Origin of the sequence: Kitasatospora viridis, assembly GCF_007829815.1 — a bacterium.
GTDB lineage: Bacteria > Actinomycetota > Actinomycetes > Streptomycetales > Streptomycetaceae > Kitasatospora > Kitasatospora viridis.
Genome location: NZ_VIWT01000006.1, coordinates 284,705 through 396,212, shown reverse-complemented (window position 1 = coordinate 396,212; position 111,508 = coordinate 284,705). Strand labels below are relative to the sequence as shown.

Annotated in this window: 101 protein-coding genes and 2 pseudogenes (2 of these 103 cut by a window edge); 50 read left to right on the top strand and 53 right to left on the bottom strand. The window is 74.0% G+C overall.

The window, feature by feature from the left end; translation table 11 throughout:
- Positions 1-959: the 3' portion of a YhgE/Pip domain-containing protein gene (locus tag FHX73_RS40860; RefSeq protein ID WP_246214192.1), read on the top strand. Its footprint begins 337 nt before the window's first position; the window shows 959 of its 1,296 coding nt (coding positions 338-1,296); the start codon falls outside the window, past its left edge; the stop codon is at positions 957-959.
- A 13-nt stretch (positions 960-972) separates the two neighbouring features.
- On the opposite strand, the gene FHX73_RS40855 is transcribed toward FHX73_RS40860, so the two are convergent.
- Positions 973-1,716, bottom strand: a complete 744-nt coding sequence (locus tag FHX73_RS40855) for a response regulator (RefSeq protein WP_145911138.1) — start codon at positions 1,714-1,716, stop codon at positions 973-975.
- Entirely contained in the window at positions 1,713-2,951 is a 1,239-nt protein-coding gene (locus FHX73_RS40850) for a sensor histidine kinase (RefSeq protein ID WP_170305307.1), read from the bottom strand. Before FHX73_RS40850 ends, FHX73_RS40855 begins: the two co-directional genes overlap by 4 nt.
- A gap of 178 nt (positions 2,952-3,129) precedes the next feature.
- On the opposite strand from FHX73_RS40850, the gene FHX73_RS40845 reads away from it, so the two are divergent.
- Both FHX73_RS40845 and FHX73_RS40840 read left to right on the top strand, forming a co-directional pair.
- A complete protein-coding gene (locus tag FHX73_RS40845) occupies positions 3,130-4,452 on the top strand; it encodes a lytic transglycosylase domain-containing protein (protein ID WP_145911136.1) in 1,323 nt (440 codons plus the stop codon).
- Between the two features lie 150 nt (positions 4,453-4,602).
- The gene (locus tag FHX73_RS40840; RefSeq protein WP_145911135.1) at positions 4,603-6,738 is read left to right on the top strand and encodes a glycosyltransferase family 39 protein; all 2,136 of its coding nucleotides are present in this window, start codon (positions 4,603-4,605) and stop codon (positions 6,736-6,738) included.
- A 7-nt stretch (positions 6,739-6,745) separates the two neighbouring features.
- Here the strand turns inward: FHX73_RS40840 and FHX73_RS40835 are convergent, their stop codons facing one another.
- Together FHX73_RS40835 and FHX73_RS40830 are read right to left on the bottom strand one after the other, a co-directional pair.
- Positions 6,746-8,122 carry a DHA2 family efflux MFS transporter permease subunit gene (locus tag FHX73_RS40835; protein WP_145911351.1) on the bottom strand — a complete coding sequence of 459 codons (1,377 nt, stop codon included), beginning with the start codon at positions 8,120-8,122 and terminating at the stop codon, positions 6,746-6,748.
- Positions 8,123-8,292: 170 nt separating this feature from the next.
- Positions 8,293-8,895, bottom strand: coding sequence for a TetR/AcrR family transcriptional regulator (locus FHX73_RS40830; RefSeq protein ID WP_246214191.1), 603 nt, complete (start codon positions 8,893-8,895; stop codon positions 8,293-8,295).
- A gap of 103 nt (positions 8,896-8,998) precedes the next feature.
- Here FHX73_RS40830 and FHX73_RS40825 point away from each other — a divergent pair, with 103 nt between their 5' ends.
- Positions 8,999-9,496 carry a MarR family winged helix-turn-helix transcriptional regulator gene (locus tag FHX73_RS40825; protein ID WP_145911134.1) on the top strand — a complete coding sequence of 166 codons (498 nt, stop codon included), beginning with the start codon at positions 8,999-9,001 and terminating at the stop codon, positions 9,494-9,496.
- Positions 9,487-10,734 carry an MFS transporter gene (locus FHX73_RS40820; RefSeq protein ID WP_145911133.1) on the top strand — a complete coding sequence of 416 codons (1,248 nt, stop codon included), beginning with the start codon at positions 9,487-9,489 and terminating at the stop codon, positions 10,732-10,734. The genes FHX73_RS40825 and FHX73_RS40820 overlap by 10 nt, the downstream gene beginning before the upstream one ends.
- A gap of 58 nt (positions 10,735-10,792) precedes the next feature.
- Here FHX73_RS40820 and dacB read toward each other — a convergent pair whose 3' ends face one another.
- From dacB to FHX73_RS40785, 7 genes are all read right to left on the bottom strand, one after another.
- Complete coding sequence (gene dacB / locus FHX73_RS40815) at positions 10,793-12,412, bottom strand: D-alanyl-D-alanine carboxypeptidase/D-alanyl-D-alanine endopeptidase (RefSeq protein WP_145911132.1); 1,620 nt, start codon at positions 12,410-12,412, stop codon at positions 10,793-10,795.
- A gap of 123 nt (positions 12,413-12,535) precedes the next feature.
- Complete coding sequence (locus tag FHX73_RS40810; RefSeq protein ID WP_145911131.1) at positions 12,536-13,420, bottom strand: Gfo/Idh/MocA family protein; 885 nt, start codon at positions 13,418-13,420, stop codon at positions 12,536-12,538.
- Positions 13,417-13,908, bottom strand: a complete 492-nt coding sequence (locus FHX73_RS40805) for a flavin reductase family protein (protein ID WP_145911130.1) — start codon at positions 13,906-13,908, stop codon at positions 13,417-13,419. Before FHX73_RS40805 ends, FHX73_RS40810 begins: the two co-directional genes overlap by 4 nt.
- 22 nt (positions 13,909-13,930) lie before the next feature.
- A complete protein-coding gene (locus FHX73_RS40800) occupies positions 13,931-14,665 on the bottom strand; it encodes a nucleotidyltransferase family protein (RefSeq protein WP_145911129.1) in 735 nt (244 codons plus the stop codon).
- 64 nt (positions 14,666-14,729) lie between these two features.
- Positions 14,730-15,833, bottom strand: a complete 1,104-nt coding sequence (locus tag FHX73_RS40795; protein ID WP_211786496.1) for a zinc-dependent alcohol dehydrogenase — start codon at positions 15,831-15,833, stop codon at positions 14,730-14,732.
- 413 nt (positions 15,834-16,246) lie between these two features.
- Positions 16,247-17,434, bottom strand: a complete 1,188-nt coding sequence (locus FHX73_RS40790) for an acyl-CoA dehydrogenase family protein (RefSeq protein WP_145911128.1) — start codon at positions 17,432-17,434, stop codon at positions 16,247-16,249.
- Between the two features lie 512 nt (positions 17,435-17,946).
- Entirely contained in the window at positions 17,947-19,398 is a 1,452-nt protein-coding gene (locus FHX73_RS40785; RefSeq protein ID WP_211786495.1) for an MFS transporter, read from the bottom strand.
- 135 nt (positions 19,399-19,533) lie between these two features.
- Here FHX73_RS40785 and FHX73_RS40780 point away from each other — a divergent pair, with 135 nt between their 5' ends.
- Positions 19,534-19,839, top strand: a complete 306-nt coding sequence (locus tag FHX73_RS40780; protein WP_342795370.1) for an ArsR/SmtB family transcription factor — start codon at positions 19,534-19,536, stop codon at positions 19,837-19,839.
- Between the two features lie 66 nt (positions 19,840-19,905).
- On the opposite strand, the gene FHX73_RS40775 is transcribed toward FHX73_RS40780, so the two are convergent.
- Complete coding sequence (locus FHX73_RS40775) at positions 19,906-21,168, bottom strand: MFS transporter (RefSeq protein WP_145911127.1); 1,263 nt, start codon at positions 21,166-21,168, stop codon at positions 19,906-19,908.
- A 343-nt stretch (positions 21,169-21,511) separates the two neighbouring features.
- Between FHX73_RS40775 and FHX73_RS40770 the strand changes: the two genes are divergently transcribed.
- Positions 21,512-23,002, top strand: a complete 1,491-nt coding sequence (locus FHX73_RS40770) for a right-handed parallel beta-helix repeat-containing protein (protein WP_145911126.1) — start codon at positions 21,512-21,514, stop codon at positions 23,000-23,002.
- A gap of 75 nt (positions 23,003-23,077) precedes the next feature.
- Here the strand turns inward: FHX73_RS40770 and FHX73_RS40765 are convergent, their stop codons facing one another.
- Positions 23,078-24,289 carry a GNAT family N-acetyltransferase gene (locus tag FHX73_RS40765; RefSeq protein ID WP_145911125.1) on the bottom strand — a complete coding sequence of 404 codons (1,212 nt, stop codon included), beginning with the start codon at positions 24,287-24,289 and terminating at the stop codon, positions 23,078-23,080.
- 158 nt (positions 24,290-24,447) lie between these two features.
- On the opposite strand from FHX73_RS40765, the gene FHX73_RS40760 reads away from it, so the two are divergent.
- Complete coding sequence (locus tag FHX73_RS40760; RefSeq protein WP_145911124.1) at positions 24,448-25,014, top strand: PH domain-containing protein; 567 nt, start codon at positions 24,448-24,450, stop codon at positions 25,012-25,014.
- Between the two features lie 4 nt (positions 25,015-25,018).
- On the opposite strand, the gene FHX73_RS40755 is transcribed toward FHX73_RS40760, so the two are convergent.
- Positions 25,019-25,453, bottom strand: coding sequence for a hypothetical protein (locus tag FHX73_RS40755; protein ID WP_145911123.1), 435 nt, complete (start codon positions 25,451-25,453; stop codon positions 25,019-25,021).
- A gap of 180 nt (positions 25,454-25,633) precedes the next feature.
- Between FHX73_RS40755 and FHX73_RS40750 the strand changes: the two genes are divergently transcribed.
- A complete protein-coding gene (locus FHX73_RS40750) occupies positions 25,634-26,368 on the top strand; it encodes a Type 1 glutamine amidotransferase-like domain-containing protein (RefSeq protein ID WP_145911122.1) in 735 nt (244 codons plus the stop codon).
- An 18-nt stretch (positions 26,369-26,386) separates the two neighbouring features.
- Here the strand turns inward: FHX73_RS40750 and FHX73_RS40745 are convergent, their stop codons facing one another.
- Complete coding sequence (locus tag FHX73_RS40745) at positions 26,387-27,907, bottom strand: MFS transporter (protein WP_145911121.1); 1,521 nt, start codon at positions 27,905-27,907, stop codon at positions 26,387-26,389.
- A gap of 209 nt (positions 27,908-28,116) precedes the next feature.
- Between FHX73_RS40745 and FHX73_RS40740 the strand changes: the two genes are divergently transcribed.
- Entirely contained in the window at positions 28,117-28,581 is a 465-nt protein-coding gene (locus FHX73_RS40740; protein ID WP_145911120.1) for a phage tail protein, read from the top strand.
- Here the strand turns inward: FHX73_RS40740 and FHX73_RS40735 are convergent.
- The 5 genes from FHX73_RS40735 to FHX73_RS40715 all read right to left on the bottom strand — a co-directional run bounded on the left by FHX73_RS40735 (position 28,565) and on the right by FHX73_RS40715 (position 38,665).
- Entirely contained in the window at positions 28,565-31,543 is a 2,979-nt protein-coding gene (locus FHX73_RS40735) for an ATP-binding protein (protein ID WP_145911119.1), read from the bottom strand. The genes FHX73_RS40740 and FHX73_RS40735 overlap by 17 nt on opposite strands.
- 86 nt (positions 31,544-31,629) lie before the next feature.
- Positions 31,630-31,842, bottom strand: a complete 213-nt coding sequence (locus tag FHX73_RS40730) for a hypothetical protein (protein ID WP_145911118.1) — start codon at positions 31,840-31,842, stop codon at positions 31,630-31,632.
- A 55-nt stretch (positions 31,843-31,897) separates the two neighbouring features.
- A complete protein-coding gene (locus tag FHX73_RS40725) occupies positions 31,898-34,993 on the bottom strand; it encodes a type 2 lanthipeptide synthetase LanM family protein (RefSeq protein ID WP_170305306.1) in 3,096 nt (1,031 codons plus the stop codon).
- Between the two features lie 238 nt (positions 34,994-35,231).
- Positions 35,232-37,571 (bottom strand): ATP-binding protein, encoded by a 2,340-nt coding sequence (locus tag FHX73_RS40720; protein ID WP_145911116.1) that lies wholly within the window; start codon positions 37,569-37,571, stop codon positions 35,232-35,234.
- Between the two features lie 104 nt (positions 37,572-37,675).
- The gene (locus FHX73_RS40715; RefSeq protein ID WP_145911115.1) at positions 37,676-38,665 is read right to left on the bottom strand and encodes an aldo/keto reductase; all 990 of its coding nucleotides are present in this window, start codon (positions 38,663-38,665) and stop codon (positions 37,676-37,678) included.
- 132 nt (positions 38,666-38,797) lie between these two features.
- On the opposite strand from FHX73_RS40715, the gene FHX73_RS40710 reads away from it, so the two are divergent.
- Positions 38,798-39,526 carry a DUF4232 domain-containing protein gene (locus tag FHX73_RS40710; protein WP_145911114.1) on the top strand — a complete coding sequence of 243 codons (729 nt, stop codon included), beginning with the start codon at positions 38,798-38,800 and terminating at the stop codon, positions 39,524-39,526.
- Positions 39,527-39,545: 19 nt separating this feature from the next.
- Here FHX73_RS40710 and FHX73_RS40705 read toward each other — a convergent pair whose 3' ends face one another.
- Complete coding sequence (locus FHX73_RS40705) at positions 39,546-39,980, bottom strand: DUF5959 family protein (protein ID WP_145911113.1); 435 nt, start codon at positions 39,978-39,980, stop codon at positions 39,546-39,548.
- A 184-nt stretch (positions 39,981-40,164) separates the two neighbouring features.
- Here FHX73_RS40705 and FHX73_RS40700 point away from each other — a divergent pair, with 184 nt between their 5' ends.
- Positions 40,165-40,911: a class I SAM-dependent methyltransferase gene (locus FHX73_RS40700; RefSeq protein WP_145911112.1), complete on the top strand. Its 747-nt coding sequence runs from the start codon at positions 40,165-40,167 to the stop codon at positions 40,909-40,911.
- A 48-nt stretch (positions 40,912-40,959) separates the two neighbouring features.
- Positions 40,960-42,915, top strand: coding sequence for a SpoIIE family protein phosphatase (locus FHX73_RS47755; RefSeq protein ID WP_425461481.1), 1,956 nt, complete (start codon positions 40,960-40,962; stop codon positions 42,913-42,915).
- 25 nt (positions 42,916-42,940) lie between these two features.
- Here FHX73_RS47755 and FHX73_RS40690 read toward each other — a convergent pair whose 3' ends face one another.
- Positions 42,941-43,636 carry a formylglycine-generating enzyme family protein gene (locus FHX73_RS40690; RefSeq protein WP_145911111.1) on the bottom strand — a complete coding sequence of 232 codons (696 nt, stop codon included), beginning with the start codon at positions 43,634-43,636 and terminating at the stop codon, positions 42,941-42,943.
- A 169-nt stretch (positions 43,637-43,805) separates the two neighbouring features.
- On the opposite strand from FHX73_RS40690, the gene FHX73_RS40685 reads away from it, so the two are divergent.
- Both FHX73_RS40685 and FHX73_RS40680 read left to right on the top strand, forming a co-directional pair.
- The gene (locus FHX73_RS40685; protein ID WP_145911110.1) at positions 43,806-44,345 is read left to right on the top strand and encodes a hypothetical protein; all 540 of its coding nucleotides are present in this window, start codon (positions 43,806-43,808) and stop codon (positions 44,343-44,345) included.
- Between the two features lie 21 nt (positions 44,346-44,366).
- Positions 44,367-44,831 (top strand): nuclear transport factor 2 family protein, encoded by a 465-nt coding sequence (locus FHX73_RS40680; RefSeq protein WP_145911109.1) that lies wholly within the window; start codon positions 44,367-44,369, stop codon positions 44,829-44,831.
- Between the two features lie 12 nt (positions 44,832-44,843).
- On the opposite strand, the gene FHX73_RS45885 is transcribed toward FHX73_RS40680, so the two are convergent.
- Positions 44,844-45,851, bottom strand: a complete 1,008-nt coding sequence (locus FHX73_RS45885; protein WP_211786494.1) for an SCO2583/SCO2584 N-terminal domain-containing protein — start codon at positions 45,849-45,851, stop codon at positions 44,844-44,846.
- A 135-nt stretch (positions 45,852-45,986) separates the two neighbouring features.
- On the opposite strand from FHX73_RS45885, the gene FHX73_RS40670 reads away from it, so the two are divergent.
- Positions 45,987-46,571 (top strand): FHA domain-containing protein, encoded by a 585-nt coding sequence (locus FHX73_RS40670; protein WP_145911108.1) that lies wholly within the window; start codon positions 45,987-45,989, stop codon positions 46,569-46,571.
- A gap of 7 nt (positions 46,572-46,578) precedes the next feature.
- On the opposite strand, the gene FHX73_RS40665 is transcribed toward FHX73_RS40670, so the two are convergent.
- Positions 46,579-47,940: a C1 family peptidase gene (locus FHX73_RS40665; protein WP_211786493.1), complete on the bottom strand. Its 1,362-nt coding sequence runs from the start codon at positions 47,938-47,940 to the stop codon at positions 46,579-46,581.
- A 163-nt stretch (positions 47,941-48,103) separates the two neighbouring features.
- Here FHX73_RS40665 and FHX73_RS40660 point away from each other — a divergent pair, with 163 nt between their 5' ends.
- The 4 genes from FHX73_RS40660 (at position 48,104) to FHX73_RS40645 (ending at position 51,071) form a co-directional block, all read left to right on the top strand.
- Entirely contained in the window at positions 48,104-48,598 is a 495-nt protein-coding gene (locus tag FHX73_RS40660) for a hypothetical protein (protein WP_145911107.1), read from the top strand.
- Positions 48,599-48,671: 73 nt separating this feature from the next.
- The gene (locus FHX73_RS40655; RefSeq protein WP_145911106.1) at positions 48,672-49,028 is read left to right on the top strand and encodes a PadR family transcriptional regulator; all 357 of its coding nucleotides are present in this window, start codon (positions 48,672-48,674) and stop codon (positions 49,026-49,028) included.
- The gene (locus tag FHX73_RS40650; RefSeq protein WP_145911105.1) at positions 49,025-50,014 is read left to right on the top strand and encodes a hypothetical protein; all 990 of its coding nucleotides are present in this window, start codon (positions 49,025-49,027) and stop codon (positions 50,012-50,014) included. Before FHX73_RS40655 ends, FHX73_RS40650 begins: the two co-directional genes overlap by 4 nt.
- Before the next feature lie 130 nt (positions 50,015-50,144).
- Positions 50,145-51,071, top strand: a complete 927-nt coding sequence (locus FHX73_RS40645) for an ADP-ribosylglycohydrolase family protein (RefSeq protein WP_145911104.1) — start codon at positions 50,145-50,147, stop codon at positions 51,069-51,071.
- 22 nt (positions 51,072-51,093) lie between these two features.
- Here the strand turns inward: FHX73_RS40645 and FHX73_RS40640 are convergent, their stop codons facing one another.
- Positions 51,094-51,456, bottom strand: a complete 363-nt coding sequence (locus FHX73_RS40640) for a DoxX family protein (protein WP_145911103.1) — start codon at positions 51,454-51,456, stop codon at positions 51,094-51,096.
- 171 nt (positions 51,457-51,627) lie between these two features.
- Here FHX73_RS40640 and FHX73_RS40635 point away from each other — a divergent pair, with 171 nt between their 5' ends.
- From FHX73_RS40635 to FHX73_RS40615, 5 genes are all read left to right on the top strand, one after another.
- Positions 51,628-52,851, top strand: a complete 1,224-nt coding sequence (locus FHX73_RS40635) for a L,D-transpeptidase (protein WP_145911102.1) — start codon at positions 51,628-51,630, stop codon at positions 52,849-52,851.
- Between the two features lie 99 nt (positions 52,852-52,950).
- Entirely contained in the window at positions 52,951-54,210 is a 1,260-nt protein-coding gene (locus FHX73_RS40630; protein ID WP_145911101.1) for a threonine/serine exporter family protein, read from the top strand.
- Between the two features lie 50 nt (positions 54,211-54,260).
- Complete coding sequence (locus FHX73_RS40625; protein WP_145911100.1) at positions 54,261-54,950, top strand: winged helix-turn-helix transcriptional regulator; 690 nt, start codon at positions 54,261-54,263, stop codon at positions 54,948-54,950.
- 108 nt (positions 54,951-55,058) lie between these two features.
- A complete protein-coding gene (locus tag FHX73_RS40620; RefSeq protein ID WP_145911099.1) occupies positions 55,059-55,517 on the top strand; it encodes a pyridoxamine 5'-phosphate oxidase family protein in 459 nt (152 codons plus the stop codon).
- Between the two features lie 142 nt (positions 55,518-55,659).
- Entirely contained in the window at positions 55,660-55,905 is a 246-nt protein-coding gene (locus FHX73_RS40615) for a hypothetical protein (RefSeq protein ID WP_145911098.1), read from the top strand.
- A 13-nt stretch (positions 55,906-55,918) separates the two neighbouring features.
- Here FHX73_RS40615 and FHX73_RS47450 read toward each other — a convergent pair whose 3' ends face one another.
- The 3 genes from FHX73_RS47450 to FHX73_RS40600 form a co-directional block, all read right to left on the bottom strand.
- Positions 55,919-58,909 (bottom strand): AfsR/SARP family transcriptional regulator, encoded by a 2,991-nt coding sequence (locus FHX73_RS47450; RefSeq protein WP_145911097.1) that lies wholly within the window; start codon positions 58,907-58,909, stop codon positions 55,919-55,921.
- A gap of 28 nt (positions 58,910-58,937) precedes the next feature.
- The gene (locus tag FHX73_RS40605; RefSeq protein ID WP_145911096.1) at positions 58,938-59,507 is read right to left on the bottom strand and encodes a hypothetical protein; all 570 of its coding nucleotides are present in this window, start codon (positions 59,505-59,507) and stop codon (positions 58,938-58,940) included.
- Between the two features lie 147 nt (positions 59,508-59,654).
- The gene (locus FHX73_RS40600) at positions 59,655-61,046 is read right to left on the bottom strand and encodes an AfsR/SARP family transcriptional regulator (RefSeq protein WP_145911095.1); all 1,392 of its coding nucleotides are present in this window, start codon (positions 61,044-61,046) and stop codon (positions 59,655-59,657) included.
- A 351-nt stretch (positions 61,047-61,397) separates the two neighbouring features.
- Between FHX73_RS40600 and FHX73_RS40595 the strand changes: the two genes are divergently transcribed.
- Positions 61,398-63,038 (top strand): RICIN domain-containing protein, encoded by a 1,641-nt coding sequence (locus tag FHX73_RS40595; protein ID WP_145911094.1) that lies wholly within the window; start codon positions 61,398-61,400, stop codon positions 63,036-63,038.
- 73 nt (positions 63,039-63,111) lie between these two features.
- On the opposite strand, the gene FHX73_RS40590 is transcribed toward FHX73_RS40595, so the two are convergent.
- A complete protein-coding gene (locus FHX73_RS40590; RefSeq protein ID WP_145911093.1) occupies positions 63,112-66,099 on the bottom strand; it encodes an AfsR/SARP family transcriptional regulator in 2,988 nt (995 codons plus the stop codon).
- Positions 66,100-66,293: 194 nt separating this feature from the next.
- Between FHX73_RS40590 and FHX73_RS45330 the strand changes: the two genes are divergently transcribed.
- Both FHX73_RS45330 and FHX73_RS40585 read left to right on the top strand, forming a co-directional pair.
- The gene (locus FHX73_RS45330; protein ID WP_170305305.1) at positions 66,294-66,434 is read left to right on the top strand and encodes a hypothetical protein; all 141 of its coding nucleotides are present in this window, start codon (positions 66,294-66,296) and stop codon (positions 66,432-66,434) included.
- 81 nt (positions 66,435-66,515) lie between these two features.
- A complete protein-coding gene (locus FHX73_RS40585) occupies positions 66,516-66,773 on the top strand; it encodes a peptidoglycan-binding domain-containing protein (protein ID WP_145911092.1) in 258 nt (85 codons plus the stop codon).
- 17 nt (positions 66,774-66,790) lie between these two features.
- On the opposite strand, the gene FHX73_RS40580 is transcribed toward FHX73_RS40585, so the two are convergent.
- Both FHX73_RS40580 and FHX73_RS40575 read right to left on the bottom strand, forming a co-directional pair.
- Positions 66,791-67,213, bottom strand: coding sequence for a carboxymuconolactone decarboxylase family protein (locus FHX73_RS40580; protein ID WP_145911091.1), 423 nt, complete (start codon positions 67,211-67,213; stop codon positions 66,791-66,793).
- Between the two features lie 147 nt (positions 67,214-67,360).
- The gene (locus FHX73_RS40575; protein ID WP_145911090.1) at positions 67,361-68,290 is read right to left on the bottom strand and encodes a LysR family transcriptional regulator; all 930 of its coding nucleotides are present in this window, start codon (positions 68,288-68,290) and stop codon (positions 67,361-67,363) included.
- Positions 68,291-68,461: 171 nt separating this feature from the next.
- On the opposite strand from FHX73_RS40575, the gene FHX73_RS40570 reads away from it, so the two are divergent.
- From FHX73_RS40570 to FHX73_RS40555, 4 genes are all read left to right on the top strand, one after another.
- Positions 68,462-68,776 (top strand): YciI family protein, encoded by a 315-nt coding sequence (locus FHX73_RS40570; protein ID WP_170305304.1) that lies wholly within the window; start codon positions 68,462-68,464, stop codon positions 68,774-68,776.
- A gap of 70 nt (positions 68,777-68,846) precedes the next feature.
- A complete protein-coding gene (locus FHX73_RS40565) occupies positions 68,847-69,830 on the top strand; it encodes an alpha/beta hydrolase (protein WP_145911088.1) in 984 nt (327 codons plus the stop codon).
- Entirely contained in the window at positions 69,827-70,630 is an 804-nt protein-coding gene (locus tag FHX73_RS40560) for a glycine betaine ABC transporter substrate-binding protein (protein ID WP_145911087.1), read from the top strand. Before FHX73_RS40565 ends, FHX73_RS40560 begins: the two co-directional genes overlap by 4 nt.
- Positions 70,631-70,692: 62 nt before the next feature.
- Positions 70,693-71,721 (top strand): zinc-binding alcohol dehydrogenase family protein, encoded by a 1,029-nt coding sequence (locus FHX73_RS40555; protein ID WP_145911344.1) that lies wholly within the window; start codon positions 70,693-70,695, stop codon positions 71,719-71,721.
- Positions 71,722-71,725: 4 nt separating this feature from the next.
- On the opposite strand, the gene FHX73_RS40550 is transcribed toward FHX73_RS40555, so the two are convergent.
- Positions 71,726-72,577, bottom strand: a complete 852-nt coding sequence (locus FHX73_RS40550; protein WP_145911086.1) for an alpha/beta fold hydrolase — start codon at positions 72,575-72,577, stop codon at positions 71,726-71,728.
- Positions 72,578-72,625: 48 nt separating this feature from the next.
- Positions 72,626-73,312, bottom strand: a complete 687-nt coding sequence (locus FHX73_RS40545; protein WP_145911085.1) for an alpha/beta hydrolase — start codon at positions 73,310-73,312, stop codon at positions 72,626-72,628.
- A 149-nt stretch (positions 73,313-73,461) separates the two neighbouring features.
- Between FHX73_RS40545 and FHX73_RS40540 the strand changes: the two genes are divergently transcribed.
- The gene (locus FHX73_RS40540; protein WP_145911084.1) at positions 73,462-74,088 is read left to right on the top strand and encodes a CGNR zinc finger domain-containing protein; all 627 of its coding nucleotides are present in this window, start codon (positions 73,462-73,464) and stop codon (positions 74,086-74,088) included.
- A 99-nt stretch (positions 74,089-74,187) separates the two neighbouring features.
- On the opposite strand, the gene FHX73_RS40535 is transcribed toward FHX73_RS40540, so the two are convergent.
- Both FHX73_RS40535 and FHX73_RS40530 read right to left on the bottom strand, forming a co-directional pair.
- A complete protein-coding gene (locus FHX73_RS40535; protein ID WP_145911083.1) occupies positions 74,188-75,612 on the bottom strand; it encodes an NAD(P)/FAD-dependent oxidoreductase in 1,425 nt (474 codons plus the stop codon).
- Positions 75,613-75,748: 136 nt separating this feature from the next.
- On the bottom strand, positions 75,749-76,210 hold the full coding sequence (locus FHX73_RS40530) for a MarR family winged helix-turn-helix transcriptional regulator (RefSeq protein WP_145911082.1): 462 nt from the start codon (positions 76,208-76,210) through the stop codon (positions 75,749-75,751).
- A gap of 143 nt (positions 76,211-76,353) precedes the next feature.
- On the opposite strand from FHX73_RS40530, the gene FHX73_RS40525 reads away from it, so the two are divergent.
- Positions 76,354-77,562, top strand: a complete 1,209-nt coding sequence (locus FHX73_RS40525) for an MFS transporter (protein ID WP_145911081.1) — start codon at positions 76,354-76,356, stop codon at positions 77,560-77,562.
- Between the two features lie 39 nt (positions 77,563-77,601).
- Entirely contained in the window at positions 77,602-78,030 is a 429-nt protein-coding gene (locus FHX73_RS40520; RefSeq protein WP_145911080.1) for a GlcG/HbpS family heme-binding protein, read from the top strand.
- Positions 78,031-78,203: 173 nt separating this feature from the next.
- Here FHX73_RS40520 and FHX73_RS40515 read toward each other — a convergent pair whose 3' ends face one another.
- Positions 78,204-79,625 (bottom strand): aminotransferase-like domain-containing protein, encoded by a 1,422-nt coding sequence (locus FHX73_RS40515; RefSeq protein ID WP_145911079.1) that lies wholly within the window; start codon positions 79,623-79,625, stop codon positions 78,204-78,206.
- Here FHX73_RS40515 and FHX73_RS40510 point away from each other — a divergent pair.
- From FHX73_RS40510 to FHX73_RS40480, 7 genes are all read left to right on the top strand, one after another.
- Positions 79,624-80,952, top strand: a complete 1,329-nt coding sequence (locus FHX73_RS40510; RefSeq protein WP_145911078.1) for an aminotransferase class V-fold PLP-dependent enzyme — start codon at positions 79,624-79,626, stop codon at positions 80,950-80,952. The genes FHX73_RS40515 and FHX73_RS40510 overlap by 2 nt on opposite strands.
- Positions 80,949-82,247 carry an MFS transporter gene (locus FHX73_RS40505; RefSeq protein WP_145911077.1) on the top strand — a complete coding sequence of 433 codons (1,299 nt, stop codon included), beginning with the start codon at positions 80,949-80,951 and terminating at the stop codon, positions 82,245-82,247. The genes FHX73_RS40510 and FHX73_RS40505 overlap by 4 nt, the downstream gene beginning before the upstream one ends.
- A gap of 213 nt (positions 82,248-82,460) precedes the next feature.
- Positions 82,461-83,375, top strand: coding sequence for a carbohydrate ABC transporter permease (locus FHX73_RS40500; RefSeq protein ID WP_145911076.1), 915 nt, complete (start codon positions 82,461-82,463; stop codon positions 83,373-83,375).
- A 74-nt stretch (positions 83,376-83,449) separates the two neighbouring features.
- On the top strand, positions 83,450-84,763 hold the full coding sequence (locus tag FHX73_RS40495) for an extracellular solute-binding protein (RefSeq protein ID WP_145911075.1): 1,314 nt from the start codon (positions 83,450-83,452) through the stop codon (positions 84,761-84,763).
- Positions 84,763-85,620: a carbohydrate ABC transporter permease gene (locus FHX73_RS40490; RefSeq protein WP_145911074.1), complete on the top strand. Its 858-nt coding sequence runs from the start codon at positions 84,763-84,765 to the stop codon at positions 85,618-85,620. The genes FHX73_RS40495 and FHX73_RS40490 overlap by 1 nt, the downstream gene beginning before the upstream one ends.
- Positions 85,613-86,329 carry an HAD family hydrolase gene (locus FHX73_RS40485; protein WP_145911073.1) on the top strand — a complete coding sequence of 239 codons (717 nt, stop codon included), beginning with the start codon at positions 85,613-85,615 and terminating at the stop codon, positions 86,327-86,329. Before FHX73_RS40490 ends, FHX73_RS40485 begins: the two co-directional genes overlap by 8 nt.
- Positions 86,330-86,338: 9 nt before the next feature.
- Entirely contained in the window at positions 86,339-87,607 is a 1,269-nt protein-coding gene (locus tag FHX73_RS40480) for an MBL fold metallo-hydrolase (protein WP_145911072.1), read from the top strand.
- Positions 87,608-87,653: 46 nt separating this feature from the next.
- Here the strand turns inward: FHX73_RS40480 and FHX73_RS40475 are convergent, their stop codons facing one another.
- The 4 genes from FHX73_RS40475 to FHX73_RS40460 form a co-directional block, all read right to left on the bottom strand.
- Positions 87,654-89,159 (bottom strand): carboxylesterase/lipase family protein, encoded by a 1,506-nt coding sequence (locus tag FHX73_RS40475; RefSeq protein WP_211786492.1) that lies wholly within the window; start codon positions 89,157-89,159, stop codon positions 87,654-87,656.
- 180 nt (positions 89,160-89,339) lie between these two features.
- Positions 89,340-89,963 (bottom strand): TetR/AcrR family transcriptional regulator, encoded by a 624-nt coding sequence (locus tag FHX73_RS40470; protein ID WP_246214190.1) that lies wholly within the window; start codon positions 89,961-89,963, stop codon positions 89,340-89,342.
- Between the two features lie 48 nt (positions 89,964-90,011).
- On the bottom strand, positions 90,012-90,623 hold the full coding sequence (locus FHX73_RS40465) for a TetR/AcrR family transcriptional regulator (protein WP_145911070.1): 612 nt from the start codon (positions 90,621-90,623) through the stop codon (positions 90,012-90,014).
- Positions 90,624-90,809: 186 nt separating this feature from the next.
- A complete protein-coding gene (locus tag FHX73_RS40460) occupies positions 90,810-91,448 on the bottom strand; it encodes a CBS domain-containing protein (protein WP_170305303.1) in 639 nt (212 codons plus the stop codon).
- 199 nt (positions 91,449-91,647) lie between these two features.
- Here FHX73_RS40460 and FHX73_RS40455 point away from each other — a divergent pair, with 199 nt between their 5' ends.
- Positions 91,648-92,418 carry a 3-hydroxybutyrate dehydrogenase gene (locus FHX73_RS40455; RefSeq protein WP_145911068.1) on the top strand — a complete coding sequence of 257 codons (771 nt, stop codon included), beginning with the start codon at positions 91,648-91,650 and terminating at the stop codon, positions 92,416-92,418.
- 10 nt (positions 92,419-92,428) lie between these two features.
- On the opposite strand, the gene FHX73_RS40450 is transcribed toward FHX73_RS40455, so the two are convergent.
- A complete protein-coding gene (locus FHX73_RS40450; protein WP_145911067.1) occupies positions 92,429-93,277 on the bottom strand; it encodes an LLM class F420-dependent oxidoreductase in 849 nt (282 codons plus the stop codon).
- A 208-nt stretch (positions 93,278-93,485) separates the two neighbouring features.
- Here FHX73_RS40450 and FHX73_RS40445 point away from each other — a divergent pair, with 208 nt between their 5' ends.
- The 3 genes from FHX73_RS40445 (at position 93,486) to FHX73_RS40435 (ending at position 98,391) form a co-directional block, all read left to right on the top strand.
- Positions 93,486-94,844 (top strand): MFS transporter, encoded by a 1,359-nt coding sequence (locus FHX73_RS40445; protein WP_145911066.1) that lies wholly within the window; start codon positions 93,486-93,488, stop codon positions 94,842-94,844.
- Between the two features lie 53 nt (positions 94,845-94,897).
- Positions 94,898-96,823 carry a helix-turn-helix domain-containing protein gene (locus tag FHX73_RS40440; protein ID WP_145911065.1) on the top strand — a complete coding sequence of 642 codons (1,926 nt, stop codon included), beginning with the start codon at positions 94,898-94,900 and terminating at the stop codon, positions 96,821-96,823.
- A gap of 125 nt (positions 96,824-96,948) precedes the next feature.
- Entirely contained in the window at positions 96,949-98,391 is a 1,443-nt protein-coding gene (locus tag FHX73_RS40435) for an extracellular catalytic domain type 1 short-chain-length polyhydroxyalkanoate depolymerase (RefSeq protein ID WP_145911064.1), read from the top strand.
- A gap of 39 nt (positions 98,392-98,430) precedes the next feature.
- On the opposite strand, the gene FHX73_RS40430 is transcribed toward FHX73_RS40435, so the two are convergent.
- Both FHX73_RS40430 and FHX73_RS40425 read right to left on the bottom strand, forming a co-directional pair.
- Positions 98,431-99,009 carry an NUDIX domain-containing protein gene (locus FHX73_RS40430; RefSeq protein WP_145911063.1) on the bottom strand — a complete coding sequence of 193 codons (579 nt, stop codon included), beginning with the start codon at positions 99,007-99,009 and terminating at the stop codon, positions 98,431-98,433.
- Between the two features lie 319 nt (positions 99,010-99,328).
- Positions 99,329-99,757, bottom strand: a complete 429-nt coding sequence (locus tag FHX73_RS40425; protein WP_281292787.1) for an ATP-binding protein — start codon at positions 99,755-99,757, stop codon at positions 99,329-99,331.
- Positions 99,758-100,114: 357 nt separating this feature from the next.
- On the opposite strand from FHX73_RS40425, the gene FHX73_RS40420 reads away from it, so the two are divergent.
- Both FHX73_RS40420 and FHX73_RS40415 read left to right on the top strand, forming a co-directional pair.
- The gene (locus FHX73_RS40420) at positions 100,115-100,993 is read left to right on the top strand and encodes a helix-turn-helix domain-containing protein (RefSeq protein ID WP_145911061.1); all 879 of its coding nucleotides are present in this window, start codon (positions 100,115-100,117) and stop codon (positions 100,991-100,993) included.
- A 10-nt stretch (positions 100,994-101,003) separates the two neighbouring features.
- The gene (locus FHX73_RS40415) at positions 101,004-101,201 is read left to right on the top strand and encodes a DUF397 domain-containing protein (RefSeq protein ID WP_145911060.1); all 198 of its coding nucleotides are present in this window, start codon (positions 101,004-101,006) and stop codon (positions 101,199-101,201) included.
- A 391-nt stretch (positions 101,202-101,592) separates the two neighbouring features.
- Here the strand turns inward: FHX73_RS40415 and FHX73_RS40410 are convergent, their stop codons facing one another.
- The 10 genes and pseudogenes from FHX73_RS40410 to FHX73_RS40365 form a co-directional block, all read right to left on the bottom strand.
- A complete protein-coding gene (locus FHX73_RS40410) occupies positions 101,593-102,813 on the bottom strand; it encodes a helix-turn-helix domain-containing protein (RefSeq protein ID WP_145911059.1) in 1,221 nt (406 codons plus the stop codon).
- 107 nt (positions 102,814-102,920) lie between these two features.
- A pseudogene (locus FHX73_RS40405) lies at positions 102,921-103,144 on the bottom strand (IS701 family transposase); the annotation flags it as partial.
- A gap of 31 nt (positions 103,145-103,175) precedes the next feature.
- Positions 103,176-103,365: pseudogene (locus FHX73_RS47750) on the bottom strand (IS630 family transposase); the annotation flags it as partial.
- A 40-nt stretch (positions 103,366-103,405) separates the two neighbouring features.
- Positions 103,406-103,726 carry a hypothetical protein gene (locus tag FHX73_RS40395; protein WP_145911058.1) on the bottom strand — a complete coding sequence of 107 codons (321 nt, stop codon included), beginning with the start codon at positions 103,724-103,726 and terminating at the stop codon, positions 103,406-103,408.
- 184 nt (positions 103,727-103,910) lie between these two features.
- Positions 103,911-105,182, bottom strand: a complete 1,272-nt coding sequence (locus FHX73_RS40390) for a tannase/feruloyl esterase family alpha/beta hydrolase (RefSeq protein WP_246214189.1) — start codon at positions 105,180-105,182, stop codon at positions 103,911-103,913.
- Positions 105,182-106,282: a branched-chain amino acid ABC transporter permease gene (locus tag FHX73_RS40385; protein ID WP_145911056.1), complete on the bottom strand. Its 1,101-nt coding sequence runs from the start codon at positions 106,280-106,282 to the stop codon at positions 105,182-105,184. The genes FHX73_RS40390 and FHX73_RS40385 overlap by 1 nt, the downstream gene beginning before the upstream one ends.
- Positions 106,279-107,145 (bottom strand): branched-chain amino acid ABC transporter permease, encoded by an 867-nt coding sequence (locus FHX73_RS40380; RefSeq protein WP_145911055.1) that lies wholly within the window; start codon positions 107,143-107,145, stop codon positions 106,279-106,281. The genes FHX73_RS40385 and FHX73_RS40380 overlap by 4 nt, the downstream gene beginning before the upstream one ends.
- Positions 107,145-107,861, bottom strand: coding sequence for an ABC transporter ATP-binding protein (locus FHX73_RS40375; protein WP_145911054.1), 717 nt, complete (start codon positions 107,859-107,861; stop codon positions 107,145-107,147). The genes FHX73_RS40380 and FHX73_RS40375 overlap by 1 nt, the downstream gene beginning before the upstream one ends.
- Positions 107,858-108,613, bottom strand: coding sequence for an ABC transporter ATP-binding protein (locus tag FHX73_RS40370; protein ID WP_145911053.1), 756 nt, complete (start codon positions 108,611-108,613; stop codon positions 107,858-107,860). Before FHX73_RS40370 ends, FHX73_RS40375 begins: the two co-directional genes overlap by 4 nt.
- 5 nt (positions 108,614-108,618) lie before the next feature.
- Positions 108,619-109,869, bottom strand: coding sequence for a substrate-binding domain-containing protein (locus FHX73_RS40365; protein ID WP_145911052.1), 1,251 nt, complete (start codon positions 109,867-109,869; stop codon positions 108,619-108,621).
- 355 nt (positions 109,870-110,224) lie between these two features.
- Between FHX73_RS40365 and FHX73_RS40360 the strand changes: the two genes are divergently transcribed.
- Both FHX73_RS40360 and FHX73_RS40355 read left to right on the top strand, forming a co-directional pair.
- Positions 110,225-111,004, top strand: coding sequence for a trypsin-like peptidase domain-containing protein (locus FHX73_RS40360; protein ID WP_145911051.1), 780 nt, complete (start codon positions 110,225-110,227; stop codon positions 111,002-111,004).
- 87 nt (positions 111,005-111,091) lie between these two features.
- Positions 111,092-111,508: the 5' portion of an SAM-dependent methyltransferase gene (locus tag FHX73_RS40355; RefSeq protein WP_145911050.1), read on the top strand. 408 nt of this gene lie beyond the right edge of the window; the window shows 417 of its 825 coding nt (coding positions 1-417); the start codon lies at positions 111,092-111,094; its stop codon lies off the right edge, out of view.

Here is a 111,508-nt window from a genome sequence, read left to right as displayed (position 1 = left end):
GCAAGGTGTACGGGGCGCTGCTGATCCCGGCCGACTTCACGGCCTCGATCGCGGCGCTGACGACCGGTCACGCCACGGTGCGGCCGACCATCACCGTGCTGACCAACCCGGGCGTGGGCAGCCTCGGCTCCTCGATCGCGGCGCAGATCGACCAGGGCGCCGCGCACCAGGCCTCGCTGAGCATCGGTCGGGAGCTGGACTCCGCACCGGCGACCGCCGCGGCGGACCCGACCGCCCGGCTGCTGCTGGCCGACCCGGTCGCGGTCGTCACCCAGGTCGGCCACCCGATCGGGCAGCACAGCGGCCTGGGTCTGAGCGCCTTCTACTACGCGCTGCTGCTGGTGCTGAGCGCCTTCATCACCGGCAACCTGGTGCACAACGGGGTCGACTCGGCGCTCGGCTACGCGGACACCGAGATCGGCCCGTGGCACCAGCGCAAGCCGACCGTGCCGATCGGCCGGACCCAGACGCTGGTGCTGAAGATGGCGATGACCGCCGGGATCCTGGTGCTCACCACGACGATGGTCATGGTGGCCTGCGTCGCGGCGCTCGGCATGGACGCCCCGCACATCCCGCTGCTCTGGATCTTCTCCTACTGCGCGTGCCTCGCGGTGGGCCTGGGGGTGCAGGCGATCAACGCGGCCTTCGGCACCATCGGGCAGCTGGTGTCGATGTTCGTCTTCATCGCGCTGGCCCTGCCCTCCTCCGGCGCGACCGTGCCGCTGGAGGCCACGCCCGCCTTCTACCGCTTCCTCGGCGCGTTCGAGCCGATGCGCCAGCTCAGCGCCGGGGTGCGGTCGATCCTCTACTTCGACGCCCGCGCCGACGCGGGTCTGGCCCGCGCCTGGCTGATGATCGCGGTCGGCTTCGTGGTGGCGCTGGCCTTCGGCTTCCTGATGACCCGTTACTACGACCGCAAGGGCCTCAAGCGCCTGGTGCCGCAGCCCCCGCCCAGCTGAGGGTCCGGGAGGGTCAGCCGCCCTCGCCGGCCGCGGTGCCCGGCACGATCAGGCCGCTCTCGTAGGCGAGCACCACGGCCTGTGCGCGGCTGGCCAGGTGGAGCTTGGCCATCAGCCGGTTCAGGTGGGTCTTCACCGTGGCGACGCTGACCACCAGGCGCTGGGCGATGTCCTGGTTGGGCAGGCCCTGGCCCACCAGGCGCAGCACGTCCACCTCACGCACCGTCAGCCGGTCCAGCGTGCCGAGCGGCTCGCCCGCCCCGGGCGCGCCCGGCTCGCCGGCTGTACCGGCCGGACCGGCGGTGGCGGCCGTGGCGGCCGTGGCCGGCTGTCGGCTGGCGAAGTTCTCGACCAGGCGCCGCAGCACGCTCGGCGCGAAGATCATCTCGCCCTCGGCGATCAGCGCGATGGCCGACAGCAGCCGCTCGGGCTCGGTGTCCTTGAGCAGGAAGCCGCTGGCGCCGCCCCGCAGCGCCTGGTAGACGTACTGGTCGAGGTCGAAGACGGTCAGCATGATCACCTTCGGCGGCGCACCCTGAGCCTGCGTCAGGATCCGCTCCAGTGCGGTGATGCCGCTGATCCCGGGCAGCCGGATGTCCATCAGCACCACGTCCGGCCGGGTGCGCAGCGCGAGCTCGACGGCCTCCTCGCCGGTGGCCGCCTCGCCGGCCACCTCCAGGCCGGGCGCCGCACGGATCAGTGCCGCGAGGCCCGCCCTGATCAGCAGCTGATCGTCGACGATCAGAATGGCCGTCATATCTTCCACGTCCCCCGTTCCGACAGTTCGGCGTCCCCCTCGGCCCGCAGGCCCGGCCCGGTGAGCGGCAGGGTGAACGCCACCTCGAACCCGCCCTCCGCCCGGGGACCGGCCTGCACCTGGCCGCCGTAGAGTCTGACCCGTTCACCGACGCCTATCAAGCCGAAGCCCGTGCCCGGGATGCCCGGCCCGCCCGCCGCGGCGTCCGCGCCGCCCGGCCGGCCCGGTCCGTCGTCGACGATCCGGCCGGCGAGCGCGTGCGGCCGGTGGTCGAGCTCGACCGTGACGGCGGCCGGACGCCCCGCGTGCTTGAGGGTGTTGGTGAGCGCCTCCTGGACGATCCGGAAGGCGCACAGCTCGATGCCCGGCGGCAGCGGCACTCGCTCCCCGGCGACCCGGACCTCCACCTCGACCCCGGCGGCGCGCACCCGCCGGGCCAGGCCCTCCAGTTGGTCCAGGCCGGGCGCCGGGTGCATCGGCTCCCCCTCCGCCTCCTCCTCGGGCTGGGTCGCGGAGGGCACCCGCAGCACCCGCAGCAGGCCGCGCATCTCGTCCAGCGCCTCCCGGCTGGTCGTGCCGACCTGGCCCACCGCCGCCAGGGCCGCCTGCGGATCGGAGGCGAACAGGTACTGCGCCACACCGGCCTGCATGGCCAGCGCCGACAGGTGATGGGCCACCACGTCGTGCAGCTCGCGGGCGATCCGCACCCGCTCGGCCATCGCCGCGTGCTCGGCCCGCAGCTCCTGCTCCAGCCGCAGCCGCTCGGCCATCAGCCGCAGTTGGGCGTTGCGCAGGGCGAGCTGGCGCTGGCCGGCGGCGAACACCCAGACCAGGCCCACCGCGATCACGGTCTGCGCCACGGCCAGCAGGCCGGACAGCCCGGCGGCCAGACCGCAGACCACCCAGGTGCCGCTGGTCGCCGCCGCCACCAGCCCGGCCCGCCGACCGCCGACCCGCAGCACCACGGTGTAGCAGGCCAGCAGGGTGGCCCACAGGTTCACCGAGGGCTCGAAGCCGGCCAGCGTGTAGGCGAGCAGGCCGGCGCAGCTCAGCGCGAACGCGGTCAGCGGGGCCCGGGTGCGCACGGCGAGCGGCAGGTTCACCAGCATCGACAGCGCGATCGCCGCCGCGCCGAAGGACGGCCAGCCGGCCGCCCGGTAGTCGTCCGCGTAGGTCTGCCGGCCGTACACGACCGTCACCGCCGCGAGGACCATCGCGAACAACGCATCGGTCACCGCACTACGTCTCAGGAATCGCCAGGTGCCCGTCCACATCCCGGCAGCCTAGGAGCACTGGGCTCACCGGTCGTCATACGGGCGCGGTATCCCCGACCCCGAACGGACCGGTGGAACCTGATGGGCCCTCGGTTCGTCCATGAACTGACCGTATGAACGACGAGAGGAGACCCACCGCATGGCTGGGCTCATACACAACCGGGTGCTACGGGCGAGCGGGGTGATCGTCGCCCTGGCCGCCGTGACGGCATCGACCGCGCCGTCGAGCGGGGCGGCGCAGCCCGCACCCGGCGCCGCCGCGCCGGCGGCGGGCGCCACGGCGAGCACGCCGCCCGCACCCGGCGGGCAGCCGGCGCTGGACGGCGGCGGCACCCGCGCCCTCCCGCAGCCGCCCGCCCCGGCCCCGGGAACGGCCACCCCGGGCCCGGTCACGCCGGTGCTCACGCCCGTCGGCGGGGCCCGGTTGCCGGCCACCGTCTTCGCCGCCTACCGCAAGGCCGAGGCCTCGCTGGCCGGCACCGACCCCGGCTGCCACCTGCCGTGGCAACTGCTGGCCGGCATCGGCGAGGTGGAGTCCGGGCAGGCCGACGGCGGCATGGTCGACGCCGCCGGCACCACCTACACGCCGATCCTCGGCCCGGTGCTCGACGGCACCGGCGGCAACGCCGCCCTGCCGGCCACCGACGGCGGCAAGTACGACGGCAGCACGGTGTGGGCCCGGGCCGTCGGCCCGATGCAGTTCCTCCCCTCCACCTGGGCCGAGTGGGGTGCGGACGGCAACGGCGACGGCGTCGCCGACCCCGACAACGTCTGGGACGCGGCGCTGGCGGCCGGCCGGTACCTGTGCGCGGGCGGCCGGGACCTGGCCGTGCCCGGCCAGTTGGACCAGGCGATCCTGGGCTACAACCACTCGGACGACTACCTGCGCACTGTCAAGGCGTGGATGACGTACTACCAGGGCGGTGTGACGACCAGTCCGGACGCGCCCGCCGGAGCCGTCGCGAAGCCGACGCCCGGCGCACCGTCGGCCTCGGCCTCGCCGTCTCCCTCGTCCTCGCCGAGCGCGAGCGCGAGCGCCAGCGCCAGTGCCGGCCCCGCCGCCTCGCCGAGTGCGAGTGCGAGCGCGAGCGCCAGCGCAAGTGCCAGCGCGAGTGCCAGCGCCACGCCGTCGCCCAGCGCGAGCCCGACGCACAGCCCCGCGCCGTCGCCCTCGGCCAGCGCCTCCGCCAGCGCGTCCGCGTCCCCGTCGGGCTCCGCCACGCCGACCCCGTGCCCGTCGCCGAGCGCCACTGGCACCCCGTCAGCCGCCCCGAGCACGACGCCTTCCCCGACGGCGACGGCCACCCCGTCGGCCGACCCGAGCAGCGGGCCGTCCGCATCGCCCTCGGGCTCGCCCGCCCCGGGCTGCGCCGCGCCCTCGCCCAGCGCCGCGGCGAGCTCGGCCTCGCCGTCGCCGTCGGCCTCCGCCTCGCAGGCCTCGAAGGCTCCGAAGGCCGGCTGAGCACGCCCTCGTCGTCCTCCTGCCACCGGTGGCGGGAGGACGGCGGGGCTCCCACACATGCTCAGCATTGGCACATTTGCTCGATCACTCCCCCTCCCGGCATGATGCGCGTCTCAGGAAAGGGGGGAACGGCGCACGGCCAGTGGAGCCATGACGCCGTGTCGACACATCATCAACACCATCGAGACACCAGACGCGCCCCACGAGGACACCGCCGCAGCGGCCGCCACGCCCGCCACCGGCCTCCTCGTCGCCGACGTCCCCGCCACCGACGTCCCCACTGCCGACGTCCTCGTCGCCGAGCGGCCCGCCGCGCCGGCGCTCACCACCCGGCTGCTCCTGCTGCTGCGCCGGGCCCTCCCGCTCCCCCGCGTGCTGCTCCTGCTGATCGCCGCGCTCGCCGCGGTCGGCTACGCCTGGTCGCTCGACCAGGAGGGCCTGGAGACGTACTACGCGGCCGGGGTGCGCAGCATGGCCGGCAGCTGGCACGCCTTCTTCTACGACGCCTTCGACCCGCAGGCCACCGTGACGCTGGACAAGCTGCCCGGCGCGTTCTGGGTGCAGGCCCTGTCGGTGCGGATCTTCGGCTACTCGGTGCGGGCGATGGTGCTGCCGCAGGTGGTCGAGGCGACGCTGTCGGTGCTGGTGCTGTACCGGGCGGTGCGCCGGGTCGGCGGGGCCGGCCCCGCGCTGATCGCGGCGGCGGTCCTGGCCGCCAGCCCGGTGACGCTGGCCTCCACCCGCGGCAACCTCTCCGAGCCGCTCTACCTGCTGCTCCTGCTGCTCGCCGCGGACGCGGTGCTGCGCGCGGTGCTGCTCGGGAGGCGGCGCTCGGGCTGGGCGGCGGCCGGCTGGGTCGCGCTGGCCTTCCAGGCGAAGATGGCGGAGGCCTGGTTCCTGCTGCCCGCCCTGGTGTTGGCCCTGGTCACGGCCGCCCCCGCGGGCGCCCGGCTGCGGGCGCTGCTGCGCGGGCTGCTGCTCAGTGCGACGGCCGCGGCGCTCTCGCTCGGCTGGATGGCCTTCTTCGCGCTCACCCCGGCCGCCGACCGGCCGCTGGCCGACGGAAGCACCCACGACTCCGTCTTCGAACAGGTCTTCCTTTACAACGGCGGTCAGCGGCTGAACCAGGGCCTGGACTACGGACTGCCGCCGCTGGCGCCACGGGACCCGGCGGCGGTCCGGCACGCCGCGCTCTACCTGACCCCGGAGCACGGCGCCGGTCTGGTGCCGCCGAGCACCTTCTCGGCCGCGGCCTGGGACCGGCTGCTGACCGCGCCGCTGGGCCCGGACGCGGGCTGGCTGCTGCCGCTGGCGCTGGCCGGCGCGGTGCTCCTGCTGGTGGTGCTGCCGCGCCGGCTGCCGGGCTCGCCCGGCCGGCGCGCGGCCGGGCCGCTGCCCGCGCCGCTGGCCGAACTGCGGCGGATCCGGGCGGCGGTGGTGCTGTGGACCGGCTGGCTGCTGGTCGGCGTGGTGGCCTTCAGCCAGGCCGGCGCCCTGCACGACTACTACCTGGCCACCCTGGTCCCGGCGATCGGCGCGTTGACCGGGCTCACGGTGACCACGCTCTGGCGCCGGGCCCGCGGGCTGCTGGCGGCCCTGCTGGTGGTGCAGGGCGTCTGGAGCGCCGGCCTGCTGTACGCCCAACCCCCGGTGCTGCAGTGGCTCCTGGTGCTCGCCGGGTGCGCGGCCGGGGCGGCGCTGCTGCTGCGGGGCCGGGCGCGCGGGCGCCTGCGGGTGCCGAGCACCGCGCTGGCGCTGGCGCTCACCCTCATCGTGCTGCTGACCGGCCTGGTGACGGCCGGGGTCTGGCTGCTGGCCCGCTCCGGCGGCCCGTTCGACGCCCCGTTCGCGGCCTCCGGCACCTTCGCCGACCCGAGCCGGGCGGCCAGGACCGCCGCGCTCTCGGCCACCGGGCTGTACGGCGGCTCGATCATGCCGAAGGGCAACGGCTACGCCTGGACCTTGGCGATGCGGGGCGACGCGCAGCTGAACACCGCCCTGGCCAGGCAGGGCGACATGCTGGTCTACCAGTCCACCGCCGCCAGCGGCTACATCATGGGCGGGGTCACCCACCTGCGCCCGATCGGCGGTTTCAGCGGGAACCTTCCCTCCCCGAGCGTCGACGAGGTGATCGCGATGATCGAGTCCCGGCAGATCGGCTCGGCGCTGGTGCCCGGCCCGGGGGTGCTGACCGGCACCGACCCCCGGGTCCAGGCGGTCAAGGACCACTGCACCCTGATGTCCAGCAACCCGCGGGCCGACTACCTGCTCTACAAGTGCCCCTGAGGCCCCGTCAGCCCCGCACCGCGAGCGGGGGCGCGGCCTGCGCACCGGGCGACTCGGCCGCGCGGCCCTGGTCCGCGCCGCTTCGCCGCGGCACGGCCAGGGCCGCGGCGGCGCCGAGCGCGAGCGCGGCGGCGCCCACCCAGAGGGCCGGCACCAGGCCGTCGACGTAGCGCTGCGGGCTGCCGTAGTCGCCGTGCGCGGTGAAGACCGCCGTCAGCACGGCGACGCCGAGCGCGCCGCCGACCTCCCGCAGGGCGTTGTTCACGCCCGAGGCCACGCCCTGTTCCTGCGGCCGGACCGCGCCCATCAGCACGGTGGCGACCGGGGCGAAGAACAGCGCCATGCCGACGCCGGAGAGCACCAGGCCGGGCACCTGCGCCGCGTACCCGACGTGCGCGGAGACCACCGAGGCGAACCAGCCCAGGCCCGCCGCCTGGAGGGTGAGCCCGGCGGCGATCACGGTGCGCCCGCCGATCCGGTCCGCCAGCAGGCCCGCGACCGGGGCGACCAGCATCGGCATGCCGGTCCACGGGAGCATCCGCACGCCCGCCTCCATCGGGCTGTAGCCCTGGGCGGCCTGGAGGAACTGGCTGAGCAGGAAGACCGCCCCGAACATGCCCACGGACATCAGCGCCGTGGCGAGGTTGACGGCCGAGAACGCCCGGCTGCGGAACAGCCGCAGCGGCACGGCGGGGGCCGCCGAGCGCCGCTCCCAGGCGAGGAAGCCGAGCAGCAGGGCGCCGCCGCCGATCAGGCCGGTGAGCACCGGGGTGCTGGTCCAGCCGTCGTCGTTGCCCCGGATCACCGCGTAGACCAGGCCGAACAGGCCCGCGCTGACCAGCACGGTGCCCGGCACGTCGAGCCGGCGGTCGGGTCCGGTGCTCTCGTTCAGCCGCAGCCGGGCCAGCGGCAGCAGGGCGAGGCCGATGGGCACGTTGAGCGCGAATATCCACTGCCAGGACAGGTGCTCGACGACGGTGCCGCCGATCAGCGGGCCCATCGCGACGGCCATGCCGTTGACCGCGCCCCACACGCCGAAGGCCAGTCCGCGCCGGGCGGCGGGGACGGCCGCCGTGAGCAGGGTCAGGCTGACCGGGGTGAGCATGGCGGCGCCGACGCCCTGCACGGCGCGGGCCGCGATCAGCGCGTCGATGTTCGGTGCCAGGGCGGCCGCGAGCGAGGCGAAGGTGAAGGTGCCCAGACCCACCAGGAACATCCGGCGCCGGCCGAAGCGGTCGCCGAGCGCGGCGCCGAGCAGCAGCAGGACGGCGAAGGTGAGGGTGTAGGCGTTGACGGTCCATTCGAGGTCGCTGATGCCGCCGCCGAGGTGCTTGCGGATGGCGGTGAGCGCGGTGGTGACGACCAGGTTGTCCAGCGCGGCCATGAATCCGGCGGTGCTGGTGATCACGAAGGCCCAGACGGCTGGGCTGGTTCTACGCACGGGAGGCTCCTCGGAGAGCTGAGGGGGAAGGGCGGGGTGGACGGGAGAGTAGGTAGTAATTGCTCAATAACTTTCGTGGCCATGAGGCAGCCGCCCGGGCGCGACCCGGACCGCTACGACACCTCCGGCGACTCGGCGGCGTCGTCTGCGCCGCACTTCCCGGCACCCCAGAGGCCCTCCCAGACCCGGTGCCCGGTCGGGAAGCCCATGGCGAGCAGGGTGTTGATCAGCATGCCGTAGGCGAAGAACCCGGTGACCTCCTCGGTGGTCATGCCGGCCGCCACCCGCACCGAGTCCCACAGGTCGAGCCAGAGCGCGCGCACCGCCTCGCCGACCTCCTCGTCGCCCTCGGCCCGGGCCGCGGCGGTGGAGACGTACATCTGGAGCTGGAGCAGCAGCAGGCGGCTGTGGTCCGCGACGAGTGAGACGTAGGCGTCGCCCATCGCCTTCGCCCGGGCCTCCGGGTCCGCCAGCCCCTCCACCGCGCCGAGCAGGGCGTCCTTGACGTCCTGCGTGCAGCGCCGCACGGCCGCCTCGAACAGGGCACGCTTGTTCGGGAAGAGCCGGAACAGGTAGGGCTGGGAGACGCCGACCCGGTTCGCGATCGCCTGGGTGGAGGTGCCGTCGTAGCCGCGCTGGGCGAACTCGATCATCGCGGCCCGGACGACGCTCTCGCGCCGCTCCTCCGCCGACATCCGCATGCTGGTCCTGGCCATGCTTCGAGGTTATTGAGTAATCACTTACTACGTCAAGACCCCTCCGCCGAATCCTGCCGAAAAATTGCAACAGCACTTATATAAGTGCTGTTACGATCCGGGCATGGCTGACCCTTCATCAGATCCCACCCAGCAGAGCCTCTGGCGGCCGCTGCGACTCCTCCAGGCGTCGCTGGACGCCGAGATCGGCCGGATCTACGCCGAAGCCCGGATCGAGGGCCTCAAACCGACCTGGGTGCTGGAGCTGCTGCGCCTGCACGCCCTGGGCCCGATGACCATCACCGAGCTGGCCGACTCGGTCGGCCGCACCCACTCGGCGCTCAGCCAGAAGGTGGCCGCGATGCGGGAGGCCGGCTGGGTGCGGACGGTGAGCGGCGACGACGCGCGCACCAAGAAGGTCGCGCTCACCGAGCAGGCCCGGGCCGTCACCGGGCGGCTGGCGGCGGAGTGGCGGGCCACCGAGGCCGCGCTGGCCGGGCTCGAAGCCGAACTCCCCTACCCGCTCAGCCGGGTGGTCACCGACATCGAACGGGCCCTGGAGCGCCGCAGCTTCCACGACCGGATCGCCGAGCTGCTCGCCGAGGACCCGGAATGGCACTGAGGCACACCCTGCTGGACATAGGCCCGCTGCGCTCCTCCCCGGTCTTCCGCCGGCTCTGGTCCGGCATGGCGCTGTCCGCCTCCGGCAGCCAGATGACCCTGGTCGGCGTGATGTTCCAGGTCTGGCAGGCGACCAGGAGCACCGCGTGGACCGGCGCCGTCGGCCTGGCCCAGGCGGTGCCGCTGGTCGTGCTCGGGCTGTTCGCCGGCTCGCTGGTCGACCGGGTGGACCGGCGGATGTGCTACCTCGTCAGCACCGCCGGCCAGGCCCTCTGTTCGGTGCTGCTGGCCGCGCAGGGCGGGTTCGGCCGGCTGCCGGCCGGCGGGGTGCTGGCGCTGGTCGCGGCGCAGGCCTGCTTCGGTGCGGGCAGCGGCCCGGCCGCCCGCACCTTCCTGCCGCAGCTGCTGCCCAAGGAGCAGCTGGCGGCCGGTCTGGCACTGCAGCGGATCGGCTTCCAGGGCGCGATGCTGGCGGGCCCGGCGCTGGGCGGGGTGCTGGTGGGCTGGCTGGGCGTCGGCGGGTGCTACCTGATCGACGCGTTCACCTTCTGCGCCGCACTGTACGGCGCGTTCGGCCTGCCCCGGCTGAGCCCGGGTGCGGCCGCCGCCCGGCCCGGGCTGCGCGGGGTGGCGGACGGCCTGGCGTTCCTGGCCCGCACGCCCGCCGTGCGCGGCGCGCTGCTCACCGACCTGGCGGCCACCGTGCTGTCGATGCCGATCAGCCTCTTCCCGCTGGTCAACGCCGAGCGGTTCGGCGACGATCCGCGCACCCTCGGGCTCTTCCTCACCGCGCTGGCGGTCGGCGGCATCCTCGCCTCGGTGTTCTCCGGGAGCTTCACCCGGCTCCCCCGGCCCGGGCTGGTGATGCTCTGCGGCTCCGCCACCTGGGGTGCGGCGCTCGCCCTGTTCGGCCTGGCGCCGAACCCGTGGGTGGGGCTGGCGTTCCTGACGCTGGCCGGGGCCGCGGACACGGTGGCCGTGGTGTCCCGCAGCACCATCGTCCAGACGCACACGCCGACCGAGCTGCTCGGGCGGGTCGGCGCCGCCGAGCAGATCGTCGGTCAGGCCGGGCCCGACCTGGGCAACATGCGCGGCGGCCTGGTGGCCGAGGCCTCGTCAGGTGCGGCCGCGCTGGTCAGCGGCGGGCTGTTGTGCGTCGGCGCGGTGCTGCTGGTGGGGGCCGCCACGCCGGGGCTGCGCTGGTCCACGAAGGTGGCGGCGGCCGCGGAGCAGGGGTAGACGGGCTGAGCGGCCCGGTGCCCGGTGCGGGGGCGCCGGGCCGCTACAACGTCCTGCGCTACTTCGCGGCCTGGTGGCGGGGGTGCTTGGCGGCGCGTTCCGCGCAGGCCTCCTGCTGGAGGATCACGGCGATCTGGTCGACGTCGTCGTTCACGTCGAAGAAGCCCTGGATGTCGGGCACCGCCGCGCCGTTGACGCCGACGAAGAAGGTGTAGAGGTGGCCGTCGTCCGCCTGCAGGTAGCCCGCGTAGGTCTGCGCGTTGATGGCGATCTGCTGGTTGAGCAGGTCGCCGCCGATGATGGTGCCGGGCTTGGCGAAGACCTTGCCCTTGGCCGGGCAGTCGGTGGTGCAGTAGAGCGCGCCGGTGCCGGAGACGCCGAGGATCGGCAGCGAGGTGCGGAAGGCGTCGGCGTCGGGGGTACGCAGCCAGTAGGCGAGCAGCTGGTTGAGCCCGGTGGGCGTGACCCGGTCGACGGGCACGTCGCCGCGGCCGTCGGCCATCTGGAACTGGGTCGGGTCGACGTTCGCCGTCTGGGCGAGGAAGTCGTGGATCACCGGGAAGCCGTCGAAGCAGTCGCCGCTGCCGCGGTTGGCGGCGATGTTGCACAGCGCCAGGTTGGCGCCCAGGTTGTGACTGACGTTCAGGATCAGCTTGGCGTAGTCGCGGTAGGGCGCCGAGACGAGGGCCGCGACCTGCGGGTCGCCGCTGTAGGAGGCGGGCAGCGCGCCGGCCGGGTTGGCGCCGGTCGGCGGGGCGGTGACGGTGACCCCGGCGCGGCCCAGGGCCTCGATCAGGGCGGTGCGCCCGAACGCGTCGGGGTCCTGGATCTGCGAGGTCTTCAGGGCGGGCTGGGAGTCGGCGGCGATCGTGCCGGAGAGCGTGATGCCCGTGCCGTCGGGCGAGGTGGCGACCTGGATGTCGGTGGTGCCGCCGGCCGCCACCGTCTGGACGGTGGAGGTGACCCGGTAGGGCGCGACCTGCGGGCGCCAGCTCAGCTGGGCGGGCTGCCCGGCGGCGGTCGGGGTGGTCAGCAGGTCGATGACGTTGTCGTTGATGATGAGCGGGGTCGGCTGCGGGGTGATCGGCGGGGGCGCGAAGAGCCGGGAGTCGATGACGACGTCGCCGTCGACCTGGGTGATGCCCGAGTCGCGGACCTGGTGGGCGATCTGGTCCAGGCCGGCCAGCGGGTCCTCCGGGGTGAGGGTGGCGCCCGGGAGGTCGTCGGCGTAGGTGTGGTCGATGGGGGTGAAGTCGATCGAGCCGTCGGGCTTGGTCCGGCCGCCCATGGTGAGGTCGCCCTGGGCGACCAGGGCCAGGTTCCCGGTGAGCGTCGAGCCGTCGAGCCGGCCGATCGCGTTCACCGGCGTGGTGAAGCGGTGGTCCGGGCCGAGGGCGTGCCAGGAGCCCGAGAGGGTGATCAGCTTGGTGGTCGAGCCCGGCATGAAGAACTGGTCGGGGTTCATCGAGTGGATGACCCGCCCGTCCGACGGGTCGACCTCCAGCAGGCCCCACTGCGCGTGCTGGTAGGCGGGCTTGTGCATGATCGCGGTGATGTCGGGCGAGAGGTCGCGGTGGGGGTCGTTGCCCGGTGCGGCGGCGGCCGTGCCGGTCACCACCGCCAGGGTGACGCCGACGGTGGCCCAGGCCCGGAGCCGACCACGGATCTCTGATCTCATACGCCCAGCCGTTCTGGAGTCGGGAGCGCCGCCGCGCGGAGTGCTGACGGCGCATCATGGTAAGTACACGGACTCCGACGGGTGGGCCGCCGTGCGGCGTGTTGACGGTTCGTGGGGTGATGATCAGCCGGTCGGTCGAGCGGTCACCCCCGCTGCATCAAGCAGTTGGTCCATGAGTTCGGCGACGGCCTGGATCTCGCCGGGCTCCGGCAGCACCCGGGGGCCGCCGCGCAGCTGCCGCAGGAAGGCCACCACCGCGTCGGCGGCGGCGGGCCCGGGGCCGTGCAGCAGCGGCTCGGGGCCGCGGCCCTGATCGAGGGTCAGCGATCCGTCGCGGACCTCGGCCACGCCGCGCGCTGCGGTGATCCGCACCGTCAGCCCGCCGGACCGGCAGGCCCAGTCGGTCCGCAGCGTCGCCGTGGCCGCGCCCCAGCCGAGCTCGGCCCGGCCGGCCAGCACCGCGCCGCCCGGCCGGTCCCGGCGGACCCGGACCGCACGTGGCCCGCGCGGCGCCGGGCCCAGCCAGGCCAGCAGGTCGACCAGGTGGATGCCGAGGTCGGCCAGGGCGCCGCCGGGCAGCCGGGCCGGGTCGGCCATCCAGGCCGCGCCGCCGGTGAAGGCGCCGCGCAGCCAGCCGTCGTGCCGGTAGGCCAGTTCGGCGGAGCGGGGCTCGCCGAGGCGTCCGGTCGCGAGCAGGCCGCGCAGGGCCGCGAGGGCCGGGCAGCAGCGCAGGAACATCGCGGTGGTGACCGGCGCGGCCGCCGAGCGCAGCAGGGCGGCCGTCGCGGGTGCCGTCGCGGCCAGTGGTTTCTCGGCCAGCACCGGGACCCCGAACCGGGTCAGGCCCGGCAGCATCCGTTCGCGTTCGGCGGTGCTGGCGCCGCAGATGATCGCGTCGGCCCGGGCGGGGTCGGCGCAGCGGGTGGCGCCGGCGCGTTCGAGGCCGGCGAGGTGGTCGGGCAGGTGGATGTGGTCCTGCCCGACCACGGCCGTCCGCAGCGGGATCACACGGCCGCCGGCACGGGGTCGAGCCGGGTGAAGCCGCGCCGGCAGTAGACCAGCGGCGGCTCCTGCGAGACGGCCGTCCGCACCACCCGGCCGACCAGGATCGAGTGGTCCCCGCCGTCGAGCACGCTGTGCAGGGTGCAGGCGATCCGCGCCGTCGCGTCCGGCAGGCCGGGCAGGCCCAGTTCGAGCGGACGGGTGTCGGCGGCGGCGAACCGGTCGGTGCCGGAGGTGGCGAACCGCTGGGCGACCTCGGCGTGCTCCGCGGAGAGCACGTTGACCAGGAACCGGTCGCAGGTGCTGAAGGCCCGGTGGGTCGAGGCCTTCTTGTCCAGGCAGACCAGGACCAGCGGCGGGTCGGCGGACAGGGAGGTGAACGAGCTGGCCGTGAAGCCCCAGGGCCGGCCCAGCGGGTCGACGGTGGTGGCGATCACGACCGGGCCGGGCACGGTGGCCATGGCCTGGCGGAAGTCGGGCTGCGGGGCGGTCATCTCAGACGGGCTCCTTGGGCTGTTAGCGCACGGGCGGCCGCCAGGTGCCGCGCACCGCGTCCCCGCGTGCCATGGCGAGCTGCTGGTGGGTGCCGATGTCGCGCCAGTAGCCGCCGGGCGTGCAGCCGTAGAGCGGCTGACGGGCCGTCATCAGCCTGGGGAAGACGTCGGTCGCCCAGTCGCAGGCCCCGTGCGGGGTGATCCAGCGCAGGATCCGCGGGTCCATCAGGTAGATGCCGGTGTTGGCGGTGTTGCTGGGGGCGGTGCCGGGGGCGGGTTTCTCGACGAAGCGGCGGATCTCGCCGTCGGGCGCGAGCTCGACCACGCCGAGGCCGGTGGGGTCCTCGACCTCGGTGAGGCAGAGGGTGGCGATCCCCGGGTGGGTGGCGTGGAAGCGGGCCAGCCGGGTCAGGTCGATGTCGGTCAGCGCGTCCGAGGAGATGACCAGGAACGGTTCGTCGGTGTCGAGCAGGTGCCGGGCCGCGTACACCGCGCCGGCCGTGCCCAGCGGCTGCTCCCGCTCGCGCAGGTAGGTCAGCTTGACGCCGACCCCGTCCCCGTCGCCGAAGTGGTCGATGATCTGGTCGGCGCGGTACCGGACCGTCACCACCGCGTCGGTGACGCCGTGGTGGCGCATCAGTTCCAGCACGTGGCCCATGACCGGGGTCCCGTCGATCGGGACCAGCGGTTTGGGAATGTCGTCGGTGATCGGGCGCAGGCGGGATCCGACTCCGCCGGCCATCACGACGGCCTTCATCCGGGATCCTCTCCGAGAAGGGGCCCACCGCCCGCCGGGGGCGGTGGGCCCGGCGGCGTGGTACTCAGCGGAAGTCGACGACGGTCTTGAGGTGCGGGGTCGTGCGGTAGTTGTCGAGGATGTCGGTGAGGCCCCGGTAGTCGTCGAAGTGGCACACCTGGGTCTGCAGGGCGGCCGCGTCCACGATCCCGGCGCGCAGCACGTGCATCGCCGAGGCGATCACGTTGGCGCTGCGGTGCATCGGGAAGAAGCGCACGTCGAAGGGGGCCGCCGTGATGTTGATGCCCTTGGCGAGCATCAGCCAGGTGTCGAACTTCTGCATCTCCTGCGAGGCGCCGTAGAGCACGTAGGTGCCCTGCGGGCGGATCTTGCGCATGGCGATCCGGCGCGGGTCCTTGTCCTCGTCGGCGACGTGCACGGTCGGCAGGGTGTCGAAGACGTAGTCGTAGCTGCCCTCGGGCACCGTCTCGGCCAACTCGTCCGGCACGTAGGCGTGGTCGGAGAACTGTTGCTCGGCGAAGGCGCCGCGGTGCTTGTTGAGGTCCACCGAGACGATGGAGCGCGGGGCGAAGATCCGCTTGATCAGGGAGCCGGCGATGATGCCGATCGGGCCGCTGCCGAGCACCAGGACCCGGTCGCCCGGGGCCGGCGGGTTGGTCAGCACCGAGCGCATGGCGCCGGTGGTGGGCTCGATCAGCGAGGCGTGCAGGTCGTCGAGGTCGTCCGGGACCTTGACGGCGGAGGCCATCCGGTCGTCGTAGAAGTTGCGGTCGGCCCAGAAGGTGTCGGCGGTGACCTGGCCGGAGAAGATCGGGCGCACCGAGCGGTACTCGGCGAAGCCGCCGAAGTCGGTCTGGCCCCAGTAGACGATGCGGTCGCCGATTCTCACGTCCGCCGAGTTGTCGAAGCCGGCGCCGATGGCGACGACCTCGCCCAGGTATTCGTGCCCGAGGATGACCGGGTATTCCTCCGGGAACAGGTGTCCTTCGTAGTACGAGATGTCGGTCGAGCAGATGGAGACGCAACGGGTCTTCAGCAGCAGCCCGTCGTGGGGCAGCTCGGGGACCGTCACGGTCGACAGCGCGGTCTTGCGCGGGGCGATCAGCTCGACCGCTTTCATGGTCTGCGGAATCGTGGGCAGGGCGAGGGTGGTGGCTTCAGAGAGCATGCGGAGATGACCCTTCGTTTGCCGAGTGGAATGACCGGGAATTGACCGCGCATCAGGCCGTCGGGCGCGCCTGGGAATGCCGCCGCAGCCCATTCGGCGGGCGGATGTCGGCGGGCGGATGTCGGCGGTGCGCAGGGGAACGGCTGCCGGCGCCGCGACGGTGCGGCGGGCGGGCGCGGGAGGAACGCGCGCGGCAGAGGGGGCCGCGCGGGAGAGGGGCGGCACCACGGTGTGCCGGCCCGGGCGCGCCGCGGCTTCCGCTGACGGCGCGTCGGCCGTCGCGCGGTGCGGGCGCGGGGAGGATCGCCGACGGCTTCCGGTGGTTTTCGACCGGGCGGCCGGGAACGGCGTGCGGGGAATTGTCGTCAGGTAGTACTGCGGTGCGGGCGCAAATGCGCCGGGCGGGCCGCGGTTCAGCGACGGGCGTGCAGGCCGCCGCCGAGCCGGTACTGCCCGACCATCTCGAAGTTGGCCGGGGCCAGCGTGATGTGCTTCACCGCCGTGTGGATGTCGCGGAAGCTGCGCTCCAGCGGGTGCGAGCGGTAGGTCGAGGTCGCCCCGGCCAGCTCGTAGGCGGTGTGGACGGCGGCCACCGTGTGCTCCGCGGTGGTCGCGCAGACCAGGCGCACCAGGGCGGAGAGCGGCTCTCCCCCGGTCTCCCCGTGGGTCTGCGCCTGCTCGGCCGCGTCGTCCACCACGCAGTGCGCGGCGTGCAGGGCGGCGCGCGCCCGGGCGAGGCGGTCATGGACGGTGTGGCTGTTCTTCAGCGTGACCTTGCCCTCGGAGGGGACCTTGGCGGCCGCCAGCTCGGTGAGCAGGTCGAGCGCGCCGTCGGCGATGCCGAGGGCGGTGGCGGCCGCGGTGAACGGGCCGAAGTCGTAGTATCCGATCCCGTAGCCGCGCCAGGGCGTGACGGCCGGCGGGGCCCAGAGGTCGGCCCCGTCGACGGTGAGCTCCTCGGGCACGAAGACGTCGCTGACCTGGTAGTCGTGGGAGCCGGTGGCGGCCAGGCCGGTGGTGTGCCAGGTGTCCAGCAGGGTCACCTGCTCGACCGGCACGAAGAGCATCCGCACCGCGCCGGTGGGCTCGCCGCCGGTGGTGACGCGCGCGGCGGAGACGATCCAGGCCGCGCCGGCGGACCCGGAGGCGAAGCCCCAGCGCCCGTCGAGCCGGTAGCCGCCGGCCACCCGCTCCGCCGTCCCGGTCGGGTGGACCGAGCCCACCACCAGCCGGTCGTGCGAGGAGAAGACGGTCTTCGCGGCCTCCTCGGTGAGGTAGTCGGCGATCCGGCCGATCGCGCCCTGGACGCCGATCTGCCAGGAGACCGAGGCGTCGTGGCGGCTTATCAGGGAAATGGCCTTGATTCCGGCGGTCAGTGGGGCCTGCTCGCCGCCGAGGCGGCGGGAGACCCACATCCGGTGGAAGCCGAGTTCGGCGATCTTCTCGAAGACGGCGGGGCCGGAGGCCCGCCTTTCCTCGGCCGGATCACGGTCGGAATCGATGACGGGAAGCAGCTTTTCGGCCCGGGCGAGCCAATCCGCCGTTGCGTCCGGGGTGTCCGGGCGCGAGAACAGGGCGGGCCCGGAAGTACTGTGCGGCATGCTGGTTGATCCCCCCATAGACGTCGAAAGGTTGGAGCGTCAGTGGTTCGACTGTACTGCGACACTAGTACTACTGGAATGAATATAGGCCCACGCCACGGCAATACACAAGTCCTTCACGTAGAGTGACTATTCGTCAGTCCTTCTCAGGAGCTTCACAACAGAAATGACGCTCCGTCACGAGCTAGCGCGGGCCTTGCGGCAAACCGCACCCGCCCGGTTCCGAGTCGGCGCCCGTCCACCGTAAACGCACACCGGCACCGTCAAAAAGATTTAACATTCCTTCAGTGCACGGGTTCTGCCAGGTCAGCTCGGGTTTTCCCGCGGCGGGCGGGCGGGATTGCGATCCACGAGTTCACGAAGTCGCAACGCGGACCTCATTCCACCGGAATCCGCACGACGGTCCGGGCCGCGCGACGGAATCCACGGGATGCGGACGGGCGCCCCCCGTGCGGAGAACCGCGCGGGGGGCGCCCGTCGGGGCCGGCGGCCGACCGGTCGGGTCGGACCGCTCAGTGGCCCACGTGCTCCACGGCCGCCGCCGGTTCGGTGCTCGGGCCGGCCGGCTGCCGCTCGGCCCGCCTGGTCAGCGGGAGCGCCAGCAGCGCGCCGACCAGCATCAGCACCGCCGTGATCCACACGGCCGTCCCGTAGCCGGAGGCCTGGGCGGCGGCCAGCGGCGACCCGCTCAGGTGCGCCGTCCCGCTGTTGGCGACGGCGATCAGCGCGGCCAGCCCGATCGCGTTGCCCAGCGAGAGCGTGGTGGTGGCCATGCCGTTGGCCACCCCGGCCTGCTCGGGGGCCACACCGGTGGCCGCGGCGATCCACATGGCGGTCCAGGTGACGCCCTGTCCGACGCCGGAGACCACCAGGCCCGGCACCAGCGCGAGGTAGGAGGAGTGCTGGTGGAAGCCCACCGTCATGACCGCGGTGCCGACGGCGCCGACCAGGAACCCGCCGAGCAGCGTGGCCCGGGTGCCGAAGCGGGTGGTGAGGCGCTCGCCGACCTGGGTGCCGCTGGCGATGGCGACCGAGGGCACCAGGAAGCCGAGCCCGGACTGCAGCGCGCTCAGGCCGTGCACGCCCTGCATCAGGGTGGTCTCGAAGTAGGGCAGCGCCCCGAACGAGCCCATGTAGAGGAAGGTGACCGCGGCGGCGATGATCAGCGAGCGGTTGCGCAGCAGCGCGGGGGGCATCAACGGATCGGCCGAGCGCGACTCGATGACGGCGAACAGCCCGAGCAGCAGCACCGCGAGCACGAACGCCGAGATCCCGGTGGCGGATCCCCACCCGGAGACGGGGCCCTGGACCAGACCGAAGACCAGCAGGGTGGCGCCGGCCGTGACGGTGAGCGCGCCGGGCAGGTCGAACCTGCGCCGCTCGGTGACGGCCGGGTCGCGCGGGACGAAGAGCAGCGCGCCGACCAGCACGACGGCCGCCAGCGGCACGTTGACGAAGAAGACGGCGCGCCAGCCGAAGCTCTGGGTGAGGATGCCGCCGAGCAGCGCACCGATCGTCAGACCGGAGGCCCCGGCGCCGCCCCAGACCGCGAGCGCCCGGTTGCGCCGCGGCCCCTCCTCGTAGAGGGCGTTGATCAGCGACAGGGTCGCGGGCAGCAGCAGCGCGCCGCCGATGCCCTGGATCGCGCGGGCGACCACGATGATCGCGGGGCTGGTGGCCAGCCCGCCGGCCAGCGAGGCGAGGGCGTAGAGCGCCAGCGCGGTGACGAAGGTGCGGCGGCGGCCGAGCAGGTCGGCCAACCGGCCGCCGAGCAGCAGGAATCCGCCGCAGAAGACGGTGTAGGCGCCGACCACCCACTGCTGCGTCTGGGCGGTGAAGCCGAGGTCCTTGCCGATGTCGGGCAGGGCGACGAAGACGATGTTCAGGTCGAGCGAGTAGATGAGCTGGGCCAGGGCCAGGAAGGCCAGGACCACTCCTGGGCGCAGGGGGCGGTTGACGGGCATGGGGTGCCTTCCGATCGTCAACGAAGGTACGTAGATACCGGTACTGTCGTACCGTAGTCGTAGCGATACACCCCGCGCTACCCTGAACACAGTTCGGTTGTCCTGCCGTCCGCAAAGCCTCGTACGATCGGAGGCGTGGTGCTACCCCACCATCCCCACCGCGACCAGATCATGTTGGAGAACGTGCTCTCGGCGCTGTCCAACCCGACCCGCCTGGCGGTCGTGAAGGAGCTCGCCCGCACCGGGCCGCGGTCCTGCGGTTCGCTCCTGCCGGACATCTCCAAGTCGACGCTGACGCACCACTGGCGCGCCCTGCGCGACGCCGGGGTGGTCTGGCAGCAGCCCTCCGGGCGCGAGAACATCCTCACCCTGCGCCACGAGGACCTCGACGCGCGCTTCCCCGGGCTGCTGGACAAGATCATCGAGGTGGCCGGGAGCTGACGCCCCGACAGCCCAACGCCCCCGGAGCCCCGTCCAGGGCTCCGGGGGCGTCCGGGTGCCGGTCCGTCAGGCCCGCTCGGCCCAGCGCACCACCCGGGGGACGGCCAGGCCGACGGCCGCGAGGACCGCGCCCAGCAGGATCCAGCCCGGCGCGCGCCAGCCGATGCAGAGCAGGCCGAGCAGGGACGGCGAGGCCACCCCCACCAGGCCGCTGCCCCACTTCGCGACCGCCGCGTACTGCCCCTGCGCGTGCGCCGGCGCCAGGTTGAACCGCAGCTCGAACGAGCCCGCCGCCTGCAGCACCTCCCCGACGGTGAACACCGTCACCCCGAGCAGCACCAGCCCAGCCGCGAACCACCCGGGCCGCCCCGCCGCCGCACCGATCAGCGCCGCCCCCGCCAGGAACGCCCAGCCCGCACGCCACCAGGCCCGGGCCGCCCCCGCGTTGGTCTCCACCCCGCGCCCGGCCCGCACCTGGAGGAGCACCACCAGCACGGTGTTCAGCAGCACCGTGGCGCCGACGAACCAGCGCGGCACCTGGGTCTGCCCGACGATCCACAGCGGCAGCGCGAAGACCAGCACGTCACCCTGGATCGAGGCGATGCCGTTCAGCGCCACGAACGCCAGGTACGGACGGTCCGTCAGCGCGCGGCGCCGGGGCGCACCGGCCGGCGCCGCCACCGGCGGGACCGACGGCAGCCGCCGCACCACCGCCGCGCTCGCCAGGAAGCTCAGCGCGTTGCCCAGCACCAGGCACAGGTAGGCGCCGCGCGAGTCGAGCTGGATGGCGAGCCCGGCCAGCAGCGCGCCCGCGCTGCCCGCCAGGTTGACCGCGGACCGCAGGTAGGCCCGGTAGCGCGTCGGCCGCGGCCCGGCCACCGCGCGCAGCAGCGGCGCGCGGGCCGCCGAACTCGCCGAGCCGGCCAGCTCGGTGACGCAGACCACGAGGACGAACAGCCAGAACGAGCGGACCAGCACCAGCGCCGCCATGGCGACCGCCTGGCAGAGCAGGGTCAGCAGGTAGACCTCGCGCGGTCCGCGGCGGTCGGCGAGCCGGCCGACCGGGATCCCGGAGAGCAGCCCGACCAGGCCGCCGATGCCCATGCCGAGCCCGACCCGCTCCACGGACAGCCCGATCGACCGGGTGAAGAACAGCGCGGCGCTCACCATGAAGACCCCGCTGCCCAGTTGGTTGACGAAGGTCGCCACCGCCAGCGTCCGCCGCGGGCCCGCCTCCGGCAGCAGGCCGCGCGCCACCGCCCAGGACTGCCGATCCGTCCGCTCACCCTGCTCCGGCTGCTCCGCGTCCACCAGTTCCCGCACCGTCACCGGTCACCATCCCCCCAGCTCAGCGGCGAGGCCCGTGCCTGCGCCGAGCTCGGAGTATGGGGGCTGGAGGAGTGCCGCGAGAAGGCCTCGCCGAGGAGGCGAAACTCACCGCGCGAGCGGGAATCCGGGGGCTCCGGCCGCCGTTGGAACTGGTGTCGAGCGGTCAGGCGGCGGGCTCTTCGCCGGGGCTGACAATCCCTCACTTTCCGGACATCCGGCCGTTATCGACGGATCATCTGATCTGATGCTGAGCGATTCCTGATCAGATCGCGCACATGTGTTGACTCGATCGAAATGCTCACCCTACTTTCGGGGGCCTCCCCACCCGGAAGGACGCCCCCACATGTGGCTCCGCACCAGAACCGCGACCGCGGCGGGCACGGCACTGCTGTGCGCCGCGGTCTGCGCCGCCCCGGCGCTCTCCGCCGCCCCGGCGGCCGCCGCCACCGGCACCGTCTACCTGGACTGCTCGCGGTCCACCGACGGTGACGGCAGCCAGGCCGCCCCGTACGACAGCCTGGCGAGCGTCAACGCGCTCACCTTCTCCCCCGGCCAGACGCTGGCCATCGCGGCCGGCACCAGCTGCACCGGCACCCTGGCCCCGCAGGGCAGCGGCACGGCCGCCGCGCCGATCACCATCGCGCCCTACGGCAGCGGGCCCGCGCCGGCGATCGACGGCAACGGCGCCGAGAACGCGCTCAGCCTGACCAACCAGGACGACTGGACCATCGGCGCCATCGAACTGACCGACCCGGCCGCGACCGAGACCCAGCGCGAGGGCCTGCTGATCCAGTCCACCGACGGCACCGCGCACGGCGGCTTCGACATCGACGGCCTGATCGTGAACGACGTCGCAGGGCAGACCGACAAGGCCACCCAGGCCACCGCGTTCGCCAACTCCGCCTGCATCCGCACCGGCACGCTGAACACCGGCTCCACGCTGAACGACGTGCACGTGCACGACACCCGGGTCGGCAACTGCGGTGGCGGCGGCATCAAGGTCCGGGTCGGCGCGCTGACCGCGCAGGGCACCGGCATCCACGTGGACCACAACACGGTCACGGCGGTCGGCGGCGACGGCATCATCGCCTCCTTCGCCGAATCCCCGCTGCTGGAGTACAACACCGCGGCCAACCTGGGCACCGGCGACTACCCGTGGACCGGCGGCAACTTCGCCGGCATCTGGGTGCTCGGCGACCACGACCCGACCATCCAGCACAACGTGGTGTACGGCAGCGTCATGTCGGTCTACGACAGCGAGGCCTTCGACTGCGACTGGGGCAACACCGGCACCTGCCTGGTGCAGGACAACTACAGCCACGACAACGCCGGCGGGCTCTTCCTAAACTGCGACGGCTGCGGCACCTCGGGCGCCCCCACCGAGGTGGTGCGCGACAACATCGCGCAGAACGACTGCCGCATGATCAGCACCGGCGACAAGGCGACACTGCTCTTCTACAACAACGACGTCTACTGCCCGGGCACCGCGTTCAACATCCACGTGCCGGCCAACAGCACCCTGGAGAACAACATCTGGGTCGGTCCCACCACCTCCAGCCTGCCCACCGGCAGCGGGATCCAGTGGCTGTGGAACGTGTTCCAGGGCGTGCCCCGCCCGACCGCCAACGGCATCGTCGGCGACCCGGGCTTCAGCGCCCCCGGCAGCGGCGGCGACACCCTGGACTCGGTGACCGGCTACCAGCTGACCGCGGCCGCCCCCGGTCTGCTCAACGGCGGTGTCCTGGCCGACAACGGCGGCCAGGACTTCTGGGGCAACCCGGTCTCGGCCACGGCCAAGCCGAACCGGGGCGCTTACGACGGACCTGGGCGGTAGCGTTTGGTAAGCGCTTACCACCTGTGATGCAGCAGGCGGCCCACCCCGGAGCCGGGGTGGGCCGCCCAGCCGCCGTCAGAACCAGTGCAGGCAGTGCGGCGGGCGCGAGGTGCGGAAGAGGCGGTCGGCCAGCTCCACCGCCTCCGGGCGGTGCGCGCGGATGTGGCCGGCCCGCACCAGCGTGGTCGGGGCGGTGCCGCCGAGGTAGAGCGAGCCCAAGTCCCGGATGTCCAGCCAGAGATCGGGCTCGCGGTCGGTCGGCACGCACTCGGCCTTGCCGTCCCGGACGGTCAGCAGGTGGCGGCCGTGCTCGCCGAGGAACGGATCGCTGACGTCCAGCACCAGCTCCCCGTCGCCCGACCAGCCGCGCGCCGTCAGCGCCCGCGGCACGTCCAGCAGCCGCACCGAGAGCCAGTCCGTGTGGTTGACCAACTGCCCGGCGTTGAAGTCCGCGAGCTGCCAGCGCAGCGGGTGCTCGGGCGGGAAGTGCCGGAACACCACCTCGCGCACCAGGTCGTGGCCGAGCAGGTAGCGGGCCAGCGCGGTGAACACGGCGTCGTCGGCGGCGACGGTCTCATCGACCATCAGCACCTCGTCGTCGCCCAGCGAGTAGCACGCGTACCCGTCCGGGACACCGTCGGCGTCCCGGTGCAGGGCGATGTAGCGCGGCGCCGGGGCGATCGGCGGCTGGCCGGCGCGCAGCGCCCACCAGCGGTGCGGGCGGGAGAGCGCGCCGGGCTGGGCGCGGCGGTACCGGTCGTAGACCTGCTCCAGCAGGTCCACGCAGTCGGCCCGGCGCAGCAGCTCGACCGAGCCGCCGGCCGCCGCCCCCGCCCGGGGCTCGACCAGGGCGCCCCGGTGGCGCGGCACCGTGAGCCGCTGGGTGTAGGTGGCCGGCCCGTAGCCGAACCGGCCGTAGATCGTGGCCTCGGAGGCGAGCAGCACCGAGACGAACTCGCCCCGGGCCCGCAGGTCGGCGAGTTGACGGCGCATCATCGCGGTGAGGATGCCCTGGCGCCGATGCGAGGGCAGCACGCCGACGGCCGTCACGCCGGAGACCGGGGTGACGGCCTCGCCGGGCAGGGTGAGCTCGAAGGAGTACGCACCGGCGGTGCCGACCGGGCGGCCGTCCGGTGCGATCGCGAGCAGGCCGCGGTCCAGTTCGAACGCGGCCCAGAAGACGCCGCCGCCGTCCTCGTCCCGGTCCTCCCGGATGCGGGCGAAGGCGGCGTGGACCGTGTCGACGTAACGGTCGAAGTCCTGGTCTGTCGTGGCACGGATCTGCATCGCTGCGGCTGTCTCCCCTGGTCACCGGCACCACGAGCCGGGGTGCCGGGCCCAAGTCCAGCGGTGCCGGGTGCCCCGGGTCAACCGGATTTCCCGGGCCGGACGGATCGTCACCCGGGGCTTCTGCACAGGAGGTACCAGGGCATAGTGTGCGGCCCGTGGAGGAACTGGAGTTCAGCGCGGCCTACCGGTACCGCCCGTACTGGCCGGACGCCCGGCAGTTGCTGGCCCTGCTGGCCTTCCCGGCGGCCTGCGGGTACACGACTGCGGGGGTGCTGGGCGGCTGCATGGTGCTCGCCGGGACGGGGGTGGTGCTCGGGCTCTGGCACCTCGCCACGAGCAGGGCCCGGACGACCGTCGGAGCGGCCGGGATCACCGTGAGCCACGGGATCGGGCGCGGCCGAACGTACGGCTGGCAGGAGGTCCGGTGGGTCGACGCCGCCGCCTTCGTCGAGCTGAAGGAGCCGGCCGAGGTCGCCCGGATCACCCTCGCGAACGGACGCCGCCGCACCCTGCCCGGGCTCTCCCGCAGCCGCCGCTACCCCGACAGCGGGTTCGCGGCGGACCTGCGACGGGTCGTCGGCTGGTGGGAGCTGCGCACCCTGCCGGCCTCGCGGATCCAGCCGTCCGAGGGACGCTCGCTCACCCCGCTGATGTCCCGTCACCTCCCGGACGTCCTCGCGCTGGCCCTCGGCTGCGCGGTGGTCCTGCTCACCGTGAACTGACGGTTCAGCAGGGCCGCACGTGGTAGGCCGGGGCCCAGTCGTAGTTGCCTTGCAGGATCTGGTTGTTCGGGCCGGTGGTGGGCTGGACGGCGGTGATGACGTTGTAGTCGGCGTCCAGGATCCGGGGCTGCGTGCCGGCGCTCTCGTGGTTCGCCCAGGAGCCGGCGCCGTTCCAGCCGTAGAGGTTGAAGGTGGTGCAGCTGTACAGGTCGAAGCGGGTGCCCGACCAGGCGGTGCCGGTGTAGACGCAGAAGGCGGTGTAGGGGCAGTCCTCGCCGGTCCCGGCCGCGGGGACGCCGCGCACGCCGCCGACCGAGGCGCCGTCGTTGCCGCTCGCGGGTGCGCGGGTGGCCGCCGCGGCCGGGCCGCTCGGGCCGAGGACCACCGTGCCCAGTGCGGCGGTGACCGCCAGGGCCGCCGCGAAAACCGGCTTCAGCATCATCCGAAGCCTCCCGTCTCTGCTCGTGTGCGTCCGGTGCCCCCGCCGGTACTCCTTCCCTTCGGGTGGCCCGGGCCAAGCTCGCCCGATCGGATGAACGGGCCTCCCGCGCACCGGACCTGACGTGATGTCCGGCCCCGGCGCCGGGCCGGTTCCGGGGCGGCCGTATGATCACGCACCATGGCCGCCAGTGAACCCACCATCCTCGCCACCTCCGGCGGGCACCGCCCGGGTGCCCACACCATGATCGAGTTCGACGCGCTGGTGCACCACGCGGTCGAGCTCTCCGGGGTGCACGGCCGACGGCCCCGGGTGATGTACGTCGGCACCGCGATCGGCGACGCCGAGCACTTCACCGCCCGGGTGACGGAGGCCGCCAGGGTGGCCGGATTCGACCTGACGCCGCTTCAGCTGTTCCCGATGCCCAACCTGGCGGACATCGAGGGCGCGGTGCTGGAGCAGGACGTGGTCTGGGTGATGGGCGGCTCGGTGGCCAACCTGCTGGCCGTCTGGCGGGTGCACGGCCTGGACGCGGTGTTCCGGCGCGCCTGGGAGACGGGCGTGGTGCTCAGCGGCGTCAGCGCCGGGTCGATCTGCTGGTTCCAGGGCGGCACCACCGACTCCTACGGCCGCGAGCTGCGACCGGTCACCGACGCGCTGGGCCTGCTGCCCTACGGCAACGGCGTGCACTACGACGTGGACGCCGGCCGGCGGCCGCTGGTCCACCGCCTGGTGGCCGACGGCACGCTGCCCACCACGCACTGCACCGACGACGGCGTGGGGCTGGTCTACCGCGGCACCACCCTGGTGGAGGCGGTCGCCGAGACCGCGGGCAAGGCCGCCTACCTGGTCGAGCGCGAGGGCGACGGCGCCGTCGAGCACCGCCTGGAGCCGCGCCTGCTCCCCCGGCCCTGAGCCACTCCTGAGCCGGCCTCACCCCGGGTTCTGCGGCCGGGCGGTGAAGTCCTTGCGGCGGATCAGCAGGGTGGCGAGCACCGCCCCGGTCAGCGCGACCACGCCGGTGACCACCAGTAGGTCGTCGAGCCCGCCGGTGAAGCTCGACCGGATCGCCGTGCGCAGCACCTGCTGCTGGTCCGGCGGCAGGCCGGCGCCGGTGGCCGCGCCGCCCTGGCCCTGGCGCACGGCGGCGGCGAGCTGCCCGGCGCGGTCGGCCAGCGGGGTCCGGGCGAGCGCGTCGGTCAGCCGGTGCTGCAGCGAGTTGGTGAAGATCGAGCCGAGTGCGGCGATGCTGGTGGCGAGGCCGACCTGACGGAAGGTCGAGTTGATGCCGGAGGCCATGCCGGCCCGCGCGGGCTCGACCACGCCGATGGCGGTGGAGGCCAGCGGCGGGTTGACGAAGCCGGCGCCGAGGCCGGAGACGATCAGGCCGGGGACCAGGTGGGTCCAGGTGCTGTCCGCGTCCAGGCCGGTCATCATCAGCAGTCCGACGCCCACCGCGAGCAGCCCCGGCCCGATCAGCCAGCGGGCCGGCACCCGCTCGGTCAGCCGGCCGGCGACGGTGGCGGCGACCAGCATCGCCCCGCTGGAGACCAGCAGCCGCGCCCCGGTGGCCAGCGCCGAGTAGCCCAGCAGGTTCTGCAGGTAGAGCACCAGGTAGAGGTACATCGCGAAGAGCGAGCCGTTCATCGTGAAGGCCGCGCACAGGCCGCCGACGAAGGCCGGCTTGCGGAACAGCCGCAGGTCGAACATCGGCTCGGCGACGGTCAGTTCGGCGATCAGGAAGCCGAGCAGCAGGGCGCCGCCGGCGGCCAGGGCGGTGAGCGCCCCGGAGTCGCTCCAGGTGGTCTCCCCCGCCCGGATCAGGCCGTAGACCAGGCCGACCAGGCCGGCGGTCAGCAGGGCGAAGCCCGGCACATCGGGCCGCCCGGGGTGGGGCGCCCGCGACTCGTCGACCCGCCGGCGGGTGATGGCCAGCGCGGCGACGCCGATCGGGATGTTGACCAGGAAGATGCCGCGCCAGCTGATGCCCGTGGTGATCACGCCGCCGAGGATCGGGCCGAGCGAGACGGCCACCCCGGTGATCGCGCCCCAGACGCCGAACGCAACGCCGCGGTCGCGGCCCTGGAAGCTCTGGCCGAGCAGTGCCAGCGAGGTGGCGAACATGATCGCCCCGCCGATGCCCTGTCCGGCGCGGGAGACGATCAGCATCAGCGGCGACTGGGCCAGGCCGCAGAGCAGCGAGCCGAGGGTGAACACCACCAGCCCGACCGAGAACAGCCGTCGGCGCCCGTACCGGTCGGCCAGCACGCCGGCGGTCAGCAGGCAGGAGGCGAGCGCGAGCGCGTAGGCGTCGACCACCCACTGGACGTCGCCGAAGCCCGCGTGCAGGGCGCGCTGGATGTCGGGCAGCGCGACGATCACGATGGTGACGTCGAGCAGCAGCATGAAGGTGCCGACGCACACCGCGAGCAGGGTCCACCACTTCTTGGCCATCCGCGATGGGTATCCCGGCGGGCGGGCGGCTCAAACCGGCGGGCACCCGATCGTGGCGGCGCCCGATCGTAGCGGCACCCGGGGGCGCCGGCCCGGAGGCGCCGGCCCGGATCGGTCAGGAATCGAGAAGCCGGGCGCCGGGCGGGAACGTAGCGTGAAGTCACCGCCGGGGAACCCGGTGCGCAGCGCGATCGTCCCCAGGAGAGCCCATGTCGTACGCCGTCGACTTCGTGAACGTGTCCACCACCGGCCTGGAGTCCTCCCCGGTCGTCGAGGCCCTGGCCGGGCTGCGGGCCAACGAGGCCCGCTACTACAAGAACAAGTACGACCACGTCTTCACCGTCACCCCGGCCGAGCAGGCGCCGCAGGTGCTCGACTGGGTGACCGGCATCCTCGCCCAGGAGCGCGAGATCGTGATCGCCTCCCGTCCGCTGGAGGTGTCCGCCTTCGAGGTGGACGGGCTGCGGATGGCCTACGTGTTCTACGAGTCCGGCCTCGCGGTCAACGTGATGTACGGGCTCGCGGAGGGGGCCAAGCGGGCCGTGGGGTTCAAGCTCTCGGACGGCATGGAGGTGCCCGAGGAGCTCGCCGACCGGTTCAAGTTCGCCCGTCAGAAGTCCAAGCTGGCCGGGACGATCCGCGGCTCCTACTTCGTGATCAAGGGCGAGCACTGACCCCCGGGGCCGGGTCCGGCCGCCGCAGCACCTCGGCCGCGTGGTCGCAGAGCGCGGCGCGGTGCGGGCAGCCGGTCTTGGCGAGCAGGCTGGCCACGTGCTTCTCGACGGTGCGCGGCGAGATGAACAGCCGCTGGGCGATCTCCTGGTTGCCCAGGCGGTGCAGCAGCAGCAGGAAGACGTCATACTCACGGGCCGTCAGGCCCCGGCGGCGCAGCTCGGCCGGCACCGCCTCGGTGCCGGTGCGGCGCTGCGGGACGCCGGCGCCGGCCCGGCGCAGCAGTTCGCGGCAGGCGACGGCGACGGCGGGGACGGCGCCGGCGTGGAAGTACTCCTCAGCGCCGCGCAGCCACTCCACCGGTTCGCCCCAGCCGTCCGCCAGGGCCGCCTCCGCCACCAGCCGCAGGCCGAGCCGACGGGCCATCAGGAACGGGGCGCCGACCCGGCCGGCCTCGGCGACGGCCGCCCGGGCGGCCGCGGTCCGGCCGGCCCGGCCCTCGTGCACCGCGTGGGCGAGCCGCTCGAACTGGCGGTTCCACGGCAGCATGGCGGCCGGGTGGGCGGCCGCCTGCTCGTGCTCCGCCGCGTCGGCCTGCCCGGTCAGGGCGCGCAGCAGCGGGCGCAGGCCGTAGCGGCCGCTGAGGTAGAAGACCGAGGGGTTGCGGTCCTCCCAGGCCAGCGCCCGGTCGAGTTCGTCCAGCGCCTGGGCGCGGTCCTCCTCCAGCAGCGCGCAGACGGCCCGGCTGCCGAAGACCAGCGGCAGTTGCAGCGAGCGCTCGCCGTCCCAGCGGCGGAACTCGGCGAGCTCCCGGTCCATCTCGCGCCGCCGGCCCTGGTGGGCGGCGAGCGCGGCCCGGGTGAGCAGCACGAGCTGGTGGTTGTCGGCGTTGCGCAGGCGGGCGGTGGCCTCGACGCAGCCGTCGGTCAGCTCGCGGGCGGTGGCGTACTCGCCGCGCAGCACCGCCTGGATGGCCAGGGTGGCCTCGGCGCTGTGCATCAGCACCAGGGCGCCGTGGCTCAGCGCGGCGCGGTGGGCGCGCTGCAGCCGGTCGCAGGAGCCGCTGCGCAGGAACTCGTTGGCGCCCAGGCGGATCAGCAAGGTGACCTGCCAGCCGGTCAGCCCGTGCTCGGTGGCCAGCGCGAGGCCGCGCTCCAGGCAGGCGTCGGCCCGGTCGAAGCCGTACCGGCGTTCGAACAGGGCCAGCAGGTCCCAGGCCTGGCAGGCGACTTCGGCGAGCCCGACGCGCTCGGCGCCGGCCGCGGCCCGGCGGGCCAGCCGTTCGGCCTCCGCCGCGCGGTCGGTGTCGGGCCCTTCGACGCCGGCGAAGACCAGGTAGGCCTCGACCACGTCGACGGCGGGGGTGTGAGTGGCGCTGATGAAGCCGCCGAGCCGGCTGCGGACGTACTGCACCCGGGCGGCCGCCTCCTCGTAGCGCCCGGCGGTGACGGCGGCCCAGGCGAGCCGGGTGTGCAGCGCGAGGTCGCGGCCGGTGCCGAGCACGCCCGCGCCGGCGGCCGGCAGCGTCTCGACCAGGCCGGTCGCCCGGTCCAGTTGGCCGGTTTCGATCAGGGTGTAGGCGAGCTGTTCGGCCACCCGGGAGCGGTCGGCGGCCTCGGCGGGTCCGGTGAGCAGCCCGTGGGCCTGTTCCAGCAGCGAGACGGCGGAGTTGACGGCGCCGCCGGCCAGTGCCGCCCGCCCGGCCTCGGCGAAGTGCAGGGCGGCCGCCCGGGTGTCCCCGGCGGTCAGCCGCAGGGCGGCGACCTGTGGGCACCACTCGCCGGGCAGGCCCGGGTGGGCGCGCTCGACCGCGTCGGCGGCCTGCGAGGCGATGGCGGCCCGTTCGGCGGGCAGCAGTTGGGCGAGCAGGGCCTCGGCGGTCAGCGCGTGGCGGAACTCGTACCAGTCGCCGACCGGCCCGCTGGGCGAGATCAGCTGGGCGTCGATGCCGGCCCGCAGGTGGACCAGCAGGTCGCGGTCCTCCAGCCCGGTGACGAGTTTGAGCACCGGCAGCGAGAACCGGCGGCCGAGCACGGCGGCGGTGTCCAGCATGGCCCGCCCGGCGGGGCTGAGCCCGGCGGCGCGCTGGGCCACGCTGTGCACCACGGTGGTGGGCACGTCGATCCCGAGGTCGCCGTCGACCTGCCAGTCGCCGACCGGGCCGCGGCGCAGCACGCCCGCGCTGACCATGCCGCCGAGCAGTTCCTCGACCACGAAGGGGTTGCCCTCGCCGTCCCGGACCAGCCGGTCGGCCACGGCGGCGGGCAGCTGCCCGTCGTCGACGGCGAGCGCGGCGGCGGCCATGGTGCGGACCTCGTCGCCGGTCAGCGGCCGCAGTTCGGTGAGCACGGCGGTGCGGCGCAGGGCCGCCGTGCGGGCCAGTTCGCCGGCCTGGTGGGCGTGCGGGCGCAGGGTGACCAGCAGGCAGACCGGCAGGCCGCGCAGGTTGTCGCAGAGGTACTCGACCACGGCCAGGGTCTCGGCCTCGGCGTCGTGCAGGTCCTCGATGACCAGCAGGCAGCCGGGGCCGCGGTGCTGGGTGAGGTCGCGGGAGATCGCGAGCAGCAGGCGCAGCACCGCCTCGGCGGTCTCGAAGAGCGAGGGGGCCTCGCCGGCCGGTTCGGCGGCCCGCCACTCGGGCAGCAGGCTGCCCAGCGCCGAGCGGTACGGGGCCAGTTCGGGCAGCTGCGGCGGTCCGCCGAGCCGGAAGTGGGAGAGCAGCGCCTCGGCGATCGGCCGGAACGGCATGGTCACCCCGCTGGTCGCGGCCCGGCCGCGCAGCACGGCCTGGCCGCCGGAGAACGCGCGGTACGCGCACTCGGCGGCCAGTCGTGACTTGCCGATCCCGGCCTCGCCGAGCAGGAAGACCGCCCGTCCCTCGCCCTGGCGTGCGGCGGCGAGGGAGTCGTCCAGCAGCGCGAGTTCGTCGCCCCGACCCACCACCACGGGTGATGAGATGAGCATGCTGAGAGGCTATGTCAGGAGCTGACGATCCGCCAGAAAACCTGGTGGCCGGTTTGTCCGGCGGATCATCGGCCTGGTCGGCGGGATCAGCCCGGCCCGGTGACGCTGCTGGTGGGGAACGGGGAGATGATCGTGTAGCAGCCGGCGACGGAGGAATCGGCGAGGGCCGCCAGCAGCCGGGCCCGGCGGCCGACCGCCGCGCTCCCGGTGAGCCGGATCTCGCCGGCCGGGTGGGCCGCTCCGGCCCAGTCCCCGGCGCCGGGTCCCTGGCGGCCGGTGGCCGCCGTCTCGTTCGTCATCGCGAAACTCCTTCGTGGGTGGAGGGGTTGTCAGCGGTACTGGTACCGGTGGTCGTCAGCGGTACTGGTGCCGGTGCTGGTTCGCGGACTGCATCAGGATGACCGACGGAACGGCCGGGCCGAAACCCAGCCTCAGCAGTCCGTAGCCGATTCCGGACAGGCCGGCGAGCAGTCCGGGTGTGCTCACCGCGTCGGGTGTGCCGCAGCGCGGGCCGAGCCGGTCCAGCCCGGCCAGCAGCCGGCCGGCCCGGGCGGGCGCGGCCCCGGGATCGGCCAGCCCCGCCGCGCTCGCGCTGAGCAGCAGTTCGATCGCGCCGGTCTCGCCGTGGCACAGGCTGTGGTCGGCGGTCGGCAGCGAGGCGGCGGCCGCGACGGCGCGGTCCAGCAGCGCGGTCAGTCCCGGGGTGGTCAGCCCGGCTCTGGTCGGGGCGCCGCTGTCGGCCAGCGCCAGGGCCAGGCCTGACGGTCCGTCGCACCAGCCGGTGCCGACCGGGCCGTTGGCCTCCCGGGCGGCGGCCGTGTGCAGGGCGGCCAGGCCGGCGTCGGTGTGCCGCGCGGTGCCGCCGGCCGCGCCGTAGCGCAGCAAGGCCCAGCCGATGCCGGCCGCGCCGCCGCGCAGGCCGCCGGTCGGCAGCTCCTGCGGGGCGAGGGCGGCGAGCCGGTCGGCGCAGGCGAGCGCGGCCCCGGCGGCCCGGGCCGAGCCGATGGTGTCCCGCACGGCGAGCAGCGCGGCCAGGCAGCCGGCCTCGCCGTCCAGCAGTCCGGCCTCCTCGACCGGCCCGGGGGTGAGCGCGACCGCCGTGGCCGCCAGTTCGACGGCGGTCTCGGCCCAGCCGGCCGTCTCGCGGTCGTCCAGCAGGGTGGCGAGCCGGCTGAGCCCGTAGGCGATCCCGCCGAGGCCGGTGAAGCCGACGCCGATCGCCGCCAGGTCGCCCGGCCGTTCGGCCAGCGCGCCGAGCAGGCCGGGCACCGGGGTCAGGGCCCGCCGGGCGGCCGCGAGGTAGCGCTCGGCGCCGGTGAGCGCGGCGAGTTGGGCCAGGAAGAGCGCGGTGCCGCAGTAGCCGTGCGGCAGGCCGGCGCCCTGCGGCATGATCGCCCAGAGCCGGTCGTCCAGCGGTTCCAGGCCCAGCCAGTTCACCCGGTGGCCGTCGTCGTGCGCGCCGGCCAGGATCCGGTCGGCGATCCCGCAGGCGGCGGCGAGCAGGTGCTCCGGGTCGGGCAGGGTCGCGCCGAGCGGGCTGGGCGGCGGTGCGGTGGTGGAGCGGTGGCCGGTGCGACGGGTGGCGAGCGCGGCGAGGATCACCCACTCCTGGTCGGACCGGTCGGTCCGGTCCATCACGGCCAGCCGGCGCTCGGCCCGGGCCAGGCCGGACTCGCCGACCAGGCCGCCGACGGCGAGCCGGTCCAGGGCCAGCCCGGTGGCGCCGGGGCGGCAGGCGACCAGCGGCACGTCGCCGGCCCAGAGCGCGGCCGACTCGGCGCCGACCAGCGCGCGCAGGGCCGGATCGCCGGCCGGCTCGCGCCACAGCACGTCGAGCAGCCGGTCCCGCTCCAGGGCGTCGCGCAGCAGGTCGGGGTGGGTGGACTCGTCCAGCAGCGTGCTGTACCAGTGGGTGGGGCGCAGCACGGCCCGGGTCTCGTCGCCCGCGAACCGGGCCAGCAGGCCGCCGGGGCCGGTGAGTTCGTCGCGGTGGGCGAGGACGGCGTCGTAGCCCGCGCGGAAACCGTCGAGCAGGGCCTCGGTGTGCGCGGCCGGGTCGGCGTCGATGCCGTCCAGGCAGGGCCGGTTGGCCGAGCCGTGGAAGGTGCCGGTGGTGCGGACCAGGCGCATCTCGTCGGTGGCGGGCGCGGCCCAGCCGGTGATGTCGTTGGGCAGCGGGGTGTCGCGGTCGCCGCCGAGGGCGGAGAGGTCGAGGATGCCGTGCTCGCCGGCCACCAGGCAGGGCAGCAGGGCGGTCCGGTAGACCGAGTTCTGCAGGGAGGCCAGTGCGGGGTCCGGCGCGGCCGGGCGGCCGGGGCCGGGGTGGAAGAGGGTCTCCAGGTCGACCAGGACCGGCTGGTCGGCGCAGGCGATCAGGTTCTCGAAGTGCACGTCGGTGCCGCCGAGTCCGTGCACCAGGGCCAGCAGGGAGCCGAGGCGCCGGTAGAACCGGCCGACCTGGGCCCGGTCGGTGCAGGGCGCGGCGGCGGCGTGCTCCACCCAGCCGTAGCCGGGTCGCTCCAGCACCGCCAGGCTGCGCAGCTCCAGGCCGGGCAGGCGGGAGTTGAGCCAGCGCAGCACGTCGTTGAAGTGGGTGTGCACGGTGAGCGGGCGGGGCTTGAGCACGGCCCGGGCGCCGTGCTCGAAGCGCAGCACGGCGACGGAGCGGCCGCCGCGGTGGCGGTCGCCGGCGCCGGTGGCCACCTCGACCAGCCGGCCGGGGTCGGTGCCGGCGAGCAGCTGCGCCACGACGGCCGGCCGGTCGGCGCCGAAGCGCTCCAGCAGCTCGGTCCAGGTGGTCACGGCCTGGTCGCAGCACTGCGCCAGCAGGCGGGCCAGCACGGGGTACTCGGTGGCCAGGGCGCGCAGTCCGGCCCGGGTCGAGGTCTGCCGGACGAAGTCGGCGAACCGCTGCTCGGGCGTGTCGCCGCTCAGCCGCCCGGCCACCCGCAGCACGTTGACCTGGAGCACCAGGGTGCGCCGGGCCAGCCGCACCAGGTCGGCGGCCAGCTGGTCGGTGAAGCAGCGGCGCAGGGCCGGCAGGTCGGCGAGGTCGGCGAGGCCGACCAGGTCGGCGGCGCGCAGCAGCCGCTCGGCCGCCAGTGCGGTGAACGGTGCGAGCACCGTCGCGAAGCCGGCCTCCCAGGAGCCGTCGGCCGGCGGCGCGGGCGGGTCGAGCGGGGCGGCGGCGAGCGCGCGCTCCGCGGTGCCGACCCAGGCCGGCTCGCCGATCCGGGCCGCCAGCCGTGCGGGGGGTTCGGCGATCAGCGCGCGCAGCCCGTCCTCGTCGAGCCCGAGGTCGGCCAGCCTGGCCCGGAAGAGGGCTGCTGACGGGTAGTCACAGCGCCAGGGGCCGAGGGAATCGGTCGGCTCGGTGGCGGGTTCCGGGGGCAGCGGCAGCCGCTCCGCGAGTGCCACGCCGCCCGCCCACCAGGTCTGCGGATCGCTCATGCCGCAGAGCATGCCAGCGCGCGGACGGGAGTCGCATGGGGGTCGGCCCCCATATTCCGGACGCGCGGCGGACCGGTCCACCGGGGTTCGCCGGGTCCGTCGCGCGGCGGCGCGGACTGCTCGTGCTCGCGCGCCCGTGCGGCGGGCCGGTCGTCGAGCGGGCGCGGGGCACGGCGGGGCCGCCGGCGGTCGAGGTCGGCGGGTCGGGCGCGGGTCGGTGCGGGTCGGTGCGGGTCGGTCAGGCCGGGTGGCCGGCCCGGTGGTCGGCGGCGGCCGGCTGATCGGCGGCGGCCAGCTTCGCCCGGATCGCCACCGCCCGCGGGCTCCCCGCGGCGGCGAACCACTGCTCCGCCTCCGCCCAGGCGGCGCGTGCCCGGTCCGTCCGGCCGGCGGCGCGCAGGGCGTTCCCGTACACCTCCATCACCTCGGCCGCGCCGGATTCGTTGCCGATCTCCCGCAGGATCGGCACGGCCTCGCTGAGCGCGCCGAGCGCCTGCGGAACGTGGCCGAGCGCGAGCTCGGCCTGGCCGAGGTGACCGAGGATCAGCCCCTCGTGGAACCGCATGCCGTGCTCCCGGGCCAGCTCCAGGGCCTCCTGGCTCCGCGCCCGGGCCTCCTCGTGGCGGCCGGCGTTGTAGAAGATCAGGGCGCTGTTGCCGACGACCCCCACGAGTTCGACGACGTCGTCGCCGGCGCGGTAGCCCGCGACGGCCTCCTCGTACAGCGGCAGCGCCTCCTCGTAGCGGCGCAGGTCGCAGAGCACCTCGGCGAGCAGCGCCGTGCCCTTCAACAGCGACTCGTGCTTGCCGCGCTCCCGCAGCAGGCCCATCGAGACCTGGGCCAGCACCAGGGCCTCGGCCGGCCGGCGGAGCCTGAGCAGCGCGATCACCGAGCCGTGGAGCAGGTGGGTCTCCAGCTCCTGGCCGCGCGCGGCGGCGGCAGCGGCCATGAACGCCTCGGCCCAGTCCTCGCTGTGGCCGCGCAGGTGGTAGTAGTCCACGCACTTGAGCGGGATCAGCCAGGCCGCCGCGCCCAGGCCGTCCGCGCAGGCCAGCCGGACCACGTCGAGGACGGCCGAGCGCTCGCGGTCCAGCCAGGCGAGCGCCTCCCGCTGGCCGGGGAAGTCGATCGCGGGCTCGCACCGGGCCACCCCGTCGATCGGGTAGTCCCGTGGCGCGGCGACCAGCCGGCGGCCCGCCTGGTGACAGGCGTACAGGTACCAGCCCGTCAGCCGCCGCCGGGCCGCGGCCCGCTGATCGGCCGACAGCTGCTCGTCCGCCAGCTCCTCGGCGAAGACCCGCAGCAGGTCGTGCATCCGGAACCGCTCCGCGGACACCGCCTCCAGCAGGCAGGCGTCGGTGAGCGTCTCCAGCAGCCGGTCGGTGGTGCCGAGCGGCTCGTCGAGCAGCGCGGCGGCCGCCCGGAGGTCGAACTCCTGCCCCGGGAAGAGGCCGAGCAGCCCGAAGGCGCGGGCGGGGCCCGGCCCCGACCCGGGGCCGGCCGGGGCCAGCGCGGCGAAGCTGGTGCGGAACACGGCCCGCACCGCGACGTCCTCGACGTTCAACTCGTCGAGCCGGCGGCGTTCGTCGGCCAGCCGACCGGCCAGCGCGGCCACCGTCCAGCCGGGCCGGGAGGCCAGCCGGGAGGCGGCGATCCGCACCGCGAGCGGCAGGCCGCCGCAGTAGCCGAGCACCTCCTCGACGGCTGCGGGCTCGGCCCGCACCCGCTCGGCGCCCACCACCGAGGCGAACAGCTCCAGCGCCTCGGCGGGCTCCAGCACGTCCAGGTGCACCGGCACGGCCCCGGCCAGCCCCGGCAGCCGCCGCCGGCTGGTGACCAGGACGGCGCAGGAGCCGCTGCCGGGCAGCAGCGGGCGGACCTGTGCCGCGTCCCGGGCGTCGTCCAGCACGATCAGCAGGCGCCGCCCCGAGGTCAGCGAACGGAACCGGGCGGACCGGGCGTCCTCCTCCGGCGGGATCGCCCCGGCCGGCTCGCCGAGGTCGCGCAGCAGGCCGGCCAGCACCTCCGCCGCGGACCGCGGGATGCCGACGGAGCCGCGCAGGTTGACGTAGAACTGGCCGTCCGGGTAGTCCGCCAGCAGTCGGCGGCCGACCCGCACGGCCAGCGCGGTCTTGCCGATCCCGCCGAGGCCGGAGACCGCCGAGATGACCACCGGCCGGGACGGGCCGCCGCCGGGTCGCAGCAGCTCGCGGAGGTCCTCGACCACCCGCTGGCGGCCGGCGAAGTCGGGGAGGTCGGCCGGCAGTTGGGCCGGGCCGACGGCGACCGGGGCGACGGCCGCCCCGGCCTGCCGGGGCGCCGCCGGGTCCGCCCCGGCGCACAGGGTCAGCAGCCGCGCCCCGTCCATGCCGAGCCCGGTGACCAGCGCCCGCACCGCCTCGACGGTGACGGGGCGTTGGCCGTTCAGCCAGCGGTGCCAGGAGGCGCGGCTGTAGTGGGTCAGCCGTTCCAGCTGGTTGAGCGAGAGCCGCTGCCCGTCCTTGAGGGCGCGCAGTTCCTCCACCAGCTGCCGCTGCGCAGGGTCGAGCCCCTCGGGCAGCTCGGTCCAGTACGACAAGGTGATCCCCCCGGATCAGGTGCCGCCGGCCGCGTGCCGCCGCCCCGCAACGCGGCCCCCGTGGCCGCGGTGTGAGCCAGTGTCACACACGGGTCCGACGGCGCTCAGCCCCAGGGCAGCGCGGCGCGGGTGCGCCAGTACTGCTCGGCCGGCTCGGTCATCGCCGCCAGCCCGGCGGCCTGCTCGCCGGTCAGGCCGACCTCGGCGGCGGTCAGGTTGGAGGCCAGCTGGCGCGGGGTCGCGGCGCCGGAGAGCACGGTGTCCGCCCACGGCCGGGCGGCGGCCGCGGCCAGCGCGAGCGCGTCGCAGGAGTGCCCGGTGCGGGCGGCCAGCGCGCGCAGGGCGGCGGTGTCGGGGCCGGTGGCGTTGCGGTCGGCGAGGCGCCCGTTGGCCATCGCCTCCTTCACCACCACCCGCCAGCCGGCCGCGTGCGCCTCGGCCAGGGCCGGGGCGGCGGAGGTCTCCAGCAGGTTCCAGGTGGCCTGGACGGCGCTGAACAGCGGCCGCCCGTCGACCGTCACGCCGAGCGCCGCACGGATCGCCCGGGCCTGCGCCGGGCCGCTGGTGGACAGGCCGACCCGGACGCCCTCGGCGGCCAGCCCGGCCAGCCGGGCGTGCAGCGCGGGGTCGGTCAGCGCCGGGCTGTCCGGGGTGACGGAGTGCACCAGGTAGAGGTCCAGGTGGCGGCCCAGCAGCGCCCGGGTCTCCCGGACCTGACGGTCGAACACCGCGACGGAGTGCTCCTTGACCTCGTGCGCGGGCACGCCGGAGGTCCGCCAGTCGGCGGTGTAGGTGTAGCCCCACTTGCTGCCCACCGTGACATCGGTGAACGGCCGCCCGGCCAGCCACTCGCCCAGGAACTCCTCGGCGCGGCCGTAGGAGCGGGCGGTGTCGAAGTAGCGCACGCCGGCCGCGTAGGCGGTGTCGAGCAGTTCGTGGGTCCGCTCGCGCATCGCCTCGACCGTGCGGTCGGCCGGCAGGTCGAGCTCGCGCCCCAGGTTGATGTACCCGGGCCGCCCGGAGGCCGCCGTGCCCAGGCCGAACCGGCGGACGGGCTCAACGGGTGCGACGTGCTCGACGTGTTCAGCAGGCATGACACGTGATCCTACTGTCGCGCCGTCATCCGATGACCCGTCACGACGCGGCAACCGGACGCGTCGGCGGGGCGTCCAGCTCTCTGAGACCCGATGACAGCAACGACGCAGGCCCTGGGACGGTAGAGACTGATGCGCATCAATCGGCTGGTGACCGCGCTGGCGGCCACCGTGACGACCGGACTGACCCTCACCGCGTGCGGCGGCTCCACCACCGCCTCCCCCGCGCCGGCCCGCACCGCGGCGGCGCCCGCCTCCGTCGCGCCGGCCGGGACGCCGCTGGCGCCCCCGGCGGGCGGGGGCACCGCGACGGCGACGACGCCCGCCGCACCCACCGGTGCCGCCCCGGTCCAGGGCACGCCCGCGGGCGACCGCTGCCACAGCGGCGACCTCAAGCTGAACGTCTACATGGGCCCGCAGGACGGCAGCCGGCCGACCAAGGGCGACTTCTACATCGAGCTGGTCAACGCCTCCAAGCGCACCTGCACCATCTACGGCTACCCGGGCGTGGAACTGCTCGACCAGGACGGCAAGCCGCTGGGCATGAAGGACACCCGCAGCACCGCCTCCCTGCCGAGCGGCAAGGCGGCCGTGCAGACGCTCGTCCCCTGGACCAGCACCGATCCGTCGCAGCAGACCGCCAGCGCCGCCTACGTCGAGTTCGACACCAAGCCGGCGAGCGCGAGCGCCGGCTACCCGCGCGCCGTCAAGGTCCAGGTCATCCCGCCGGACGAGACCCAGCCGCTGGTCGCCGCCATCGACATGCTGGACGCGCCGGCGGGCTCCGACCACTCGATCATGCTCACCTCGACCGATCTGACGGTCGATCCGATGGACCTGGACGGCGTCCCGCACGCCTGAGGTCCGCCTCGCGCTGCGACTACAGCCGCCGCACGCCGTCGAGGCGTCGGCGCTGCTCGTCGATCCAGCCCTCCGGCAGCTCCACGGGCACGGCCATCGCCGTGCCCGACCCCCGGACGTCCTCCACGGTGACCAGCGGGACCGCGAACTGGGTGTCGAACTCGACGCCGATCTCGGGGTTGCGCAGGTCGGTCAGCCAGCAGACATCGCGGCCGCGGGCCAGCTCGTCCAGCGCCCGCGCCCAGTCGTCGAGGTCCCGGGCCGACAGGCGCAGCGGGAGCCGCCCGTTGCAGAAGGTGCTCGCGATGACGACCTCGCCGTCCAGCTCCTGGGCCGAGTGCCGGCCCAGGATCCTGATCACGACGCTGTTCTCCCGGTCGGCCAGGTGGAGCAGCTCCACCGGCGCGCGCAGGTCGCGGGGGTGGGACTCGCGGCGGACGGGCTCGGTCGACACGGCTCTCTCCTGTTCGGATACGAAGGTACCAGTCTAGTCGAACCGGACGACACGCCTCCGGCTATCCCACGCCGGGTCAACTTCTTTGTGTCATCTGCCAGTACGACCCGCCCGAGCCCGCGGAGCAGACTTTCCGGCACGACCGGGACATCCGCGTCGCAGGAATCGCAGGAGGGGGCGGCACGTGAGCGTGCAGCAGCAGTACGACGGCATCGGTGAGGCGTTCGAGGGGTTCAAGGCCCTGCCGTTGATCCGGTACGGGGAGGTGCCGAGCTTCATCGGCATGGTCGGGGACGTGACCGGGAAGTCGATCCTCGACCTGGCCTGCGGCACCGGCTTCTACAGCCGGGAGTTCAAGCGGCGCGGCGCCGCGCAGGTGTTCGGGGTGGACATCTCCGGCGAGATGATCGCCGCCGCCCGCGCCCTGGACGAGCGCGAGCCGCTGGGCATCGACTACGAGGTCGGCGACGTGGCCGAGCTGCGGGAGCTCGACCGGCAGTACGACGTGGCGCTGGCCGTGCAGTGCCTCAACTACGCGCAGGACCGCGCCGAGCTGGACCGGATGTGTCGCAACATCCACCGCAGCATGGTGCCGGGCGGGGAGTTCTTCGTCTTCGCCCAGGGTCCCGACTACCAGTTCGACTGCGACTCGCTGGAGAACTACGGGTTCCGCTGCGAGCCGACCGGCGAGGTGACCGAGATCGGACTGCGGGCCCGGGTCACGGCCCTGCTGGAGCCGCAGCCGATCTCCATCCTGGGCACCGCCCTGCGCCGCGAGGTCTACGAGCAGGCGCTGGGCGCGGCCGGGTTCAGCGAGCTGGAGTGGGTGCCGCTGCACGTGTCGCAGGACGGCATCCGAGAGTACGGCGAGGAGTTCTGGGCCGACCTGCTCGCCCACCCGCCGCTGGAGATGTTGCGCTGCCGGGCCTGATCCGGCCGGGCGGCGGGCCGGGCACCGCCAGACGGGTCACCCGCCCGTGTGTCGGCTTCCCGGCCCGGCCGCCGGGCGCCAGTCTGGGAAGCCCGCGTTCCGTTTCCACCTGGGCGGGCCCCCGCACCGGGCGACCGCCCGGCGGCACCTGACGGACCGTGCAGACTGGAGGTGGCCTTGCCCCGCGTGCCGCTGCTGAACCTGCGAGGGATCTCCAAGCGGTACGGCACCGTCCAGGCCCTCAGCACGGTGGACCTGCGGGTGGACCGCGGCGAGGTGCTCGGGCTGGTCGGCGACAACGGCGCGGGCAAGACCACCCTGATCGAGGCCATCGCCGGGGTCAGCCCGCCGGACTCCGGGGTGATCGAGTGGCAGGGCCTCCCGGTGGACCTGCGCCGGCCGCTGGACGCCCAGCGCCTGGGCATCGCCACCGTCCACCAGGACCTCGCGCTGTGCGACGGGCTCGACGTGGTCGCCAACCTGTTCCTGGGCCGCGAGCTGCGCCGGTTCGGCATGCTGCGCGAGATCGAGATGGAGAAACGATCCCTCGCACTGCTCGCCCAACTGTCCATCCGGCTGCCCAGCGTGCGGGTCCCGGTGCAGTCGCTCTCCGGCGGTCAGCGCCAGTCGGTGGCGATCGCCCGCTCGCTGATCGGCCGGCCGCAGCTGGTGGTCCTCGACGAGCCGACCGCCGCCCTCGGCCTGGAGCAGAGCTCGCACGTGCTCGACCTGATCCGGCGGCTGCGCGACCAGGGCCACGCGGTGATCGTGATCAGCCACAACCTGGACGACGTGCAGGCCGTCGCCGACCGGATCGCCGTGCTCCGCCTGGGCCGCAACAACGGGCTGTTCGAGGCGAAGTACACCAGCCAGGAGCAGATCGCCGCCGCCGTCACCGGTGGCCACCCACTCGCCGTGACGCTCCAGCGCAGCCTGTTGCCGCGCGGCCTGCCGGTGCAGGACGCGGTCGAGGCCGCCTACCGCTACCTGCCCGCGCACGCCGGGGTCGGCGGCGACTGGTTCGACGTGATCCCGCTCTCCGGCGCCCGGGTCGCCCTGGTGGTCGGCGACGTGGTCGGCCACGGCCTGCACGCCGCCGCGACCATGGGCCGGCTGCGCACCGCCGTGCACAACTTCGCGATGCTCGACCTGGAGCCGGACGAACTGCTCACCCAGCTCGACGAGGTGGTCAGCCGGATCGACCAGGAGGAGGCGGCCGGCGGCCGGGAGGACGCCATCATCGGCGCCACCTGCCTCTACGCGATCTACGACCCGGCCACCCGGCGCTGCCAACTGGCCCGCGCCGGGCACCTGCCGGCCGTGCTGGTCCACCCCGACGGCACGGTGGAGATCCCCGACACCCCCGTCGGTCCGCCGCTGGGCCTGCGCGGCCTGCCGTTCACCACGGTCGAGCTGGAGGTCCCGGAGGGCAGCCAACTGGTGCTCTACACGGACGGCCTGGTCGAGTCGCGGACCACCGACATCGACGTCGGCCTGGACCGCCTGCGCACGGCGCTCGCCCACCCCGGGCGCTCCCCTGAGCAGACCTGCCGGGCCGTGCTCGACGCGATGCTGCCGCCCAAGCCGACGGACGACATCGCCCTGCTGGTCGCCCGGACCCGGGCGCTGCCCGCCGACCGGATCGCCGAGTGGGCGGTGCCGGCCGACCCCGCCGCCGTGGCGGCGAGCCGCCGCACCGCCACCGCCCGGCTGCGCGACTGGGGCCTGGAGGCGCTGGAGCTCGGCACCGAACTGATCCTCAGCGAGCTGGTCACCAACGCCATCCGGCACGCCGCCGGGCCGATCCGGGTGCGCCTGGTCCGCGGCAGCTCGCTGATCTGCGAGGTGGCCGACGCCAGCAGCACCTCGCCGCGGATCCGGCTCGCCTCGGCCACCGACGAGGGCGGGCGCGGGCTCTTCCTGGTCGCGCAGCTGGCCCAGCGCTGGGGCACCCGCTACACCGACGGCGGCAAGGTGATCTGGGCGGAACAGGCGCTACCCTGACCGACCGTCAGCTTCTGACGGACCGTCAGTCCGCGACGGAGCGGGCGATCCGGAAGCCCACGTCGTCGACCCGGAAGGTCGGGTGGCTGCGGCGCCGCACCGAGGCCCGGCAGCTCCAGTGCTCGTCGAACCAGCCGCCGCCGCGCAGCACCCGGTAACTGCCGTAGACCTCGGCGTCGTAGACGTCCCAGCACCACTCCCAGGCGTTGCCGAGCGTGTCGTACAGCCCCCAGGGGTTCGGCTGCCGGCCGCCCACCCGGTGGACGCGCTCCGCCGAGTTGTCGCGGAACCAGGCGATCTCGTCGAGCGAGCCGTACCGCGGTCCCGTGGTGCCGGCCCGGCAGGCGTGTTCCCACTCGGCCTCGGTCGGCAGCCGGTACCCGTCGGCGGACCGGTCCCAGGCGATCGCGCGGCCCTCCTCGTCCTCTTCCCCCAACTCGTCCCCGTCGGCGAGCTGGTAGGCGGGTGCCAGCCCCTCGCTCCGCGAGAGCGCGTTGCAGAACCGGACGGCGTCCCACCAGGAGACGCCCACGGCGGGCGACTGCTCCTCGGCGGCCGCGCCCGCACCGGTCACCCGCGCGTACAGGCCGGCGGTGACCTGGAACGCCCCCAGCCGGTACGGCGCGAGCTCGACCGCCCAACTGCGTTCCGTCCGCCGGTCCGACAGCGTCACCCGCCCCGCCGGTACGGCGACCGTCTCGATCCCTGTCTTCGTCTCCATGAGCACATGATCGTATAGACCCCTTGCCCCCAGAGGGCGCCCGACCACCCCGGGGGCGCGCCGCGATCACCGCACCACCCTCCCTCGGGATTCCCCGGATCCCGTCCGGACGCCGGTCTACGCTACGAACATGCCGCGCTACCCACTGCGGTCATCCGAGGAGGAATCCGTGTCATCGCCCTGTGACCCCGAGTACGCTCCCGTCGGCGACATCGACGCGGCGCTCCTGGTGATCGACTCCCAGCTCAAGGCCGTCTACAACGGCCGGAGCGGTCCCGATCCCGAACAGGAGCAGATGGTCAACCAGTTGACCGCCTCGCTCGGCCCCGGCGGCGTCGAGGCACTGGTGGACGGCGCGTGCACGCTGATCTACATGTTCATGTCCTGGCTGCGGGCGGCCTGCGAGGAGCAGGACGAGGACGTCATCGCGCACGTGGTCCCCAGCCTGGTGGCCAGCATGCGGATGATGCCGATGTCCTTCCGCCCCGAGGTCATCCCCACCATGACCGGCCTGGTCGTCGCGGCGGGCACCGGGCTGAGCCCCAACCTGTGGCGGGCCCAGTACGGCGAGTGGACCGGCGCCGAGATGACCCCGCTGGAGGCCACCGCCGTGCTGCTGGCCGACCACATCAACCGACTGGCCGGCGACGACCACGACTTCGCCACCCGCCTGATCACCGACGCGCTCTCCCGGGCCGACCAGGACTGATTCCACCGCGATAATGATCCCATGCCCGCTCCAGCTGATCCGACGTCAAGCCACCAGCAGATCGCGAACCTGATCGCGCGTTACGCCGAACTCGTCGACGACGGCGACTTCGCGGGCCTGGGCCTGCTGCTCGCCGACGCCGTCTTCACCGGCAGCGGCGAGCCGGTGCGCGGGCGCGACGCGATCGAGCGGATGTTCCGGGACACCCTGATCGTCCACCCCGACGGCACCCCGCGCACCCACCACGTCACCACCAACCTCGCCGTCGAGGTGGACGAACCGGCCGGCACGGCGCTCGCCCGCTCCTACGTCACCGTGTTCCAGGCCGTCCCGCCCGAGCTGCCGCTGCAACCCGTCGCGGCCGGCCGCTACCACGACCGCTTCGAGCGCGCCGACGGCCGCTGGCGCTTCGCCGCGCGCCAGGTCCGGATCACCCTCACCGGTGACCTGACGCACCATCTGCGCCGCGCCGTCGCGGGCTCCTGACGGCGCGTGCGGCTACTGCGGCACGGAGTTGTCGGCGCTCAGCACGTCCCCGGTGTCCGGCGAGCCGACCGCGCGGCGCGAGGCGCCGACCGCCGGGTCGGAGAGGGAGACGGTGAGCCGGTAGGGCGGCTGGCCGGTGACGGTGTTCCTGGTGTCGACCGGCGCGAGGAGCAGCGGGTCGACCGCCTCGGGATCCACGCCGGGGCACATCGCCTGGCTCGGGAGCACCAGCTGCGCCTCCCCGTCGCCGCGGCTGTCGAGCACGATCCCGCCCGCCGGGGTCCGGGGCATGCTGTCGTCCACGGTGACCGGCAGGCCGTACGCACCGCCGACCAGGCCGTCCGGGCCCTCGATCTCCACGGCCACGCCCTGCGGGCCGAGCGGCGCGGACAGCGCCAACCGCCCGGCCGGGCCCGCCGCGAGCAGCAGCCCGATCTCGAAGTGCCCGGTGTCCTGTGCCGAATCCTTCTCGAACCCGTACGAGCCGAGCGCCAGCTGCGGTCCGTGCGCGACGGTGCCCGGCTGGTCGATCGGGCGCTCCGGGGAGGCCGGCAGTGCGAAGTGGTGGAAACCCTTGGCCCCGCACTCGCCGCCGTCGGAGGTACCACCGCCGGGCAGCGCGGCGTCCGTCGCCGCACCGGGCACGCCCGGCATCCGGGTGCGCATCGGGTTGACGGCCAGCGGGCTGCTGGACGGTGGGGCGCTGCCCGGTCCGACGCCGAGGGCGAGCAGCGTGCCGCCGGCGGCGACCGCCGCGATCACGGCGGTCCGGACCGCGGACCGGCGCCGCCGGGCGGCCGACGGTACGGGCGCCGGCTCCGGCGACCAGCGGCGGCCCCCGGGATCCACCGGAGGCGCCACCTTCCAGCGTGCCGAGAGCATCCGGGTGCGCGCCGCCGGCTCCTTCACGGCGGCGCCCCGGACGAACGACTCGTCGAGAACGGGCTGCTCGAACGGGTCTGACGCCCCGTCCTCCGGCTCCTCGGCGGGGTGGGGGCGGGGTTCATCGGCTATCGGCACCGCGCCAGTATGCCCGGGCGCCGCGACCTGCCCGGCAGCGCCCCGAACGTCCCGGCCGCGCCCGAGCGTCTCGGAACCGGCACGGCGTCAGCCGGGAGCTGGACGGGCGGCCACGGCGGCGCCGACAATCGCGGTATGACGCGTGCAGAGCTCCCCACCTCCATCCTCCGGCCGTCCGAGAGCGAACGGGAACGGGCGTTGGAGGTGCTGCGCGAGGGCGCGAGCGACGGGCGCCTGTCGCACGACACCTTCCTCGGCCGGCTGGACCTGGTGCTGCGCGCCACCAGCCGCGCCGAGTTGGACGCGGCGCTGGCCGGCCTGCCGGTCGGCGGTCGGCTGGAGTCCGCGGTGCTCCGGGCGGTCGGCCGGATATCCGGGTTCCGGGCGCGGTTCACCCGGGCCTGGCGCAGCGAGCAGTTGCCGGGCCTCAAGCTGCCGCAGGCCCGCCTGCGGTTGCTGACGATCGGCCGGGTGCCCGGATCCGGACTGCTGCTCAACGACGCCTCGGTCTCCCGGCAGCACGCCGAGCTGCGGCGCGAAGGCAGCGGCTGGGTGCTGTACGACCTCGGCTCGACCAACGGCACGCACGTGAACGGGCACCGGATCGCGGGCGCCGTGCGGGTGCGGGCCGGCGACCTGGTGCGCTTCGGCCACCTGGAGTACCGGCTGGAGCCGTCGGCCGAGACCGGCGCCGACGGCCCCTCCGGGCAGGGTTGGTGACGGTGGGTCAGTCGGCCAGCGCGCCCATCGGGTCCCACAGGGGCAGCACGATCGGCGGCTGGTCGAGGGCGGCGGCCAGCTCGGGCGGCAGCGCCGAGCGGCGGACCGCGATCTCGAAGACGTGCTCGCCGAACCATGAGTCGTTCATCGTCCAGAAGCCCTTGTCGGCCTTCTCCTCGCCCCAGCTGTTCTCCACCCGCCAGCGGCGCGGGCTGCCGTCCAGCACGTCGACGCCGGTGAACAGCATCGCGTGGGTCATCTGGGTCTCGTGGTGCAGCAGGCGGTCGGCCTTGTCCATGGCGAACGGGGCGTCGTAGACGGCCGGGTAGTCGAAGAGGGCGGCGTCCCAGACGCCGGCGTCCGCGCGCATCATCTTCTCCACGTCGCAGCCGAACCAGACCGGCTCTCCACCGACGATGGCGTCCATCGCGAGGGACTTGAGCAGCTCCACCGGCGTGTTGAGGTAGACCACCGGCGGGCCGTCCACCACGTTGCCCAGGTACTCGACGGTGAAGGTGCGGCCCACCGGGCTGGTCGCGCGAGGGTCGTGCACCAGGCAGACGTACTCCTCCAGCGGCAGCTGCACGTAGGAGGCGGCGAACTGCGCGGGGGTGAGCCAGCCGTCGCGGTGGAACACCCCGTCGGTGTCCTCCCACTGCCAGAGGAACCGCTGCGGCGGCGTGCCGAGGTGGATGCTGATCAGCCGGTGGACGGCGGCCAGCACCTCGCGCTTGGTCCGGCGCTGCGCCTCGGCGCCCTCGCCCGCCTGCCCGCGCAGCTCGCGGGCGCCCCGGCGGAGCAGCGTCTTCAGGTCCCGGTTCATCGCCCGGGTCGCGGAGGAGCTCGCGGTCTCCGGCATGGCCGACTTCGGCACCAGGCCGTGCTTGGCGACCAGGGCGACGAACATGTTCCACTGCCCGCCGTCGCTGGTCGGGTCGGCCAGCAGGTGGGCGACGGTGCGGTCGTCGACCTCCCGGTCAGAGGTCTCGATCACCGCTTCGAGGAAGTGGTTCGCCTTCTCGAACTTGTCCCACCAGAGCAGGTGGTTCTGCGAGAACTCGAAGTCCTTCACGCCGAGTTTGCGCGCCGCGCCGACCCGGAGCAGGTTGAGCCCGGCGAACATCCAGCAACGCCCGCTCTGCTTCTGGTTGGTGACCCGCCAGGCGTCCAGGTGATGGGAGACCGAGTGGTCGATCCCGGTGAGCACCCGGCGGTCCAGCGCCACGTCGTCCACCGGCGTCTGGGTGACGGCGTTCTGCATCAGCCGGTTCCCCGGGCGGGCCGCGAACTCCTCCTCGAAGAGCCCGAGCTGATCCGGGGTCAGGCTCCGATCCATGGCCCGGCGGGAGTCTTCGTCTCCGGTGGTCACAGCCTGCCTCCAGTTCCTGGTGGTGCGCGAGCGACGTGTCCCCCACCGTCGCACGGTTGTTCCGTCCCGGTCAACGGAGTAAGCGCGGCCGGGGGCGCGGGGCGTAGGTTCCCTCCCGGCGCGGGATCGTCCACGCCCCGAAGGAGCACCAGGAGCCCGCCGCATGACCACGCACGACGACCGGTGGGAGCCGGACGAGCACCTCCGCTTCGCGGCCCATCTGGCGCGGTTGCGGCAGGTCCCCCCGGAGACGACGGGGACGGCGGCGGCGGAGGCGTCGGAGGCCGAGCTGGTCGGCCGGGTCCTGGCCGATCCGGACCGGGTGATGGCCCGCTCCGCCGTGCTGCGGCACCTGGACCGCCGCGCCGCCGAACTGCTGCCCGATCCGGCCTTCGTGGGGTGGTCGCGGGAGCTGGCCCGGGCCGTGGCCGGCGACGCCTTCCTGCTGCGCCGGCTGCGGGAGTGGTCGCTGGTGCGCGCGATCGCGCTCGAACTGCCCTGGCAGGCGGAGGAGCTGCTCGCGGCCTCCGACTGGCTCCAGCTGACGGTCGCCACCGGCGCGGACCGGCCGGCCGCCCGTGGCGCCCTCGCGCTCCTCGCCGAGGGCGGTCGCACCCGGCGGATCCGCGCCGCCGCCCGGGCGGCGCACGGGCGGTGACGCACCGGCAGCTGACGCGGGTTCACAGGGCCCGCTGGACTGAATATATCGGTCACCGTTATATATAGTCCTCATGACGGATCGTTCGATGCAAGAGCCCACGCTGCTCGTGCTGACCGCGCTGGCCGACGCGCCGCGGCACGGGTACGCGCTGCTGCGGGAGGTGACCGCGATCTCTGGGGGACGGGTGAAACTCCGGGCCGGGACGCTCTACGGAGCCCTGGACCGCCTGCTCGGGCAGGGCCTGGTGCGGGTGGAGAGCGAGGAGGTGGTCGACGGGCGGGCCCGCCGGACCTACGCGCTCTCCGCCACCGGGCGCGAGGTGCTGGCCGCCGAGGCCGAGCGGCTGCGCGCCGTGGCCGCCGAGGCCGAGCGCCGCCTGGCCGGCGCCGCCCGCGCCCCGAAGCCGCGCCCCGGGTTCGCCTCGTGAGCGGGCCGGGGTCGGGCCTGCGACTGGCGCTGCTGCTCCACCCGGCGAAGTACCGGCGGGAGCGCGGCGAGGAGTTGGCGGCGGTGTTCGCGGACATCGCGGACGGGTCGGGACGCCTGGCCACCGCCCGGGAGCTGATCGACCTGGCCGGACACGGGGTCCGGCTGCGGCTCGGGCTCGGCTCCGACGGCGTGCCCGGACAACTGGCCGCGCTGGCCGCACCGTTCGCGGTGACGGCGGCGGCGGCCGGCGGGCTCGCCCAGCAGATCGGGAACTGGACCAACCTGCCGCCGGGCCTCGCCCTCGCCGTCCTGCGGTTCGAGTACAGCGGCTGGCACCCGGTCCTGCTCGGCCAGTTCGGCGTGCTGGTCTCCCTGGTGGCCGCCGTCGCGGCGGTCTGCGGGCGCTGGACCACGGCCCGGCTGACCGCGCTGCTCGGGCTGGTGCTGACGCTGGTGTTCACCTGGATCTCGCTGACCGGCTCCTCCTCCTGGGAGGTCGGCCAGGTGCAGCTGGTGGCCGCCCGGGCGATCGTGCGGGCCGGTCCGCAGGTGCTGTGGGTGCTGATCCTGCTGGCCGCCCCGCGCGACCTGCTCGGGCCGGCCACCCGTCGGCGCGGCTGGACCGCCCTGGCGGGCGCGGTGCTGGGCGGCCTGCTGCTCAACACGGCGCTCGGCCTCGGGCCGGTGCCGGTGCTGAACACCGACGCGAGCGTCCCGCTGGCGCTGGCGCTCGCCGCGGCGGAGCTGGCCCTGCTGGCGGCCGCGGTGCCCGCCCTGCTGCGCGGGCGGCAGGGTCCGGCGGCCGCCGCCGTGGCCGGGTCCCCGGTGGCCGCGCTGATGCTGTTCACCGTCCTGAGCAAGGTGTGGAACACAGGCAGCCACGTCACGGCCGTGGTGCTGTTCGGCGCCGCCGTCCTGTTCGCCGTGGCACTGGCCCACTGGCTGCCCGGGCTGCCCGACCGCCGTCCGCCGAGGGCGGACTGACGGTGCGGCGGAGCGCGGGGGCCACGGGGGTGCCCCCGCGCTCCGCCGCGTTCGCCGTAAAACCGCTGGCAGCGGGCCTGCCCGGGGCCCGAGAATCGGTCGGTCAGCCCCACCTCGACCGGAGCCCGCGATGACCGCCCGCACCCCCGTCCCCAGCCCCGTCCCCTCCCCCGCGCTCGACAGTCTGCACGGGCTCGTCCTCGGCGACGCCTTCGGCGACCAGTGGCTGGCGGTGAGCCCCGACGAGGCCCCGGGCCGGTACCTGGCGCGGGAGTTGCGGCCCGGGCCGTGGGAGTGGACCGACGACTCGGCGATGGCCCAGGTGCTGGTGCGCCACCTCGTCGTGCACGGCGAGGTCCGGCAGTCCGCGCTGGCCGGGGAGTTCGCCGCCGCCTACGCCGCCGACCCGGACCGGGGCTACGGCCCGTCGATGCACCGGGTGCTGCGCGCGATCGGCGAGGGGGGCGACTGGCGCGCCGTCACCACCGGGCTGTTCGGCGGGCAGGGCTCGCACGGCAACGGCGCCGCGATGCGGGTGGCGCCGCTGGGCGCCTGGTTCGCGGCCGACCTCGACCTGGTCGTCGAGCAGGCGCACCGCTCGGCCGTGGTGACGCACGCGCATCCGGAGGCGGCCGCCGGTGCCGTCGCCGTCGCGCTCGCGGCGGCACTGGCGGCCCGTGGCCGCACGGCGCCGGCGCCCGGGCGGGCCGGCTTCCTCCAGCAGGTCGCCGAGTTGCTCCCGGACAGCGACGTGCGCTCCGGCCTGCGGATCGCCGCCCGGATGCCGGCCGGCACCAGCGTGCGGCACGCGGCGGCGGTGCTGGGCTCGGGCTACCGGCTGTCGGCGCCGGACACCGTGCCGTTCGCCCTGTGGGCCGCCGCCGGGCACCTGGACGACCTGCCGCAGGCCCTGTGGACCACCCTCGGCAGCTGGGGCGACACCGACACCACCTGCGCGATCGCGGCCGGCGTGGTGGCCGCCCGGACGGGGGCGGCCGGCGTGCCGGACCAGTGGCTGACGGCGTGTGAGCCCGTTCCCGACCCGGCCGGCCGCTGACCCGGGGACACCCGACGAGGCGTCAGCGGCGCCCGACCCGCAGGGCCCAGAGCACCAGCGGCACCTGGAGCGGCAGCCGGGCGATCGCGGCGGCGCGCTGCGGGGCCGGCTTGTCCTGCCAGTCGACGGCCATCTTGACGTTGGCGGGGAAGACGGCGGTGAAGAACCCGGCGGCGGCCAGCGCGCCGGCCCGGCGGGTGCGCGGGTGGGCGACGGCGGCGCCGATCGCCAGTTCCGCGACGCCGCTGAGCTGGGTCCAGGTGCGCGGGCGGCCGGGCAGGGAGCGCGGGATGGTCGCGTCGAACGGCCGGGGCATGGCGAAGTGCGCGACTCCCGCCGTCAGCAGCAGGCCGCTGAGCAGGCGGGCGGATCGGTCGGCGGACATGCGGCTCCTCGGGGTTCGGTCGGTCGCCGGGGGGTCGGCGGCCCAAGGCTACCGAAGAGTAAGTCTCGTCATATGTCTCAGTTCTGTGACAAACGACCTTGAGGCGCACCCGAAACGCCACTTGGATGGTCAAGCATTCGAAAAGGTTGGAACAACAGGGGGGTAGGACTCATGCGCTCGAAGCGGATCTCCGGCGCTGCGGCGGTACTGCTGGTCGGAAGTGCGCTTTCACTGACCACGGCTTGCAGCGGCTCGAACCCGGCCAAGCCCGACGCCGGCGGGTCGCCGGCCGCGACGGCCCCGGACGCGCCGGCGCCCGGCACGGCGGCGCCCGCGGCGAAGGCCTCGAAGGCGGCGCTCTCGGTGCAGCCGGCTGACGGGGCCACAGGAGTGGCGCCGACCAGCCCCGTCAAGGTGTCGGTCGCCGACGGCAAGCTCACCCAGGTGACGGTGACCGGGCCGGACGGCAAGCCGGTGGCGGGCACGGTCGGCCCGGACGGCAACTGGGCGCCGGCCGCGGCGCTCGCCGTCTCGGCGAAGTACCAGGTGAGCGCGCAGGCCGTGGACGCCTCGGGGGCGGCGACCACGACCACCAGCAGCTTCACCACGCTGACGCCGAAGAAGACCGAGTCGGTCAAGGACAACCTGACCGACCAGAAGCAGTACGGCGTCGGCATGATCATCAGCGTCACCTTCGACCAGCCCGTCAAGGACAAGAAGGCGGCCGAGCAGGCGGTCAAGGTGGTCGCCTCGGACGGCACCACGGTGCGCGGGCACTGGTTCGACGGCGACACCCGGCTGGACATCCGGCCGGAGAAGTACTGGACGCCCGGCACCACCGTGACGGTGACCCGCCGGGTCAGCAACGTGGAGCTCTCGCCCGGGGTCTACGGCGCCAAGGACGTCGACGAGTCCTTCACCATCGGCCGCTCGAAGATCAGCACCGCGGACGCCGCCGCGCACATGATGACCGTGGTGGAGAACGGCGTCACGCTGCCGCCCATCAAGATCACCGCCGGCTCCGACGAGAACCCGTCGTGGAACGGCACCATGGTGGTCTTCGACAAGGAGCCGATGGTCCACATGGTCTCGTCGACCACCACCATCAAGGGCCAGCCCTACGACGTGTGGGAGCCGCACGGCCTGCAGATCACCGCCACCGGCTCCTACGTGCACGGCAACCCCAAGGCGGCTGCGGTGGCCGGCCTGAGCAACATCAGCCACGGCTGCATCGGCCTGCCGGACAGCGAGAAGGGCGACGACAACTCGGTGGCCGGCAAGTTCTACCAGGACTCGATGATCGGCGACGTGGTGATCATCAAGAACTCGGTGGGCGAGCAGGTCGACCCGGCCAACGGCCTGAGCGGCTGGAGCCTGCCGTGGGCCCAGTGGTAGCGGGCCAGGGGCGCGGACCCGTCCCGCCCGCCCGCTTCGCCACCGGAAAACCCCAGGTCAGGGTCGGAGCGAATCGGGCGGGATGGGACGATACCTGCCATGTCCAGAAAGTCACCACCGGTCCGGGGCAATGACGCCCCGGCACCGGCCGCACCACTGCGCCGCCTGCTGCTCGAACTGGGTGACGCCCTGTTGAGCGGCGGCCTGCCCGTCCACGACGTCGAGGAGGAGCTCCATTCGCTGGGGCGGGCCCTCGGGGCGCCCGGCGTACGGGTCGCCGCACTGACGAACGGTCTGTTCGTCGCCCTGGAGCCGCAGGAGGCGACCAGGTTCCAGCCGGTCGGCGCCGCCCTGCGGTTCGAGCAGACGGCCGACGTGCTGCACCTGGTGCGGCGGCTGCGCACCGGGGAGCTCGACGAGGACCGGGCGCTGGCCGAGCTGGACGCGATCCGCCGCGCGCCGGCCCGCTGGCCGACCTGGGTCGCGGACCTCGGGGTGCTGCCGGTCGGGATGGGCATCTGCATGTTCCTCCAGCCGGTGGCGGCGAACGTGCTGGCGGCCGGCGCGGGCTCGCTGATCGTGGTGGGGCTGACCGTGCTGGCGCGGCGGCTGCCGCTGCTGCGACCGCTGCTGCCGGTCACCGCCGGCTTCCTGGTCTCGCTGCTGGTGCTGGCGCTGGCCCAGGCCTCGCTGCTGGACGGGCCGCTGCGCACCATCGTGGCCACCCTGGCGATCCTGCTGCCGGGCGGGCTGCTGGTCACCGGGCTGTCCGAGATCGCCGCGGGTGCGGCCAGCGCCGGCACCGCCCGGCTGGTGTCCGGGGCGGTGCAGCTCGCGCTCTTCCTCGCCGGGGTGGCCGCCGCCGCGGCCGCGATCGGCATGCCGGCCACGGCCTTGGCCAACGTGCAGGTGGCCAAGCCGAGTTGGTGGATCATCGTGCTGGGCCTGGCGCTCGCGGTGGCCGGGCTGGTGATCAACGTGAACACCCCGCCGCCGGCCATCCCGTGGATCATCGCGGTGATCACGGCCAGCACCACCGTGCAGGTGGTGGTCGGCTCCGAGCACGGCGCGGCGGTCGGCGGGCTGGCCGGCGCGGTCACCGCGGCGGTCGCGGCCACCCTGGTCTCCTGGCTGCCCGGCGGGCCGCTCTGGCAGGTGCTCTACCTGCCGGCGTTCTGGATCGTGGTGCCGGGCTCGTTCGGCCTGCTCAACACCGCGCAGATCGAGGTGAGCAACGGGGCGCAGTCGCTGCTGGCGGCCGTCTCGGCGGTCTTCGGGGTGTCGATCGGCACCCTGATCGGCTCGGTGATCAGCCGGATCCCCCGGCCGGCGGTCCGTCACACGCTGCCCGCCCGCTGAAGTCCGGAATCCGTACCCGGTCGCCGTCCGGGCGGGCTACCCTGACCGCCATGGACGACGACCGACCCGGCAAGGACGAGGACCGGCCCCGCGGGTTCGGGCAGTTCTGCGCGGCCGCCCGCGCCCTGGAGGTGCTCGGCGAGCGCTGGACGCTGCTGGTCGTCCGGGAGATGCTGCTCGGCTCGACCCGCTTCTCCCAGTTCCAGCAGGGGCTGCCGAGGATCTCCCGCACCATGCTCTCCGCCCGGCTGAAGACCCTTCAGCGCGCGGGCGTCGCCGAGCGCCTGCCGGACGGCGGGTACCGGCTCACCGGGGCCGGCCGGGCACTGCGCGGCGTGGTCGCCGAGCTCGGCGGCTGGGCGACCGAGTGGGACCGCCGCCCGCTGCGGCCCGACCACCTCGACCCGCAGGTGCTCGCCTTCGACATGCACCGCCGGGTCCACCTCGACCGGCTCCCGGGCGCGCCCACCGTGGTCGAGCTGCGCCTGCGCCGGACCCGCCCGGAGCGCTTCTTCCTGCACACCTCCCCGGCCGGCCTGACGCTCTGTTCGGACGACCTCGGGCTCCCCGTCGACCTGCGGGTCCAGGCGGACCTGGCGGCGCTCACCGCCTGGTGGACGGGCGACCTCGACTGGGACGAGCTGCTGCGCACCGGCGCGGCCCGGCTGGACGGTTCCGACGAACTGTGCCGGGCCTTCCCGACCTGGTTCCGCGGCTACGCCTTCGCGCCCCAGCCGTAGGTCCCGGCGGTCGTAGGTCCCAGTCGTAGGTCCCGGCAGCCGTAGGTCCTGGGAACGAGGGCTTCGGCCCGAGGCGCGGCCCGGCGCCCGTCACCTAGCGTGCCGGTCATGAAGATCACCGAGCCCCCGCGCGGGCCCGAACGCCGCAAGCAGGACGTGCTGGCCAGGTTGGCGAGCGAGCTCGACGTCTGGGTCGCCTCGGCGGACGCCGACGGCGCGCCCTGCCTGGTCCCGCTCTGGTTCCGCTGGGACGGCCAGTTCCTCTGGCTCGCCACCCGGCCGACCAACCCCACCGGCCGCAACCTGCGGGACGGCGGGCGGGCCCGGCTGGCGTTCGGGGACACCCGGGACGTCGTGCTGATCGACGGCGACGTGACGGCCTTCACGGCGCGGACCGTGCCCGCGGCGGCGGCCGAGGGGTTCCTGGCGAGGTCGGGCTGGGATCCCCGGGCCTCCTCGAAGCCCTACGCCTACTTCCGGGTGCGGCCGCGCGCCGTGCAGGCCTGGAACGGGGAGCACGAGTTGGCCGGCCGCCACCTCATGCGGGACGGGCGGTGGGTGGTCTGACGGCCTGACGGTCCGTCAGGCACGCTGGACCGCCCCCCGGGGCGGGGTGCCCGGGCCGGGGACACCAGGGGCCACTTAGTTGATCGTGTAATCGTGTAGTAGCTTCAGCGGCACACTCCTGAGTCCTGCCCGTGGAGACCGCATGTCCGCTTCCGACCACCGCTCCGCCCCTCGGCCCGCACCCGGCGGGCGCGCCGCGGCGCGCTCCTCGCGGCGCGCCCAGCCCCCGGCCCCGGGCCAGGGCCAGGTGCACGAGGAGCGCAGCCCCCTCGTCGCGATCGCGGCCCGGATCGGGGAGCTGTCGCTCTTCGGCCTGTTCGTGGTGCTGCCCTGCATGGCGCTGGCCGGCATCGCCTTCGCCGTCGTCGTCTACGTGATGTACAGCTGACGCCCCAGGGGGCTCAGCCCCCGAGCAGCGCCGGGTCGCGCAGCAGCTCCTCCACCTCCCGCACGTCGGCGGCCATCTCCAGGCCGCGGAACAGCTCCAGCGCGCCCGCCAGGCAGGTCCTGGCCCGGTCGGCGTGCCCGATCCGGCCGAGCGCCCGCCCGAGCACGCGCAGCAGGCCGCCCTCCAGCACGCCGCCCATCTGACGGGCCCTCGGCAGTGCCGCCTCGGTCGTCCGGACGCAGGCCGTCGGCTGGCCGGCCGCCAGCTGGACGTGGGCGATCAGGCTGCGGGTGGCCACCTCGAAGCCCGTCATGCCGAAGGACCGGAAGCGCTCCAGCACCTGCTCCGCGGCGCGCTCGGCGGGCCCGAGGTCGCCGCACAGGTAGCGGACCCGGGCGAGGTAGTACTGCCCGACCGCGGACGAGATGGAGGAGATCTGGCGGCCGGTCAGCTCCACGCAGCGCGCCGCCGCCTCCCCGGCCGGCCCGGTCCGCCCGCACTGCGCGTAGTTGAACGCGAGCTCGCCCAGCGCGAGGCCCTCGGCGGTCTCGTCCCGCAGCCGGTGGAACAGGCCGACGGCCTCCTCCAGCGGCTCGATCGCCTCTTCGAAGCGGCTCAGCGCGCGGGCGTTCGCGCCGAGCAGTTGCAGCACGTTGGCCCGCAGCCGCAGCTGGGCGCCGTCGCACAGCGGCAGGCAGCGGGCGAGTTCGGCGCCGGCCCCGGCCCAGTCGTTGGCGTGCCAGAGCATGCTGCCGCGCACCGAGCGGGCCAGCGCCTCGGCCGGGCGGTCGGCCCGGGCCGGCGCGACCTCGGCGACCTGTCCGGCCAGCTCGGCCACCGTGGTCAGGTAGCCGCGGCCGAACAGGATCGAGCCCATCTTGTCCACCAGGTCGGCGGCCTGGGCCAGCGGCAGGCCCGCGTCCTGGCAGGCCCGGCGGACCACCGCCCGGTGCAGCCCGGTCTGCGCCCGCATCCAGGCGCTGGCGGCCTCGACGGTCTCGAAGTCCCGGCCCGGCGAGGTCGTGCCGACCGTGATCAGGCTGCGCCGGTCGCGGTCCACCGAGTGCGCGCGCTCCTCCGCGTTGCGGGCGGTGGCCAGGCAGAAGTCGAGCAGCCGGGCGAACGCCGCGCCGACCGCCGCGGCGTCGTCCTCCCGGCGGCCGCGGTCCCGGGCGAACTCCCTGAGCAGGTCGTGGAAGCCGTAGCGGTCGGCCGCCCGGGACTCCAGCAGGTTGAGGTCGGCCAGGCCCTCCAGCAGTTCCCGGGCCCGGGCCGGCGCGCAGCCGAGCAGCGCGGCCGCCGCCGACAGGTCGAGGTCGGCGGTGTCGGGCAGCGCGAGCAGCCGGAACGCGCGTGCCTGGGCGCTGCCGAGCTGGGCGTAGGAGAGCGCGAAGACCGCCGCCACCGCGCTGTCCGCCCAGACCAGCTCGGTCATCGCGCGCTGCCGGTCGGCCAGCCGGGCCGCCAGCTCGGCCAGCGGCAGCCCGGGGTCCGCAGCCAGCCGGGAGGCGGCGATCCGCACCGCGAGCGGCAGCAGGCCGCAGGCGGCGACCAGGGCGGCGGCCGCCTCGGGTTCGGCCTCGACCCGCCGCCGGCCGACGATCCGGCCGAGCAGTTCCACGGCCGAGGCGGGGTCGAGCGGTTCGAGGTGCAGGTGGTCGGCGGCGGGCAGGCCGGTCAGCCAGGCCCGGCTGGTGACCAGCACGGCGCAGGTCTCGGCGCCCGGCAGCAGCGGCCGCACCTGCTCGGCCGTCGCCGCGTTGTCCAGCAGGATCAGCAGCCGACGGCCCGTCACCGTGGTGCGGTAGAGCGCGGCGCGCTCCACCGGGTCCTGCGGGACGGCCCGCTCCTCGACACCGAGTGCGGTCAGGAAGTCGCCGAGCACCCGGACCGGGTCGAGCGGCTCGGGCTCGGCCCCGCGCAGGTCGACGTGCAGTTGTCCGTCGGGGAAGCCGTCGCGCAGCCGGTGGGCGGCGTGCACCGCGAGCGCGGTCTTGCCGACGCCGCCGATCCCGTTGACCGCGGAGATCACCACGGTTCCCGGGTCGGGCCGGGAGAGCCGGTCGACCAGCTGCGCCACCGTGGTGTCGCGGCCGGTGAAGTCGGCGGCGGCGGGCGGCAGCTGACGCGGCACCGGGGCCGGCGCGGGCCGGTCGGCGCCCGGCCCGCCGGCCCGGGCGAGTGACGGGTCCGCCCGGCGGATCCGGGCCGCCAGCTCGTCCAGCCCGGTGCAGCTCAGGCCCTCGGCGCGGTAGAAGGCCCGGGCGTCGGCGTGCACCGCGCCGGCCATGGCCGGCTGGCCGGTCAGCTGGTACTCCAGCATCAGCAGCGAGCGGAACCGCTCCCGGTAGGGGTTGGCGAACACCGCCTGGTCGAGCTCGACCAGGCAGTGCGGGTTGTCGCCGAGTTCGACGTCGATGGCGAGCTTGGCCTCCAGCGCGTCGAGCCGCCGTTCCACCAGGTGCCGGCGCAGGTCGGCGGCGTGCGGGCCGGGCAGGCCGGCCAGCGGCTCGCCCCGGTGCAGCGCGAGCGCCCGGTCCAGCAGCTCCCGGGCCCGGGCCGGTTCGCCGGCCGCGCGCGCCTGGTCGGCGGTCGCGGTGAGCCGGTCGAACTCCACCTGGTCCACGGCCTGCGGCGGGACGTCGAGGCGGTAGCCGCCGCCGGCCGTGACCAGCAGGTGCGCGGCCGAGTACTGCTTCAGCTCGGCGCGCAGCCGGTAGGCGTGGGTGGCCAGCAGGGTCTTCGGCTTGCCGGGCGGGTCGCCCTCCTCGAAGATCCCGTCGGCGAGCTGGGCGGCCGTCAGGGAACGGCCGCGGTTGGCCAGCAGCATGGCGAGGAAGGCCTGCTGCTGCTTGCGGCCCAGGGCCAGGCACTGCCCGTCGTGCCAGGCCGCGAGCGGTCCGAGCAGCTGGAAGCTGAGTCCGGCGGCGGTCGCGGGCGCCGCCGGGTGGACCGGCGGCGCGGCGGTGGCGGGGCCCACGGGTGGGGCCGCGAGTACCGTCATGAGGTCTCCCCCCGGGAGTGCGGGTGGGTCAGCAGCCGGTCGGCGGGGGCAGCACGATGTACGGGCTCTCGGTGGAGTCCGGGGTCGCGAGTGCGCCGAACGACTGGCCGCTGACGTAGCTCACGCCGGGCTGGCGCTGCCAGAGCGTCATGTCGCAGGTGTCGGTGATCAGCACGTCGCCGTTGCGCCAGACGGTCAGGCGGGCGTGCGGGTGCCCGGCGGTGCCGCTCTCCCAGCACAGGCCGCCGCTCGCGTTCAGCACCACCAGGTCGCCGTCGCTGCGCATGACCGCCTTGGTCCCGCAGCCGACCGTGCCGGACGCCCAGGTCGCGTACTCCCGGGTGAAGTCGCCGCCGGGCGCGTAGTAGGTGACCAGGTTGCCGTCCGTCTGCATGATCAGCCGGGCGACGCCGTACTGGCCCTGGTTGTCGATGTGCGAGCCGTCGTTGGCCAGCGTCGCGTCGTCCCAGATGCTGGAGGTCGCCGGGCAGGTGGCGGCCTGGGCGGCGGTGGCGGACAGCGCCAGGCACGCCCCGGTCAGCACGGCGGCCGCCGCTTTGGCGAGCCGGCCGAGGCGGGTGGCGGTTCCGGTGGTCATTCGGGTCTTCCTCTCCACTGCGGGCCCGGGCGTCGGCCTTCGACGGCCCTCGGGCTTGGCCGGTCGTCAGTGCTCGACGACCGGCAGGCAGGGAGTCTGTTCGGTCACGTTTAACATCCGATAAATGCCACCGGCGCGGGCCCGGAATCAGCCGTCGGTGCCCGCCACCAGCGCGGCGATCCGCCAGCCCGGTCGGCGCAGCAGCCGGTCGGCGGCCGCCCGGAGCCGGCGCGGCAGGTGCCCGCAGTGGCTGGTGAGCGCGCTCACGGCGGCCGGCTCCTCGGCGGCCCGGCCCGGGCCGAGCACCCGCTCGATCAGCGCCGCCGACTCGGCCTCGCTCAGCGGGGCGAGCCGCAGCGCGAGCGAGGCGTCCAGCCGGGCGAGGCACCGGTCGCCGACGGCGGTGACCAGGGCGGCGCAGCCCGGCACCCCGGGCAGCAGCGGGCGGGCCTGCCCGGCGTCGGCGGCGCCGTCCACCAGGACCAGCACGCGGCGGCCGGCCAGCAGCCGGCGGAACAGCGCCCGGCGGTCGGCGAGCCCGTCGGGCACCGCGGCGCACTCGACGCCCAGCGCCCGCAGCGCGCCGGCGAGCGCGTCGGCCGGGTCCACCGGCCCGTCGCCGTCGCCCTGGAGGTCGACGTGGAGCTGGCCGTCCGGGTAGTCCGGGCGCAGCCGGTGGGCGGCGTGGGTGGCCAGCGCGGTCTTGCCGACCCCGGCCGGGCCGGTGAGCACCACGGTGGGTGCGGCGTCGGGCCGCGGGCTGCGCAGGGTCTCGACGACCGCCGCCAGTTCGTCCGGGCGGCCGGTGAAGTCCGCGAGGTCGGCGGGCAGTTGGAAGGGCCGCAGGACGGGGCGCAGCGGCGTGCGGTCGGTCCACGGCAGCCGGTCGGCGGGTGCGGGCGCGGTGGGGTCGAGCCGGTGGCGGGCGAGTGCGAGCAGCGCGGCGGGGTGCTGCCGGCCGGGCTGCTCGCGCACCAGGTCGGCGAGTTCGGGCAGCAGTTCGGCGGCGTCCCGGCCGAGTTCGAGGTCGAGTTCCAGCCGGGCGAGCCGGGCCTGGTCGCGCCGGCCGGCCAGCACCCGGCGCTCGTGCTCGGCGTACGGGCCGGGCACGTTCTCCAGCGCCGGGCCGGTCCACAGGGCGAGGGCCTCGGCCAGTTCGGCCCGGGCGCGCTCGGGCTGGTGGTTGCGGCGGGCGGTGGCGGCGCGCTCCAGCGCGGCGAGGAAGGCGGTGCGGTCGACGGCCGCCGGGTCGATGTCGAGCTGGTAGCCCTGGGCGACGCGCCGCAGGATGTCCGGGCCGAGCGGTTCGAGCAGTTTGCGCAGCCGGTACACGTTGCCGGGCAGGGCCTTCGCCCGGTCCGGCGCGTCGTCGGGCTCCTCGCCCCAGACCCCTTCGATGATCCGGTCGGTCGGCACCGGCCGACCTGCCTCGGCGAGCAGGACGGCGAGCACGGCACGGTCCTGGGCCCGATTGGCCCTCAGCTCCCCTCCGCCGTCGCCGGGCTGGATCACCAGCGGTCCGAGCACCTGGAATCGCATGCCGCCTCCCCTGGTCCCGGTCCGGTCGTCCCGGTCCGGTCTGACGTCGGTCGCAGAGTCTAGGGGGTGCCCCGGAGGTGCGGCGGCGGGGCGTGTCGATCGGGTGTTGAACGGCGCTCCCTACGGTCCAGCACCGCGAGGACGGCGGGCATCCGGTCCGGCCGTCGGCACTTCGAGGAGGAACACGTGGCGACCCGCGCGCTCGGCGTCGACGACCAGAGCTGGCCGTACTGCGCCGACACGGGGTGGTGAGCGGCGCCGCCGCTCGACACCGCCTCAGCTGTTCCACCGTCAGCCCGGTCGCCCGTCCGTCCCTGTCCTGGGCGACCATGTACCCCGGGGGGTATTCACTTGAACCAGTCACACCGCTCCGACCGCCCGGCCGCGAGCCGCCGCGCCCGCCGCGTGCTCGCCGCCCTGACCGCCTTCACCGCCACCGCGACCCTGTACTCGGGCCTGGCCGGCGCGGCCCAGGCCGCCCCCGGCCCGACGGCCCGGCCCACGGACCGTCAGCTCTGCACCGCCCCCGCCCACGCCGGCGGACCGGTCTGCCAGGCCGTGGCGCACGAGCTGCACGCCCCGGGCGTCAGCCGGGCGAAGGCCCTGGCCGACGCCGCCTCGATCACGGGCTACACGCCCGCCGACCTCCAGGCCGCCTACGGCGTGACCGCGCTGGCCGGCGGCACCGGCGGCCAGGGCCAGACCGTGGCGATCACCGACCAGGGCGGCGACGCCCAGCTGGAGTCCGACCTGGCCGCCTACCGCCAGCAGTTCAACCTGCCGGCCTGCACCACCCAGAACGGCTGCTTCAGCAAGCTCAACGAGTCCGGCCAGCAGGGCAACTACCCGGCGGAGAACACCGCCTGGGAGGGCGAGCAGGCGCTGGACGTGGAGATGGTCTCCGCGCTCTGCCCGAACTGCCGGATCGTGGTGGTGGAGACCGACCGCACCGACGGCCAGACGGCGGCCGTCAACTCCGGTGCCAAGTTCATCTCCAACAGCTGGGGTTCCGGCCAGCTGCCCGCGAGCGACTACGACCACCCGGGCGTGCTCAACTTCGCGGCCGCCGGCGACGGCGGCACCGCCACCAGCTACCCGGCCGCGTTCGCCTCGGTGATCGCGGTCGGCGGCACCAGCCTCACCCGCGACGGCTCGGCCCGCGGCTGGCACGAGAGCGTCTGGTCGGGCTCCGGCGGCGGCTGCACCAACGAGGCCAAGCCCGCCTGGCAGCACGACGCGCTGTGCACCACCCGCACCGAGAACGACATCTCCGCCGAGGCCGACCCGGGCACCGGCACCGCCTTCTACAACCAGGGCTCCTGGTGCGCCTGCACCATGGGCGGCACCAGCGCGGCCACCCCGATCGTGGCCGCCATCGCCGCCCTCGCCGGGACCCCGGCGGCCAACGCCGTCGGCGCCCAGGCGCTCTACGCGGACAGCTCCAGCGCCTTCAACGACGTGACCACCGGCAGCAACGGCTCCTGCGGCGCGGTCTGCACGGCCGGCCCCGGCTACGACTCGCCGTCGGGCCTCGGCACGCCCAACGGCGCGGCGCCGTTCGGCGCCCAGAAGATCCGGGTGCTCGCCAACCCGGCCAGCGGCCTGGTCGCCGACGCGCAGTCCTCCGGCACCGCCAACGGCACCAAGGTCCAGGCCTGGTCGCCGAACGGCAGCAACGCCCAGCGCTGGATCATGAACTACCTGGCCGACGGCAACTTCTGGCTGGCCCCGGCGAACGCGCCCGCCTCGGCGCTGGACGCCAACAACTGGGCCGGCAGCACGGTCGACGGCACCACGCACTTCACCCAGCTGTGGAGCTACGGCGGTGGCGGCAACCAGGAGTGGAAGTTCGTCTCCTTCCCGAACAACCTGTGGGAGGTCGTCAACGGCGCCGACCAGGGCTGCCTGACCGAGGTCGCCCAGGGCACCACCCTGACCGACTCCCCCTGCACCGGCAGCGGCGCCCAGCTCTGGGCGGTCAACCAGCAGTAGCCGCAGCCCCGTTCGAACCACCCGCCCCGGGGCACCGCGCCCCGGGGCGGGTTCGGCGTGCGCGCCGCGCCGGTCAGGCCGTGCGGCTCTCGGCCTGCTGGAGCAGCGCCGCCACCGCCGCGGCCTCCGGCACCCCGAGGCGGCGGAACACCGCCAGCGCCTCGCGCAGGTGCCCGAGGCCCTCGGTGGGGCGGCCGAGTGCGGCCAGCGCCTGGCCGAGCACGCGGTGGGCCAGGCCCTGGCAGTAGGCCTTGCCCAGCTCCACGGCCAGCTCCAGGGACTGCTCGGCGCAGGCCACCGCGTCCTGCTGGTCGCCCTGGTCGAGCCGGCACTCGGCCAGCCGGACCAGGCAGAGCGCCTGCCAGTCGCGCTGCTGCTGCTCGCGGAAGTGGCCGAGCGCCTCGCGCAGCCCGCTGACGGCGAGCGCGGTGCGCCCGGTGGGCCGCAGGATGCAGCCGTACTGGTAGAGCACCTTGGAGAGGTCGCCGGGGTGCGAGCCGATCCGGGCCAGTCGCACCGCCTCGTCGATCGTCGCGGCGGCCTCGACGGGCTGCTCCAGGGCCAGTTGCACCCGGGCGAGGGCGGCCAGGATCCGGGACCGGCTGCCCGGGTCGCCGGTGTGCTCGCAGAGCTCCTCGGCCTGGCGCAGCAGCCGCAGCGCGCCCGCCGGGCGGCCGGTGGCGTAGTGCAGGATGCCCAGGGTGGTGGCGGCCAGTTGGCGGCAGACGGTGTCCCCGGCCTGCTCGGCCAGGGCGAGGCCGAGGCGCAGCTCCTCCTCGGCGGGCGGGTAGGCGTCGGTCATGTAGTGCAGGGCGCCGGAGACGTAGCGGGCCCGGGCCTGGCTGCCGGGCGTCCCGGTGCGCTCTGCGGCCGCGACGGCCAGTTCGACCAGCCGGCGGAACTCCCGCCGGTGCGCCGGGCCTTCGGAGAGGCCGAACCAGAGCAGCAGCAGGTCGACGGCGACCGGCACGGCGGCGGGCCGGGCCAGGGCCTGCTCGGTGGTGGCGGCGATCAGCGCGTGCTCGGTGCGCAGCCACTGCCGGGCGCCGTCGCGGTCGGCGAACGGCAGGCCCGGGGCGTCGGCGGCGCGCAGGCTGGCGTGCAGGCCGTGCCCGGGCTCCAGCAGGCGGGAGGCGTTGCGGACGGTGGCCAGCAGGTGGTGCGCCAGGCGCGCGACGGCCTCGGCCTCCTGGGTTTCGCCCGCCTCCCCGGGTGCGGTCCGGCGGCGGGCGTAGAGCTTGAGCAGGTCGTGGAACCGGTAGCGGGCGCGCCCGTGCGCCTCCAGCAGGCCCGCGTCGACCAGCTCCTCGGCGACGGACTCGGCACGGTCCGGGTCGGCGTCGAGCACGGCGGCGGCCGCGTCCAGCGGCAGGTCCGGGGCGTCGGGCACGGCGAGCAGCCGGAACGCGCGGGCCTGGCCGGCGGCGAGCGCCGTGTAGCCGAGTTCGAAGGTGGCCGACACCGCGAGCTCGCCGGCCCGCAGTTCGTCCAGCCGGCGCCGGGCGTCGGCGAGCCGGGTCAGCAGGGCGGCGAGCGACAGGGCCGGGCGGGCGGTCAATCGGGCCGCCACGATCCGCAGGGCCAGCGGGAGTTGCCCGCAGACCACGGCCAACTCCTGGGCCGCCGCACGGTCCTGCTCGATCCGCTCGGGCCCGACGGCCGCGCCGAGCAGCTCCAGCGACTCCGGCGTGCTCAACGGCTCCAGCTCGAACTGCCGGGCGCCGGGCGGCAGCACGGTGCGCGAGCGGGTGGTGACCAGCACCGCGCAGCCGGGCCCGCCGGGCAGCAGCAGGCGGACCTGCTCGGTGTCGTGGGCGTTGTCGAGCACCACCAGCACCCGCCGGTCGGCCAGCAGCGTGCGGTAGTGGACGGCGCGCTGCTCCTCGTCCTCCGGGATCGACTCCGGCGGGGTGCCGAGGGCCTGGAGGAAGTGCGCCAGCACGGTGCCGGCCGCGGTGGGGGCCGGTCCGGCGCCGCGCAGGTCGGCGTAGAGCCGGCCGTCCGGGAAGCGGGCGCGCAGCAGGTGGCCGGCCCGGACCGCGAGGGCGGTCTTGCCGACCCCGCCGATCCCGGACAGCACGCAGATCGCCATCGCCGCCCGCTCGGGCCGCTCGGGCCGTTCCAGGGCGCCGACGACCTGCTGGAGCAGCTCGACCCGACCGCTGAAGTCGGGTACGTCCGGCGGCAGTTGCTGCGGTGCGGGCGGGGCGGCCGGCCGGACCGTGATGGCGGCGGGGGCGGCGGGCCGGGCGAGCGCGGGGTCGGCGGCCAGGATCCGGGCCTGCAACCGGCGCAGCTCCTCCCCCGGTTCGACGCCGAGCTCCCGGGCCAGCCGGCGCCGGGTGTCGGCGAAGACGGCGAGGGCTTCGGCCTGCCGGCCGCACCGGTACTGGGCGAGCATCAGCTGGGCGGCTGGCCGTTCGCGCAGCGGGTGTTCGGCCAGCAGCGCGGCGAGCTCGCCGACCACCTCGGCGTGCCGGCCCAGTTCCAGGGCGCTGTCGACCAGGTCCTCCCGGGCGGTGAGCCGCAGCACGGCCAGCCGGTCGCGCTCGCGCCGGGCGTGCGGTCCGGGCACGCCGCTGAGCGCCTGGCCGCCGTGCCAGAGCCCGAGGGCCCGGGTGAGCCGGGCGTGGGCCTGCTGCGGTTCGCCGTCGCGCCGGGCCCCGGCGGCCAGCCGCAACTCGCGCTCGAAGTCGTGCCGGTCCTGGGTGCTCGGCGGCAGGCGCAGCCGGTAGCCGTCCCCGACCGAGATCAGCAGGGTGCCGGCGGTGCGCGGCGGGCGGTCCGGTTCGAGCATCGCGCGCAGCCGGAAGGCGTACTGGCGCAGCACCGCGACCGCGCGGGCCGGCGCCGGTTCGTCCCAGACCGCGGCCACCAGGTCGCGGGCGGGCACCGGTGCGTCGGCGCGGTGCAGCAGCACCGCCAGCACCGCCTGCTGCTGCGGCGAGCCGAGGGCCAGCCGCCGCTCGGCCTGCCGGCCCTCCAGCGGTCCGAGCAGCCGGAAGCGGAACCCGTCGTCCGCCACTTCCCCCGCGTGCAACGGTTCATGACTGTCCGTCATGTCTCCCTCTCGCCCGACCGGTCCTCCCCCGGGACCACGATCCCGCCGGTCCCCACCGACGGCGCGGCAACCCTACCCGCTCCGGCCCGGCCGCTCGCCCGGCCGGGCGGCCGCGGCGGCGTTCATTCGTTGTTGATCGGTCCCCCCGACAATGGCGGCGTCCGAGCAACACCGACCGCAGGAGGAACAGCGCCATGACCGACAGTCAGCCCACCGTGCCCGACACCGACCCGTCCGAGACCGGGGCCCCGGTCCAGCCGGGCCCGGGCACGGTGCGCCCCATGCACACCATGGTCCCGGAGGGCGAGCCGGTGGACGGGGGCCCGCAGAGCTGACCCGCAGTCACCGGCCGGGCCCGCGCGCCGCAGAGCGCGGGCCCGGCCGGTCCCGCGGGCCGAACGGTACGGAGGAGGGGCATGGCAACCGCCGAGGGGACGACCACGGCCGCGCTGCGCGAGGGCGCCCACGGCCGGCCGGTCGTCCGGGTCCAGCTGGCCCTGGTCCACGAGGGCTACGGCGCCTGGCTCGGCCCGGCCGGCGCGGACGGCGAGTTCGGGCCCCGCACCGCCTGGGCGGTGCGCGCCTTCCAGCGAGACCGGGGAACGGCCGTGGACGGCCTGGTCGGCCCGGTCACCCTCGCCCGCCTGGGCCTCGGCCTGGACCTGGACCGCTGAGCGCGGCCCTCGCCGCCCTACTGCCCGGCGACCGGCAGCAGCCCGCGCTCCGCGAACACCTTCTTCGCCACGAAGGTCGCGTTGAGCGCCCTGGGGAAGCCGCAGTAGCCGGCCGAGTGCAGCAGCGCCTCGACGATCTCCGTCGGCGTCAGGCCGACGTTGAGAGCGGTGTTGACGTGCACCTCCAGCTGGGGTTCGCAGCCGCCGAGCGCCGTCAGCATGCCGAGCGTGACCAGCTGGCGGTCCCGGGGGGCGAGCTCGGGCCGGCTGTAGATCTCGCCGAACCCCCAGGCCACCACCTGGTGGCCGAGCTCCGGGGAGATGTCGGCCAGCGCGGTGAGCACCGTCCCGCCGACGGCGGGGTTGATCTCGTCGAGCACCTTCATGCCGCGCTCGAACTGCTCCTGGCGCGCCTGCTCCCCCGTGTTCCCAGCAGCCATCGGTACTCCGTTCCGCCTGCCCGTTCGAGCGGCTCTCTCATCTGCGTCCAGCTTGCCGGACCGGCCGATCGCGCCTGGTGAGGCGCGCTCGGTGATCACGGGACGACGATATGAGTTAGAGCGCACTCCAACACAAGCCACGGTCCGTCAGCCTCCCGCCGCGCCCTGGGCCCGGCGCAGCCGGCGGCGGACGTGAGGGGGCGTCAGCAGCTCCTGGTCGGCGAGCAGGTCGAGGAAGGCGGCGGTGACGGGGTCGGGCGCGGTGCGGGTGTAGCCGGTCAGCGGGCGCTCGATCCGGGGCTCGGGGCGCAGCACGGCGCCGCCGTAGTGCGGCGGGACGGTGTTGGCCGGCACCAGGGTGGGGCCCAGGCCGCCGGCCGCGTAGTTGACCGCGGCGGGCGCCTGTTCGGTGCGCACCGCGACCCGGGGGCGGAAGCCGGCCGCCGCGCAGGCCTGGTCGAGCAGGTCGGCCAGGCCGCTGTCCGGGGTGAAGTGCACCCACTCGCGCTCCGCCAGGTCGGCCAGCCGGATCCGGGGCGCGCCGGCGGCAGCGGGGTCGTCGGCGCTGGTGACCACCAGGAACTCCTCGGTGCCGAGGTGGCGCACCGGCCCCTCCCAGCCCGGTGGCGGCGGCCCGACGGCGAGGTCGGCCTGACCGGCCGCCATGGCCGCCGCGAGCTCCTCGGTGCGGCGGTGCTCGAACAGCCGCACCCGCACGCCCGGATGGCTCCGGCGCCAGCTGCCGAGGGCCGCGGGCAGCAGGCCGTAGCTGATCGAGTAGAGGGTGGCGAGCTGGAGTTCGCCGGTGGCCAGGCCGGCGGCCCGGCGGGCGGCGGCGCTGGCCCGCTCGGCCTCGGCGACGGCGGCGCGGGCGTGCGGCAGCATGGCCCGCCCGGCCGGGGTGGGGCGCACGCCGCGGGACAGGCGTTCCAGCAGCGGGGCGCCGATCTCCCGTTCCAGGGCCTGGAACTGGTGGGAGAGGCCGGGCTGGGTGAGGTGCAGGAGCTCGGCGGCGCGGGTGAACGAGCCCTCGTCCACGATCGCCACCAGGTATTCGAGCTGTCGGAGCGTCGGCATGCCGCCAGCTTAGGGCGTCGGCATGCGTCCAGCTTATGGGTTCGATAGGGAACAGTCCTTGGACGCATGGCAGGCCCGGCCCGCAGGATGGGGCCGTGCCCGGCGGGGCGCGACCGATCCCCGCCCGGACTCCCCCGATCAGCAGAGAAGCAACGAAGCAAGGAGCTCCCCATGTCGAACGACCCCACCCCGAACACGCCCGGTGCCGGTGTCCTCGCGGTCTTCCGGGCCGCCCCGCACGCCACCGAGCAGGACTTCGCGAAGGTGATCGACGCCGAGCTGGCCCGGGCCGCGGAGCTGGTCGAGCAGGGCGTGATCGTGCACGGCTACCACCGCGCGGACCTGGTCGGCGCGGCGCTGGTGCTGGACGCCGCGACGGTCGGTGCCGCCCAGGCGATCATCGCGACCTTCCCGGCCGTCGCGGCCGGCCTGATCGAGACCGAGTCGGTCATCCCGCTGGTTCCGCTCGCCCTGCCGCAGGATTGACGGACCGTCAGCACACCGCCGGGCGGCCGCGATCGTCGGCCGCCCGGCCCCGGAACCCGGAGCGACCACCATGACCCATCCGCCCGACCCGCCGGCGCCGGTGCTCGACCCGGCCGCCCGCGCGCTCGCCGACCAGTCGGCGGCCGGCCCCGATCCGCGCGGGCTGCCGCTCTCCCAGCTGCGCGCCCGGCTGGACCTGAGCCAGTCGGGCCCGGCCGAGCGCCCCGACGCCCGGATCGAGGACCTCCGCCTGCCCGGGCCCGACGGCCCGGTCCGGATCCGGCTGCTCCGGCCGCCCACCACGGGCCCGGAACCGCTGCCGGTGATCCTCTACCTGCACGGCGGCGGCTGGATCGCCGGCGGCGTGGTCAGCCACGACCGGCTGGTGCGGGAACTCGCGGTGCGGGTGGCCGCGGCCGTGGTCTTCGTGGACTACGACCTGGCGCCGGAGGCGCCCTACCCCGCCGCGCTGCGGCAGGCCCACGCCGCGGCCCGCTGGGTCGCCGCCCACGGTCCGGCCCACGGGCTGGACCCGACCCGGACGGCGGTGGCCGGGGACAGCGCGGGCGGCAACCTGGCCACCGCGCTGACCCTGCTGGCCAAGGAGCGCGGCGAGACCCCGTTGCGCCACCAGGTGCTGATCCACCCGCCGTTGTCCGCCGACTGCGACACGCCCTCCTACCGGCAGTTCGCCCGGGGGTACTTCCAGAGCGCCGACTACCTGAGCTGGCTCTGGCAGCAGTACGTGCCGGATCCGGCCCTGCGCACCGAGCCGACCGCGGCCCCGCTCAACGCCGCGCCGCACCAGCTCGCCGGCCTGCCGCCGGCCCTGGTGATCACCGCCGAGGCAGACCCGGTGCGCGACGAGGCGGAGGAGTACGCCGCCCGGCTCAGCGCGGCAGGCGTGCCGGTGCGCCGGGTGCGCTACCCGGGCACGATCCACGGCTTCCTCGTCCTCGACGCCCTGCGCACCACCGGCGCCGCCCGCGCCGCGCTCGACCTGGTCGCCTCGACCCTGCGCCAGGCACTCCACCCACCACGGGAGAACCGGTGACCGCGAAGAACGCCCCGAACGCCGCCATCACCGTCGGCAACATCGCGCTCTCCTTCCACCGCGCCGCCGCTGCCGTCACCCGCCGGGTGCTGGAGGCCCACGGCCACCGGGTGGAGGGCGTCGAGGCCCCGCACGAGCAGCTCTTCCGGCTGCAGGCCGAAGGCCGGCTGGACGTGCTGGTCTCGGCCTGGCTGCCGGCCAGTCACCAGGCCTACCTGGCGCCCTACCGCGACCGGGCCGAGGTGCTGACGCCGCACTACCACCCGTACTGCGTCTGGGCGGTGCCGCCGTACGTGCCGGCCGGGGCGGTGCGCGAGGTGGCCGACCTGGCCCGGCCCGAGGTGGCGGCCCGGATGACCCGCGCGATCGACGGCATCAACCCGGGCGCCGGCATCAGCCGGTTCTCGGCCCGGATGGTCGCCGCCTACGGGCTCGACCGGGCCGGCTACACCTTCACGCCCGGCACCGAGGCCGGCTTCCTGGCCCGGGTCGAGCAGGGCCTGGCCGACCGCGAGTGGTTCGTCGTCCCGCTGTGGCGCCCGCAGTACCTCAACCGCCGGCACGGCCTGCGCGCGCTCTCCGAGCCGCTGGGCCTGCTGGGCGGGGTGGACGCCGCCTCGCCGGTGGTCCACCGGACGGCCCTGGAGCGCCTCCACCCCGCGGCACTGGCCCGGCTCGACGCCCTGCACCTGGGCAACGACGGCGTCGAGGAGCTCGACGCCTGGATCAACGCCGACGGCCTCACCCCACTGGCAGCCGCCGACCGCTACCTGGCCGCACACCCCGATCTGCTCCACTGACCCCTTCCAACACACCGCACTTGACGATCCATCAGGAGGACCCCGTGAACCCGCCGACCACCATGCCCGCCGTCGCCTACCGCACCAGCCTGCCGATCGAGGACCCCGCGAGCCTGGCGGACCTCGAACTGCCCGTCCCCGCGCCCGGCCCGCACGACCTACTGATCCGGGTGGAGGCGGTGGCCGTCAACCCGGTGGACTACAAGGTCCGACAGAACGCCGACCCGGGCGGCGAGCCCCGGGTGCTCGGCTGGGACGCCGCCGGCACCGTCGTCGCGGTCGGCGAGCAGGTCCGGCTGTTCGCGGTCGGCGACCAGGTCTACTACGCCGGCGCGTTGGACCGTCCCGGCACCAACTCCCGCTTCCAGGCGGTGGACGAGCGCCTGGTCGGCCCGAAGCCGGCCGGCCTGTCCTGGGCCGGGGCCGCCGCCCTGCCGCTGACCTCGCTCACCGCCTGGGAGGGCCTGTTCGAGCGCCTGGGCCTGCGCCCGGACGCCCCGGACCAGCACGGCACCCTGCTGGTCACCGCCGCCGCCGGCGGGGTCGGCGCGATCACCGTCCAGCTCGCCCGCGCGCTGACCGGCCTGACCGTGATCGGCACCGCCTCCCGCCCGGAGACCGCCGAGTTCGCCCGCCGGATGGGCGCGCACCACGTGATCGACCACCGGCGGCCGCTGGTACCGCAGTTGGCCGAGCTGGCGCCCGAGGGCGTGGACCACGTCTTCAGCACCACCGGCACCGACCGCAACCTGGCCGCCTACGCCGAGGTGCTCAAGCCGTTCGGCCGGATCGTCGCGATCGACGACTTCGACTCGCTGCCGCTGGGCCTGCTCAAGCCGAAGAGCATCTCGTTCCACTGGGAGTTCATGTTCACCCGCTCGATGTTCCGCACCCCGGACCAGGCCGAGCAGCACCGGATCCTGTCCGAGGTCGCCCGCCTGGTCGAGGCCGGCCGGATCACCAGCACCGCGACCCGCGACCTCGGACCGGTCGACGCCGCCAACCTCCGCGCGGCGCACCGCCTGCTGGAGTCCGGCAGGGCGATCGGCAAGACCACGCTGACCGGGTTCCGGGAGGGCACCGGCGCCTGACCGGTCAGCCGAGGAACTCCTCGATGGCCGCGGCGATCTCGGCCGCATGGGTCTCCAGGGCGAAGTGGCCGGTGTCGAGCAGCCGCACCACGGCCCCGGGCAGGTCCCGGGTGAACGCCTCGGCACCGGCCGGCAGGAAGAACGGGTCGTTGCGGCCCCAGACCGCGAGCAGCGGCGGCTGGTGCCGGCGGAAGTACTCCTGGAACCGCGGGTAGAGCGCGAGGTTGGTGCGGTAGTCGCCGAGCAGGTCGAGCTGCACCTCGTCGGCTCCGGGCCGGGCCAGGTAGGCGTTGTCCAGGGTGCTGCCGTCCGGCGAGACGGCGGTCGGGTCGGGCGTGCCCTCGGTGTACTGCCAGCGGGTGGTCTCCGGCGCCAGGAAGGCGCGCAGCGCCTCGCGGTTGGCCGGTGAACGGTCCTGCCAGTAGGCGCGGATCGGGTTCCAGCCCTCGCTCAGGCCCTCCTCGTAGGCGTTGCCGTTCTGCGAGACGATCGCGGTGATCCGCTCCGGGTGCCTGGCCGCGATCCGGAACCCGGTGGGTGCGCCGTAGTCGAAGACGTAGAGCGCGAACCGGTCCAGGCCGATCACCTCGGTGAACCGGTCGATGGTGTCCGCGAGGCGCTCGAAGGTGTAGTCGAAGGCCTCGCGCGGCGGCATCTCGGACTGGCCGAAGCCGGGCAGGTCGGGCGCCACCAGGTGGAAGCGGCCGGCCAGCAGCGGGATGAGGTCGCGGAACATGTGTCCGGCGCTCGGGAAGCCGTGCAGCAGGAGCAGGGTCGGGGCGTCGGCGGGGCCGGCCTCGCGGTAGAAGACCCGCAGGCCGTCGACGTCCACCGAGCGGTAGGCGAGGGAAGTCATGGTGTTCCTCCAGGGAGACAAGTAACCTGATAGATAGAGCTTTGACAGTTACGAGGAGCGGACGACCTCCAGTACGACCTCCGCCACCACACCCGGGGCGGTGAGCAGCGGCATGTGGTCGACCTGCGCGGACACCTGACGGGCCGCCATCCGGTCGGCCATGAAGCGCTGGGTCGCGGGAGCGATCATCCGGTCCCGCTCCGCCACCAGGAACCAGCTCGGCAGGTCCCGCCAGCGCGGCCGGCCCACCTCGGTGGTGATGCAGGACAGCGCGATCGGCCGCTGCACCGCCGCCAGCACGCCCTGCTCCGCCGCGGTGGCCCCGGGCGCGAACGCTGCCGCGAAGGCCGGCTCCGGCAGCCAGATCAGACCGTCGGGGCCCGGCTCCAGCGCGGGCGCCGCAGGGTGGGGCGCGGCGCGCCCGAAGACGGCGGCGACCGTCTCGCCCTCGTCCGGCGCGAGCGCGGCGACGTACACCAGGGCCCGCACCCGAGGGTCCTCGACCTGGGCGATCACGGCACCGGCGTACGCGTGGCCGACCAGCACCACCGGCCCCTCGACCCGCCCGAGCGTCCGCTCCAGCGCGGCCAGGTCCTCGGCCGGGGAGGTCAGCGGCAACTGCGCGGCCAGCACCCGCACCCCGGCCCCGCGCAGCGGGCCGATCACCTTCCGCCAGCTGGAGCCGTCGGCCCAGGCGCCGTGCACCAGCAGCACCGTCGCGTCGTTCGGGGACATCACCGTTCCTTCCGTCGAGGTCGCCGCGAGGCCCGCATAACCGCCTTGGCGCCAGTTATGAGGTTAGGAAGGTGGTTTGTAACTTGTCAAGGGCAGTTGGTGCGGTTACGCTTCAGGGCGAGCAGAGACCACTGACGGGAGCGTGTTCCGTGTCCGACCACCGGCCGCCGGCCATCTTTGTCGCCGACGCCCTCGGCCTGGACTTCCTGAACTCGATCGCCACCCCGGCGACCACCACGATCGACTGGCTCGCCGACGGGGAGGGACTGCTGGCCTGGCTGGAGCAGGCCGCCCTGGTGCCGCCCGAGGTGCTGGCGCGCCTGCGCGAGCAGGCGATGCCGGGGGAACTGGACCGCGTCGCCGCCCAGGCGCGCGACCTCCGCGAGTGGTTCCGGGCCTTCGTGCGGCACGCCGGGGGCCGGGCGCTGCGCGCCGCGGACGCGGACGATCTCCAGCCGCTCAACCAACTACTGGCCCGCGACGAGCAGTTCGTGCGACTGTCGGCCACCGCCGGAACGGCCGGGGGCGGCCTGGAGCTGCGCACCGAACGCCGCTGGCGCGCCCCGGAGTCACTGCTCCTGCCGATCGGGCAGGCGCTGGCCGCGCTCCTCGCCGAGGAGGACTTCAGCCAGGTGAAGGCGTGCCAGGGCCCGTCCTGCACACTGCTGTTCGCGGACCACACCCGGGGCCGCGCCCGCCGCTGGTGCAGCATGGCGCTCTGCGGCAACCGGGCCAAGCAGGAGGCCTTCCGCAACCGCGCCAAGTCCGCGCACTGACGGATCGCGGAGCACTGGCGGACCGCCACGCGCTGACGGGCTGCCGCGCCCTGACGGACTGGCGCCCGGGCGGCCCGGGAACGACCAGGCGCCGCCCGGTCAGTGCCGCCCGGCGACCAGGTCCGCGACCCGGGCCACCGGCGAGGTGGTGGCCCGTCCGGACCGCTCCTGCCGGTCGGCGAAGTGGTAGGCCGCGTACATGCCGTGCACGCCCAGCCAGCGCAGCGGCTCCGGCTCCCACTTGCGCACCGCGTGGCCGACCCACGGCAGCGCGGTCAGCTCGGTGGGCGCGCCCAGCACCAGGTCGCGCAGGGTGCGGGCGGCGAGGTTGGTGGTGGTCACGCCGCTGCCGACGTAACCGCCCGCCCAGCCCAGGCCGCTGCCCGGGTCGAGCGCGACGGTCGAGCACCAGTCGCGCGGCACGCCCAGCACCCCCGACCAGGCCCGCTCGATCGTGACGCCGCGGGCGGCCGGGAAAAACCGGGTGAGGATCCCGGTCAGCTGCTCGACCGTGCGCGCCGCCGTGTCGCCGTCGTGGTCGGTCCGGGAGCCGAAGCGGTAGGGCACGCCGCGCCCGCCCAGCGCGATCCGGCCGTCGGCGGTGCGCTGGGCGTACATGTAGGCGTGGGCGAAGTCGCCGAGGGTCTGACGGTCCGTCCAGCCGACGGACTCCCAGAAGGAGTCGGGCAGCGGCGCGGTGACGATCATCGAGGAGTTCATCGGCAGCCAGCTGCGCCGCTCGCCGGGCAGCCGGGCCGTGAACCCCTCGGTGCAGCGCAGCACGTAGCGCGCCGAGACGGTGCCGCGCGCGGTGACGGCACGGGCGGGGGCCGCGCCCCGGGCCGGGTGGATCGCGGTGACGGTGGTGCCCTCGTGGATCCGCACGCCGAGCCGCTCGACGGCGGCGGCCAGGCCGCGGACCAGCTTCGCCGGGTGCAGGGCGGCGCCGTGCGGTGTCCAACTCCCGCCCAGCGCACCGGCTACGGCGATCCGCGCGGAGGCCTCGGCGGCGCTCAGCCGCAGCACCTCCGGCTGGCCGTAGGCGTGCTCCTCGGCCACGAAGGCGTCCAGCCGGGCCAGTTGGGCCGGGGTCCGGGCCACCTCCAGCACGCCGCCCTTGACCTGGTCGGCGTCGATGCCCTCGGCGGCGCAGACCGCCAGCACCTCGTCCACCGAGGCGTTCATCGCCTGCTGCATGGCCAGGGCACGCGGCCGGCCGTAGCGCCGGGCGAAGACCGAGCGGCCGGCGAAGCCGTTGTAGAGCCAGCCGCCGTTGCGCCCGGAGGCGCCGTAGCCGCAGAACTTCTGTTCCAGCACCGCGATCCGCAGCGCCGGGTCGGCCTGCTTGAGGTAGTAGGCCGTCCACAGGCCCGTGAAGCCGCCGCCGACCACGGCGACGTCAACCTCGGCGGGCCCGTCCAGCGCGGCCCGCGACCCGGCGGGCGCACCGGGCACCGGCTCGGCCAGTCCGATGTCGGAGCACCAGTAGGAGACACCGCCGTTGACGGTGGCGGACGTGGCCACGTGAGACCTGCTTCCCTCGGCTGTCGGGTGCGAGCACGCTATCCGGGCCCGCCACCGGCGACAACGCACAGAGTGTCAGGACAGCCGACCCGGCCCCGACACACCGTCAACCGGTGGCGCAGCAGGGCTTCCCCGGTCAGGCCGGCGGCGCGTCCATCGACTCCACCGCCTTGACCAGGGGAGCCAGCTCCGGGTTGCCGGCGGCCTCGTCGAGGGCCTCGCGCAGGGCGGCGTCGTTGGTCGGCCGGGCCTCGCCGAGGAGCTTCAGACCGGCGGCACTGACATCGGTGTAGATGCCGCGGCGGTCGGTCGGGCACAGGTAGCGGGCGAGCAGGCCGCGGTCCTCCAGGCGGGTGACCAGCCGGGTGGTGGCGCTCTGGCTGAGCACGACCGCGTCGGCCACCTGCTTCATCTGCAGGTGGCCGCCCTCGCCGTCGTGCTGGCGGCTGAGCACGTCGAGCAGCGAGTACTCGCGCACGCTCAGGTCGTGCCCGGACTGCAGGGCCCGCTCGACGTGCGCCTCGATCCTGCCGTGCAGCAGGGAGAGGGCTGCCCATCCGTTGGCCAGGGCGGTCAGCGCGGGGTCGGTGGCGGTCATCGGTCCGGGGCTCCTTCCGGTTCCGGGTGCGTCAGGCGTCCAGGATAAGCCCCACCCGAAATTGCCAGCATTTGCCGATATGCCGCGTGTGCAATTATTGTCGAAGCTCGTAAGACGCACTAGCAACGGAAGGTTCGCGAGCCATGCCTCTCGCACTCCTCGCCCTGGCCATCGGGGCCTTCGGCATCGGCACCACCGAGTTCGTGGTCATGGGCCTGCTGCCGCAGATCGCCGGCGACTACGGCGTGTCCATCCCCACAGCGGGACTCCTCGTCACCGGCTACGCCATCGGCGTCGTCCTCGGCGCGCCGCTGATGACGGTGCTCGGCACCCGGATCAACCGCCGGACCATGCTGATGGTGCTGATGGGCCTGTTCACCCTCGGCAACCTGCTGTCCGCCCTCGCGCCGAGCTTCGGCGTGATGCTCGCCGGCCGGATCGTCGCCTCGCTCGCCCACGGCGCCTTCTTCGGCATCGGCTCGGTGGTCGCGGCCGACCTGGTCGCGCCGAACAAGAAGGCCGGCGCGATCGCCACCATGTTCACCGGCCTGACCGTCGCCAACATCGTCGGCGTGCCGCTGGGCACCTACATCGGCCAGGCCGTCGGCTGGCGCGCCACCTTCGCCGGCGTCGCCGCGCTCGGCGTGGTCGGCCTGCTGGGCATCGCCAAGCTGGTGCCGGCGCTCCCCCGGCCGGCGGGCACCCGGCTGCGCCGGGAGCTGGCCGCCTTCCGCAACGTCCAGGTCATCCTGGCGATGGCCATGACGGTGCTCGGCTTCGGCGGCGTGTTCGCCGCGATCACCTACATCGCCCCGATGATGACCCACGTCGCCGGCTACTCGGAGGGTGCGGTCACCGGGCTGCTGGTGCTGTTCGGCATCGGGATGTTCCTCGGCAACCTGCTCGGCGGCAGGTTCGCCGACCGCCGGCTGATGCCGATGCTGTACGCCTCGCTCGGCGGGCTGGCCGTGGTGCTGGCGCTGTTCACCGTCACCGCGCACAGCAAGCCGCTGGCCGCCGTGACCATCCTGCTGGTGGGCGCGCTCGGCTTCGCCACCGTGCCGCCGCTGCAGAAGCGCGTGCTCGACCAGGCGCACGGCGCGCCCACCCTGGCCTCCGCCATGAACATCGGCGCCTTCAACCTCGGCAACGCGCTGGCCGCCTGGCTCGGCGGCACGGTGATCTCCGCCGGCCTCGGCTACACCGCCCCGAACTGGGTGGGCGCCGCTCTCGCCACCGCGGCCCTGCTGCTCGCCCTGCTCTCGGCCGCGCTGGAGCGCCGCGACCGGCACACCGGGCCGGTCGGCGCGGAATCCGCCGGGGCCGAGCCGCGCGTCCCGGTCCGGCACTGAGCCGCACCCCTCCAACCACCTACCGCAAGGAGCTTCCCCATGACCGCCACCGCCCCGCTGACCACCGCCGAGGCCGAGACCCTGCTCGCCACCGCCCGCGCCGCCGCCGAGGCGGCCGGGGTCGCGGTCAGCGTCACCGTGCTGGACGCCGGCGGGCACCTGCTGGCCTTCCGCCGCGACGACCGGGCGGTGCTGATCTCCGGCGAGACCAGCACCCGCAAGGCCTACACCGCCCTCCAGTTGGACGCCCCGACCGCCGACCTGGTCGACCTGGTCAAGCCCGACGGCCCGTTCCACTCCCTGCCGACCGCCCTGGACCGGCCGCTGCTCTTCATCGCCGGCGGCATCCCGGTGCGCCGCGCGGGCCGGCTGGTCGGCGCCATCGGCGTCGGCGGCGGCGCCCCGGACCAGGACCACTCGTTCGCCGCCGCCGCGCTGCGCGAGCTCGAACAGACCGTCGGCCGCTGAACGAGTAAATCCGCTGTGGTCGGCTACTGCGCGGGCGGACCGAAGTCCCCCTGCCGCCAGACGACGTCGAGTGCGACCTTCCGGAATCGCCAGCCGGCCGGGGTACGGACCGCGACGCCGGCCGGCACGCCGCCGGCGAGGAACTGCTCACCGACCGGGATGCCGACGGTCCGTCAGCCCGCCGCCGGCCCCAGCGTCCGGACGGCCACCGCCAGCCGGCGGGCCGCCTCGGCGAGGTCGGCGGGTTCGGCCGCCGCGGCGAAGCCGAGGCGCAGGTGCCCGGCGGTCGGCTCGGCCGGGAAGTACTGCCGGCCGAGGTTGACGGCCACCCGGTGGGCCGTCGCCGCCTCCGCGACGGCCGCCTCGGTGTGGCCGGGCGGTAGCCGCAGCCACAGGTGCAGGCCGCCCTCCGGCACCCGGGCGAGCGTCCAGTCCGGCAGTTCCCGGGCCAGCGCGTCGGCCAGCACGGCGCAGCGGTGCTGGAGCGCGGTGGCCAGGGCGCGCAGGTGGCGGTCCCAGGCCGGGGTGCTGAGCAGTTCGACCGCGGCCTCCTGGAGCGGGCGGGCGATGAAGAAGTCGTCGACCCGCCGCATGCCGAGCAGTCTGGCCATCACCGGCCCGCGGGCGACGAGCGCGCCGATCCGCAGGCTGGGCGAGCCGGGTTTGGTCAGCGAGGTGAGGTGGACGACGGTGCCGTCGCGGTCGTCGGCGACCAGCGGGCGCGGCGCCGGGCGGCCGTGGCCGAGGTGGCGGGCGAAGTCGTCCTCGATCAGGAAGGCCCCGGCGGCCCGGGCCACCGCCACGACCTGCCCGCGCCGTTCGGGGCTGAGCACGGTGCCGGTGGGGTTGTGGAAGGTCGGCTGGCAGTAGAGCAGCCGGGCGCCGGTCATGGCGAAGGCGTCGGCGAGCAGGTCGGGGCGCAGGCCGTGGCCGTCGATCGGGACGGGCACCGGGTGCAGGCCGGCCGCGCGGGCGGCGGCGAGCGCGCCCGGGTAGGTCGGGGACTCGACCAGGACGGGGCTGCCAGGCGGGGCGACGGCGCGGAACAGCATGGACAGCGCGCCCTGGCCGCCGCCGGTGACCAGCACGTCCTCGGGTCCGATCCCGCCGCCGACCTGGCGGGCGAAGATCGTGCGCAGGGTGGACAGGCCGGCGGCGGGGGCGCGGTGCCAGGCGTCGGGGCGGCGGGCGGCCCGGGCCAGGGCGGCGCCGAGCGGCCGGGTGGGCTGGAGGTTCTCGTGCAGGTAGCCGCCGGAGAGCGTGATGGCGTCGGGCGGCAGCGGGGCGCCTGACTGTTCGTCGGGCCGGTCCGGGAGCGGGTCGCGGCCGGCCAGGGCGACGGCCTGCCAGGAGGTGTCCGGCTCACCCGCGGCGGCGTGCGGTCGGCGGGCGGCGACGTAGGTGCCGCTCCCGGGGCGGGTGACGACGGCGCCCTCGGCAGCCAGCAGCGCGATCGCGCGGGAGACGGTGACGGGGCCGACGCCGTGACGGGCGATCAGGTCGCGGCTGCTGGGCAGCCGTTCGCCCGGTCCGAGCCGGGCGATCTCGGCCCGGAGGATCGCCACCACGGTCTCGATACTGCTACTGTCGGACATGAGGAATCATGATAGCGCTTTCGCCTCCAGCTCGGAACCGCTCTTCACCGCCGAGCCTGCCGAGCCCGCCGAGCCCGTCGAGGCTGCCGATCCCGTCGAGGCAGTCCAGCCCGTCGAGGCCGCCGGGACACCGGAGTTCGACCTCGCCGCCCTGCGGGCCGACACCCCGGGCTGCGAGCAGGTGGTCCACTTCAACAACGCCGGCTGCGGCCTGATGGCCCGTCCGGTGCTCCAGGCCACGCTCGACCACCTCCAGTTGGAGGCCGCCATCGGCGGCTACGAGGCGCACGCCGCCCGCAGCGTCGAAATCGCCGACTTCCACGCCTCGATCGCCGAACTGCTGGGCGCCCGCCCGCGCAACATCGCCTTCGCCGGCAGCGCCACCCACGCCTACACCAAGGCGCTGTCCGCGATCGACTTCCACCCCGGGGACGTCATCCTGACCACCCGCAACGACTTCGTCTCCAACCAGATCGCCTTCCTCGCCCTGCGCAAGCGACACGGCGTCAGGATCGTGCACGCCCCCGACCACCCGGACGGCAGCGGCGTGGACGTGGCCGCCATGGCCGCGCTGATGCGGGCGCACCGCCCGCGGCTGGTCGCCGCCACCCACGTGCCCACAAACTCCGGCCTGGTCCAGCCGGTCGCCGAGATCGGCCGGCACTGCCGCGAGCTCGACCTGCTCTACCTGGTGGACGCCTGCCAGTCGGTCGGCCAGTACCCGGTCGACGTCGAGGAGATCGGCTGCGACCTGCTCACCGCCACCTGCCGCAAGTTCCTGCGCGGGCCGCGCGGTTCGGGCTTCCTCTTCGTCTCCGACCGGGTGCTGGAGGCCGGTTACGAGCCGCTGCACATCGACATGCACGGCGCGCGCTGGGTGGCCCCCGGCTACTACCGGCCGGTGGACACGGCGGCCCGGTTCGAGGAGTGGGAGTTCCCCTACGCCACCGTGCTCGGCTGCGCCGCGGCCGTCCGGTACGCGCTGCGGGTCGGCCCGGCGGCGGTGGCCCGGCGCACCCCGGCGCTGGCCGCCCGGCTGCGCGAGCGGCTGCGCGAGGTCCCCGGGGTCCGGACGTTGGACGGCGGCGCCGCGCCGGCCGCGCTGGTCACCTGCACCATCGAGGGCTGGCAGGCCCGGCCGTTCAAGGCCGCGCTGGACGAGCGCCGGATCAACTCCGCGCTCAGCTTCCGGGAGTTCGCCCAGTTCGACTTCGCCGACAAGGAGGTGGACTGGTGCCTGCGGCTGTCGCCGCACTACTACAACACCGAGGACGAGGTCGACACGGTGGCCGGCGCCGTCGCCGAGCTCGCGCGGAGCGCCCGATGACCCAGCTCTCCCCCGCACCCGCGGTCAGCACCCCGTCCTCCCCGAGCCTGTGGGGCAACGGCGACTTCCTGCGCTTCTGGCTGGGTGAGACGGTCTCGCTGCTCGGCACCCAGGTGACCAACCTGGCGTTGCCGCTCACCGCCATCAACGCCTTCGGCGCCACCGACGAGCAGGTCGGCCTGCTGCGCTTCCTCCAACTGGTCCCCTACCTGGGCCTGGCCCTGCTGATCGGCACCTGGGCCGACCGGCACCGCCGACGCCCCGTCATGCTCGGCGCCAACCTGGTCCGGCTGGTGCTGATCGGGCTGGTGCCGGTGCTCTACGGGCTGCACGCGCTCGACCTGCCGGTGCTGATGGCGATCGCCTGCGCGGTCGGCATCGCCTCGGTGGCGTTCGACGTGAGCTGGATGTCCTTCGTGCCGGTGCTGGTCAGCGGCCCGGAGCGGTACGTGGAGGCCAGTGCCCGGATGGGCGCGAGCTCCTCGGCCGCCGACGTCGCCGGGCCCGGGCTGGCCGGTGTGCTGGTCTCCGCGCTCGGCCCGCCGGTGGCACTGGTCGTCGACGCCTGCTCCTACGCCGTCTCGGTCCTCTCCCTGCTGCTGATCCGCACGCCCGAGGCGCGCCCGGAGCCGGCCGCGCGGCGGCACCTGTGGCGCGAACTGGCGGACGGGCTGGGCTGGGTGATGCGGGACCGGGTGCTGCGGGCGCTCGCGCTGATCGGCTTCTGCTGCAACTTCTCGATGATCACGGTGTGGACGATGTTCCTGCTCTACGGGACCCACGACCTGCACCTCGGCTCGGCGACCCTGGGCACGGTCTTCGCCCTCGCCTCGATCGGCGGGCTGATCGGCTCGCTGATCGCGCGCCGGGTCATCGCGCGGTTCCCGCTCGGCCGGGTCTACCTGGTCGGCCAGAGCGCCCTGCTGCTCGGGCCGGCCCTGCTCCCGCTGGCCGGCGGGCCGCGCGCGTTGATGGTCGCCGTCTTCGTGTTCTCCTTCTTCACCACCTACCTGGGCCTCGGCGTGGCGGGGGTGATCATCGTGAGCCTGCGTCAGGCCGTGACACCGCAGTCGATGATGGGCCGGATGACCGCCGCCTTCCGCACCCTGCTGTTCGGCGGCGGCTCGCTGGGCGGCCTGTCGGCCGGGCTGCTCACCGCCCACCTCGGCGGGCGGGGCGCGCTGACCGTGGCGGCCGCCGGCTCGGCGCTCGTGGTGGTCGCCCTGGTGCTCTCCCCGGTGGTCCGGCTGCGCACCCTGCCGTCCGGGCCGCGGCAGCCGGCGGCGGCCGGCTGAGCCGGGCGGGTCCGGGCCCGTCGGGGGGTCCGGACCCGCCGTGAGGTGGTGCGTACCGGAAGAGGGTGGAGAGTGGCCAGCCTTTCAGGATTTCACGGCCCACCCATCGTCAGTGATCGATTACTCGACCGTTCACTGACAAGTCATCAGGATTCTATCTACGCGCGTTTCACTCTGACGCGTCGAAACGCACGAACCTGAAGAGACGATGCAATGGCTCTGTTGAGCGAGCACCTGCGGCGGCGCGGCCGCCCGCGCGAGGGGTGGGCCGGGTGGCTGTACACCGCACCCGCCCTGCTGATCTTCTCGGTCTTCACCATCGGACCGACCGTCTACACCCTCTACATCAGCACCTTCCACTGGAACACCCTCAACCCGTCGATGTCGAGCTTCATCGGCACCGACAACTACCGCCAGCTGTTCCAGTCCACCTCACCGGACTTCATGACCAGCGCGGTCAACTCGCTCTACTACTGCGCTGCGATGGTGATCGGCGGCACGGCGCTCTCGCTCGGCCTCGCCCTGCTGCTCCAGCGCGGCGGCCGGGTGCTGAACGCCGGCCGGGTCGCGGTCTTCGCCCCGCACGCCACCCCGATCGTGGCCACCTCGCTCGCCTGGGTCTGGCTGTTCAACCCGCAGTTCGGCCTGATCGACATGGTGCTCAAGCAGCTCGACCTGCCGACCCCGCAGTTCCTGTTCTCCAGCACCTGGGCGATGCCCTCGGTGATCGTCTACAGCCTCTGGCACGAGATCGGCATCACGGTGGTGCTCTTCCTCGGCGGACTGGCCGTCACCTCCGGCGAGTTGAGCGAAGCCGCCCGGATGGACGGCGCCGGTGCCTGGAAGGAGTTCTGGTACGTCACCTGGCCGCAGCTGCGCCCGGTCACGCTCTTCTCGATCGTGATCACCAGCATCAGCTCGCTGCAGGCCTTCACCCAGTTCTACGAGATGAGCCGCGGCGGCCCCGCCTACGCCACCACCACCCTCAGCTACCTGCTCTACCAGGAGGCGTTCGTGCTCTTCGACACCGGCTACGGCGCCGCACTCGCCGTGGTGCTGTTCGTGGTCACCGCCGCCTTCACCCTGCTCCAGCGCCGGATCGGCGACAAGATCGCCGCCGACCTGTGAGACCCGCCGGACCCTCGCACCACCCCGACCCCACCGTTCGCCTCGCCGGCGACGTTCGCCAGAAGGAACCCGCAATGCCCTCGAAGTCCCCGGTGCGCCGCACCGCCGCCACCGTCCTGGCCGCCGCCTGCGCACTCGGCGCGCTCAGCGCCTGCTCCTCCTCCGGCTCCGGCGGTTCCGGCGGCAGCGCGGGTGGCACCACCACCATCTCGTTCATGCAGATCATGAACAGCGGCTCCCAGAAGAGCACCCTGGTGGCGCTCACCGACGCCTTCGAGAAGGCCAACCCGAACATCAAGGTCGACCTGCAGTATCAGCCCGACTACGGCACCCTGCACGCCAAGGAGACGGCCGGCGTGGCGGCGCACAACCCGCCCACCATCGGCCAGGTCTACGAGAGCTGGGCCGCCGAGTACGCCAAGAGCCAGGTGATCCTGCCGGCCAGCCAGTTCGCCGGCAGCGACAGCCCGGCCGGGCTGTCCGACTTCTACCAGGGCGTGCAGAAGGACCTGCGGCTGCCCGACGGCAAGCTGTGGATGTGGCCGTTCAACAAGAGCGTCCAGGTGATCTTCTACAACCAGGACATGCTCAAGGCCAAGGGCCAGAACGTGCCCGCCACCTGGGACGACTTCTCGGCCGCCGCCAAGGCGGTCTCCGGCGGCGGCGTCACCGCGATCTCCGTGGACCCGGGCACCACCGCCAACGTCAACGGCGGCACCATCCTGTTCGAGGCGCTCTGCGCGGCCAACGGCACCCCCGACTTCGCCGCCAACGGCACGCCGCAGCTGAACAGCCCGGCCGCGATCAAGGCCCTGGGCTACCTGGCCGACCTGAAGAAGGCCGGCGCGCTCGCGGTCGGCACCAACTTCCCCGGCGAGACCGCGCTCGGCGCCCAGAAGGGCGTCTTCGACATGTCCAGCGCGGCCGGCTACTACTTCGAGAACCAGGCGGTGGGCGGCAAGTTCACCCTCGGCACCGAGGTGCTGCCGACCGGCGCCGACGGCACCAAGTCCAACGTGCTCTCCGGCACCAACATCGCGGTGTTCGCCTCCGCCAGCAAGGCGCAGCAGGCGGCCGCCTGGAAGTACATGCAGTTCCTCGCCTCCGCCGACAGCCAGGCCCAGTGGTCCAGCACCACCGGGTACCTGCCGGTCACCCCGAAGGCCCTGGACCAGATGGGCGACTTCCTGGCGAAGAACCCCTACATGAAGACCGCCGCCGGTGCGCTGGACTACGCCGTCGCCCAGCCGGCCTTCCCGTGGGTCGCCAAGGCGCAGGGCGAGGAGGTCGTCGCGCTGCAGAAGGTGCTGGAGCAGGGCGCCGACCCGGCGAGCGCGCTGAACGCCGCCCAGCAGGCCGCCCTGGCCGACCAGAAGGCGGGCCAGTAGTGACCCTCGCTCAACCGCCCGTGCCGCGCGGCCGCTCGCAGCGGTCGCGCGGCGCGGTGCGCCGCGTCGTGGCCGTGCTGGTCGGCCTGCTCTTCCTGTTCCCCTTCTACTACATCGTCGCCACCTCGCTGAACTCGGCCTCGCAGTCGAGCAGTCTGTCCGACGTGCTGCTGCCGCACTGGCACTGGGAGAACTACGGCCGGGCCTGGGCCGCCGCGCCCTGGCCCCGGCTCTTCCTCAACACGGTGCTGATCGGCGCCTGCACGGTGGTGCTGGCGATGGCCACCTCGCTGCTGGCCGGGTTCGCCTTCGGGGTGATGAGGTTCCGCGGGCGCGGCTTCCTGTTCACCCTGGTGATGGCGGTGATGATGGTGCCGGGCACGGTGCTGATCATCCCCGACTACCTGATCGCCACCGACATCCACTGGCTGGACACCTACTGGATCCAGATCGTGCCGTGGGGCGCCAGCGTCTTCGGCATCTTCCTGGTCCGGCAGTTCTTCCTCGGCCTGCCCGCCGAACTCTTCGACGCCGCCGAGCTGGACGGCGCCACCCGGTTCCGGATGCTCTGGTCGATCGGCCTGCCGCTGGTGCGGCCGGCGCTGCTGATCATCGCCCTGCAGGTCTTCCTGGCCAGTTGGAACTCGTTCCTGTGGCCGTTCATCATGACCCAGGACCCGAACGTGCAGCCGGTCGAGGTGGGCCTGGCGGCGTTCGCCGGTGCCGAGGGCACCGACTACCCGGGCCTGGCCGCCGCCGTGGTCTTCACCACGGTGCCGGTGCTCGCCTTCTTCCTCGTGCTGCAGCGCCACTTCGTGACCGGCGCGATGTCCACCGCCGGAGGCGTCCGTGGCTGACCACATCCCCGTTCCCGTGCTGATCACCGACTTCGACGGCACGCTCTACCGCGGCGACGCGCCGATCCGGCACTACGCCGAGCAGGCCGCCGCCACCCTGGAAGCCGCCGCCCGGGCCGAACTGCTGAACGGTGTCGAGGAGTTCCTCGCCGTCGGCGCGGCCGCCGGCCCGGCGCTGGCGCAGGCGATCGACGGCTGGGAGGCCGTGGCCGTGCTCGCCCGCGCCGCGGGCCTGGACGGCGACCGGTTGCAGCGGGCCTTCCTGACCACCCGTGAGCTGATGCTCGATCCGGTCCGCTGCCCGCTCGAAGTGCCGACCGGCTACGCCGAGTTGATCACCGAGCTGCGCTCCGCCGGGGTGCGGGTGGTGCTCGCCACCAACAGCCCGGCCGACGGCCTGGAGGCACTGCTGCACCGGCTCGAACTGCCGCCGCTGCTCGACGCGGTGGTCTCCGGCACCGGAAAGCCCGAGGGGCTGCGCCGGCTGCTGCGGGCCGAACTGCCGCAGGCGCCCGAGCGGTTGTGCGTGGTCGGCGACCACTGGCGCAACGACATCGAACCGGGCGTCGAGATCGGCGCGCACAGCGCCTACATCGACCGGTTCGGCCGCGCCGACGGGCCCGCCTCGGCCGTCGCCCCCGCTGTCGAGGGGCTGCTCGACTCCATCCGGACCTGGGCCACGGCCTGGGCTCCGCTCGAAAGGAACTGAACCACCCCCATGGCCACCATCGAATTCTGGGGCGGCATCGGCGTCATCGGCGGCAGCAAGATCCTGGTACAGCAGGACGAGTACCGGGTGCTGCTGGACATCGGCATCGACATCCCGTCCGGCGGCGACCTGTTCCGCCTGCCGGTCCGGCCCCGCCCCGGCCGCGAACTCGCCGACCGGCTGCGCCTGAACGCCGCCCCGGCCCTGCCCGGGCTCTTCGACCCGGCGGCGCTGGACGCCGGCTCCCCGCTGGCCGAGCCGGTCGGGCAGACCGCCGTCTTCGTCAGCCACCCGCACATCGACCACGTCGGCCTGGCCGGCTTCGTCCGCCCCGACGTGCCGGTGCACGCGCACACCGACGCGGTCGACGTGCTCACCGCGCTGGCCGCGACCGGCCAGGGCCTGACCCACGGTGAGCCCGACTGGCGGCGGCTGACCTCCGGTCAGAAGGTCACCGTGGGCCCGCTGGAGGTCGAGTGCCTGCCGGTGGACCACGACGTGCCCGGCGCCAGCGGCTACCTGGTGCACACCCCCGACGGCACCCTGGCCTTCCCCGGCGACTACCGCTTCCACGGCCACCACCCGGAGCGCTCCTGGGAGTTCATCGACCGGGCGGCCGACAGCGCGGTGCTGGTCACCGAGGGCACCACGCTCGGCTGGGACAGCTCCGGCCGCCAGCGCGACGAGACCGACGTGGCCCGTGACTTCGCCGACGCGCTGGAGCGCACCCCCGGCCTGGTGCTGCTCTCGCTCTACCCGCGCGACGTGGACCGGGTGCGGGCCTTCCTGGAGATCGCCGACGCCGCTGGGCGCCGGATCGTCTTCACCGAGCGGATCGCGGCCTTCCTGCGCCTGGTCGGCGTGCCCGAGGCGCTCTCCCCGGCCGAGGTGCCGACCAGCGAACTGCACGCCGAGCCGGGCCGCTACGTGCTGATGCCCGACCCGGACGACCTGCCCTCGCTGCTCGACCTGCCGGTCGGCGACGACTACCCGATGAGCTGCCTGGTGCACGCGAACGGCGAGCCGCTCGGCCCGTTCGAGCCGCGCTGGGCGCCGTTCACCGACTGGCTCACCGCCCTGGGCATCCCGCTGCGCCAGATCGGCTGCTCCGGGCACGCCTCGCAGGACGACCTGCACCACATGCTGGAGCGGATGCGCCCGGGCAGCGTCTTCCCGATCCACACCACCGCACCGACCCGCCTGCACCCGCCGCGCGGCGTGCGCCGGGTGCAGGCGGCCTACGGCGCCCGGTACACCTTCGACGGAGAGGCGGTCTGACCCGGCGGGCCGCCGCCGCGGTCCGCCCCGTCGACCGCTCGACCGGTCAGAACCCGCTCCAGAAGCCGCAGTCGTGCTCGGTGCCCAGGTCGACCGTACCCGGCTCGCCGGGGGCGAAGAGCCGGGTGTCGGCGGGGTCCCGCAGGCGCGGCCAGGGCCGGCCGGTGGTGGCGAAGGCGGACCAGGCGGCGATCATCTCCCGGGAGAGGCCTTGCTGCTCCGGGGTGAGGGTGATCGGCCAGCCGGTCAGGTCGAACAGGTAGGGCAGCTCGGCGGCATGGTAGGCGCCGTACGGGAATCCCGGAACGGAGCCGGGCTGGAGCGGCGCGCTGCGGTCGGCGAACTCGTAGGCGTAGAGCCGGGTGTGACGTGCCATCAGCTGCTCGCCCGTCAGGGTGGGGCAGGACCAGATCCGGTCGGTGGCCACCGTCGCCCAGGCGACCGCGGGAGACGGGTAGGCGCTGACGGGGTACTGGGCCGCGACGGCCGCGGCCCGGTCGCCGAAGGCGGCGGTGAGCAGCTGCCGGTACCGGTCCGCGGTGATCGTCCAGCCGGCGTTCAACGCGGCTGCCCAGCCGCGGTGTTCGTCGCGGTTGCCGCCCTCCAGCACCGGCACCCGGTGGAACCGGCCGGCCCGCAGGGCGGCAGCCGGCTCCTCGGGCAGCAGCGCAGTGCCGTAGGCGGGCTTGGCGAATCCACCGTGGGCCGGGCCGGCCAGGTCCGCGCGCAGCAGGTCGGCGGCCGGCTTCTGCCGCAGGCAGTCGAGTCCGGCGCAGCCGACCGTGCCGGCGAAGGCGCTGCCGGCGGCCTCGACGGCGGTCCGGGTGGTCCAGGGCGAGCCGGCGGACATGCCGGGGAAGAACAGGTCGTCCGGGTAGTTGATCAGGCAGGAGCCGCTCTGGATCAGTGCCTTGTCGAAGAGTCCGGCGGCCGACGGCGAGGTCAGTTGGGAGCAGACGCTCATCCCGCCCGCGGACTGCCCGGCCAGCGTCACGTTGCCGGGATCGCCGCCGAAGGCGGCCGCGTTGCGCCGCACCCAGCGCAGTGCGGCCTGCTGGTCGGCGAGCCCGAAGTCGCCGGAGCCCGCCAGACCCGGGTAGCCGAAGCCGCCGAGGACGCCGAGCCGGTAGTTCACCGTCACCACGACGACGTCGCCGGCCACGGCCATCCGGTGCGGGTCGTAGTCGCTGCCCGCGCCGGTGCTGAAACCGCCGCCGTGCAGCCAGACGACCACCGGCCGGTGTGCGGCCCGGGCCGGGGTGGTGACGTTGAGGTAGAGGCAGTCCTCGCTGCCGAGCAGCCCCGTCCCGGTGGACTGCAGGCAGGGGCTGCCGGGGGTGGAGACCGGCCGGACGCCGGACCAGGCGGTCACCGGCTGCGGGTCGCGCCACCGCAGGTCGCCGACCGGCGGGGCGGCGTACGGGATGCCCTGGAAGCTGCGGTACCCGTCCTGCGAACTGCCGCGCACCCGCCCGGAGTCGGTGGCGACCACGGTGCCGTCGTACGGCCGGCCCCCGGGGCCCGCCCGGTCGGCGGCCTGCGCAGGTGCCACTGGTAAGCCAAGTACCGCCAGAACGGCGGCCACTACGGAGATCGGAAGTCGTACACGCGCCATCGCGTATCCCCCTTGTCAGGTTCGACCTGCCAACGAGCTCTGACGCTACATGTGTATCACTTCAGTGGGCAATGGGGTTCCGGGTGGCGCAAGCCCGACCGCGGCGCGGCGAGCCGCTCAGGCGCCGGAGCGCGGTGCGGGCCGGAGGAACAGCTCGACCAGGCGGTGGTGCAGGATCGCCAGTGCGGCCTCCCCGTCCCGCTGGCCCCCCAGCACGCTGGCACCGAGGCCGTTGGCCGTGGCCAGCAGCTCGCCGGCGGTCAGCTCCGGGTCGAGCGCGGGGCTCACCTCGCCGGCCTCCTGGGCCGTGCGGACCTGCTTGGCCAGGAAGGATTCGAGCATGTCGGGGTAGGTGGTGCCGTGCTGCTCGGCCAGCTTGGGCTCGCTCAGCACCAGCGTGTGGTACGCCGCGTAGGTGCGGGTGATCCGCCGGCTCTCGTGGTCCGTGGGCAGCAGGCTGGAGAGGATCGCGGTGACGGTGGTGCGCGGGGTCGCCGGGCTTCCGGCCGCCGCGATCCACCGCTGCATCCGTACCTGCAGCTGCGCGCTCAGCCGGGCCAGCGCGTCCATCAGCAGCTCATCTTTGGTGTGGAAGTAGTACTGCACCTGACGCAGCGACACCCCGGCCTCCGCGGCGACCGTCCGCATGCTGGCCGCCTGCAGCCCCTGGGTGTCCGCGATCCGCAGCAGGGCCTCGGCGATCCGGGTCCGCCGCTGCTCGTGGTCAACGCGCGTGGACACTTCTCGCTACCTCCATGAACCGATACAACCGTATCCTCAGGAACCGCCTCAGTCGGCGAGTCGCTCGACCATCCGGGCCAGCTCGGCGGCGTACCGCTCGGTGAACTCCGGCGAGTCCGGGTCGGTGCCGGTGATCGCACGGGCGATGTGCGGGAAGGCCAGGCGGGCGGCCGCGGCGCCGAACAGGGCGAGCAGCACGTACGCCGGATCGAGGTCGGCGGCGAGCTCGCCGGCGGCCTGACGGCGCCGCAGGTCCGCCAGGTGCTGCTGCATCCGGGTCGCCAGGCCGGGCTCGTCGACGCCCTCGCCGGTCAGACCCGACCAGACGAGCAGCCGGCCCAGCTCGGGGCACTCCGCATTGGAGCGCAGGTAGTCGACCACCACCCGGCCCAACGGCAGCTCCGGGTCGGCGATCCGGGCGTCGGCCTCCCACCACTGGCGCTGGACGGCCTGGTAGAGGCCCTCCTTGCCGCCGAAGTAGTAGGAGATCAGCTGGCTGTTCACGCCGGCGCGGCCGGCGATGTCGCTGATCCGGGTGGCGGCGTACCCGCGGGCCGCGAACTCCGCGGTGCCGGCTTCCAGGATGAGCCGCTTGGTCCGCTCCGGGTCGCGCTGCCGCTGGCCGGGCTCCGGGGCGCGCCGCCGCTGCTGCTGGGTCACGGCCCGAGGGTATCAGCCGGCACCAGAGCACAATCAATCAGTCAGTTGACAGTTTCACTTTCCGGGATCGGGGAGAAGCGAGGGGCTCCTGAGCGGCCGTCGGATCGCCGGAGCGCGAAGGAGTCCGCTGTGCCGCCCCGCACCTGACAGCCCGCCAGTCCGTCAGTCCGTCAGTCCGTCAGTCCGTCAGTCCGCCCAGTGCAGCCGGTCCACCAGCTTCACCAGCCCCGGCAGCTCCGCCACCCGGGCGGCCAGCCCGGCCGCCTGCGCCCGGGTGGCGGTGCGGCCGGCCAGGGTCAGGCGCCCGCGTTCGCAGCGCACCCGCAGCGAGTTCGGCGCCACCCCGCTGTCGGCGGCGAGGGCGAGCCGCACGGCGGCGTCGCTGAGCGCGTCGTCGTCCTGCTTGAGCGCCTCCAGCAGCTGGACCAGCGAGAGCAGCCCGACCAGCCGCCCGGTCGCGTCCACCACCGGGAGGTGGTGCAGGCCGTCGGCGCGCAGGAAGCCGGCGGCGTCGTCGATGGTCTGGTCCTGGCGGACGGTGACCGCCGGCTCGGTCATCAGCTCCTCGGCGGTGATCGTGCCGTCCTCGCTGCGTCCCTCCTCGTCCCGGGAGAACGCGCGGAGCAGGTCGGAGGCCGCGACCACGCCGACCACCTCGCCGCCGACCTGCACCACGGGCAGGATGCCCCGCTGGGTGGCGGTGAGCGCCGCGATCATGGTGCCGAAGTCGGTGTCGGTGGTGACGGCGACGGCGGAGGGGCTCATCCAGTTGCGCACCTGCCGGGCGGCGGGGTCCGGACGGTCGGTGCCGGTGTGCGGGGTCATGGCGGGCGGCCTCCTGTGCGTCGGGCAGCGAGCGGGTGGCGGGCCGGCGGCGGTCCGGCCCGTATTTCCACGGTCCCGCCGGGCCGGGCCGCCGTCCAGGGCCGTTGGGCCCCTGATGGCTGCCACCACCACGGGATGCGGTCCGATTGTGGTGGCCGGGCCCATGGGGCCGGTCCCGCCCGGCTCCTAGCGTGGCCGCATGACTCCCACTGTTCCCCCGGCCGACCACTTCCTGGCCGGCCGCCGCGCCCTGGTGACCGGCGCCGCGAGCGGGATCGGCCGGGCCTGCGCGCAGGCGTTCGCCCGGGCCGGCGCGCACGTCTACGTGGTGGACCTGGCGGGCGAGGCGGCCCGGCAGGTGGCGGCGGAGATCGGCGGCACGGCCCTGGTGGTCGACCTGTCGGTGGGTGCGGCGGTGGACGAGCTGCCGGACGACGCCGACATCGTGGTCAACAACGCCGGCCTGCAGCACGTCGCGCCGATCCACGAGTTCCCGCCGGAGCGGTTCGCGCTGATCCAGCGGGTGATGGTGGAGGCCCCGTTCCGGATCGTCCGCCGCAACCTGCCCGGCATGTACCGGCGCGGCTGGGGACGGATCGTCAACATCTCCTCGGTGCACGGCCTGCGCGCCAGCCCGTTCAAGTCCGCCTACGTCACGGCCAAGCACGCCCTGGAGGGGTTCAGCAAGGTCACCGCGCTCGAAGGCGCGCCGCACGGGGTGACCAGCAACTGCGTCAACCCCGGCTACGTGCGCACCCCGCTGGTGGAGAACCAGATCGCCGCGCAGGCAGCGGCCCACGGCATCCCCGCCGAGGCCGTGGTCGAGCGGATACTGCTGGAGCGCACCGCGATCAAGCGGCTGATCGAGCCCGAGGAGGTGGCCGCGGCCGCCCTCTGGCTCTGCGGCCCCGGCGCGGACTACGTCACCGGCGCCTCGCTGCCGCTGGACGGCGGCTGGACCGCGCACTGAGGCACCGGGCTCAGTGCAGGAGGTCGGCGTGCCGTTCCAGGAACGCCGCGACCTCGGCCGGGTCCTCCAGCGGCAGCGGGTAGAGCAGCAGGCGGTCCACACCGAGCTCCGCGTAGTGCTGCGCACCGGCCGCGTCCACCTCGACCGGGTCGATCTGCAGGAAGGTGATCTCCAGCCGGCCGAGCCGGTCCGGCCGGGGCACCTCGGCCGCGGCCTTGCGCAGCCCGTCGAGGTGCGGCAGCAGGTCGGCCGGCGAGCTGCCGGTGCCGATCCAGCCCTGCCCCTTGGCGACCGCCCTGCGGTACGCGGCCGGGCTGTGCCCGCCGATCACGATCCGTGGCCCGTCCGGCCGCACCGGGCGCGGGTGCGCGTCCACCTGCGCGAAGTCCGCGTACCGGCCGTGGAACTCCGGCTCCGGTGCCGTCCACAACTGCCGCATCGCGTCCAGGTACTCGTCGGTGCGAGCGCCGCGTGCGGCCGGCCGCACGCCGACGGCGGTCAGCTCCGGCTCAAGGTAGCCGGGCGCGACACCGAGCAGCAGCCGGCCCCCGGACAGCACGTCCAGGCTGGCCGCCTGCTTGGCCAGCACCACCGGATTGCGCTGCGGCAGGATCAGGATTCCCGTGCCCAACTCCATCCGCTCGGTCAGCGCGGCCACGTAGGCCAGGTGCACCAGCGGGTCGAGGATCGGGTCGGTGGGCGCCATCGGCGACTCGGGCACCCGGGGGCTGGGCAGCACCACGTGGTCGCCCACCCACCACGACCGGTAGCCCAACTCCTCGGCCCGTCGCGCCAACCGCGCCGTCTCGGCCGGCCCCAGCGTCGCCTTGGCACTCAGCCCGTACACACCCAGTTCCACGCTTCCCCGCCTCCGTCGCTCCCCGCCGACCCACCCGGCGGCAACTCCAACCGACCGCCCCTGGCGGCCATTCCCCGCCCCCGCCCACTGCCCGGTGGTCCTCGCCCCCACCCCGGCCCACCGAGCTGTGTGGGTCGCCACCATGGGCCGCCGACCTGGGAGTTCCTAGGTTGTGGCGACACCGTTCACCGTCCGGAAGTGGTGACGCATGACATCGTCCTCCACGACCTCCACGCTCCCCCGCGTGGTGGCCGCCAGCCTGATCGGCACCACCATCGAGTGGTACGACTACTTCCTCTACGGCTCCTGCGCCGCACTCGTCTTCGGCCACGTCTTCTTCCCCAAGTCCGACCCGTTGACCGGCACGCTGCTCGCCTTCCTGACCTACGCGATCGGGTTCGCCGCCCGCCCGATCGGCGCGCTGGTCTTCGGCCACTACGGCGACCGGCTCGGCCGCAAGCGGCTGCTGGTGGTCAGCCTGCTGATGATGGGCGGCGCGACCGCGCTGATCGGCTGCGTGCCGGGCTACGACAGCATCGGGGTGAGCGCGCCCGTCCTGCTGACCGTGCTGCGGCTGGTCCAGGGGTTCGCGCTCGGCGGGGAGTGGGGCGGCGCGGTGCTGCTGGTGTCCGAGCACGGGGATGCCAGGCGCCGGGGGTTCTGGGCCTCCTGGCCGCAGGGCGGGGCGCCGGCCGGCAACCTGCTGGCGGTGGGCGTGCTCGATCTGATGACCCGTCTGCAGAGCGACAAGGAGTTCCTGGCCTGGGGGTGGCGGGTGCCGTTCCTGCTCTCGGCGGTGCTGGTGGCGGTCGGGCTGTGGATCCGGCTGTCGGTGGACGAGTCCCCGCTCTTCCAGGAGGCGCTGGCCAGGGCGGAGCGCCGCAGGGCGCGGGAGCGGGCCGAACAGCCGCCGCTGGTCTCGGTGCTGCGCCACCACTGGAAGGACATCCTGGTCGCCATGGGCGCCCGGATGGCGGAGAACATCTCGTACTACGTGATCACCACCTTCGTGCTCGCCTACTGCGTGGACCACCTGAAGCTGCCGAAGGACACCGCGCTCAACGCCGTGCTGATCGCCTCCGCGATCCAGTTCGCGCTGATACCGGTGTTCGGGGCGCTCTCCGACCGGGTCGGCCGCAAGCCGGTCTACCTGGCCGGCGCGGTCGCCACCGGTGCCTGGGCCTGGGCGTTCTTCGGGCTGCTCGACACCAGATCGTTCCCGGCGGTGCTGCTCGCCGTCACCGTCGGGCTGGTCTTCCACAGCGCGATGTACGCGCCGCAGGCCGCCTTCTTCGCCGAGCTGTTCGCGACCCGGATGCGCTACTCCGGCGCCTCGATCGGCGCCCAGTTCGCCTCGGTCGCGGCGGGCGCGCCGGCCCCGCTGATCGCCACCGCGCTGCTCGCGCACTACGGGGACGCGGCGCCGATCTCGCTCTACGTCTCGCTGGCCGCCGTGGTCACGGTGCTCGCGCTGCTCGCGGCCCGGGAGACCCGGGGGCGGGACCTCGCCGAAGCCGAAGCCGAAGCCGAGGCCGACGCCGGCGCCGGCGCCGAGGCCACCGCCTGACGCCCGCCGCCCCCTTCCGCCCCGTCCGATCACCCACCACGATGGACCCCACCATGCCGCCACCGATCACGTCCACCGCCGCGCACCTGCGCCGCCTGCTGGAGCTGCTGACCGAGGACGCCCCGGTCGAGGAGCTCGGCGCCGTCACCGCCGAAGCCCGGCGCACGCTCCCCCCGGAGGAGCTGGCGGAGCTCGACCGGGCCGCCGCAGCGGCCCTGCGGATCCGCCGGATGCTGCGTCAGCACCAGCGCCGGGAGCGGGAGTTGAGCGCGCTGTTCGACACCGCGAGCGACCTGGCCGCGCTGCGCGAGCTGGACGACGTGCTCCGGGCCATCGTGCACCGGGCGCGGCTGCTGCTCGGCACCGACACGGCCTACCTCACCCTCCCGGACGAGGAGGCCGGCGACACCTACATGCGGGTGACCGCCGGCTCGATCTCGCCGCTCTTCCAGCGCCTGCGGCTGAGCCTGGGCGACGGTCTGGGCGGGCTGGTCGCGCAGACCGCCCGCCCGTACGTCACCCCCGACTACCGCACCGACCAGCGCTTCCACCACACGCGGGGGATCGACGCGGGCGTGCTGGACGAGGGGCTGGTCGCCATCCTCGGCGTGCCGCTGCTGCTCGGGTCCAGCGGCGGCGGGTCGGGTCAGGTGATCGGGGTGCTGTTCGCCGCCGACCGCAGCCCCCGCTCGTTCTCCAGCGACGAGATCGCCCTACTCTGCTCGCTGGCCGCGCACGCGGCCATCGCCATCGACACCGCCAAGGCGCTCGCCGACACCAACGCCGCGCTGGCGGAGCTGGCCGAGGCCAACACGCTGGTGCAGGCGCACGCCGCCGCGATCCAGCACGCCGAGAAGGCCCACGAGCAGCTGACCGACCTGGTGCTGCGCGGCGGCGACCTGTCCGAACTCGCGGGCCAGGTAGGCGAGTTGCTGGGCGCAGTGGTCACCGTGCACGATCCGGACGGGCGGCACCTGGCCGCACCGGAGGCGGTGCCCGAGCCGGCCGGCCTGGCCTTGGCAGTGGCTGAGTCCCGCAGCAGCGGTCGCGCCTTGCGCACCGGCGGGCGCTGGGTCTGCGCCGTCCTGGCCGGCCACGAACTGCTCGGCAGCCTGGTGCTGCACCGCGACGAGGAGCTGGACGACGCCAACCGCCGGGTCTTCGAACGGGCCTCGGTGGTGGCCGGACTGCTGCTGCTGATGCGGCGCACGGTGGCCGAGACCGAGAACCGGATCAGCGGGGAACTGCTCTCCGACCTGCTCACCGCCCCGCACCGGGACCCGGACGGCCTCGCCGAGCGGGCCAGCCGGCTCGGCGTCGACCTGGGCCGACCTTACGTGGTGCTGGTGGCCGAGCCGGTGGGCCAGTCCCTGGACCGCCTGCTCGCCGCCGCCCGGCGCCGCCTGTTCGGCCAGCCCGGCCTGACGGCCCAGCACCACGGCACCGTCGTCCTGCTGGTCCCCGCCGACGGAGCCGACGCCGGCCGGGTCGGCGCCTCGGTGGCCGCGCAGCTGGGCGGGCCCGCAGCCGCCGTGACGGTGGCCGCCGCCGGCCCCGCCGCCGGCCCGCAGCCGATCGCGACCGCCCACGCCGAGGCGGTGCGCTGCCTGCGCGCGATGAAGGTGCTCGGGCGGACCGGCGGGAGCGCGTGCGCCGCCGACCTGGGCTTCCTCGGCGTACTGCTCGCGGACGCCCAGGACGTCGACGGGTTCGTCGGCGACACCCTGCGCCCGCTGCTGGACTACGACGCCCGGCGGGGCACCGACCTGGTCCGCACCCTGCGGACCTACTTCGACTGCGGCGGCAGCCTGACCCGGGCCAGGGAGAGCCTGCACATCCACGTGAACACCGTGGTGCAGCGCCTGGAGCGGATCCAGGCGCTGCTCGGGCCGGACTGGAACAGCCCGGCCCGCGCGCTGGAGCTCCAACTCGCGCTCAAGTTGCAGCTGCTGACCGATGGTGACGCCCTATCGCCGTGACGGTGGGCCAGGTGGTGGGGCGACACATCCGGCGGGCGTGCGGGGTGGGCGCCCGGTCCATTCCGCCGGTGCCGCCCCGGGCCCATGCTTCAGGACACGACTCCTCCCCCACCCTGGGAGCCACCATGCCCAAACCCGTCAGACTGTTCGCCGCGCTCGCCCTCGCCGCCGGTCTCATCGCCGCCGGCCACTCCTCCGCGTCCGCCGCCGGCGGCACGTTCCAGCAGGTCACCGGCTTCGGCTCGAACCCCGGCAATCTCGCGATGTACTCCTACGCACCGGCCGGCCTGCCCGCCGGGGCACCGCTGGTGGTCGCCCTGCACGGCTGCGCCCAGACCGCGACCGACTACTACGACGACTCCGGCTGGCCCAAGTACGCCGACCTGTACGGCTTCGCGGTGGTCTTCCCGCAGACCGACGCCGCCAACAACAGCCTCTCCTGCTTCAACTGGTTCGACTCGACCAAGGACACCCGGGGCAACGGCGAGGCCGCCTCCGTCGTCCAGATGGTCGCGAAGGCCGAGGCGCTGTACGGCTCGGACTCCCACCGGGTCTTCGTCACCGGCCTGTCCGCCGGCGGCGGCCTGACCGCCGACCTGCTGGCCGACTACCCCGACATGTTCGCCGGCGGCGCCGTCGACTCCGGCCTGCCCGCCCAGTGCGCCACCACCGAGACGGCCGCCTCCGGCTGCCAGTACGGCAGCCAGAACCTCACCCCGGCCCAGTGGGGCGACAAGGTCCGCGCCTCCGACCCGGGCTACACCGGCCCGTGGCCCCGGGTGGCGATCTGGCAGGGCACCGCCGACACCACCGTCCAACCCGTCAACGGCACCGAGCTGCGCGACCAGTGGACCAACACCTGGGGCATCGGCCAGACCCCCTCCAGCACCGCGAGCCTGCCCGGCGGCACCACCCTCACCAGCTACGACGACGCCAGCGGCAACCCGGCCGTGCAGCTCTACTCGATCAACGGCATGGGCCACGGCCTCGCCGTCGACCCCGGCTCGGCCACCAACCAGTGCGGCACGACCGGCGCCTACTTCCTGAGCGCGATCTGCTCCAGCTACTACACCGCCCAGTTCTGGGGCCTGGCGGGCGGAACCACCGGCACCGGACTCCCGGCCCCGACCGGACTCACCGTCAGCGGCACCACCGCCACCTCGGTCTCGCTCACCTGGCAGCCCGTCAGCGGCGCCTCCTCCTACGACGTCTACCGCGACGGCACCCAAGCCAACGCCTCCCCGGTCACCGGCACCACGTACACCGACTCGGGCCTGGCCGCCGGCACCTCGCACAGCTACACGGTGGCCGCCGTCGACGCCTCGGGCAACGTCGGCACCCAGTCCGCCGCCGTCACGGCCACCACCAGTGGCGGCTATACCCCGAGCTGCTACACGACTGACAACTACGACCAGACGGTGGCCGGCCGCGCCTTCCAGAGCGGCGGCCTCACCTACGCCACCGGTTCCGGGCAAGCGATGGGCCTGTGGAACGTCTTCACCGTGCACACCCTGGAGGAGACGGCCCCCGGCTACTACGTGGTGGCCGACTCGGGCTGCCCGGCCTGACGCCCCTCCCCGGGCTGCGGGGCCCCGTTCCGCTCGCCGTCAAGCCACCAGACCTTGCGTCAGGAACCTGGCCGCCGTCGAACCCGGCTCGCAGGCCTCCACCGCCCGCGTGATCCGTCGCACGTGATACGGCAGGCACACGTTCGCCAACTCGCCCAGGTTCACCCAGTCGTAGCCGAGCAGGTCCGGCCCCGCCACCTCCTGCGGACGCGCCAACCCCGCCTGCTCGGCGCTCAACCGACGCACGAACACGAAGTTGTACCCCTCCCGCGCCTCCGGTTCCCGGTTCGCGGGCGAGTAGTCCACCACCGCCAGATCCGCGCCACCGAACGGCACCGCGATCCCCAACTGCAACCGCACGATCCGCCCCACCGCCACGATCGCCGACTCGTCCGGCGCACAGTGCCCACCCGGCAGCCACCCGCAACGACGCCCCCGCATCCGAAGGACCATCACCTGACCCTGCGTCGGATGTAGCAGCACCGCCTGCGCCCCGATCCGACGCGGCGGCGGACTCACGTAGTTCGACCTGTCCATGAAGATCGTTTCCTTTCTGGCCCGTTTGCCCACCAGGACTGCCAACCCGTCAGGCGCGAAGAAGACCTGACGGGAGATCAAGAGGATTCATCCCCCTTCCCCAGCTCGTTCGCGTTCCCGGCCGCGCCGGCCGCTTCCTCCTGCGCCACCAACCGAGCAGCCACCCGAGCGGCAACCCCCGCGTACGGGCGCTTCGCCTGGTCGAAGGCCGCCAACACCCGCGACCCACAACCGGGCCGCCCGCTGGGAACCGTGGAACTGGACATACTTCTCCCTCACAAGGACGTCACGACGATGAAGAGGCGGCCCCGGCCCGGGGAACGGCACCCGCGCGCAGAAACCGAGACCGCCAGCCCACCCAGGCGCAGCACCCAGCACCCGAGGGGCGATCAACAGGAGCTCACCTGTGCGAGCGCGGCCCCAACCCACACCGATCCGGACGCACGACCGCCCACACCCGTTTGCTCAACCCGACGTCGGAGCAGTCGTGCCCCCACGTCGAGGCAAGCTGGTCGACCAGCCACAGGCCCCGACCGCCCTCGTCGTCCAAGCTCACTGGCTGGACCCTCGGCAGCACCCGACTGGAGTCGTGCACCTCGATCCGAACCTGTTCGACGGAGCCCTCGAACCGCACGAAGATCAGCCCGTCCAGGTTCGCGGACCCATGGATCACCGCATTGGCGACCAGTTCACTTACCACCAACTCGACCTCGTACCAGTCGAGTTCGTTGGCTCCCAGCTCCGCAAGCAGAGCCTTCAGCATCTCGCGAGCTCCAGATGCCGAGCCCTCATGACAGGGCAACCACGCCGATCTCCCGAGCGCTACCACGGGCGAAGGCCTGGGCAATACGACCGCTTCTACGGGCGGAACGCTAAAGTCCTGCACGTCGACCTGCTTCCATCAGGTTGGCCGTGCCCCCGGACCGATGACACGGTCGCGGGGGTCTTGTCGCGCCTCGAATGCCGTTGTGCGCAAGGCAAGGCCGCGTGATGCGTAGTCACCTGACGCACACCTGATTGAGCACTCATGGCGTAAGTGCCTCGTGACAGACGGTAGAGCTTGGCGGTAAAACTTTGCAACCCCATCGGGGCATCTCCCCTTGTTGATCTAGAGTCAGCAAGGGGAGGGAGCTGGCGCTGTAGGCCGTTCAGCGGCAAGACTGCACATCAGAGGGGAGGCCACGACATGGCGCTCAGGAGTACCGTCAGCGAGCGGCAACGCCGACTTGGAGCCGAGCTGCGTACTGCGCGGGAGAAGGCACGCGTCAAGCTGCGCGAGGCCGGCGAACTGATAGATCTGAGCACACCGCACCTGAGTCACATCGAGGCTGGTCGCACGGCCATTTCACCCGATCGAGTGAGAACGCTCATGACGGCCTACGGGTGCAAAGATGAGGCGTACATTGCCGGCCTCCTGGCGCTTGAGTCACCGAACGTCGCCGACTGGTGGTCCAGCTACCAGAAGCGAATGCCGCAGCACTCTCTCGACATTGCGGAGATGGACGCAAGCGCAAGGCGAATCATCACATATGAAACCTTCCACATCCCGGGACTGCTGCAAACTCCGGACTATGGCAGGGCCGTCTTCCGGCACACGTACAACCCACTAAAGGACCAGGAAACCGGGCTCGCTTTTCGACTGGCACGCCAGGCCGTCCTCGAAATGCCAGACGCCCCCGAATGCCACTTTGTCATTCATGAAGCCGCGCTTCTGGCCCGATTCGCGGGCAAGGATGTGAGCCGTAGGCAGCTTGTCCATCTGATCGAGATGGCCGAACGGCCTAATATTACGATTCAGATCATGCCGTTCACGGTACAGGGCTACAGCCCCTACGCCGCACCATTCTTCATCTGCGAACCGGCCGAACGGCGACTGGCGACGGTCGGGATTGACCATCCAGACCGGGCGGAGTTCTTGACTGGCCCAGAGGAGATCGACAGCTACGAAGCGACCTTCGATCAACTGGCGAAACTGTCACTGCCTCCGATTAGTATGATGAGTCTTCGAGAGCGTCCTGAGCGCGACTCTTGGGGTTTGATTCAGCACGTGATGTACCAGCTGTGAAAGGAAACTCATGAGTGACTACGACTGGCAGAAGTCTACCTTCTCTCAGGGTAATAACGGGAACTGCATCGAGGTCGCAGACGCCGGGAATGGCATGATCGTGATGCGTGAGAGCGATGACCCGAGCGTCATCGTGACGACCACTCAGGCGAAGCTTGACGCTTTCATCAAGGGCGCAAAGGCTGGGGAGTTCGACCACTTCGTGTGATTCGACTCAAAACACAGAGAAGCCCTCACCGAAAGGTGGGGGCTTTATCTTTTGAATCGGGCTACGGCGGCCCAGGCATCAAGAAACGTGGATCGCCCGAGCCGAGTCAATCGCAGAAGCAACCGCCTGATTCGAACGACCCTCCGCCACTTCCAAAGCGGCCAGCTCCTCGCAGGTCTGACACGCCTCGGACGAGCCGTCAGCGCGCGACGCGCGACGCTTGCCCATCCCGGACCGCCACTCACCAGACACCGCACACACCGGCACTCCCGCCAGTTCGGCGCTACCACGGGCAACTCCACCCCGACTGCACTGAGCACCTGTCACTTCCTGAGAAGTAACGGGCACTCAGAGCCAGCAAAGGGCACAGTTTGTACCCTCTGAGAACTTGTCAGGCAGCAAGCCCCGTCACGGTCGCCAGCCGGCGGGCAACAGGCTGTACTGAGGCGGGACCAGAGAGCAGTCCCCGCACAAGCTCATGGGCTTCCCTGTTCCAGCGCACCGTCTCGCCCGCCGCCAGCGCCGCATCCGAAAGCGTCGACGCGACCGCTTCGGGCTCTCCGCGCAGCGCGAAGGCGCGGGACACCTCGATCAGGTGTCGAGCCCTGCGGGGGCGCGACGGAATGTCGTCCGGCGCTACCCGGCCAGCCCACCTAAGCGCCGTACCGACCTGTCGAAGCTCGACCGCGACGGTGACGGCGTGCACGGGGATCACCCTGACGGAGCCCGACGTCGCCGACTGCCAGAACCCGCCGGGCAGCATCCTCGCCGCTCGCTCCGCTCGGTCGAACCAACCCCAGGCCGAACCGGCCTCTCCGGCCCGCGCGTGAGTGATTGCAGCATGGAACGCCATGTCGGCCCAGGCGGCGGCAAGTTGGGGAGACTCAGTGCGAACCGGGTCGAGCAGCCGCATCGCCTCCTCCGCGAGCGCCTGCGCGCTGTCCCACTGGCCGGACTGGCGGAAGGCCTCGACGAGGAACCAGCACGACTGGCCGATGGCGGCCAGGTCTCCCGAGGCCCGAGCAGTCGCGAGTGACCGCTCCGCGACCCGCCAGACCAGATTGCCGTCCCCCTGGTAGGCGGCGAACATCTGCACCAGGTTCAGCGTCGAGGCGTACAGCACCTCAGCCTGGCGGCGATCAGCGCACTCGGGATGCGACGCCGCAACGGACGCCACCGGTACCAGCGAGGGCAGCAGTTCCCCGAGCGCCGTGCGGTGGTCCCCGCGCGAGTTACGGGCCGTCCACCCCGCCGTCACCTGGTCCGCCACCTGGCGGACGTCCGGCGCCGGACCAGCCGAGAGGCCGAGCGGGGCCGTGTCGATCACGCGCCGAACCACCGACAGCGCCGCGTGTTCAGCGCCCGAAAACATCGCAGTGGGCAGCGAGAGGTCCCCGATGAGCGCCCCCGGGTCAGCGATCCCCAGGTGCTCGGCGATCTTCACCAGCGTGGGCAGGCTCGGGAGCAGGAGCCGCCCGTTCTCGACAGCCTTGAGCCACCCCTCCGACCGGCCCACCGACCCGGCCAGCGCTGCACGGGACTTGCCCGCACGCTTCCTGAAATGCTTGATTCGCTGGCCTACGGACAGCGTCGGATCAACAGCCATAGCCATGACGTAAGGGTAGGAGGAGAAACTCACCGAGTCAGGACATCAGCTCCGTCGACTTCCCCTCCCCACAGGTGGTGTCGTAGGAGTGCCAAGCCCTGATAGAGAGTCAGGTCCAGTCCCAGACAGGTCTTCAGCTCACGGCAGTCGTGCTCGATCAGCGTGACTTGGCCAGCTGGACCAGGTCCTTGGCGGGGATGTCGGCGGGCAGGTTGGAGATCCAGTACTTGACCGGCTCCGCCCGGCCCTCGGGCCACTGCGCGATCAGCCAAGTGAGCGGGATCGTGCCGTCCGGGGAAGGCTTGGGGCGCCGTCCGGCCAGCCGCACAAGGACGAAGGGGAGCCCATCGCGGCTTCCAAACCCTTGCCCCACGGACCAGCGGACCGCGCTCCAACTCCCGCTCCAGCCCGGCGATCTGCGCTCGACTGAACCTGGGCCGGCCCGGCGATCCCTCCGACAGGACCCCGGCAGCACCACCACTCCACGGACCGCTTGCTGACCCGCAGCGCGGCGGCGATCTCCCAGTTCTTCCGCCTACTCTCGAAGCGTTCAACAGACCACTGTCAGGCGAACAGCTCGGACATCACCCATTCAAGTTCAGTAAGCAGGCGGTTGGGTCTCGAAGCCGTTGTCCAATATCTCGGCGACACGACCAACGAAGCGCTTCATCAACTCGAACGGGACTGTCGGCCCCGGATCGAAGCGAACATAGGGCGGCTTCTCGACGTCCGGATCATGGGCGACCACGGCGACCATCATGGTGCCGGGCATGACAGTCTTCTCTTGCGGTGTCCCGGACCAGGAAGCGGGTGCTCGACGCCCCTCACTCAGCTCGAAGATCCAGGCTTCCTCGGAGTCCACGTGCGCCCACTGGAAGTGGTAGGGCTCACCCTCGTCTTCCCAGACCTCTGATGCCATGCGAGGCATGATTCCACGCTCCTCCATCGGACTCCTCGGCGCCCACTCAGAGCTGGCAACGGGCACAGTCTGTACCTAAAGAACCCGTCAGGCAGCAAGCCCCACCACGGTCGCCAGCCGGCGGACGGCAGGCTGTACCGAGGCGGGACCGGACACCAGTCCTCGCACAAGCTCACCAAGCACCTCACCGGATCAGGACATCAGCTCCGTCGACTTCCCCTCCCCACACCACAGTTCGACTGTCCGGCGGTTCCACTCCCCGCTCCACCCACGCCTCCAGCGCCTCGAACGCCGCCCGGTACGCGGGCAGCATCGGCCGCAGCCTGCCCGGGAAGACATCACAGAACCCGTCCACGTGGTTGCCGCCCTCGATGCGGTACTGCCGGTGCAGGTGCCCCCGGCCGGCCTCGGTGACCAGTGCGGCGTAGCGGTCCGAGTGGGGCCCGATCGGCAGCAGTGCGTCCAGCGTGCCGTGCAGCGAGAGCAGTGGGCGGCCGAGCGCGCCCGTGAGCGACACGCGGGAGACCGCGTCGTGGACGGCCAACGGCCGCGCCGCGTAGTCGTAGTCCGCGTCGGCGCCGGGCTCGCCGGGGCGGGCGAAGGCGAGGCCCTCCGGCGGCAGGCCCGGGCCCGGGTGGTCGGGGTCGAAGACGGCGCGGTAGGTGCGCTGGGTGAAGTCCCAGTAGGTCCGGTGGTGCACCTCCCAGAGGAACTCCGAGCCCGCCGGGAGCCCGGCTTCGAGCAGCCGGGCGTGTGCGTCGGGGTCACCCGAGTCCCGGTACCGGGGGTAGTGGGCGAGCCAGGCGGGCAGGTGGGTCAGCAGGTTGGGCCCCTCGGCCAGCCAGAGCGGCCCCGACCAGTCGACCCCGCCGTCGTACAGGTCCGGGTGGCGCTCCAGTTGCAGCCTGGTCAGGTAGCCGCCGTTGGAGAGCCCGGTGGCGTAGCAGCGCCGCGGCTCGGCGCCGTAGTGTCGGCGCACCGTCTCCCGTGCTGCCAGAGCGAGTTCGCGCATCCGGTAGCCCCACTGCGCCACCGCATCCCCCGGGGCGCGGCCCGCAGTGTGGAAGTGCGGGCCCGAGTTACCCTTGTCGCTCGCCGCGTACGCGTAGCCGCGCGCCAGCACCCAGTCGCCGATCAGCCGGTCGGCCGCGTACTGCCGGCGGATCCCGGGCGCGGCGGTGACCACCAGCCCGCCGTTCCACTCGTCAGGAAGCCGGATGACGAACTGGGCGTCCCGGTGCCAGCCGTGATGCGGATTCAGTTGGCTCCCGGACTTGAAGCAGCCGTCGAGCTGCACACCCGGCACCCGCTCGGGCGGCGGCGTGGCCGAGGCGTGCAGGTACGCCCAGTCCTCGGTCACGGTGTGCCCGCTCGCCACCGTCCCACGGGTCGTCAGGTCGTCGAGCACCGCGCCGCGCTGCCGTTCGGCGCCCGGTACGGTCACCACCTTGGTCATCATTCTCCTCGGACCGATCGGGAAGCAGGCAGGGAAGTGAGCGGGGAGGTCGTCCTGATCCGGGCGGGCAGCTTGGCCAGGCCGCCGGGCAGCAGGTACACCACGGCGACGAACAACGCGCCGAGCAGGAACAGCGGCTGCGAGAGCGGCACCCGCAGCACGGCCGGCAGGCCCGCCACGTCCGTCGAGTTGGCGAGGTCGCCGAGCCGGTGGGCGGCCCAGGTGTAGAGCAGGCCGCCGAGCAGCGGCCCCCACCGGGTGCCCGAGCCGCCGAGCACCACCATCACCAGCAGCGCGAGCGTGGCGTCGGAGCTCGCGGCCTGCGGGGTGGCGCCGCCGGTGAGCAGCAGGTACACCGCTCCCCCGGCGCCCGCCAGGCCGCCGGCGATCACGAAGGCGACCAGCTTGTACCCGTAGGGGCGCAGGCCCAGCACCTCGACCCGGCGTTCGTTCTCCCGGATGCCCGCCAGCACCCGGCCGACGGGCGAGCCCACCGTCCAGCGCACCACCGCGAGGACGAGGACCAGGTACGCCAATGCGATCCAGTACAGGTTGGCGGTGTTGCCGATCCCCACCAGCGCGCCGGGCAGCCGGTCGGCCGGCACGGCGCGGCCCTCCTCCCCGCCGGTCAGCCCGCCCGGGTCGCGCTGCACCAGGATCGCGCCGGCCTGGGCGAAGGCCAGGGTCACCATGGAGAACCCGATCCCGGTCACCCGCAGGCTCGCCGCGCCGAGCAGCAGGGCGAGCAGCAGCGCGGCGCCGATGCCGGCCAACACCGCTGCCGCGAAGGGCAGGTGGAGCTCCAGCATGGCCAGGTCGGTGGCGTACAGGCCGGTGGCGAAGTAGAGCGCGTGCCCGAAGGAGAGCAGGCCGGTGTGGCCGAGCAGCAGGTCGTAACTGGTGGCGAGGCCGCCGTAGATCAGGCAGAGCGCGATCAGTTGGAGGCTGCCGGGGCTGCCCAGCGGGCCGTCGAGCAGCCCGGGCACGGGCAGCGCGCTGTAGGGCGCGGCGGCCAGCAGGAGCAACAGTCCGAGCGGCCACCGGCGCAGCATCCGCCGCACAATTGACGCGCCGTCAGTTCCAACAAGGACGGCGGTCATGCGAGCCTCCCGGTGAGTCCGCCGGGGCGCACCAGGAGCAGCACGGCGAGCAGCACGACGACGGCGAGGTCGCCGAGCCCGGCGGCGCTGTAGTAGTTGGCGAACTGCTGGACCAGGCCGACCACGACCGAGGCGACGGCGGCGCCGGTGACCGAGCCCGCCCCGCCCATCACCACCACCACGAACGCGAAGATCAGCAGCCCGGGCCCCTGGTCGGGGCTGACCGAGCCGAAGTAGAGGCCAGCCAGCGCCCCGCCGAGGGCGGCGGCCGCGCCCCCGATCGCGAAGACCAGGGTGAACGCCCGGCGCACGTCGATGCCGAGCGCGGTGACCATGGCCCGGTCCGCCACCCCGGCCCGGACGATCAGCCCGTACCGGGTGCGGGCGAGGAAGAGCCGCAGGGCCAACAGGACGAGCAGCGCGGCGGCGATCAGCAGGAACCGGTCGCGCGGCACCACGGCGCCGAGCAGCCGCACGGTGCCGGCCAGCACGGCGGGCTGCGGGAAAGGCCGCGCGTCGGCGCCCCACAAGCCGGCCAGCAGTGCGGGCACGGCGAGGCCGACGCCGACGGTGGCCAGGATCTGCTCCCTCGGCCGCCCGTAGAGCGGCCGGACCAGGGCGAGTTCGAGCAGTACGGCGGCCAGCGTGCCGACCGCGGTGCCGAACGGCACGGCGAGCCAGCAGCTCATTCCGCCACCGGTGGCGGCCCACCAGGCGGCGTAGCCGCCGACGGAGAGCAGCGCGCCGTGCGCGAGGTTGAGCACGTCCATCAGGCCGAAGATCAGCGACAGGCCGGCGGCGATCAGGAAGTACAGCGCGCCCAGGCCGAGGCCGGTGCAGGCGAGCAGGACGAAGGTTCCCATCAGGGGCTCCCCTCCGGTGGTCGGTGGGTGCCGACGCCGAGCAGCCGGCGGGCGGCGGGCTCGTCGGCGAGCAGTTCGGCGGTGTCGCCGCGGTGCGCGGTGCGCCCGTCGGCGAGCACGGTGCAGGGCCCGGCCAGCCGCCGGACCAGGGCGAGGTTCTGCTCGACCAGCAGCACGGGGACGCGCTCGGCGACCCGGGCCAGCGCGTCGGCGACCTCGGCCACCACCTTGGGGGCGAGGCCCTTGGTGGGCTCGTCGGCGATGATCAGCCGGTTCCCGTTCAGCAGGGTGCGGCCGATGGCCACCATCTGCTGCTGGCCGCCCGACAGGGTGCCGGCCAACTGCCGCTCGCGCTTCTTGAGTTCGGGGAAGAGCTGGTGGACCAGCGGGTAGTCGGGCCGGGCGTCGCGCTCGGCCAGCCGCAGGTTCTGCGCGACGGTGAGTCCGGGGAAGACGCCGCGGTCCTCCGGCACGTAGCCGATGCCATGACGGACAATCAGATAAGTTGGCAGCGCGGTGAGTTCGCGGCCGGCCAGCCGGGCGCTGCCGGTGCGCGGCACCAGGCCCAGCACGGCCTTGACGGTGCTGGTCTTGCCCGCGCCGTTGCGCCCCAGCAGGGCGGTCACGCCGGTGTCGGCCACGTCGAGGTCGACGCCGTGCAGGACGTGCGAGCCGGCGATCACCACCCGCAGGTCGCGGACCTGGAGCAGGGTCACAACGCCTCCCCGAGGTAGGCCTGTTGGACGGTGGCGTCGGCCATCAACCGGGCCGGGGCGTCGAGCGCGAGCAGGGTGCCGTGGTGCATCACGGCCAGCCGGTCCGCGAGGCCGAGCAGCACGTCCATGTGGTGTTCGACCATCAGCACCGTACGGCCCTGGTCCCGGTGGACGGCGCGGATCAGCTCCACCAGGGCGGGCACCTCCTCGGCGCTCACTCCGGCCATCGGCTCGTCGAGCAGGATCAGCCGGGGGTCGCCGACCAGCAGCACGGCGAGTTCGAGCTTGCGCTTCTCGCCGTGCGACAGCGCCCCGGCCAGGGCCTCGGCCCGGTGCCCGAGCCGGGTGCGGTCCAGGGTCGCGTCGACCTGCTCCCGGTAGGGCTCGGCGCGCCGCCGGAGCAGCCCGCGGGCGCCGGTCCCGGCGGCCGCCTGGGCGGCCAGGCGCAGGTGCTCGGCGACCGTCAGCCCGGGCCAGAGCGAGGAGGTCTGGAAGGTCCGGCCGATGCCGCGGCGGGCGCGGGCGGCCACCGGGGCGGCGGTGATGTCGGCGCCGTCGAGCTCGATCGAGCCGCTGGTGGCCGGGCACAGGCCCGAGACCAGGTTGAACAGCGAGGTCTTGCCGGCGCCGTTGGGACCGATGAACGCGAGGAACTCGCCCTCGTCGACGGCGAGTGAGACGTCCTCGACGATCGGCACGCCGCGCACCGCCCAGCCGAGGCCGCGCAGCCGCAGCACCGGGGCGTCCGCCATGCCGGTCAGCCCGCGATCGGGGTGACGGGCGGCGCCACCTGGTCGGCGGGCAGCGTGCGCAGCACGCTCGGTGCGGCGGCCGCGCCCGTGCCGGTCAACTGCACCTGGAACATCGGCTGGAGCAGCGCGTGGTCCGCGGCCCGGACGGTCAGCCGGCCCTTGACGCCGTCGAAGCTCCACCCCTCCAGGGCCTTGGCCAGGGCCGAAGTGTCGTTCACCGAGCCGTGGTTCGCCTCGACGGCGTGCACCACCAGCTGGGCGGCGGTGAAGCCGTCGGGGCTGAAGATGTCGGGCTTGGCGCCGTCCTTGGCGAGGTAGGCGGTCATCGCCTTCTCGACGTCGGTGCCGGCGGCGCCGCCGAAGTAGTGGTCCAGGAAGGAGATCTTGGCCGCGGCCGGGCCGAACAGCGGGTAGGAGGCGGCCAGGTCGAGGCCGGTGACCACCTTGGTGGTGGCGAAGACGTCCTGCTGGTTGAGCGCCGTCCACAGGGCCGACGCGGTGTCGCCGGCCCAGGCGACGAAGAGCAGATCGGGCCGGGCCGCCTTGGCCTGGGTGGCGAACGGGGTCAGGTCGGTCGCGTCGGGCGGCGCGAGCACCGCGTCCACGCTGGCGCCCTGCCCGCCCAGCACGGCCTTGACGGCGGCCACGTTGGCCTGGCCGAAGGCGTTGTCCTGGGCCAGTACGGTGACTTTCCTGCCCGCCGCGTCGCCCAGGAAGGAGGCGGCGGTGAGGATGTCCTGGTACGACTGCCGGCCGGAGCGGAAGGTGTAGGCGTTGAGGCCGGTCAGCTTGTCGGCGGCGGCCGGGCCGCTGATGAACAGCACCTTGTTCTGCGCGGCGATCGGGGCCACCTGGAGGGCCACGCCCGAGGCGGTGGAGCCGGCCAGGATCCGGTAGCCCTGGCCGATCAGGTCCTTGGCCTCGGAGACCGCCTTCGCGGGGTCGCCGGCGTCGTCCTGCTCGGTGTACTCGATCCGGTGGCCGTCGACCGCGCCGGTGCCCTGGGTGGCGTAGTCCAGACCGGCTTTGAAGCCCTCCAGGTACTGGGCGCCGTAGGCGGCCAGCGGGCCGGTCTTCGAGTAGACCAGCCCGACCCGCACCGGCGCCTGCGCCCCGCCGCCCGCCGTTCCGGCCGTGCCGGCCTGGGCGCAGCCGGCCACCAGCAGCCCGGCCGCCAGGAGCACGGCCGACCCGCTCCGGGGGACGGGTGAACGAGCCGACGCGACGGCTCTGACCGGGGAGACGGAGTGCGGCATGGTCGGCTCCTGACGTGCTGGAGGGCAGCGGGGGATGCCGGAACCGTAGAACCGCCGGGCCGGGCGCGACATGTGACGAGCCGACGCATCCGCTGCGCACGAGGTGTGCACGGCCACCATGCGGCCCGCGCAGGCCCGCTGCGGCCGGCGCGGCGGCCATTCCAGCCCGCCGAACCCGCCGGGAGCAGCGGGTACGCCGACCGGTCACGGATGGCCGGTGCCGCGACCTGTCCGCCGGACCGCACCGGGACCAGCATCGGAGGCTCCCGGTGCGCCCCGGCCCGCGGACCGCCGTGCGGTCCGCGCGGGTCGACCGGAGCGTCCGTCGCGGAGCCGTCCCCGAGGAGGAGTTCCCATGCCCAACCTGATCCGCCACCTGCTGGCCGCCGGCGCCACCGCGGTGATCACCGTCGCGGGGTTCGCCGCACCCGCCGCGCACGCGGACGTCGCCCCGCACCCCATCGGGGGCGGCAGCGGGATCGTCCAGCAGTTGCAGCAGACCGCCAACGGGTGGAGCGCGGAGCTGTGCACGCTCACGGCCGTGGGCTACGACGGTGCCGGCAACCTGGTCGGCCTGACTAACGCCCACTGCTTCATCGACGCGGCCGGCCACAAGCTGGTGGGCGACAAGGTCTACCTCGACACCACCCCACCGGGCACCGCCGCCAACCCCGCCTCGACCAGCTTCGACGTCAACCCGACGCTGGCCATCGGCCCGATCGGCACGGTCACCTACGTCAGCACCCCGAACGACTACCTCACCGGCGGGACGCCGGGCCTGGACTACGCGGTGATCAAGCTGGACCCGTCGAAGGTGACACCCACCGCGACCGTCAGCAGCCCGTCCGGCTCGACCACCATCAACTCGATCGGCCCGGTGTCGGGCTTCGGCACCAGGATGTGCAAGCAGGGCCACCGCACCGGCCTGACCTGCGGCATCACCCTGGGTCAGGACGGCATCTGGTACACCACCCTGATCTGGACCCTGGGCGGGGACTCCGGTTCGCCGGTGGTCAACGGCACCACCCTGACGGGGGTCGCGTGGGGCGCCCAGCACTTCACCCCGATCACCTCGGTGCTCAGCGACCTGAACGCGCAGGGCGGGGTCGGCGCGGGCTTCCACCTCGCCAACTGAACCCTTCGGCGGACGCGGAACCCTCCTGTCCCCGGTGATTCCCCTACGATCTGGGAAATCGACAGTCCGAGGACAGGAGGCCTTTCCATGACCGATCACATCGCGAATGACGATCAGTCAAAGCCGAGCATTGCCCGTATTTATGATTATCTTCTCGGTGGCACTGACAATGAACCCGCCGACCGCGAGATCGGCGACCTCTTCATCAAGGAACTGCCCGGCTCGCCGGCCATCGCCCGGGCCAACCGCCAGGCCCTGATCCGCGCCGTGGGCGCGATGGCCGACGCCGGGATCGCCCAGTTCGTCGACCTGGGCAGCGGCCTGCCCACCGCCGACAACGTGCACCAGGTCGCCCGCCGGCACAACGCCGAGGCCCGCGTGGTCTACGTCGACCACGATCCGGTCGCCGTCGCCCGCAGCCGGGCCCTGCTGGACGGCGACGAGCGCACCACGGTGGTCCAGGCGGACCTGCGCGAGCCGGCCGGAATCCACGACGATCCCGCC

Bases quoted from the DNA above. Each gene is read 5' to 3' on its own strand.
- FHX73_RS40855 (WP_145911138.1), bottom strand. From the start codon at position 1,716: ATGACGGCCATTCTGATCGTCGACGATCAGCTGCTGATCAGGGCGGGC.
- FHX73_RS40845 (WP_145911136.1), top strand. From the start codon at position 3,130: ATGGCTGGGCTCATACACAACCGGGTGCTACGGGCGAGCGGGGTGATC.
- FHX73_RS40840 (WP_145911135.1), top strand. From the start codon at position 4,603: ATGACGCCGTGTCGACACATCATCAACACCATCGAGACACCAGACGCG.
- FHX73_RS40835 (WP_145911351.1), bottom strand. From the start codon at position 8,122: ATGGCCGCGCTGGACAACCTGGTCGTCACCACCGCGCTCACCGCCATC.
- FHX73_RS40830 (WP_246214191.1), bottom strand. From the start codon at position 8,895: ATGGCCAGGACCAGCATGCGGATGTCGGCGGAGGAGCGGCGCGAGAGC.
- FHX73_RS40825 (WP_145911134.1), top strand. From the start codon at position 8,999: ATGGCTGACCCTTCATCAGATCCCACCCAGCAGAGCCTCTGGCGGCCG.
- FHX73_RS40820 (WP_145911133.1), top strand. From the start codon at position 9,487: ATGGCACTGAGGCACACCCTGCTGGACATAGGCCCGCTGCGCTCCTCC.
- dacB (WP_145911132.1), bottom strand. From the start codon at position 12,412: ATGAGATCAGAGATCCGTGGTCGGCTCCGGGCCTGGGCCACCGTCGGC.
- FHX73_RS40805 (WP_145911130.1), bottom strand. From the start codon at position 13,908: ATGACCGCCCCGCAGCCCGACTTCCGCCAGGCCATGGCCACCGTGCCC.
- FHX73_RS40800 (WP_145911129.1), bottom strand. From the start codon at position 14,665: ATGAAGGCCGTCGTGATGGCCGGCGGAGTCGGATCCCGCCTGCGCCCG.
- FHX73_RS40795 (WP_211786496.1), bottom strand. From the start codon at position 15,833: ATGCTCTCTGAAGCCACCACCCTCGCCCTGCCCACGATTCCGCAGACC.
- FHX73_RS40790 (WP_145911128.1), bottom strand. From the start codon at position 17,434: ATGCCGCACAGTACTTCCGGGCCCGCCCTGTTCTCGCGCCCGGACACC.
- FHX73_RS40785 (WP_211786495.1), bottom strand. From the start codon at position 19,398: ATGCCCGTCAACCGCCCCCTGCGCCCAGGAGTGGTCCTGGCCTTCCTG.
- FHX73_RS40770 (WP_145911126.1), top strand. From the start codon at position 21,512: ATGTGGCTCCGCACCAGAACCGCGACCGCGGCGGGCACGGCACTGCTG.
- FHX73_RS40765 (WP_145911125.1), bottom strand. From the start codon at position 24,289: ATGCAGATCCGTGCCACGACAGACCAGGACTTCGACCGTTACGTCGAC.
- FHX73_RS40755 (WP_145911123.1), bottom strand. From the start codon at position 25,453: ATGCTGAAGCCGGTTTTCGCGGCGGCCCTGGCGGTCACCGCCGCACTG.
- FHX73_RS40750 (WP_145911122.1), top strand. From the start codon at position 25,634: ATGGCCGCCAGTGAACCCACCATCCTCGCCACCTCCGGCGGGCACCGC.
- FHX73_RS40745 (WP_145911121.1), bottom strand. From the start codon at position 27,907: ATGGCCAAGAAGTGGTGGACCCTGCTCGCGGTGTGCGTCGGCACCTTC.
- FHX73_RS40740 (WP_145911120.1), top strand. From the start codon at position 28,117: ATGTCGTACGCCGTCGACTTCGTGAACGTGTCCACCACCGGCCTGGAG.
- FHX73_RS40735 (WP_145911119.1), bottom strand. From the start codon at position 31,543: ATGCTCATCTCATCACCCGTGGTGGTGGGTCGGGGCGACGAACTCGCG.
- FHX73_RS40730 (WP_145911118.1), bottom strand. From the start codon at position 31,842: ATGACGAACGAGACGGCGGCCACCGGCCGCCAGGGACCCGGCGCCGGG.
- FHX73_RS40725 (WP_170305306.1), bottom strand. From the start codon at position 34,993: ATGAGCGATCCGCAGACCTGGTGGGCGGGCGGCGTGGCACTCGCGGAG.
- FHX73_RS40715 (WP_145911115.1), bottom strand. From the start codon at position 38,665: ATGCCTGCTGAACACGTCGAGCACGTCGCACCCGTTGAGCCCGTCCGC.
- FHX73_RS40710 (WP_145911114.1), top strand. From the start codon at position 38,798: ATGCGCATCAATCGGCTGGTGACCGCGCTGGCGGCCACCGTGACGACC.
- FHX73_RS40690 (WP_145911111.1), bottom strand. From the start codon at position 43,636: ATGGAGACGAAGACAGGGATCGAGACGGTCGCCGTACCGGCGGGGCGG.
- FHX73_RS40680 (WP_145911109.1), top strand. From the start codon at position 44,367: ATGCCCGCTCCAGCTGATCCGACGTCAAGCCACCAGCAGATCGCGAAC.
- FHX73_RS40670 (WP_145911108.1), top strand. From the start codon at position 45,987: ATGACGCGTGCAGAGCTCCCCACCTCCATCCTCCGGCCGTCCGAGAGC.
- FHX73_RS40660 (WP_145911107.1), top strand. From the start codon at position 48,104: ATGACCACGCACGACGACCGGTGGGAGCCGGACGAGCACCTCCGCTTC.
- FHX73_RS40655 (WP_145911106.1), top strand. From the start codon at position 48,672: ATGACGGATCGTTCGATGCAAGAGCCCACGCTGCTCGTGCTGACCGCG.
- FHX73_RS40645 (WP_145911104.1), top strand. From the start codon at position 50,145: ATGACCGCCCGCACCCCCGTCCCCAGCCCCGTCCCCTCCCCCGCGCTC.
- FHX73_RS40640 (WP_145911103.1), bottom strand. From the start codon at position 51,456: ATGTCCGCCGACCGATCCGCCCGCCTGCTCAGCGGCCTGCTGCTGACG.
- FHX73_RS40635 (WP_145911102.1), top strand. From the start codon at position 51,628: ATGCGCTCGAAGCGGATCTCCGGCGCTGCGGCGGTACTGCTGGTCGGA.
- FHX73_RS40630 (WP_145911101.1), top strand. From the start codon at position 52,951: ATGTCCAGAAAGTCACCACCGGTCCGGGGCAATGACGCCCCGGCACCG.
- FHX73_RS40625 (WP_145911100.1), top strand. From the start codon at position 54,261: ATGGACGACGACCGACCCGGCAAGGACGAGGACCGGCCCCGCGGGTTC.
- FHX73_RS40620 (WP_145911099.1), top strand. From the start codon at position 55,059: ATGAAGATCACCGAGCCCCCGCGCGGGCCCGAACGCCGCAAGCAGGAC.
- FHX73_RS40615 (WP_145911098.1), top strand. From the start codon at position 55,660: ATGTCCGCTTCCGACCACCGCTCCGCCCCTCGGCCCGCACCCGGCGGG.
- FHX73_RS47450 (WP_145911097.1), bottom strand. From the start codon at position 58,909: ATGACGGTACTCGCGGCCCCACCCGTGGGCCCCGCCACCGCCGCGCCG.
- FHX73_RS40605 (WP_145911096.1), bottom strand. From the start codon at position 59,507: ATGACCACCGGAACCGCCACCCGCCTCGGCCGGCTCGCCAAAGCGGCG.
- FHX73_RS40600 (WP_145911095.1), bottom strand. From the start codon at position 61,046: ATGCGATTCCAGGTGCTCGGACCGCTGGTGATCCAGCCCGGCGACGGC.
- FHX73_RS40590 (WP_145911093.1), bottom strand. From the start codon at position 66,099: ATGACGGACAGTCATGAACCGTTGCACGCGGGGGAAGTGGCGGACGAC.
- FHX73_RS45330 (WP_170305305.1), top strand. From the start codon at position 66,294: ATGACCGACAGTCAGCCCACCGTGCCCGACACCGACCCGTCCGAGACC.
- FHX73_RS40585 (WP_145911092.1), top strand. From the start codon at position 66,516: ATGGCAACCGCCGAGGGGACGACCACGGCCGCGCTGCGCGAGGGCGCC.
- FHX73_RS40580 (WP_145911091.1), bottom strand. From the start codon at position 67,213: ATGGCTGCTGGGAACACGGGGGAGCAGGCGCGCCAGGAGCAGTTCGAG.
- FHX73_RS40575 (WP_145911090.1), bottom strand. From the start codon at position 68,290: ATGCCGACGCTCCGACAGCTCGAATACCTGGTGGCGATCGTGGACGAG.
- FHX73_RS40570 (WP_170305304.1), top strand. From the start codon at position 68,462: ATGTCGAACGACCCCACCCCGAACACGCCCGGTGCCGGTGTCCTCGCG.
- FHX73_RS40565 (WP_145911088.1), top strand. From the start codon at position 68,847: ATGACCCATCCGCCCGACCCGCCGGCGCCGGTGCTCGACCCGGCCGCC.
- FHX73_RS40555 (WP_145911344.1), top strand. From the start codon at position 70,693: ATGCCCGCCGTCGCCTACCGCACCAGCCTGCCGATCGAGGACCCCGCG.
- FHX73_RS40550 (WP_145911086.1), bottom strand. From the start codon at position 72,577: ATGACTTCCCTCGCCTACCGCTCGGTGGACGTCGACGGCCTGCGGGTC.
- FHX73_RS40545 (WP_145911085.1), bottom strand. From the start codon at position 73,312: ATGTCCCCGAACGACGCGACGGTGCTGCTGGTGCACGGCGCCTGGGCC.
- FHX73_RS40530 (WP_145911082.1), bottom strand. From the start codon at position 76,210: ATGACCGCCACCGACCCCGCGCTGACCGCCCTGGCCAACGGATGGGCA.
- FHX73_RS40525 (WP_145911081.1), top strand. From the start codon at position 76,354: ATGCCTCTCGCACTCCTCGCCCTGGCCATCGGGGCCTTCGGCATCGGC.
- FHX73_RS40520 (WP_145911080.1), top strand. From the start codon at position 77,602: ATGACCGCCACCGCCCCGCTGACCACCGCCGAGGCCGAGACCCTGCTC.
- FHX73_RS40510 (WP_145911078.1), top strand. From the start codon at position 79,624: ATGAGGAATCATGATAGCGCTTTCGCCTCCAGCTCGGAACCGCTCTTC.
- FHX73_RS40515 (WP_145911079.1), bottom strand. From the start codon at position 79,625: ATGTCCGACAGTAGCAGTATCGAGACCGTGGTGGCGATCCTCCGGGCC.
- FHX73_RS40505 (WP_145911077.1), top strand. From the start codon at position 80,949: ATGACCCAGCTCTCCCCCGCACCCGCGGTCAGCACCCCGTCCTCCCCG.
- FHX73_RS40500 (WP_145911076.1), top strand. From the start codon at position 82,461: ATGGCTCTGTTGAGCGAGCACCTGCGGCGGCGCGGCCGCCCGCGCGAG.
- FHX73_RS40495 (WP_145911075.1), top strand. From the start codon at position 83,450: ATGCCCTCGAAGTCCCCGGTGCGCCGCACCGCCGCCACCGTCCTGGCC.
- FHX73_RS40480 (WP_145911072.1), top strand. From the start codon at position 86,339: ATGGCCACCATCGAATTCTGGGGCGGCATCGGCGTCATCGGCGGCAGC.
- FHX73_RS40460 (WP_170305303.1), bottom strand. From the start codon at position 91,448: ATGACCCCGCACACCGGCACCGACCGTCCGGACCCCGCCGCCCGGCAG.
- FHX73_RS40455 (WP_145911068.1), top strand. From the start codon at position 91,648: ATGACTCCCACTGTTCCCCCGGCCGACCACTTCCTGGCCGGCCGCCGC.
- FHX73_RS40445 (WP_145911066.1), top strand. From the start codon at position 93,486: ATGACATCGTCCTCCACGACCTCCACGCTCCCCCGCGTGGTGGCCGCC.
- FHX73_RS40440 (WP_145911065.1), top strand. From the start codon at position 94,898: ATGCCGCCACCGATCACGTCCACCGCCGCGCACCTGCGCCGCCTGCTG.
- FHX73_RS40435 (WP_145911064.1), top strand. From the start codon at position 96,949: ATGCCCAAACCCGTCAGACTGTTCGCCGCGCTCGCCCTCGCCGCCGGT.
- FHX73_RS40420 (WP_145911061.1), top strand. From the start codon at position 100,115: ATGGCGCTCAGGAGTACCGTCAGCGAGCGGCAACGCCGACTTGGAGCC.
- FHX73_RS40415 (WP_145911060.1), top strand. From the start codon at position 101,004: ATGAGTGACTACGACTGGCAGAAGTCTACCTTCTCTCAGGGTAATAAC.
- FHX73_RS40410 (WP_145911059.1), bottom strand. From the start codon at position 102,813: ATGGCTATGGCTGTTGATCCGACGCTGTCCGTAGGCCAGCGAATCAAG.
- FHX73_RS40395 (WP_145911058.1), bottom strand. From the start codon at position 103,726: ATGGCATCAGAGGTCTGGGAAGACGAGGGTGAGCCCTACCACTTCCAG.
- FHX73_RS40390 (WP_246214189.1), bottom strand. From the start codon at position 105,182: ATGACCAAGGTGGTGACCGTACCGGGCGCCGAACGGCAGCGCGGCGCG.
- FHX73_RS40385 (WP_145911056.1), bottom strand. From the start codon at position 106,282: ATGACCGCCGTCCTTGTTGGAACTGACGGCGCGTCAATTGTGCGGCGG.
- FHX73_RS40380 (WP_145911055.1), bottom strand. From the start codon at position 107,145: ATGGGAACCTTCGTCCTGCTCGCCTGCACCGGCCTCGGCCTGGGCGCG.
- FHX73_RS40370 (WP_145911053.1), bottom strand. From the start codon at position 108,613: ATGGCGGACGCCCCGGTGCTGCGGCTGCGCGGCCTCGGCTGGGCGGTG.
- FHX73_RS40365 (WP_145911052.1), bottom strand. From the start codon at position 109,869: ATGCCGCACTCCGTCTCCCCGGTCAGAGCCGTCGCGTCGGCTCGTTCA.
- FHX73_RS40360 (WP_145911051.1), top strand. From the start codon at position 110,225: ATGCCCAACCTGATCCGCCACCTGCTGGCCGCCGGCGCCACCGCGGTG.